Source organism: Pseudonocardia zijingensis, from assembly GCF_042657305.1.
Classification (GTDB): domain Bacteria; phylum Actinomycetota; class Actinomycetes; order Mycobacteriales; family Pseudonocardiaceae; genus Pseudonocardia; species Pseudonocardia zijingensis.
Genome location: NZ_JBHSKO010000008.1, coordinates 168,222 through 281,574, shown reverse-complemented (window position 1 = coordinate 281,574; position 113,353 = coordinate 168,222). Strand labels below are relative to the sequence as shown.

Annotated in this window: 103 protein-coding genes, 1 pseudogene and 1 riboswitch (2 of these 105 only partly in view); of the genes and pseudogenes, 68 read left to right on the top strand and 36 right to left on the bottom strand. The window is 73.9% G+C overall.

What is annotated here, in order from left to right:
* From ACFPL3_RS18990 to ACFPL3_RS18970, 5 genes are all read left to right on the top strand, one after another.
* A protein-coding gene (locus tag ACFPL3_RS18990; protein ID WP_343940761.1) for an energy-coupling factor ABC transporter permease crosses the window boundary here: on the top strand, nt 1-531 show its 3' portion. 144 nt of this gene lie to the left of the window's left edge; only the last 531 of its 675 coding nucleotides appear in the window; its start codon lies off the left edge, out of view; its stop codon occupies nt 529-531.
* Nucleotides 532-819 (top strand): energy-coupling factor ABC transporter substrate-binding protein, encoded by a 288-nt coding sequence (locus ACFPL3_RS18985; RefSeq protein WP_343940760.1) that lies wholly within the window; start codon nt 532-534, stop codon nt 817-819.
* A complete protein-coding gene (cbiQ, locus tag ACFPL3_RS18980) occupies nt 819-1,550 on the top strand; it encodes a cobalt ECF transporter T component CbiQ (RefSeq protein ID WP_343940759.1) in 732 nt (243 codons plus the stop codon). The genes ACFPL3_RS18985 and cbiQ overlap by 1 nt, the downstream gene beginning before the upstream one ends.
* Nucleotides 1,547-2,404, top strand: coding sequence for an energy-coupling factor ABC transporter ATP-binding protein (locus tag ACFPL3_RS18975; protein ID WP_343940758.1), 858 nt, complete (start codon nt 1,547-1,549; stop codon nt 2,402-2,404). The genes cbiQ and ACFPL3_RS18975 overlap by 4 nt, the downstream gene beginning before the upstream one ends.
* Nucleotides 2,405-2,477: 73 nt before the next feature.
* Complete coding sequence (locus ACFPL3_RS18970; RefSeq protein WP_343940757.1) at nt 2,478-2,795, top strand: DUF3099 domain-containing protein; 318 nt, start codon at nt 2,478-2,480, stop codon at nt 2,793-2,795.
* On the opposite strand, the gene ACFPL3_RS18965 is transcribed toward ACFPL3_RS18970, so the two are convergent.
* Together ACFPL3_RS18965 and ACFPL3_RS18960 are read right to left on the bottom strand one after the other, a co-directional pair.
* Nucleotides 2,792-3,634 (bottom strand): carbohydrate kinase family protein, encoded by an 843-nt coding sequence (locus ACFPL3_RS18965; RefSeq protein ID WP_343940756.1) that lies wholly within the window; start codon nt 3,632-3,634, stop codon nt 2,792-2,794. The genes ACFPL3_RS18970 and ACFPL3_RS18965 overlap by 4 nt on opposite strands.
* Nucleotides 3,631-4,563 (bottom strand): pseudouridine-5'-phosphate glycosidase, encoded by a 933-nt coding sequence (locus ACFPL3_RS18960; RefSeq protein WP_343940772.1) that lies wholly within the window; start codon nt 4,561-4,563, stop codon nt 3,631-3,633. Before ACFPL3_RS18960 ends, ACFPL3_RS18965 begins: the two co-directional genes overlap by 4 nt.
* 10 nt (nt 4,564-4,573) lie before the next feature.
* On the opposite strand from ACFPL3_RS18960, the gene ACFPL3_RS18955 reads away from it, so the two are divergent.
* A complete protein-coding gene (locus tag ACFPL3_RS18955; RefSeq protein WP_343940755.1) occupies nt 4,574-4,837 on the top strand; it encodes a DUF3039 domain-containing protein in 264 nt (87 codons plus the stop codon).
* A 45-nt stretch (nt 4,838-4,882) separates the two neighbouring features.
* Complete coding sequence (locus ACFPL3_RS18950; protein WP_343940754.1) at nt 4,883-5,530, top strand: class I SAM-dependent methyltransferase; 648 nt, start codon at nt 4,883-4,885, stop codon at nt 5,528-5,530.
* Here the strand turns inward: ACFPL3_RS18950 and ACFPL3_RS18945 are convergent.
* Nucleotides 5,527-7,206, bottom strand: coding sequence for a PHA/PHB synthase family protein (locus ACFPL3_RS18945; protein WP_379589424.1), 1,680 nt, complete (start codon nt 7,204-7,206; stop codon nt 5,527-5,529). The genes ACFPL3_RS18950 and ACFPL3_RS18945 overlap by 4 nt on opposite strands.
* Nucleotides 7,207-7,461: 255 nt before the next feature.
* Here ACFPL3_RS18945 and ACFPL3_RS18940 point away from each other — a divergent pair, with 255 nt between their 5' ends.
* Nucleotides 7,462-9,174: a DEAD/DEAH box helicase gene (locus ACFPL3_RS18940; protein ID WP_343940752.1), complete on the top strand. Its 1,713-nt coding sequence runs from the start codon at nt 7,462-7,464 to the stop codon at nt 9,172-9,174.
* Nucleotides 9,175-9,438: 264 nt separating this feature from the next.
* Here the strand turns inward: ACFPL3_RS18940 and ACFPL3_RS18935 are convergent, their stop codons facing one another.
* Nucleotides 9,439-9,624, bottom strand: a complete 186-nt coding sequence (locus ACFPL3_RS18935; RefSeq protein WP_343940751.1) for a DUF7455 domain-containing protein — start codon at nt 9,622-9,624, stop codon at nt 9,439-9,441.
* A 350-nt stretch (nt 9,625-9,974) separates the two neighbouring features.
* Here ACFPL3_RS18935 and ACFPL3_RS18930 point away from each other — a divergent pair, with 350 nt between their 5' ends.
* From ACFPL3_RS18930 to ACFPL3_RS18910, 5 genes are all read left to right on the top strand, one after another.
* On the top strand, nt 9,975-10,793 hold the full coding sequence (locus ACFPL3_RS18930; RefSeq protein WP_343940771.1) for an EamA family transporter: 819 nt from the start codon (nt 9,975-9,977) through the stop codon (nt 10,791-10,793).
* Between the two features lie 294 nt (nt 10,794-11,087).
* Entirely contained in the window at nt 11,088-12,215 is a 1,128-nt protein-coding gene (locus ACFPL3_RS18925) for a sugar ABC transporter substrate-binding protein (RefSeq protein WP_343940750.1), read from the top strand.
* A 73-nt stretch (nt 12,216-12,288) separates the two neighbouring features.
* Nucleotides 12,289-13,062 (top strand): ATP-binding cassette domain-containing protein, encoded by a 774-nt coding sequence (locus ACFPL3_RS18920; RefSeq protein WP_343940749.1) that lies wholly within the window; start codon nt 12,289-12,291, stop codon nt 13,060-13,062.
* Nucleotides 13,062-14,576, top strand: a complete 1,515-nt coding sequence (locus ACFPL3_RS18915; RefSeq protein ID WP_379589421.1) for a sugar ABC transporter permease — start codon at nt 13,062-13,064, stop codon at nt 14,574-14,576. Before ACFPL3_RS18920 ends, ACFPL3_RS18915 begins: the two co-directional genes overlap by 1 nt.
* On the top strand, nt 14,573-15,775 hold the full coding sequence (locus ACFPL3_RS18910; protein WP_343940748.1) for an ROK family protein: 1,203 nt from the start codon (nt 14,573-14,575) through the stop codon (nt 15,773-15,775). Before ACFPL3_RS18915 ends, ACFPL3_RS18910 begins: the two co-directional genes overlap by 4 nt.
* Nucleotides 15,776-16,438: 663 nt before the next feature.
* Here ACFPL3_RS18910 and ACFPL3_RS18905 read toward each other — a convergent pair.
* From ACFPL3_RS18905 to ACFPL3_RS18890, 4 genes are read right to left on the bottom strand one after another with little or no spacing between them, the layout of a single operon-like run.
* Nucleotides 16,439-17,788: a right-handed parallel beta-helix repeat-containing protein gene (locus ACFPL3_RS18905; protein ID WP_343940747.1), complete on the bottom strand. Its 1,350-nt coding sequence runs from the start codon at nt 17,786-17,788 to the stop codon at nt 16,439-16,441.
* Complete coding sequence (locus ACFPL3_RS18900) at nt 17,785-19,653, bottom strand: right-handed parallel beta-helix repeat-containing protein (protein WP_343940746.1); 1,869 nt, start codon at nt 19,651-19,653, stop codon at nt 17,785-17,787. Before ACFPL3_RS18900 ends, ACFPL3_RS18905 begins: the two co-directional genes overlap by 4 nt.
* A gap of 29 nt (nt 19,654-19,682) precedes the next feature.
* Complete coding sequence (locus ACFPL3_RS18895) at nt 19,683-20,954, bottom strand: glycosyltransferase (protein ID WP_343940745.1); 1,272 nt, start codon at nt 20,952-20,954, stop codon at nt 19,683-19,685.
* Nucleotides 20,951-21,907: a 2-dehydropantoate 2-reductase N-terminal domain-containing protein gene (locus tag ACFPL3_RS18890; RefSeq protein WP_343940744.1), complete on the bottom strand. Its 957-nt coding sequence runs from the start codon at nt 21,905-21,907 to the stop codon at nt 20,951-20,953. Before ACFPL3_RS18890 ends, ACFPL3_RS18895 begins: the two co-directional genes overlap by 4 nt.
* A gap of 558 nt (nt 21,908-22,465) precedes the next feature.
* Here ACFPL3_RS18890 and ACFPL3_RS18885 point away from each other — a divergent pair.
* From ACFPL3_RS18885 to ACFPL3_RS18860, 6 genes are all read left to right on the top strand, one after another.
* Nucleotides 22,466-23,818: a cytochrome ubiquinol oxidase subunit I gene (locus ACFPL3_RS18885; RefSeq protein ID WP_343940743.1), complete on the top strand. Its 1,353-nt coding sequence runs from the start codon at nt 22,466-22,468 to the stop codon at nt 23,816-23,818.
* The gene (locus tag ACFPL3_RS18880; protein WP_343940742.1) at nt 23,815-24,831 is read left to right on the top strand and encodes a cytochrome d ubiquinol oxidase subunit II; all 1,017 of its coding nucleotides are present in this window, start codon (nt 23,815-23,817) and stop codon (nt 24,829-24,831) included. Before ACFPL3_RS18885 ends, ACFPL3_RS18880 begins: the two co-directional genes overlap by 4 nt.
* Nucleotides 24,832-24,868: 37 nt before the next feature.
* A complete protein-coding gene (locus ACFPL3_RS18875; RefSeq protein ID WP_343940741.1) occupies nt 24,869-25,531 on the top strand; it encodes a hypothetical protein in 663 nt (220 codons plus the stop codon).
* A gap of 26 nt (nt 25,532-25,557) precedes the next feature.
* Nucleotides 25,558-25,671, top strand: a riboswitch (TPP riboswitch).
* On the top strand, nt 25,662-26,681 hold the full coding sequence (locus tag ACFPL3_RS18870; RefSeq protein ID WP_343940740.1) for an ABC transporter substrate-binding protein: 1,020 nt from the start codon (nt 25,662-25,664) through the stop codon (nt 26,679-26,681). Its footprint overlaps the riboswitch before it by 10 nt.
* 97 nt (nt 26,682-26,778) lie before the next feature.
* Entirely contained in the window at nt 26,779-27,525 is a 747-nt protein-coding gene (locus ACFPL3_RS18865) for an ABC transporter permease (protein ID WP_343940739.1), read from the top strand.
* Nucleotides 27,518-28,276: an ABC transporter ATP-binding protein gene (locus tag ACFPL3_RS18860; protein ID WP_343940738.1), complete on the top strand. Its 759-nt coding sequence runs from the start codon at nt 27,518-27,520 to the stop codon at nt 28,274-28,276. Before ACFPL3_RS18865 ends, ACFPL3_RS18860 begins: the two co-directional genes overlap by 8 nt.
* On the opposite strand, the gene ACFPL3_RS18855 is transcribed toward ACFPL3_RS18860, so the two are convergent.
* From ACFPL3_RS18855 to ACFPL3_RS18840, 4 genes are all read right to left on the bottom strand, one after another.
* The gene (locus ACFPL3_RS18855; RefSeq protein WP_343940737.1) at nt 28,195-29,010 is read right to left on the bottom strand and encodes a tetratricopeptide repeat protein; all 816 of its coding nucleotides are present in this window, start codon (nt 29,008-29,010) and stop codon (nt 28,195-28,197) included. The genes ACFPL3_RS18860 and ACFPL3_RS18855 overlap by 82 nt on opposite strands.
* An 88-nt stretch (nt 29,011-29,098) precedes the next feature.
* Nucleotides 29,099-30,097, bottom strand: a complete 999-nt coding sequence (locus ACFPL3_RS18850) for a LacI family DNA-binding transcriptional regulator (protein WP_343940736.1) — start codon at nt 30,095-30,097, stop codon at nt 29,099-29,101.
* Between the two features lie 113 nt (nt 30,098-30,210).
* Nucleotides 30,211-34,308, bottom strand: a complete 4,098-nt coding sequence (locus tag ACFPL3_RS18845; RefSeq protein WP_343940735.1) for a hypothetical protein — start codon at nt 34,306-34,308, stop codon at nt 30,211-30,213.
* Nucleotides 34,305-35,597: an MFS transporter gene (locus tag ACFPL3_RS18840; protein WP_343940734.1), complete on the bottom strand. Its 1,293-nt coding sequence runs from the start codon at nt 35,595-35,597 to the stop codon at nt 34,305-34,307. Before ACFPL3_RS18840 ends, ACFPL3_RS18845 begins: the two co-directional genes overlap by 4 nt.
* A gap of 257 nt (nt 35,598-35,854) precedes the next feature.
* Between ACFPL3_RS18840 and ACFPL3_RS18835 the strand changes: the two are divergent.
* From ACFPL3_RS18835 to ACFPL3_RS18805, 7 genes and pseudogenes are all read left to right on the top strand, one after another.
* Nucleotides 35,855-36,169: pseudogene (locus ACFPL3_RS18835) on the top strand (L-rhamnose mutarotase); the annotation flags it as partial.
* Nucleotides 36,170-36,199: 30 nt separating this feature from the next.
* Entirely contained in the window at nt 36,200-37,357 is a 1,158-nt protein-coding gene (gene rhaI, locus ACFPL3_RS18830; protein WP_343940769.1) for an L-rhamnose isomerase, read from the top strand.
* 75 nt (nt 37,358-37,432) lie between these two features.
* Nucleotides 37,433-39,463, top strand: coding sequence for a bifunctional aldolase/short-chain dehydrogenase (locus ACFPL3_RS18825; protein WP_343940733.1), 2,031 nt, complete (start codon nt 37,433-37,435; stop codon nt 39,461-39,463).
* A gap of 19 nt (nt 39,464-39,482) precedes the next feature.
* A complete protein-coding gene (locus tag ACFPL3_RS18820; protein WP_343940732.1) occupies nt 39,483-40,931 on the top strand; it encodes an L-fucose/L-arabinose isomerase family protein in 1,449 nt (482 codons plus the stop codon).
* A complete protein-coding gene (locus ACFPL3_RS18815; RefSeq protein ID WP_343940731.1) occupies nt 40,928-42,385 on the top strand; it encodes a rhamnulokinase in 1,458 nt (485 codons plus the stop codon). Before ACFPL3_RS18820 ends, ACFPL3_RS18815 begins: the two co-directional genes overlap by 4 nt.
* A 92-nt stretch (nt 42,386-42,477) precedes the next feature.
* Nucleotides 42,478-42,960, top strand: coding sequence for a GNAT family N-acetyltransferase (locus ACFPL3_RS18810; RefSeq protein ID WP_343940730.1), 483 nt, complete (start codon nt 42,478-42,480; stop codon nt 42,958-42,960).
* A 40-nt stretch (nt 42,961-43,000) separates the two neighbouring features.
* A complete protein-coding gene (locus ACFPL3_RS18805) occupies nt 43,001-43,477 on the top strand; it encodes a hypothetical protein (RefSeq protein WP_343940729.1) in 477 nt (158 codons plus the stop codon).
* Nucleotides 43,478-43,498: 21 nt separating this feature from the next.
* On the opposite strand, the gene ACFPL3_RS18800 is transcribed toward ACFPL3_RS18805, so the two are convergent.
* From ACFPL3_RS18800 to ACFPL3_RS18775, 6 genes are read right to left on the bottom strand one after another with little or no spacing between them, the layout of a single operon-like run.
* Complete coding sequence (locus tag ACFPL3_RS18800) at nt 43,499-44,653, bottom strand: sialidase family protein (RefSeq protein ID WP_343940728.1); 1,155 nt, start codon at nt 44,651-44,653, stop codon at nt 43,499-43,501.
* The gene (locus tag ACFPL3_RS18795) at nt 44,650-45,435 is read right to left on the bottom strand and encodes an ABC transporter ATP-binding protein (RefSeq protein ID WP_343940727.1); all 786 of its coding nucleotides are present in this window, start codon (nt 45,433-45,435) and stop codon (nt 44,650-44,652) included. The genes ACFPL3_RS18800 and ACFPL3_RS18795 overlap by 4 nt, the downstream gene beginning before the upstream one ends.
* On the bottom strand, nt 45,425-46,303 hold the full coding sequence (locus tag ACFPL3_RS18790; protein ID WP_343940726.1) for an ABC transporter ATP-binding protein: 879 nt from the start codon (nt 46,301-46,303) through the stop codon (nt 45,425-45,427). The genes ACFPL3_RS18795 and ACFPL3_RS18790 overlap by 11 nt, the downstream gene beginning before the upstream one ends.
* Entirely contained in the window at nt 46,300-47,220 is a 921-nt protein-coding gene (locus tag ACFPL3_RS18785; RefSeq protein ID WP_343940725.1) for an ABC transporter permease, read from the bottom strand. The genes ACFPL3_RS18790 and ACFPL3_RS18785 overlap by 4 nt, the downstream gene beginning before the upstream one ends.
* Nucleotides 47,217-48,203, bottom strand: a complete 987-nt coding sequence (locus ACFPL3_RS18780; protein ID WP_343940724.1) for an ABC transporter permease — start codon at nt 48,201-48,203, stop codon at nt 47,217-47,219. The genes ACFPL3_RS18785 and ACFPL3_RS18780 overlap by 4 nt, the downstream gene beginning before the upstream one ends.
* Before the next feature lie 20 nt (nt 48,204-48,223).
* Entirely contained in the window at nt 48,224-48,997 is a 774-nt protein-coding gene (locus ACFPL3_RS18775) for an IclR family transcriptional regulator (protein ID WP_343940723.1), read from the bottom strand.
* A 283-nt stretch (nt 48,998-49,280) separates the two neighbouring features.
* Between ACFPL3_RS18775 and ACFPL3_RS18770 the strand changes: the two genes are divergently transcribed.
* From ACFPL3_RS18770 to ACFPL3_RS18755, 4 genes are all read left to right on the top strand, one after another.
* Nucleotides 49,281-50,174, top strand: coding sequence for a DUF6282 family protein (locus ACFPL3_RS18770; protein ID WP_343940722.1), 894 nt, complete (start codon nt 49,281-49,283; stop codon nt 50,172-50,174).
* 72 nt (nt 50,175-50,246) lie between these two features.
* A complete protein-coding gene (locus ACFPL3_RS18765) occupies nt 50,247-51,833 on the top strand; it encodes an ABC transporter substrate-binding protein (RefSeq protein ID WP_343940721.1) in 1,587 nt (528 codons plus the stop codon).
* Between the two features lie 14 nt (nt 51,834-51,847).
* Nucleotides 51,848-52,771: an amidohydrolase family protein gene (locus ACFPL3_RS18760; protein ID WP_343940720.1), complete on the top strand. Its 924-nt coding sequence runs from the start codon at nt 51,848-51,850 to the stop codon at nt 52,769-52,771.
* A complete protein-coding gene (locus ACFPL3_RS18755) occupies nt 52,768-54,723 on the top strand; it encodes a nuclear transport factor 2 family protein (protein WP_343940719.1) in 1,956 nt (651 codons plus the stop codon). Before ACFPL3_RS18760 ends, ACFPL3_RS18755 begins: the two co-directional genes overlap by 4 nt.
* 54 nt (nt 54,724-54,777) lie before the next feature.
* On the opposite strand, the gene ACFPL3_RS18750 is transcribed toward ACFPL3_RS18755, so the two are convergent.
* Nucleotides 54,778-55,230: an Hsp20/alpha crystallin family protein gene (locus ACFPL3_RS18750; RefSeq protein ID WP_343940718.1), complete on the bottom strand. Its 453-nt coding sequence runs from the start codon at nt 55,228-55,230 to the stop codon at nt 54,778-54,780.
* A gap of 151 nt (nt 55,231-55,381) precedes the next feature.
* On the opposite strand from ACFPL3_RS18750, the gene ACFPL3_RS18745 reads away from it, so the two are divergent.
* A complete protein-coding gene (locus ACFPL3_RS18745) occupies nt 55,382-56,509 on the top strand; it encodes an ABC transporter ATP-binding protein (protein ID WP_343940717.1) in 1,128 nt (375 codons plus the stop codon).
* A 669-nt stretch (nt 56,510-57,178) separates the two neighbouring features.
* Nucleotides 57,179-58,153 carry a TroA family protein gene (locus ACFPL3_RS18740; RefSeq protein WP_343940716.1) on the top strand — a complete coding sequence of 325 codons (975 nt, stop codon included), beginning with the start codon at nt 57,179-57,181 and terminating at the stop codon, nt 58,151-58,153.
* Between the two features lie 4 nt (nt 58,154-58,157).
* On the opposite strand, the gene ACFPL3_RS18735 is transcribed toward ACFPL3_RS18740, so the two are convergent.
* A complete protein-coding gene (locus ACFPL3_RS18735; RefSeq protein ID WP_343940715.1) occupies nt 58,158-58,625 on the bottom strand; it encodes an Lrp/AsnC family transcriptional regulator in 468 nt (155 codons plus the stop codon).
* 59 nt (nt 58,626-58,684) lie between these two features.
* On the opposite strand from ACFPL3_RS18735, the gene ACFPL3_RS18730 reads away from it, so the two are divergent.
* Genes ACFPL3_RS18730 through ACFPL3_RS18715 form a run of 4 tightly spaced genes read left to right on the top strand, consistent with a single transcriptional unit; the run spans nt 58,685 to nt 61,956 of the window.
* Nucleotides 58,685-59,119: a DUF2000 family protein gene (locus ACFPL3_RS18730; protein ID WP_343940714.1), complete on the top strand. Its 435-nt coding sequence runs from the start codon at nt 58,685-58,687 to the stop codon at nt 59,117-59,119.
* Nucleotides 59,116-59,724 carry a LysE family translocator gene (locus tag ACFPL3_RS18725; protein WP_343940713.1) on the top strand — a complete coding sequence of 203 codons (609 nt, stop codon included), beginning with the start codon at nt 59,116-59,118 and terminating at the stop codon, nt 59,722-59,724. Before ACFPL3_RS18730 ends, ACFPL3_RS18725 begins: the two co-directional genes overlap by 4 nt.
* A 23-nt stretch (nt 59,725-59,747) precedes the next feature.
* Nucleotides 59,748-61,175, top strand: a complete 1,428-nt coding sequence (locus tag ACFPL3_RS18720; protein WP_343940712.1) for a DUF2252 domain-containing protein — start codon at nt 59,748-59,750, stop codon at nt 61,173-61,175.
* A gap of 4 nt (nt 61,176-61,179) precedes the next feature.
* Nucleotides 61,180-61,956, top strand: coding sequence for an alpha/beta fold hydrolase (locus tag ACFPL3_RS18715; RefSeq protein WP_343940711.1), 777 nt, complete (start codon nt 61,180-61,182; stop codon nt 61,954-61,956).
* On the opposite strand, the gene ACFPL3_RS18710 is transcribed toward ACFPL3_RS18715, so the two are convergent.
* From ACFPL3_RS18710 to ACFPL3_RS18700, 3 genes are all read right to left on the bottom strand, one after another.
* Nucleotides 61,953-62,396 (bottom strand): MarR family winged helix-turn-helix transcriptional regulator, encoded by a 444-nt coding sequence (locus tag ACFPL3_RS18710; protein WP_343940710.1) that lies wholly within the window; start codon nt 62,394-62,396, stop codon nt 61,953-61,955. The two genes, ACFPL3_RS18715 and ACFPL3_RS18710, sit on opposite strands and share 4 nt — an antisense overlap.
* Before the next feature lie 120 nt (nt 62,397-62,516).
* Entirely contained in the window at nt 62,517-63,710 is a 1,194-nt protein-coding gene (locus ACFPL3_RS18705; protein ID WP_343940709.1) for an alkaline phosphatase, read from the bottom strand.
* Between the two features lie 65 nt (nt 63,711-63,775).
* On the bottom strand, nt 63,776-64,519 hold the full coding sequence (locus ACFPL3_RS18700) for a GAF and ANTAR domain-containing protein (RefSeq protein WP_343940708.1): 744 nt from the start codon (nt 64,517-64,519) through the stop codon (nt 63,776-63,778).
* Nucleotides 64,520-64,812: 293 nt separating this feature from the next.
* Between ACFPL3_RS18700 and ACFPL3_RS18695 the strand changes: the two genes are divergently transcribed.
* The 3 genes from ACFPL3_RS18695 to ACFPL3_RS18685 all read left to right on the top strand — a co-directional run bounded on the left by ACFPL3_RS18695 (nt 64,813) and on the right by ACFPL3_RS18685 (nt 66,429).
* A complete protein-coding gene (locus tag ACFPL3_RS18695) occupies nt 64,813-65,202 on the top strand; it encodes a hypothetical protein (protein WP_343940707.1) in 390 nt (129 codons plus the stop codon).
* Nucleotides 65,199-65,651, top strand: coding sequence for an STAS domain-containing protein (locus ACFPL3_RS18690; RefSeq protein WP_343940706.1), 453 nt, complete (start codon nt 65,199-65,201; stop codon nt 65,649-65,651). Before ACFPL3_RS18695 ends, ACFPL3_RS18690 begins: the two co-directional genes overlap by 4 nt.
* A 64-nt stretch (nt 65,652-65,715) precedes the next feature.
* The gene (locus tag ACFPL3_RS18685) at nt 65,716-66,429 is read left to right on the top strand and encodes a GAF and ANTAR domain-containing protein (protein WP_343940705.1); all 714 of its coding nucleotides are present in this window, start codon (nt 65,716-65,718) and stop codon (nt 66,427-66,429) included.
* Here ACFPL3_RS18685 and kduD read toward each other — a convergent pair.
* Both kduD and ACFPL3_RS18675 read right to left on the bottom strand, forming a co-directional pair.
* A complete protein-coding gene (kduD, locus tag ACFPL3_RS18680) occupies nt 66,426-67,193 on the bottom strand; it encodes a 2-dehydro-3-deoxy-D-gluconate 5-dehydrogenase KduD (protein WP_343940704.1) in 768 nt (255 codons plus the stop codon). The two genes, ACFPL3_RS18685 and kduD, sit on opposite strands and share 4 nt — an antisense overlap.
* A 55-nt stretch (nt 67,194-67,248) precedes the next feature.
* Nucleotides 67,249-68,196 (bottom strand): LysR family transcriptional regulator, encoded by a 948-nt coding sequence (locus ACFPL3_RS18675; RefSeq protein WP_343940703.1) that lies wholly within the window; start codon nt 68,194-68,196, stop codon nt 67,249-67,251.
* Between the two features lie 121 nt (nt 68,197-68,317).
* On the opposite strand from ACFPL3_RS18675, the gene ACFPL3_RS18670 reads away from it, so the two are divergent.
* Nucleotides 68,318-68,779 carry a 2,4'-dihydroxyacetophenone dioxygenase family protein gene (locus ACFPL3_RS18670; RefSeq protein WP_343940702.1) on the top strand — a complete coding sequence of 154 codons (462 nt, stop codon included), beginning with the start codon at nt 68,318-68,320 and terminating at the stop codon, nt 68,777-68,779.
* 14 nt (nt 68,780-68,793) lie between these two features.
* Here the strand turns inward: ACFPL3_RS18670 and ACFPL3_RS18665 are convergent, their stop codons facing one another.
* Nucleotides 68,794-69,210 (bottom strand): nuclear transport factor 2 family protein, encoded by a 417-nt coding sequence (locus tag ACFPL3_RS18665; protein ID WP_343940701.1) that lies wholly within the window; start codon nt 69,208-69,210, stop codon nt 68,794-68,796.
* A 60-nt stretch (nt 69,211-69,270) separates the two neighbouring features.
* Between ACFPL3_RS18665 and ACFPL3_RS18660 the strand changes: the two genes are divergently transcribed.
* Nucleotides 69,271-70,875 carry a phytoene desaturase family protein gene (locus tag ACFPL3_RS18660; protein ID WP_343940700.1) on the top strand — a complete coding sequence of 535 codons (1,605 nt, stop codon included), beginning with the start codon at nt 69,271-69,273 and terminating at the stop codon, nt 70,873-70,875.
* On the opposite strand, the gene ACFPL3_RS18655 is transcribed toward ACFPL3_RS18660, so the two are convergent.
* The 3 genes from ACFPL3_RS18655 to ACFPL3_RS18645 all read right to left on the bottom strand — a co-directional run bounded on the left by ACFPL3_RS18655 (nt 70,848) and on the right by ACFPL3_RS18645 (nt 74,419).
* Nucleotides 70,848-71,285, bottom strand: coding sequence for an SRPBCC family protein (locus ACFPL3_RS18655; RefSeq protein WP_343940699.1), 438 nt, complete (start codon nt 71,283-71,285; stop codon nt 70,848-70,850). The genes ACFPL3_RS18660 and ACFPL3_RS18655 overlap by 28 nt on opposite strands.
* A 477-nt stretch (nt 71,286-71,762) precedes the next feature.
* A complete protein-coding gene (locus ACFPL3_RS18650; protein WP_379589407.1) occupies nt 71,763-73,352 on the bottom strand; it encodes a hypothetical protein in 1,590 nt (529 codons plus the stop codon).
* Between the two features lie 326 nt (nt 73,353-73,678).
* Nucleotides 73,679-74,419, bottom strand: a complete 741-nt coding sequence (locus tag ACFPL3_RS18645; protein WP_343938728.1) for a YqjF family protein — start codon at nt 74,417-74,419, stop codon at nt 73,679-73,681.
* 65 nt (nt 74,420-74,484) lie between these two features.
* Between ACFPL3_RS18645 and ACFPL3_RS18640 the strand changes: the two genes are divergently transcribed.
* The 6 genes from ACFPL3_RS18640 (at nt 74,485) to ACFPL3_RS18615 (ending at nt 81,265) form a co-directional block, all read left to right on the top strand.
* On the top strand, nt 74,485-75,153 hold the full coding sequence (locus ACFPL3_RS18640; RefSeq protein ID WP_343938730.1) for a hypothetical protein: 669 nt from the start codon (nt 74,485-74,487) through the stop codon (nt 75,151-75,153).
* A gap of 9 nt (nt 75,154-75,162) precedes the next feature.
* A complete protein-coding gene (locus tag ACFPL3_RS18635; RefSeq protein WP_343938732.1) occupies nt 75,163-75,912 on the top strand; it encodes an SDR family NAD(P)-dependent oxidoreductase in 750 nt (249 codons plus the stop codon).
* 100 nt (nt 75,913-76,012) lie between these two features.
* Nucleotides 76,013-76,489 (top strand): MarR family winged helix-turn-helix transcriptional regulator, encoded by a 477-nt coding sequence (locus ACFPL3_RS18630; protein ID WP_343938734.1) that lies wholly within the window; start codon nt 76,013-76,015, stop codon nt 76,487-76,489.
* A gap of 58 nt (nt 76,490-76,547) precedes the next feature.
* Entirely contained in the window at nt 76,548-79,076 is a 2,529-nt protein-coding gene (locus tag ACFPL3_RS18625; protein ID WP_343938736.1) for an MFS transporter, read from the top strand.
* The gene (locus ACFPL3_RS18620) at nt 79,073-79,876 is read left to right on the top strand and encodes a YceI family protein (protein ID WP_343938738.1); all 804 of its coding nucleotides are present in this window, start codon (nt 79,073-79,075) and stop codon (nt 79,874-79,876) included. Before ACFPL3_RS18625 ends, ACFPL3_RS18620 begins: the two co-directional genes overlap by 4 nt.
* A 219-nt stretch (nt 79,877-80,095) precedes the next feature.
* A complete protein-coding gene (locus ACFPL3_RS18615; protein WP_343938740.1) occupies nt 80,096-81,265 on the top strand; it encodes a trypsin-like peptidase domain-containing protein in 1,170 nt (389 codons plus the stop codon).
* 30 nt (nt 81,266-81,295) lie between these two features.
* On the opposite strand, the gene ACFPL3_RS18610 is transcribed toward ACFPL3_RS18615, so the two are convergent.
* Nucleotides 81,296-82,681, bottom strand: coding sequence for an MFS transporter (locus ACFPL3_RS18610; RefSeq protein ID WP_343938742.1), 1,386 nt, complete (start codon nt 82,679-82,681; stop codon nt 81,296-81,298).
* Nucleotides 82,682-82,769: 88 nt separating this feature from the next.
* Here ACFPL3_RS18610 and ACFPL3_RS18605 point away from each other — a divergent pair, with 88 nt between their 5' ends.
* On the top strand, nt 82,770-83,249 hold the full coding sequence (locus tag ACFPL3_RS18605) for a MarR family winged helix-turn-helix transcriptional regulator (protein WP_343938744.1): 480 nt from the start codon (nt 82,770-82,772) through the stop codon (nt 83,247-83,249).
* Nucleotides 83,250-83,255: 6 nt separating this feature from the next.
* On the opposite strand, the gene ACFPL3_RS18600 is transcribed toward ACFPL3_RS18605, so the two are convergent.
* Nucleotides 83,256-84,284: a PTS fructose transporter subunit IIC gene (locus tag ACFPL3_RS18600; protein WP_343938746.1), complete on the bottom strand. Its 1,029-nt coding sequence runs from the start codon at nt 84,282-84,284 to the stop codon at nt 83,256-83,258.
* 17 nt (nt 84,285-84,301) lie between these two features.
* Complete coding sequence (locus tag ACFPL3_RS18595; protein WP_343938748.1) at nt 84,302-85,651, bottom strand: MFS transporter; 1,350 nt, start codon at nt 85,649-85,651, stop codon at nt 84,302-84,304.
* A gap of 66 nt (nt 85,652-85,717) precedes the next feature.
* On the opposite strand from ACFPL3_RS18595, the gene ACFPL3_RS18590 reads away from it, so the two are divergent.
* On the top strand, nt 85,718-86,092 hold the full coding sequence (locus tag ACFPL3_RS18590) for an MmcQ/YjbR family DNA-binding protein (RefSeq protein ID WP_343938750.1): 375 nt from the start codon (nt 85,718-85,720) through the stop codon (nt 86,090-86,092).
* Here the strand turns inward: ACFPL3_RS18590 and ACFPL3_RS18585 are convergent.
* Nucleotides 86,071-86,655 (bottom strand): TetR/AcrR family transcriptional regulator, encoded by a 585-nt coding sequence (locus tag ACFPL3_RS18585; RefSeq protein ID WP_343938752.1) that lies wholly within the window; start codon nt 86,653-86,655, stop codon nt 86,071-86,073. The two genes, ACFPL3_RS18590 and ACFPL3_RS18585, sit on opposite strands and share 22 nt — an antisense overlap.
* Nucleotides 86,656-86,820: 165 nt before the next feature.
* Here ACFPL3_RS18585 and ACFPL3_RS18580 point away from each other — a divergent pair, with 165 nt between their 5' ends.
* Genes ACFPL3_RS18580 through ACFPL3_RS18570 form a run of 3 tightly spaced genes read left to right on the top strand, consistent with a single transcriptional unit; the run spans nt 86,821 to nt 90,408 of the window.
* A complete protein-coding gene (locus ACFPL3_RS18580; protein WP_343938754.1) occupies nt 86,821-87,273 on the top strand; it encodes a (2Fe-2S)-binding protein in 453 nt (150 codons plus the stop codon).
* A complete protein-coding gene (locus ACFPL3_RS18575; protein ID WP_343938756.1) occupies nt 87,260-88,237 on the top strand; it encodes an FAD binding domain-containing protein in 978 nt (325 codons plus the stop codon). Before ACFPL3_RS18580 ends, ACFPL3_RS18575 begins: the two co-directional genes overlap by 14 nt.
* Nucleotides 88,234-90,408, top strand: coding sequence for a xanthine dehydrogenase family protein molybdopterin-binding subunit (locus tag ACFPL3_RS18570; RefSeq protein ID WP_343938758.1), 2,175 nt, complete (start codon nt 88,234-88,236; stop codon nt 90,406-90,408). Before ACFPL3_RS18575 ends, ACFPL3_RS18570 begins: the two co-directional genes overlap by 4 nt.
* 33 nt (nt 90,409-90,441) lie before the next feature.
* On the opposite strand, the gene ACFPL3_RS18565 is transcribed toward ACFPL3_RS18570, so the two are convergent.
* Nucleotides 90,442-92,118 (bottom strand): amidohydrolase, encoded by a 1,677-nt coding sequence (locus ACFPL3_RS18565; RefSeq protein WP_343938760.1) that lies wholly within the window; start codon nt 92,116-92,118, stop codon nt 90,442-90,444.
* A gap of 161 nt (nt 92,119-92,279) precedes the next feature.
* Between ACFPL3_RS18565 and ACFPL3_RS18560 the strand changes: the two genes are divergently transcribed.
* From ACFPL3_RS18560 to ACFPL3_RS18515, 10 genes are all read left to right on the top strand, one after another.
* The gene (locus tag ACFPL3_RS18560; RefSeq protein ID WP_343938762.1) at nt 92,280-93,845 is read left to right on the top strand and encodes an ABC transporter substrate-binding protein; all 1,566 of its coding nucleotides are present in this window, start codon (nt 92,280-92,282) and stop codon (nt 93,843-93,845) included.
* Entirely contained in the window at nt 93,846-94,811 is a 966-nt protein-coding gene (locus tag ACFPL3_RS18555) for an ABC transporter permease (protein WP_343938764.1), read from the top strand.
* Nucleotides 94,804-96,465, top strand: coding sequence for a dipeptide/oligopeptide/nickel ABC transporter permease/ATP-binding protein (locus ACFPL3_RS18550; RefSeq protein ID WP_343938766.1), 1,662 nt, complete (start codon nt 94,804-94,806; stop codon nt 96,463-96,465). Before ACFPL3_RS18555 ends, ACFPL3_RS18550 begins: the two co-directional genes overlap by 8 nt.
* Entirely contained in the window at nt 96,462-97,229 is a 768-nt protein-coding gene (locus ACFPL3_RS18545; protein WP_343938768.1) for an ABC transporter ATP-binding protein, read from the top strand. The genes ACFPL3_RS18550 and ACFPL3_RS18545 overlap by 4 nt, the downstream gene beginning before the upstream one ends.
* Before the next feature lie 49 nt (nt 97,230-97,278).
* The gene (locus ACFPL3_RS18540) at nt 97,279-98,379 is read left to right on the top strand and encodes a CaiB/BaiF CoA transferase family protein (protein ID WP_379589403.1); all 1,101 of its coding nucleotides are present in this window, start codon (nt 97,279-97,281) and stop codon (nt 98,377-98,379) included.
* Nucleotides 98,376-99,113: an IclR family transcriptional regulator gene (locus ACFPL3_RS18535; RefSeq protein ID WP_343938772.1), complete on the top strand. Its 738-nt coding sequence runs from the start codon at nt 98,376-98,378 to the stop codon at nt 99,111-99,113. Before ACFPL3_RS18540 ends, ACFPL3_RS18535 begins: the two co-directional genes overlap by 4 nt.
* Nucleotides 99,114-99,121: 8 nt before the next feature.
* A complete protein-coding gene (gene solA, locus ACFPL3_RS18530) occupies nt 99,122-100,240 on the top strand; it encodes an N-methyl-L-tryptophan oxidase (RefSeq protein ID WP_343938774.1) in 1,119 nt (372 codons plus the stop codon).
* A gap of 5 nt (nt 100,241-100,245) precedes the next feature.
* Nucleotides 100,246-101,712: an amidohydrolase gene (locus ACFPL3_RS18525; protein WP_343938776.1), complete on the top strand. Its 1,467-nt coding sequence runs from the start codon at nt 100,246-100,248 to the stop codon at nt 101,710-101,712.
* 1 nt (nt 101,713) lies between these two features.
* Nucleotides 101,714-102,076 carry a cupin domain-containing protein gene (locus ACFPL3_RS18520; protein ID WP_343938778.1) on the top strand — a complete coding sequence of 121 codons (363 nt, stop codon included), beginning with the start codon at nt 101,714-101,716 and terminating at the stop codon, nt 102,074-102,076.
* A gap of 137 nt (nt 102,077-102,213) precedes the next feature.
* Nucleotides 102,214-102,894 (top strand): LysR substrate-binding domain-containing protein, encoded by a 681-nt coding sequence (locus tag ACFPL3_RS18515; RefSeq protein ID WP_379589401.1) that lies wholly within the window; start codon nt 102,214-102,216, stop codon nt 102,892-102,894.
* Between the two features lie 47 nt (nt 102,895-102,941).
* On the opposite strand, the gene ACFPL3_RS18510 is transcribed toward ACFPL3_RS18515, so the two are convergent.
* Entirely contained in the window at nt 102,942-104,987 is a 2,046-nt protein-coding gene (locus ACFPL3_RS18510) for an HNH endonuclease signature motif containing protein (RefSeq protein ID WP_343938782.1), read from the bottom strand.
* Between the two features lie 150 nt (nt 104,988-105,137).
* Between ACFPL3_RS18510 and ACFPL3_RS18505 the strand changes: the two genes are divergently transcribed.
* Nucleotides 105,138-105,302 (top strand): hypothetical protein, encoded by a 165-nt coding sequence (locus tag ACFPL3_RS18505; protein ID WP_343938784.1) that lies wholly within the window; start codon nt 105,138-105,140, stop codon nt 105,300-105,302.
* Between the two features lie 210 nt (nt 105,303-105,512).
* Here the strand turns inward: ACFPL3_RS18505 and ACFPL3_RS18500 are convergent, their stop codons facing one another.
* The gene (locus ACFPL3_RS18500; protein WP_343938786.1) at nt 105,513-107,024 is read right to left on the bottom strand and encodes a PucR family transcriptional regulator; all 1,512 of its coding nucleotides are present in this window, start codon (nt 107,022-107,024) and stop codon (nt 105,513-105,515) included.
* A gap of 73 nt (nt 107,025-107,097) precedes the next feature.
* Here ACFPL3_RS18500 and ACFPL3_RS18495 point away from each other — a divergent pair, with 73 nt between their 5' ends.
* The 5 genes in view from ACFPL3_RS18495 to ACFPL3_RS18475 are tightly spaced (at most 4 nt apart) and all read left to right on the top strand, a layout consistent with a single transcriptional unit that may run on beyond the window.
* The gene (locus tag ACFPL3_RS18495) at nt 107,098-108,174 is read left to right on the top strand and encodes a DUF917 domain-containing protein (RefSeq protein ID WP_343938788.1); all 1,077 of its coding nucleotides are present in this window, start codon (nt 107,098-107,100) and stop codon (nt 108,172-108,174) included.
* Nucleotides 108,171-109,772, top strand: a complete 1,602-nt coding sequence (locus tag ACFPL3_RS18490) for a hydantoinase/oxoprolinase family protein (protein WP_343938790.1) — start codon at nt 108,171-108,173, stop codon at nt 109,770-109,772. The genes ACFPL3_RS18495 and ACFPL3_RS18490 overlap by 4 nt, the downstream gene beginning before the upstream one ends.
* On the top strand, nt 109,769-111,358 hold the full coding sequence (locus ACFPL3_RS18485; protein ID WP_343938792.1) for an ABC transporter substrate-binding protein: 1,590 nt from the start codon (nt 109,769-109,771) through the stop codon (nt 111,356-111,358). The genes ACFPL3_RS18490 and ACFPL3_RS18485 overlap by 4 nt, the downstream gene beginning before the upstream one ends.
* A gap of 4 nt (nt 111,359-111,362) precedes the next feature.
* Nucleotides 111,363-112,334, top strand: a complete 972-nt coding sequence (locus ACFPL3_RS18480; RefSeq protein ID WP_343938794.1) for an ABC transporter permease — start codon at nt 111,363-111,365, stop codon at nt 112,332-112,334.
* A 2-nt stretch (nt 112,335-112,336) separates the two neighbouring features.
* Nucleotides 112,337-113,353, top strand: the 5' portion of a protein-coding gene (locus ACFPL3_RS18475; protein ID WP_343938796.1) for a dipeptide/oligopeptide/nickel ABC transporter permease/ATP-binding protein. Its footprint extends 702 nt past the window's final position; 1,017 of the gene's 1,719 nt are visible here — the first part of the coding sequence; it begins with the start codon at nt 112,337-112,339; the stop codon falls past the right edge of the window.

The window sequence follows — 113,353 nt, the reverse complement described above, 5'->3', positions numbered from 1 at the left end:
GGCGCCTTCACCTTCGTGCTGTCGGCGCTGAAGCTCCCGTCCGTCACCGGGTCCAGCTCGCACCCGACGGGCACCGGCCTCGGCGCGATCCTGTTCCGACCACCCGTGATGGCGCTGCTCGGCACGATCGTGCTGGCGTTCCAGGCGTTGCTGCTCGCCCACGGCGGGATCACCACGCTGGGCGCCAACGCCTTCTCGATGGCGGTGGTGGGGCCGTGGGTCGCCTTCGGGGTGTTCACGCTGGTCCGCCGGCTCGGCGGCGGGCTCTCCGTCGCGGTGTTCCTCGCCGCGGCGCTGGCCGACCTCGCGACCTACTGCACCACCGCGGCCCAGCTCGCGCTCGCCCACCCGGACCCCACGTCCGGCGTGGCGGGGGCGCTCGCCGAGTTCATCGCGATCTTCGCCCTCACCCAGATCCCGCTCGCCGTGACCGAGGGCCTGCTCACGGTGCTGGTCGTGCGCCTGCTCACCCGTGTCACCCCGGCCGAGCTCGCCCGGCTCGGCGTCCGCCCGGCCCGCCAGGAGGCGTGAATGTCCCGGTTCAGCCTGGTCAACTGGATGCTGGTGGTGGCGGTCGTGCTGGTCGCGGCCGTCCCGATCGTGATCGGCAGCGACACCGGGTTCGCGGGCGCTGACGGCGTGGCCGTCGAGCGGATCGACGAGAGCGACTACCGGCCCTGGTTCGCGCCGCTCTTCGAGCCGGCGGCCGAGACGGCGTCGGGCCTGTTCGCGCTGCAGGCGGCGATCGGCGGGGGCGTGCTCGGCTACGTGTTCGGGGTGGCGCGCACCCGCCGCCGGCACGCCGACCCGCCCGCCTGATGCCGGCACTCGACGAGGTGGCCTGCACCGGGCCGTGGCGCCACCGGCACCCGGGGGAGAAGGCCGTGCTCGCGTTCGGCCTGCTCGGCTGCGCCGTGGCGCTGCCGCCGTGGCCGGGTGCAGCGGTCGTCGGGGTGGTGGCGGCCGCGCTGCTGCTCGGGCCGGCCGGGCTCGGGCCCCGGCGCCTGCTGCGGGCCGCGCGCGGCCCGATGGTCTTCGTCGTGGTCGGTGCGCTGCCGCTGCTGTTCTCGCTGGGTGGGCCCGCGCTCGTCCGGCTCGATCCCGCCGGGGTGGGCGCCGCGCTCGCGCTGGCCGGGCGCGCCACGGCGGCCCTGCTGTGCCTGCTGCTGTTCGCGGCCACCACACCGCTCGCCGACACCCTGCCCCGGCTGCACCGCCTCGGGGTGCCGCCTGCCGTGGTCGACGTCGCGGGGCTGGTCTACCGGATGCTGTTCCTGCTGCTCGACCGCATCGCCGCGGTGCGGGCGGCGCAGGCGGGCCGGCTCGGGTTCCGCTCGTCGCACACCGCGATCCGGTCGGTGGCGGGCCAGGCGGGCGCGGTGTTCGTCAGCGCCTTCGACCGGGCCCGGCGCATGGAGCAGGGGCTCGCCCTGCGCGCCGAGCCGGGCGCGTTGCGGGTGCAGCTGCCGGCGCAGCGCCTCTCACGCCGGTTCCTGGCGGGCACCGCGGTGCTGCTCGCCGCGGTCGTCACCGTGTCGGTGCTGGCGTGACGGCCCCGGTGCTCGAGGCCCGCGGCCTGCATTTCGCGTACGAGCGCGGCCGCGCCGTCCTCACCGGGGCCGACCTCGCGCTGCCCGCGGGCCGCCGCACCGCCGTGCTCGGCCCGAACGGCGGCGGCAAGACCACGCTCTTCCGGCTGCTCGCCGGAGCGCTCGCCCCGGACGCCGGTGAGGTGCTGCTCGACGGCGAACCGGTGCGCCGCACCCGCGCGGGCCGCACGGCGTTGCGCTCGCAGGTGCAGCTCGTGCTCCAGGACCCCGACGACCAGCTCTTCGCCGCCACCGTGGCCCAGGACGTGTCGTTCGGGCCGGTCAACCTGGGCCTGGACGAGCCCACCGTGCGCACCCGGGTGGACGCCGCCCTCGCCGCGCTCGACCTCACCGCCGTGGCGGACCGGCCCCCCCACCTGCTCTCGTTCGGCCAGAAGAAGCGGGTGGCGATCGCGGGTGCCGTCGCGATGGCGCCGCGGCTGCTGGTGCTCGACGAGCCGACGGCGGGCCTCGACCCCGCCGGCGTCGAGGCGTTGCTGGTCACCCTCGCCGAGCTCGAGGCGGGCGGCACCACACCAGTGCTGTCCACCCATGACGTCGACCTCGCGCACCGGTGGGCCGACGACGTTGCGGTGGTCGTCGGTGGGCGGGTGCGCACGGGCTCCGCCGACGCCGTGCTGAGCGACCCGGACCTGCTGAGCGCGGCGCGGCTCGGCCCGGCGTGGGCACCTGCGGTGCACCGGCTGCTGCGCGCCGCGGGGTCGGACGCGAGGCCCCGCAGCGCCGCCGAGCTGCACGCCCTGCTCGCCGGCAGCACCACGAGTGCGAGCGCGGTGAATCGGGCACCCGGGTAGGGCAGACGTCGCAGCACGCGAGTGGCACGATGGGTACCGGGCGCGACAGGCGCCAGAGGGAGTACATGCAGCCGTGGCAGCAGATCCGCAGCGCGCGACCGACCCGGTTCTCATCACCGACGCAGCCCTCTCCTACGAGGAGGAGCTCGCCGTCCGGAAGCGCCGCTACAAGGTCATGATGGGGATGCGGATCCCCTTCATGATCCTCGCCGCCGCCTGCTACCAGATCCCCTGGCTGGCCGTCACCCTGCTCGTGCTCTCGATCCCGCTCCCGTGGATCGCGGTGCTCGTCGCCAACGACCGGCTGCCGAAGAAGGCCGAGAAGAGCAACCGCTACCAGCCCGAGCGGCGCCAGCTCGAGCAGCGCGAACACCCCGTCATCGACGGCTAGGGCCGCGCGCCCAGCCGGCCCACCGCCGCCGCACCCGCCGCGCAGCCCGCCTCCAGAGCTGCCTGCGGCCCCGCCCCGCTGAGCCACGCCACGAGCACGCCGGCGTCGAAGGCGTCACCCGCGCCCGTGGCGTCCACCACTGCGGTGTCCGGCGGCCGGGCCGTCCACGTGCCGGTCCGGTCGGTCCAGTGCGCTGCGCCCGGGCCGTCCGTCGCCGCGACGGCCCCCACCAGGTCGCCCAGCGCGGCGACGCCGCCCAGCGCGGCGAGCTCGGCGGCGTTGGGCAGCAGCAGGTCGACGCCCCGGACGTCGTCGGCGAACCCCGGGCCCAGCGCGGGGGCGACCTGCGGGTCCACCGAGGTGCTCAGGCCGCCGTCGCGGGCCCGGGCGAGCGCCGCCAGCCCCGCCGCCCGCGAGCTCGGGTCGAGCAGGACGTACCCCGACAGGTGCAGGTGGTCGGCCCCGTCCAGGGACGGCAGGTCGGCGGGCGCCAACCGGGCGGCGGCGCCGCGGTCGGAGAGCATGGTGCGGTCGCCGTCGGCGAGCAGCACCACCACCGTGCACGTCGGGAGCTCCGGGTCCACCGCGAGAGCGGGTCGCACCCCGGCGGCGCGCAGGTCCGCTTCCGCCGCGCGGCCCGCCACGTCGTCGCCGACGCGCGCCACTAGCGTGACGTCCGCACCGAGGTGGGCGAGCCACGCCGCCGTGTTCGCCCCGGCTCCACCCGCGCGCGTGCGGATCCGGGCGGGCACGTCCGCCCCGGTGATCATCGCCGAGCCCGGCTCGACGAGCACGTCGACGGCGACGTCGCCCACCGCGACGACCCGGGGTGGCCTCACGCGGCGAGCGCGGCGGCCACCTGCGCGGCCAGCTCGGCGTTGGCCAGCACGAGCGCCAGGTTGGTCCGCAGGCTCGCGCCGTCGCTGCCGGAGTGGAAGTGCTCGAGCAGCACCGGCGTGACCTCCTTCCCGGTGACCCCGCGCGACGCCACCAGCGCCAGGCCCTCGTCGAGCAGCCGGTCGTGCAGCACGGCGTCGAGCTCGGCGTCCTGGGGCACCGGTTGCGCGAGCACCGCCCCGGAGGCCGCCCCGAGCGCCCGGTGCGCCCGCCACACGGCCGCGGCCTCGGCGGGCGTGTCCACGCGCCATGGCACCGGGTGGCCGGAGTCACGCCGGTAGAAGCCGGGAAAGGCGTCGGTGCGGTAGCCCAGCACCGGCACCGACTCGGTCTCCAGCACCTCGAGGGTGGCCGGCACGTCGAGGATCGACTTCACCCCGGAGCACACGACGAGCACCGGGGTGGCGGCGAGCGCGGCGAGGTCGGCCGAGACGTCCCAGCTCTCCCGCGCGCCGCGGTGCACCCCGCCCAGCCCGCCCGTCGCGAACACGTTCACCCCGGCGGCGTGCGCGAGCGCGGCGGTGGCAGCCACCGTGGTGGCGCCGTCGACGCCCAGGCCGACCGCGACGCCCAGGTCGCGCGCCGACAGCTTGGCGATCCCGCCCGCGCACACGCGGTCCAGCTCGGCCGCGGTGAGCCCCACGCGGGCCACCCCGTCGAGGACGGCCACCGTGGCGGGCACGGCGCCGTGGGCGCGGACGGCGTTCTCGAGGTCCTCGGCCGCGGCGCGGTTCTGCGGAGCGGGCAGGCCGTGGGCGAGCAGGGTGCTCTCGAGGGCGACCACCGGGCGGCCGGCGGCCACGGCGTCGGCGACCTCGGGTGAGGTCCGCAACGGATCACGTGGGGAGACGGGAACGGACACGTGGGGCATCATGGACGACATGGCCACGCAGGTTCTGCCCGACGTCGAGACACGGCCCGAGGGCACCGACACCACCGGCGACGACACGCCGAAGATGTTCCACTACGTGAAGAAGGCCAAGATCGCGGAGAGCGCGGTGCTCGGCAACATGGTGGTGGCGCTGTGCGGCGAGACGTTCCCGGTCACCCGCTCCCCGAAGCCCGGTTCGCCGGTCTGCCCGGAGTGCAAGAAGATCTTCGACACCTTCGGCAAGGACGACGGCAATGACGGCGGCGGAGACTGAGCGGCCGATTCGTTGACTGATCGCTCCACCGGGGTACCTGGAAGCATGCCGTCCCCGCGCCGGATCCCGCTGCGCAGCGCGGTGCGCGCCTGGGTGTACGACCGCGTGATCGCCGGCATGACCGCCGACTGGTACCGGAACGTGCTCGCGCGGCTCCCCGACGGCGCGCGGCTCCTCGACGTCGGCATCGGCACCGGTGAGGCGCTGGCGCGGTGCGCCGACGTCGTGCGCGCCAAGCAGCTCGCCGTCACCGGCCTCGACATCGACCGCGACTACCTGGCCCGCTGCCGGTCCGCGCTGGAACGCGCCGGCCTGTCCGACCGCGTCTCCCCGGTGCTCGGATCGGTCTACGACCACCGCGGCGGCCCGTACGACGCCGTGTACTTCAGCGCCAGCCTGATGCTGCTGCCCGACCCCGCCGCCGCCATCGCGCACGTCGCGTCGCTGCTCTCCCCGCAGGGCCGCCTGTACAGCACCCAGACGTTCCACCACCGGCGGTCGCCGCTGCTGGAGTGGGCCAAGCCCCTCGCCCAGCACGTCACCACGATCCACTTCGGGCGGGTCACCTACGAGCACGAGTTCCGCAAGGCCTTCGCCGACGCCGGCGTCGAGATCGAGGAGCTCACCACGATGCACAGCACGCGCCGCTCGTCCTACCGGCTCGCGGTCGCGCGCGTGCCGGACGCCGCCTAACGCTCCAGCACGTACGCGCCCGGCGCGGGGGCCAGGGCGTGCATGCCGCGCCCGCCCAGCCCCGGTGGGGCGTCCTGCAGCGGCCCGCTGCGGGCCGTGAGCCACGCGAGGTGGTCGCTCCACCACGAGCCGGGCTGGTCGGGTGCCTCCGCGAGCCAGCGCGCGGGCTCGCCGGGCATCGCGCACGCCGCCCGGAAGGCCGCCCCGATGCCGCCCGGCGGGCTCACCAACGAGGCGGCCTGCCCGCCCGTCGCGAGCACGAACCGGCAGGTGCCGCCGAACAGGCCGGCGGCGGCGTACGCGTCCTGCCAGGCCGTGACGGGGTCACCCGCGCCCGTCACCAGGTAGCAGTCGCGGTCGACCTTGGCCAGGTCGAGCGGGGTGCCGAGCAGTCTCGCCGCCCCCGGCACGGCCAGCGGAGCGTGCAGCGCCACGTCGACGAGGTCGCGGTGCAGGCCCGCGGGCGCCCGGGTGGTGTCGGTGAGCCAGAACAGCACCTCCGAGGACGGCGGCTGCTCCCCGCACAAGTACGAGCGCACGGCCTGCGGCCACAGCAGGGAGTCCGGGGCGCGCCACGCCAGCTCGGCGAGCAGCGGGCGGCCGTCGAGATGACCGGCGCGTTCCGACTCGGCCACCGCCGCCTCCGCCGCGGCCGGGTCCGGGGGGACCGTGCGGGCGTCGAGCACGGTGCCGGCGAGCGTGACCGCCGCGACCCGGTGCTGGGCGCCCGTGGCGGCGAGGTGGGCGAGCAGCATCGCCGTGATCGTGCCGCCCGCGCCGAAGGCCATCAGCGACGAGCACGGAGCGCGGGAGATGTGCTCGGTGGCGTCCAGCGCCTCGAGCACGGCCCGGCCGTACGTGTCGAGGTCCCAGTGGGCGTGGGCGCCGTCCGGGTTGCGCCACGAGAGGGCGAACACCTGCACGTTCGCCCGCACGAGGTGCTCGACGACGCTGCGGCCCGGCGCGAGATCGGCCAGGTAGTAGCGGTTCAGCACCGGCGGCACGACGAGCAGCGGGACCTCGTGCACCCGCTCGGTCTGCGGCAGGTACTGGATGAGCTCGAAGACGGGCGTGCGCAGCACCACCGCACCCGGAGTGGCACCGACGTTGCCGCCCACCTCGAACGCCCCGAGAGCCGCCGGGGCCGGCACGCGCGGTGGCCCGGCCATGTCGTCGACGAGGTGGCGCACGCCGCGCACCGCGCTCGAGCCACCGGACTCGACCACCGCCCGCCACACCGCCGGGTTCAACGGCGACGTGCTCGGGGAGAGCGCGCCCGACAGCGCCGCCAGCGCCGTGCGCAGCCGTGCCTCGTCCTCCGGGGCGAGCTCGGCGTCGGACACCAGGGCGTCGGCCGCTTCGCTCGCCGCGAGGTGCGCCTGGGCGAGGCGGCGCAGCAGCGGGTGCTGCGTCCACGCCGGGTCCGCGTACCGCTCGTCGTCCGGCGCGCGCAGCACCCGCGACCGCCCGAGGCCGATCCGCGCCAGCTCGGCGGCCAGCCCCGCACCGCGGCGCGCGAGAGCACCGGGACGGGCCGCCAGCGAGGCCGCCATCCGCACCGCCGAGACCCCCGGCAGCAGCGCCAGCGGCCCGCGGGACCCGTCCGCGATCAGCGCGTCCAGCCCGGTGGCGGCGGCCTCGGCGGCCGCCGTCGCGGGCGGGTACGGCTCGGTCATCGCGGGCTCCTCGATGCCTGCAGGGGTGGCCGGAGCATCGGGCCGTGCCGAGCGCCGGGAGCACATCACCGGCACCCCGGTCCGGGGGAACTCCGGCGTCCGTCCCCAGGATGCACCATCGGCGGGTCCCGCTCCTCCCGCGGGCGGCGCCGGTTAACCTGATCGACGCCCCGCAGCCGCCCCGCGCCCTCAACGGTGACGCCGCGGGTCCCGCCCCGGGCCGTTCCCCGAGCAGTCGAGACGTCAGGGAGATGTGTGTCCGCGCCGATTCCCCAGGCCCAGCAGATCGCTCCCTCCGCACGACCGTTGCGCGCCTGGCAACGAAGCGCGCTCGCCCGGTACCTCGCCGCCGGGCCCCGCGACTTCCTCGCCGTCGCCACGCCCGGCGCAGGCAAGACCGCGTTCGCGCTCCGCGTGGCCACCGAGCTGCTCAACGACCGGGTGATCGACGCGATCACCGTGGTGGCGCCCACCGAGCACCTCAAGCACCAGTGGGCGGGCGCGGCCGCGGGCGTCGGCATCGCGATCGACCCGGAGTTCCGCAACTCCACCGGCGCCACCTCGTCGGACTACCGGGGCATCGCCGTCACCTACGCCGGCGTGGCCTCCCACCCGCTGCTGCACCGCGCCCGCACCGACAACCGGCGCACCCTCGTGATCCTCGACGAGGTGCACCACGCGGGCGACGCCCGCTCGTGGGGCGACGGCGTGAAGGAGGCCTTCGAGGGCGCCACCCGGCGGCTCACCCTCACCGGCACCCCGTTCCGCAGCGACGACAACCCGATCCCGTTCGTCGACTACGTCCCCGACGCCGACGGCAGCCTGCGCAGTCGCGCCGACCACTCCTACGGCTACGCCGAGGCCCTCGCCGACGGCGTGGTGCGCCCGGTCGTGTTCCTCGCCTACTCGGGCACGTCCAGCTGGCGCACCAGCGCCGGTGAGGAGATGAGCGCCCGGCTCGGCGAGCCGATGACCGCCGAGCAGACCGCCCGGGCGTGGCGCACCGCCCTCGACCCGGCAGGCGAGTGGATCCCGGCCGTGCTGTCCGCGGCCGACCGGCGGCTCACCGCCCACCGCAACGGCGGGATGCCCGACGCGGGCGGCCTCGTGATCGCCTCCGACCAGACCACTGCCCGCGCCTACGCCGACATCCTCATGCGGGTCACCGGCACCGCGCCCGTCGTCGTGCTGTCCGACGAGGCGGGCTCCTCCGAGCGGATCGCGCGGTTCTCCGAGTCCGACGACCGCTGGATGGTCGCGGTCCGGATGGTGTCCGAGGGCGTCGACGTGCCGCGCCTCGCCGTCGGCGTGTACGCCACCAGCGCGTCCACCCCGCTGTTCTTCGCCCAGGCCATCGGCCGGTTCGTGCGGTCGAGGCGCCCGGGGGAGACCGCGTCGGTGTTCCTGCCCAGCGTGCCGGTCCTCCTGGGCCTCGCGAGCGAGCTGGAGGCCCAGCGCGACCACGTGCTCGGCAAGCCGCACCGGGCCGACGAGCAGTGGGACGACGAGCTGCTCGCCCGCGCCCAGCGCCGGGAGGACGAGCCGGGGGAGGACGAGAAGTCGTTCACCGCGCTCGGCGCGGAGGCCGAGCTGGACCAGCTGATCTACGAGGGCACCTCGTTCTCCGCCGACGAGGAGGACTACCTGGGCCTGCCCGGCCTCCTCGAGCCCGACCAGGTGCGCACCCTGCTCAACCAGCGGCAGAAGGAGTGGATGACCCGGGCGCAGAAGAAGGCGCCCGCGGTGGCGCCGCCGCCCGCCGAACGCCCCCAGCTCACCGTGCGGGAGCAGCTGAACAAGCTCCGCAAGGAGCTCAACACCCTGGTGGCGCTGTACCACCACCGCACCAACAAACCGCACGGCGTGATCCACAGCGAGCTGCGCAAGGCCTGCGGCGGCCCGCCCACCGCGATGGCCAACATCGAACAGCTCGAGGAGCGGATCGCCACGCTGCGTTCCTGGCACTGACCCTGCGCCCGCGGGGTGTGACAAAGGCAACTCCCCGCGCGGGCCGCGATACTCGCCCGCCGAAACGCGAGACTCGCTCGGCAGAACGCGGGACTCGCCGCAGGGGTGGCCCCCTGGGTGCGCGAGTCTCGCGTCTCGGGGCCTGAGTTGCGCGTTCCGGGGGCCGAGTGGCGCGATTCGTTCGCGCCACATACGACGACGGGGCGAGGACCGTCTGGTCCCCGCCCCGTCGTGGGTCTCAGCGGCCGGCCGGAGCCGGCCTGGTCAACTGCCTGACTGCACGTCGATGTCCAGTTCGCGGAGCTTGTCGGCGTGGGCCCGCGCGTGGTGACCGCAGAACAGCAGTTCGCCGCCCTTCGGCAACACGGCCCGGACCTTCGCGGCCGCTCCGCACCGGTCACAGCGGTCAGCGGCGGTCAACTCGGGCCGGGTCAGGGTTCCTGGCTGCATAGCGGTCTCCCTCCGTCTCGACCCCGGGTCTCGGACCCGGGATCGCTTGCTGTGACGACCGCTTGCGCGGTGCGCCCACTCTCCCAGACGTTCAGCACCCCCGCACGTGTTCCCGTGGCGCGTCGCGACGGACGTCACGCTCGATCGGGTGCTGAGCTGTCCCCGCGGTGGCTCCGTGGTGACTCCTGCAGATCCAGTTGACTACGAGTGAATGATGCGTTCCCTCCGTGGATGCCGCAACACGGCCCGTGTAAACAACTCCGACACCCTGACTACGCTGGGCACACGTGCTGAGTGGTGTGGCGACCCGGGTCCCGGCGCCCGTCCTGTTCGTGACCGGGGCCGTGTCGATGTACGTGGGCGCGGCGCTCGCGGTCGCGCTCTTCGACCGGTTGCCGCCCACCGCCGTGGCCGTGTTGCGCCTGCTCGGGGCGGCTGCGGTGCTGCTGGCCTGGCGCAGGCCTGCGCGCTCCGCGTGGCGGGGGCGCGGGTTCTGGCGGGCGTCGGCGTTCGGGCTGGCCACGGCGCTGATGAACATCGCGTTCTACGAGGCGATCGCCCGGCTGCCGCTCGGCACGGCGGTGGCGATCGAGTTCTGCGGGCCGGTGGCCGTGGCGGCGGTGGCGTCGCGCCGGCCGCGGGACGTCGCGGCGGTGCTGTTCGCGGCGGTCGGGGTGCTGCTCATCGCGGATGTCCGCTGGTCGGGCAGCCCGTCCGGGGTGCTGTGGGCGCTCGGGGCGGCCACGATGTGGGCCGCGTACATCGTGCTCGGCAAGCGGGTGGCGTCCGGTGGCAACGGCCTGGACGACATGACCGTCGGGTTCGTCGTGGCGGCCGTCGTGCTGTCGCCGTTGCTGGTCGTGGGCGGGCCGGGCGCGCTGGGCGGGCTGGCGGACCCCGTGGTGCTCGTGCTCGCGGTGGGCGTCGGGGTGCTGTCGAGCGTGGTGCCGTACGTGCTGGACCAGGTGGTGCTGCGCCGGCTGGGGCAGGCGCGGTTCGCGGTGCTGCTGGCCCTGCTGCCGGCCACGGCCACGGTGGTCGGCCTGATCGGGCTGGCGCAGGTGCCGACGGTGCTGGAGTTCCTCGGGATCGCCGCCGTGGTTGCCGCGGTGTCGCTGCGGTCCCGGGACGGCGACACGCCGGAGACGGTGGGCCGAACGGGAGGCTGACCACTCTGCGTAGCGGACGGCGTGTTCACGCATCGTCATGCGATTCCGCCTGATCGAGTGACGGCCGGGCGGTCGGGTGAAATCCCGGGGCCGCGTCGGCGGGTCGGACGGGGGCGGCTCCGGGCTGCTGTGGAAAGACGCCCGAAAGGGTGGCGCCGACAACAAATACCCGCTGCCGAGACCCAAATGTGACCACCTGTGGGCTCCTGTAACGATCCAGTGTGCTTGGCGCCACCTGTCTCGGGGACATACGTTGTCGCTCACAACATTCCCCGCAGCTGTGGAAGGACGACCATGCGCATCAGGAGAACCGCGCTCGCGGCCGCAGGGCTGGGCCTCGCCCTCGTACTCGCGGCCTGCGGGCAGAACGTTGCCGCCCCGGAGGCGCCCGCGGAGAGCGAGGCGCCCACGGGCGGGGTCAAGGTCGGGGTGATCCTTCCCGAGACCGAGAGCTCCGCCCGCTGGGAGGGCTTCGACAAGCCCCTCCTCGAGGAGGCGATGCGGGCCGAGGGTCTCGACGCGGACATCCAGAACGCCCTCGGCGACGAGCAGAAGTTCTCCACGCTCGCCGACAGCATGCTGGCCAGTGGCGTCAAGGTGCTCGTGATCGCGTCGATCAGCAGCGAGTCGGGCTCGGCCGTGGCGGCCAAGGCCAAGGCCCAGGGCATCCCGACCATCGACTACGACCGGCTCAACCTCGGCGGCTCGAGCGACTACTACGTCTCGTTCGACAACGAGAAGGTCGGCGAGCTGCAGGGGCAGGGCCTCGTGCAGGCGCTCGACGCCTCGGGCAAGGCCAACCCGGCGATCATCGAGATCGAGGGTGCGCCCACCGACAACAACGCCACGCTCTTCTACAACGGCCAGCAGCGCGTGCTCAAGCCGAAGTACGACTCCGGCCAGTACCGGCTCGTGCAGAGCCAGCAGATCGAGGACTGGGACAACCAGATCGGCGGCACGACCTTCGAGCAGATCCTCACCGCCAACGGCGGGCAGGTCGACGGCGTCGTCGCCGCCAACGACGGTCTCGCGGGCGCCATCATCACCGTGCTCGCGAAGTACGGCCTCAACGGCCAGGTGCCGGTGACCGGCCAGGACGCCACCCCGGACGGCCTGCAGGCCATCCTGCGCGGCGACCAGTACATGACGGTCTACAAGCCGATCAAGCAGGAGGCCGAGGCGGCCGCCAAGCTCGCCGCCGCGCTGGCGAAGGGCGACACCGCCGCCGCCGACGCGCTGGCCACCCAGTCGGTGAACGACCCGAAGGGCAACCGCGACGTCAAGTCCGTTCTCCTCGAACCGCAGCTGATCACGCGGGAGAACGTCAAGGTCGTGGTCGACGACGGCGCCGTGCCGGCGTCCGACATCTGCGTCGCGGACACCACCGCGGCGTGCCAGGAGCTGGGGATCAGCACCAGCTGAGCGTCGACCGTCGTGAGTGGATACGGGTGCTACAGCACCCGTATCCACTCACGGGTACCGGAGGTACACCACCATGAGTGAGCCCATCCTGCAGCTGCGCGGGGTGAACAAGAGCTTCGGCGCCGTGCAGGTCCTGCACGACGTCGATTTCGACGTGCGTGCCGGTGAGGTCACCGCGCTCGTCGGCGACAACGGTGCGGGCAAGTCCACGCTGGTCAAGTGCGTGGCGGGCATCCACCCCATCGACGGCGGGGAGATCCGCTTCGCCGGGGAGCCGGTGGCGATCCACAGCCCCACCGACGCCGCCCGGCTGGGCATCGAGGTCGTCTACCAGGACCTGGCCCTGGCCGACAACCTCGACATCGTGCAGAACATGTTCCTCGGCCGGGAGCGCGGCAAGCCGTGGCTGCTCGACGAGGCCGACATGGAGCAGGCGGCGCGGCGCACGCTCGCCTCGCTGTCGGTGCGCACCGTCACGTCGGTGCGGATGCCGGTGGCTGCGCTGTCCGGCGGTCAGCGCCAGACGGTGGCGATCGCGAAGGCCGTGCTGTGGGACTCGAAGGTCGTGCTCCTCGACGAGCCGACCGCGGCGCTGGGCGTCGCACAGACCCGGCAGGTGCTCGACCTCGTGCGCAGGCTCGCCGAGCAGGGCCTCGGCGTGGTGCTGATCAGCCACAACATGGCCGACGTGTTCGAGGTGGCCGACCGCATCGCCACGCTCTACCTCGGCCGCATGGTCGCGCAGGTGCCCACCAAGGACGTCACGCACGGCCAGGTCGTCGAACTGATCACCGCGGGCCGGTCGGGTGACCTCGGCCTGCAGCGCCCCGAGAGCGTGGCCGTCTGATGGCATCGGAGAAGATCCGCACGGGAGAGGTCGAGGCGGATATGACGCGCACGGAGGAGACCCCGGTGGAGAAGACGGCCGGTGCCGCGCCCACCGGGGCGGCGGAACGGGCGGCGCCTGCGTCGTCGCGTGCCGCGGACTTCGGCATCGACACCACGGCCCGCACCACCGGCGAGGCCATCCAGGCGTACCTGCGCAACCTGCGCAACGGCGACCTCGGCGCGCTGCCCGCGCTGCTCGGGCTCGCGGCGCTGTTCGTGCTGTTCACCGTGCTCGACACGAGCGGCACGTTCCCGAGCCTGCTCAACCTGGCCAACCTGCTGCAGCAGGGCGCGGGGCAGACGATCATCGCGATCGGCCTCGTGTTCGTGCTGCTGACCGGCGAGATCGACCTCGCAGCCGGCACCGCGTCCGGGCTCGCGGCGGCGGTGATGGCGCTGCACCTGGTGAGCTCCGGCAACCTGCTCGGCGGCATGGGCACCACGGTGTTCGTGCTGTTCCTCGTGGTCGTGCTGATCGCGGTGGCGGCCGCGCTGATGCTGCGCATCTGGTTCGGCGCGGTGCTGTCGGCGGTGGCGGGCTTGCTGATGCTGATCGGGTTCCCGCCCAACCCCTGGCTGGAGATGCTGCTGGCGGTGTGCGTGGGTGTGGTGATCGGCTGCCTCACCGGGTTCCTGGTGGCGAAGCTCGGGATGCCGTCGTTCGTGGTGACGCTGGCGCTGTTCATCGCGTGGCAGGGTGTGATCCTGCAGCTCATCGGTGACGGCGGCACGCTCGGCCTGCGCGACCCCGTGATCATCGCGGTGGCCAACGGCAACCTGTCCACGCTCGGCAGCTGGGTCCTGTTCCTGGTCGCCGCGGGCGGCTACGCGGCGGTGCTGCTGAACCGGCAGCGGTCGCGGCGCAAGCTCGGCCTGGTGGCGCAGCCGACCGGCCTCGTGCTGCTGAAGGTCGGTGCCGTGGTGGTGCTCGCCGCCGTGGCCACGTTCCTGCTCACGCTCGACCGCTCGCCGGGCACCACGCCGATCGCGGGTGTGCCGTACGTGGTGCCCGTCGTGCTCGCCCTGCTGGTGGCGGGCACGTACCTGCTCGACCGCACCCGCTTCGGCCGCCACGTGTACGCGGTCGGCGGCAATCGGGAGGCAGCCCGCCGGGCCGGCATCGACGTCACGCGCGTGCGGGCCACGGTGTTCGTGATCGGGTCGGCCTGCGCGGCGATCGGCGCGATCGTCTACTCGTCCAAGGTGGGCTCGGTGTCCCCGGCCGCGGGTGGTGGCAACACGCTGCTGTTCGCCGTGGGCGCTGCGGTCATCGGTGGCACGTCGCTCTTCGGCGGGCGCGGGCGCGTCAGCAACGCCGTGATCGGTGGTGCGGTGCTCGCCACCGTGAACAACGGGCTCGGCCTGCTCGGCCAGCCCGCCTCGGTGGTGTTCCTCGTCAACGGGGTCGTCCTCCTGCTCGCCGCGGGGGTCGACGTGCTGTCGCGGCGGCGATCGGCGGTCGCCGGCAGGTGAGTCGCACGTGGGGCGGTGACGGCGGCGGCGGGGCGTCCGCCGTCACGGCAGGTGCCCGGCCCGACGAGGCCCGCAGGCACAACCGCGCCGCCCTGCTCCGGCGCCTGCACGTCGCCGGGCCGTGCACGCGTGCCACGCTCGCCTCCGAGCTGGGGCTCAACCGCAGCACGATCAAGGCGGTGGTGGACGGGCTCGCCGAGGCAGGGGTGGTCACCGAGGCCGTGCCCGCGCGGCGCAACGGGGCGGGCAGGCCGTCGCTGATGGTGCTGCCCGAGCCGGAGGCGGCCGTCGTGCTCGCGATCGACGTGCGCGTGGAGCAGGTCGCGATGGCGATGGTCGGCATCGGCGGGCAGGTGCTCGGCCGGCACAGCTGGAACCTGCACCACCGCACCCGCACCCCCGGCGAGGTGATCACGCACATCGCGGAGTCGGCGCAGCTGCTCGCCGACGAGCTCGCCGTGACCGCCCGCGGCGCGGCCGTCTCCGTGCCCGGCGTCGTGCGGCGCGAGGACGGGCTGGTGCACGAGGCGCCCAACCTGGGCTGGCGCGACGTCGCGCTCGGCACCCGGCTGGGCGCCGTGCTGCGGATCCCCGTGCAGGTGGCCAACGACGCCGAGCTGGGCGCGCTCGCGGAGCACGTGCGCGGCGAGGCGCACGACGTCGACGACCTCGTGTACATCTCCGCCGACCGCGGCGTCGGCGGCGGCGTGATCGCCGCCGGCCGGCCGCTGCGGGGCACCCGCGGGTACGTCGGCGAGATCGGCCACCTCGTGGTCCGCCCCGGCGGCCGCGACTGCTACTGCGGCAACCAGGGCTGCTGGGAGACCGAGGTGGGGGAGGCCGCGCTGTGCCGGGCGCTCGGGCTGCCCGAGGACACTCCGCGCGGCGTCGTGGTGGCGGAGCTGCGCTCCCTCGCGGACGCACCCTTCCCCGGCCCCCTCGACGAGTTCGCCGAGTGGCTGGCGATCGGCCTCGTCACGGTCGTCAACGTGACGGCCCCGGACCTGGTGGTCCTCGGCGACCTGTTCACCGCGCTCCCGCCCGCGGTGGTCGACCACGTCCGGACGCAGGTGCACCAGCGCAGCCTCGTGAGCCGCGCGGTGGGCGGCACCCGCATCGAGACCAGCCCGCTCGGCCGCGACGCCAAGCTCGTGGGGGCGGCGGAGCTGGCGTTCGAGCCGGTGCTGGGAGCGGTGTAGACGTCGACGCGGTCCTCGGCGGTGTGGGCCGGTCCGGCGGGCGTGATCACGGCTTCGGCGCATTATCGGGCGAAATCGACCCGGGAATGCGCCAACTCCCCGATCATGGGCGGGTGACGGCCCGGATTGCGTTCCGCGGACCTCGGCCTCGAGTCGCCGCCGCGGTGACCACGTTAGGCCTGGGGCCCCCGGTGGCGCCGCGCATCGTGCGGGGCCGCTCCTCACGCCTCAAGGGCGCCTTCGGCGTCGCTGCGCGGACCCTTGACCCGTGAGCCTCTGCGGCCCTCCCGGGCATCCGCGTGGGCAGGCCGGGGCCTGCCCGGGTGGGCGCGCGGCGCCACCTCCGGCCGGTTCCGCGGTCATGATCAGGGGTTTGGCACATTCTCGGGCGTTTTCGACACGGGAATGCGCCAACTCTCTGATCATGGGCCAAATTGGCGGCCCGGGGGCGTCGATCAAGGGGAAATGGTCGCTAGATGATCTCTGGGAGCGACCATTTGCCCTTGATCGCCGTGAGATCCGCCGTGTGGCCCTGATCGCCGTGCGGCCAGTCGCCGCCAGGAGGCCCAGGAAAGAAACCATGATCGTTTCTCCGGCGCAAAACCCGACGCGAGGCGTCGGAAAACGCGCCAGACCGGCGATCATGAGCGGCGTCGCCCCGGGTCAGCCCCTGTTCTCCACCACGTCGGACTCCTTGTTGCCGCGCACGTCGTTGGCGCCGGCCGCGGTGACGGGTTCGCCGGTGGACATCACGCCGTCGCGGTTGTCGGTGATCGTGTTGTCGGCGACGTCGATCGCGCCGCTGGTGTCGACGTAGAGCCCGTAGCGGGCGTTGTCGGCGATGATGTTGCCGCGCACCGCGGTGTCGGCGGACTCGCTGACCACGCGCACGCCGTCCTGCTGGTTGCCGCGCAGCTGGTTGCCCTGCACGACGTTGCCCTCCGCCAGCTGCGTGATGCCGACGCCGGACTCCTTGTTGTCGTACACCCGGTTGTCGCGCAGGGTGTTGTCGCCGGACTCGTTGATGTTGATGCCCTGGGATGCGTTGTCGAACGTCTCGTTGCCTTCGACGAGGTTCCGGTCCGACCGCAGGTACAGCACGATCCCGTGGTGGGCGTTGCGGTAGACGACGTTGTCGCGGATGACGCTGTCGACGCAGTCCTCGGCGAGGATGATCCCGTGCTTGCCGTTGTCGTGCACGACGTTGCGCTCGATGTGCAGGTCGCGGGAGCCGGTGTGGGGGTCGATCCCGTACAGGACGTTGTCGCGGAACTCGTTGTCGAGCACGGACAGCCCGCTCACCTCGTAGGTGTAGAGGCCGTAGTAGAGGTGCGACACGATGCTGTCGGTGATCGACCCGCCGGTGCCTGCCGTGCGCCAGGACAGGCCGTAGGACTCGACGTCGCCGTGGCCCAGGTAGTGCAGCTCGGAGTGCGTGATCGTCATCTGGGCGCCGTCGCGGGCGAGCAGGAAGCTGCGCCCGTCGTCGTAGCCGGTGTCGGCGCTGCCCTGCGCCTCGTCCCACGAGGTGACGCAGGTGCCGGTGACGTCGAGCGTGCCGCCGAGCGCCTCGAGGGACACGAAGCGGCCGGGGGCGCTGGCGAGCTTGAGCCAGCGGACCTCGGGCGCGCTGATCTGCAGTGCCGCCCCGCCGCGCACGACGAGGTCGGCGCCGAGCTGCCACTCGCCCGGGGCCACCTCCTGCAGCGCGGCCGGGTCGCCCACCGCGGCGGCGAGCGCGGGCAGCGTGACGCCGGTGCCTGCGACGAGGTCGATCACGCCCTGTGCGGGGTCGTAGCGGGCGTCGAGGCCCGCCGGTTCGGCCTGCGCCGGGGCGTCGGCCGCCGGGGCCTCCCGCACGCACGGCTGCGCGGGGTCCGAGGCCGCGGGTGCCGCGACGTCGCGACGTTCCAGCGGTGGCGGGGTGGGCGCGCCGCACCCCGCGAGGAGTACGGCCGCCACCACGCCGGTGACGAGCGCCGCCAGCGTGTGGCGTGCGCGGTTCGCGGTCATGATGCCTCCGCCGGGAGCCGCGGGGTGCGACGCCGGGTGATCCGGCCGAGCCGCCGCTGCCGGTAGGTGTGCAGCTCCTCGAGCACCACCGCGAGCACGATCAGCGGGATGCCGATGGCGCCGAGCAGGTTGAGCGGGGGGAGGCTGAGGTCGTTGGTGCCTTGCTGGGTGATCAGGCCGCGCACCGACTCGAGGGCGTGGACGTTGGAGTCGACGAGGGTGAACGGGCTGCCCTCGGCGCTGTTGACGCCCAGCTCGGTGGTGTCGACGGTGACGCCGGACGCGTAGACCATCTCGGGGGAGCGGGAGCGGATCCCCTCCCGGGCCGCGGTGACCGTCGAGTTGGTGATCGTGGCGCCCGCCGCGAGGTCGAAGCCGGTGCCGCCGCCGCTGATCTCCGCGCCCGTGATGCGGGCGTCCGGGGTGAAGCTGCGCACGGCGTCGGACTCGACGTCGGCGACGGTGAGGCCGGTGACGACGAGGCCCGACGTGCCGGCCGCGGTGACGAGGCCGTCGCGCCCGCCCTCGACGGCGAGGCCGGTGAGCCGGATGTCGTGGGCGCCGCGGTCGACGCGCACGGCCGAGCGGGAGTCGGCCACGTGGACGTCGTTGAGGGCGATGTCGTTGCCGTTGACGGCCACGCCGGCCACCCGGGCGCCGGTGAACGTCGAGTTCTTCGCCTCGAGCCCGCTGGTGCTCTTCTCGACGACCAGGCCGCGCGCGCCGCCCGTGGTGCGCAGCCCGTCGAGCACGATCCCGGTGCTGTGGACGTGGGTGAACACGCCCATGCGCTGGTCGGTGGCCGTGTAGCCGCTGACCGTGAGGTTCGTCGAGCGGGAGATCCGCAGCCCGCCCGCGTCGTCGGCCATGGTGTCGACGCCGGTCACCTGGGTGCCGTTCTCACCGACCACGGCGACGCCGAAGGCGCCGTTGGCGTTGGTGCTGATGCCGGTGATCGGGCGGCCGCCGCTCTCCCCGGACACGAGCACGCCGTTGGCGCCGTTGCCGGTGGCCCGGATGCCGCTCATCGTGGTGCCCCGGTCGCCCGCGAGCACGAGGCCGTCCTCGGCGGAGTCGGAGACCGTGAGCTGCTCGATGTGCACGCCGTCGGAGTGCGACAGCTCGACGCCGGTGCTGGCGCGCGCGACGGTGGTGCGCACGAGCGAGCCGGTGCTGCCGGTGTGGAACTCGATGGCGGCGGTGCCGCGGTCGCCCTCGTCGCCGGGGGCGCCGTCGCTCACGGCACCGAGGTCGTTGACGGTGACGTCGGCGACCTCGAGCCGGCCACCGCCCGACGCCACGATCGCGGGGCGGCCCTTGGCGGTGGCGGGCAATGGTTGCCCGGTCCCGGGGTCGACGGAGGTGACCGTGAGGCCAACCAGGTCGACCCGGCCACCACCGGTGTGGATCGACGCGGCGTCGGCGGGTGAGTCGCCGCCCGCCAGCTGCAGGGTCTGCAGGGAGCTGCCGGACCCGCCCAGCTGCAGGGAGACGCCGCTGGTCAGCACCAGGGTGGCGTCGAGGGTGGCGGTGCCGCCGCTGACGGTCAGCCAGCGCGAGGGGAGCGCCCGGCTGAGCGTGGCGATGCCCACGGTGCCGCCCGCGTGCCCGACCTGGCGGGTGACCCGGCCGTCGGTGACCACGTCGATGCGGTAGTCGCGCAGGACCGCCATTCGGTGCGGGCGCCCGCGCGACTCCCACGAGCGGCGCACCGACGCCGCGGTGTCCGGGGTGACCACCTGGGTGGGCGCGACCGCCGCCGTCTGCTGGGCGACCGCCGGGACGGCCGGGGTGGCGGCGACCGCCGTGCCCGCCGTGAGCCCGAGGCCCACGGCGGTGGTGATGCCCGCAGCGAGGATCCTCACCGTCCACCGTCTGCTGGTGGCACCGGTGCTCATGCCGCGGCCCTCCTGAGGGGGATGACGTTGTCGTGGTCGTCGTGGTCGCGGTTGTCGTCGTCGTGGCGGCCGATGTCGGCGCCGGCGCCGGCGGTGCGCACGACCTCGCCGTTCTCCACCGCGACCTGGCGGGTGAGCCAGGCCTGCTTGCGGATGGTGACCAGCGCGGTGATCTTGATGATGGCCATCAGCCAGGAGACGACGACGTAGCCCAGCACGAAGAAGAAGCTGGAGGGCCGGCGCCGGATGTGCGGTGCCAGCTTGGCCGCGCGGCTGACCTGCCACCACAGCAGCAGCACGCCCGCGAGGATCCAGTTCTGCGTGACGAGGGCGTAGCCCATCGCGATCGGCCCGAGCAGCAGCGTGAACGAGCTGACACCCTTGTCGATCATCGTGTAGGCGAGGAACGGGTGGCGCCACACCCACGGCTTGGACAGCGCACGCATGTCCGAGCGCCAGGTGTTGCGGGCCCAGCGCAGCCGCTGGCGGAAGAACGTGCGCCAGCGGTCCGGGAACGTGGACCACACCTCCGCGGTGCGCTGCATGTAGGTGAGGTGGCCGCGCTCCAGCACGAGCGTGGTGAGCCGCTTGTCGTCGCCGGACAGCGACTGCACGCCCCAGAACGTCTCGTTCATGAAGTCGTCCTCGATGTCCAGCAGCAGCTCCCGCCGGTAGACGGCGGTGCGACCGGAGAGGCACGAGACGGCCTTGCCGAGCAGCGACTGCGCGGCGTTCTCGTCGAAGTAGCGGTGGTCGAGGAACATGTCGGTGATCCGGGCGAGGAAGCCCCGCGATCCGTACACCGACTGCCGGGTGCCGACGCCGCCGATGCGGGGGTCGGCGAACGGCTTGGCGACCTCGACGGCGACGTCGTCGGCCCAGATCGTGTCGGAGTCGACGAGGGCCACGAGCTCGGTGCGCGCGGCCCGCCAGCCGCGGCGCAGGGCGTCGCGTTTGCCGGGTACGTCGGTGATCAGCACGGTGACCGGGTACCGGGCCGCCACGTCCTGGCAGGTGGTGTCGGAGGCGTCGATGACAAGGATGACCTCTTCGACGTCGTTGGCCAGCCAGGACTCGATGGCCGTCGCCAGGATCTCCGGGTCCTCCTGGTACACCGGCACCACGATCGACAGCGGCAGCCGGTGCTCGTTGATCACGGGCTTGTAGAGCACCGCGGGGATGCGGCGCACGAGCCAGGTGCCCCAGCGGATCAGGCCGAGCACCCCGAGCGGGGTGCCCAGCACGTAGTAGTAGATCGGGAGGTTCATGCCGACTCGCGCTGCCCCGTGGTGGTGGCGGCCATGCTCTGCTCGCGCAGGTCACCGGCGTCGGCGTGGGCTGCGGTCTCGACCTCGTGGTCGACGATGGCGGCGAGCCGGTCGTTGACCTCGACCACGGCCGACAGCAGCGGCATGTCCACGCCGACGGTGTCGGCGAAGCCGAGGAAGCCCTGGGTGTCCTTGGGCAGGCAGACCCCGCCGTAGGGGGCGCCGCCGCGGATGCCGTACTCGGGGTTGATCGAGCCCTCGGCCGAGCGCGCCACGGTGGCGGCGATCGGGTCGAGGTCGAGGCCCAGCTGCTGGGCGACGAGCCACATCTCGTTCCAGAAGCTGATCTTGGTGGCGTTGTAGATGTTGTGCGCGCTCTTGATGAACTCGGCCTCGGCCGGGTTCGAGAAGGTGCGCAGCTCGCCGCCGAAGGGGGCGAGCACCGCGCGCAGCCGCTCGACGTTCTGCGGGTCGCGGCTGGCGATGATGGTCATCCACGGGTTGGCGAAGTCCTCGGCCGCGGAGACCGCGCGCAGGAACTCGGGGTTCGAGGCCAGCCCGAAGCCCTCGTCGGCCTTCATCCCGGAGTGCTCCTCCAGGGTGTTCTTGACCAGGCCCTCGGTGGTGCCCGGGGGAACGGTGGAGCGCACGACCACCACGTGGCGGGCCGCAGAGCCGGCGAGGGCCTCGCCCACGGACGCGGTGCCCGCGCTGAACGCGGACAGGTCGTAGCGGTGGCCGTCGTTCGGCGTGGGCAGCGTCAGGAAGATCAGCGACTCGGGTTCGTCGGCCAGGTCGATGGTGGTGCGCGCGTCCCACCCGCGGTCGCGCAGCTCCCGCACGCGGACCTCGGAGATGTCGACGAACGTGACGTCGTGGCCTGCCTTCAGGAAACCCTCACCCGTCGCGGCACCGACGACCCCGGAACCGACGATGAAAATCCTGGTCTTCACGAAATTCTTCCCCCTCTTGACGGGCGATCCGAGGGAAGGAAAGGTCACCTCGGATCCGGTGTTCGGAAACGGACGGCCGGACGCCGTCGTCCGAAGATCAGCTCGTGTTCGGTCGTCGCCGACCGGGCACGCGGGCATGCCCGAGCACCCCGTGGGCGGCGGGTGCTCGAGTGCATCCGTGCAGGTCGTGCCGATCGTCGGTGCGGCCGGTGCCAGCCCCCGCTGAAGTCGTCCGGTGTTGCGCCCCCGCCGGACGGCTCCCGTCTCCGGGAGTCGAGATCGGTCGTCTCTCTACCGCTGACCGGCTGATCGCCGGTGGAACCCGTTACGCGATCAACACTATCTCAACGGGCCCTGAGATCGTCTCAGATTCGGGGTCGCCCCGCGTCCGGAGGCCCGTTGTCGATTTCGTGTCCTCGCAGGTCACGGTGTTGTCGACAACCGGAGGATCACGCGCGATACCCGAGGTGGGCGATTGTGACAAGGGGCACTGCAGGAATAAGCGCGCCTGCGTGACTCGGCCGCACGCGGGTAGCCCTGCGGCGACGGGGAGGTGCCATGGGCGTTCCGGATTGGCTCGCGGCCGCCGCGACGCCGGGTGACCTGGTGGCGGCGCGCACGCAGATGGGCTTCTCCCTGGGGTGGCACATCGTGATCGCGTGCTTCGGCGTGGGCATGCCCGGCCTCGCGGTCTTCGCGGAGTGGCGGGGGCTGCGGACCGGCGATCCGGCGTGGGAGGGCCTCGCCCGCACCTGGGCGCGCTCCATGGGCGTGCTGTTCGCGGTCGGTGCGGTGTCGGGCACGATCCTCAGCTTCGAGATGGGGCTGCTGTGGCCCGGCTTGATGGGCACCTTCGGCGACGTGATCGGGCTGCCCTTCGCGTTGGAGGGGTTCGCCTTCTTCATCGAGGCGATCTTCCTGGGCATCTGGCTGTACGCGTGGGACCGGCTGCCGCCGCGCATCCACGTGCTCACCGGCGTCCCGGTTCTGGTCGCGGGGGTGGCGTCGGCCTTCTTCGTCGTCACGGCGAACGCGTGGATGAACCAGCCGCGGGGTTTCGACCTCGTCGACGGCCGGGTGACCGGTGTGCGGCCGTGGGAGGCGATGTTCAACCCCGCGACGCCCCCGCAGACCGTCCACATGATCGTCGCGGCGTTCATGGTCACCGGGTTCGGCGTGGCCTCGGTGTACGCCGTCGGGCTGCTGCGGGGGCGGCGGGACCGCCACCACCGGCTCGGGTTCCTCGTCCCGTTCACCGTGGCGGCCGTGCTCGCCCCCGTGCAGGTCGTGGTCGGCGACTGGGCGGCGGGCTTCCTCGCCGAGTACCAGCCGCTCAAGCTCGCCGCGATCGAGGGGATCGCCCGGAGCACCGCCGGTGCGTCGCTCTCGCTCGGCGGCGTCTTCGTCGACGGCGAGCTGCGCTACGCGCTGGAGATCCCGAACGCGCTCTCGCTGCTGGCGCACTGGGACCCGGACGCCGTGGTGCTCGGCCTCGACCAGGCCCCGCCGCACCTGCGCCCGCCGGTCAACGTCGTGCACTGGAGCTTCCAGATCATGGTCGGGATCGGGTTCGCGCTGGTCGCCCTCGGCGCGTGGCTCGCGTGGACCTGGTGGCGACGGCGCGACCTGCCCCGCTCGCCCTGGTTCCTGCGCGCGGCCGTGCTCGCCGGGCCGGCCGCCGCGCTCGCCCTCGAGGCCGGGTGGGTGGTCACCGAGGTCGGCCGCCAGCCGTGGGTCGTCTACGGCGTGCTGCTCACCCGGGACGCGGTCAACCCGCATCCCGGGCTCGTGGCCGGTCTGGTGACGGTGCTGGCCGTCTACGTGGTGCTGACCGTCGCGACGGTGGCGGTGCTGCGGCGGCTGGCCCGCCGCGGCCCGGTGGCGCCGCAGGAGCGGGCGGGTGCGCGGTGACCGCCGCCGACGCGCTGCTCGCGATCCTCTGGATCGGGCTCACCCTGTACGCGCTGCTCGGCGGCGCCGACTTCGGGGCCGGCCTGTGGGACCTGCTCGCGGGCGGCACCGAGCGCGGGCGGCCGCAGCGCGAGCTGATCGAGCACTCGATCGGCCCGGTCTGGGAGGCCAACCACGTGTGGCTGATCTTCGTGATCACGCTCTTCTGGACGGCGTTCCCGGCCGCGTTCGCCCCGTTCGCCGCCACCCTCTACATCCCGCTCACCCTCGCGGCGCTGGGCATCATCGCGCGGGGAGCGGCCTTCGCCTTCCGCAAGGCGAGCGAGGAGCTCGCGCTGCAGCGCCTCTACGGCGCCGCGTTCGCCTTCTCCTCGGTGGTCACGCCGTTCTTCCTCGGCACCGTCGTCGGCGCCGTCGCGTCCGGGCGCGTACCGGCGCGGATCGGTGCGGGCGACATCATCAGCAGCTGGTGGAACCCCACGTCCGCCACCGCGGGCGTGCTCGCCGTCGGGACCACCGCGTACCTCGCCGCCGTATTCCTCTGCGCCGACGCCCGGCGGGCCGGGCGGGACCAGCTCGCGGAGGGATTCCGCAGGCGGGCGCTCGGCACCGGTGTGCTCGTCGGCATCGCGACGATCGCCGCGCTGCTGGTCGTCCGCGCGGACGCACCCGGTCTCCTCGCCGGGCTCACGGGCCGCGCGCTCCCGGTCGCCGTGGTCAGCGTGCTCGCCGGCGTCGCGTCGCTCGGGCTGCTGGTCGCCCGCCGCTACGTGCTCGTCCGCCTGACCGCGGCGCTGGCCGTCACCGCGGTCCTGTGGGGCTGGGGTGTCGCGCAGTACCCGATCATGCTGCCCGGGCTGACGGTCGCCGCGGCGGCGGGCGACCCCGCGGTGCTCTCGACGGTGCTGTGGGTCCTCGGGGCGGGCGCCCTGCTCCTGGTGCCCTCGTTGCTGTTCCTGTTCACCGTGTTCCAGCGAGAACAGGCGTTCCAGCGGGAACGGGCGGTGCGCTGAGCGGTTCCCCCGGCGGAAGGCGGGGAACGACATCACCGTGCCCGGTCTGCGCCAGCTCGTCTCCGCGACGTTCGCGGGCGTCGCGCGGTGGCGCTCCGCGCCCGCGCTGCACTCCCGCGGAGCCCTGTTCGACGCCCGCGTCGCGCTGACCGAGCGGGACTCCGTGCTCGCGAACGCGCTCGGCGGCACCGGCGAGCGGCCCGCGCTCGTGCGGCTGTCGAAGGGCGCCGGGACGCCGGGCGGCCTGCCCGACCTGCTCGGCGTCGCCGTGCGCACCGAGATCGGCGGCCACGTGCTCGACGTGCTCTTCACCAGTGGCAACCGGGTGCTCGTCCCGTCGCACGGGTGGACGCGGCGCCCGTACACGACGCTCATGCCGTACGCGGCCGCGGGCACCAGGGTGGTGCTCGGCCTCGAGCCGGAGGACCGGCTGGCGACCTCGGGCGCCGACCCCGCCACCGTCGCCGCGCCGATGGCCTTCACCCTGACCGAGCGGGAGCACGGCGTCACCCGTGCCGTCGGGCGGCTCGTGCTCGAGGCGCCGCACGAGGGCGGTCCGGTGGCGTTCGACCCCGTCCACAACACCCACCCGCAGCTGGTCCCGTCCCCGCCGCTGCGCAGGCTGCGGGCGTGGGCCTACACCGGCTCGCGCCGCGGTCGCGGGGTCGGGGCGCGGGAACTCGGCCGCGGGCCGGGGTGAGCGGGGCCGCCCCACGACGTATCCTCGTGCCGACCCACGGGAGCCTCGCGTTCCGAGGCTGAGAGGGCGGCAGGACCGGCCGCTGACCGTTCGCACCTGACCCGGTTAGTACCGGCGTAGGGAGGAACTCGTGGCACCCGTACGCGTCCCCCGGATCCTGGCCGCCCTCGGCGCGGTGCTGGCTCTGCTGCTGGCCGGCTGCGGCGGCGGCAGCGGGTCGGAGACGGTCCGCGTCGCCCTCGACTGGACGCCCAACACCAACCACACCGGGCTCTTCGTGGCCCAGCAGGAGGGCTGGTTCGAGGAAGCAGGCCTCGACGTCCAGCTCCTGCCGTACAACAACACCTCGCCCGACACACTCGTGTCCTCCGGCGCCGCCGAGTTCGGCGTCAGCTTCCAGGACTCCTTCACGTTCTCGAAGGCGGCGGGCGCCGACATCACCTCCGTCATGGCCGTGCTGCAGCACTGGGCCACGCAGATCGCGGTGCGGGCCGACCGGGCCGACATCACCTCGCCCCGCGACCTCGACGGCACGACCTACGGCGGGTTCGGCGCCGCCTACGAGGAGCCGAAGATGCGCGCCGTCATCCAGGCCGACGGCGGCAGGGGCGAGTTCGACACGGTCGTGCTCGGCACCGCCGCCTACGAGGCGCTCTACGCGGGCGAGGTCGACTTCACCGAGCCGTTCGTGGCCTGGGAGGGCATCGAGGCGGAGCTGCGCGGGCAGCCGCTCAAGACGTTCTCCTACACCGACTACGGCTTCCCGGACGCCTACAACGTGCTGCTGATCGGGAACTCGCCCTGGCTGGCCGAGCACCCCGACCTCGCGGCGAAGTTCGTGCAGGCGGCCCAGCGGGGCTACCAGCTCGCGGCCGACGACCCGGACCGCGCCGCCCAGCTGCTCATGGATGCCAACCCCGGAGCGTTCACCGAGCCGGAGCTCGTGACGCGCAGCCAGGAGATGCTCGCCGAGCGGTTCCTGCGCGACGAGAACGGCCGCGTGGGCACGCAGACGGCACAGATGTGGGCGGGCTACTCGGGGTGGGTGTTCGACTCCGGCGTGCTCGTCGGGCCGGACGGCGGCCCGCTCACCGAGCGTCCCGACTTCACCACCTGGTTCACCGATGACTACCTCGCACCGCCGGCCTGACGGCGGCACCGCCGAAACGGGGATCTCACCGCGACGCCACGGGGGACTCGCCCCGGTGGAACGCGGGACTCGGGCGGTCGGGACGGGAGACTCGCGGGTGTGGGGGCGGGCGGTGCCGCCGCTGGTGCTCGTGGCGGCGGGGCTCGTGGCGTGGCAGTGGTACGTCACCGCGGCCGACGTGCGGCCGCAGGTGCTGCCCTCGCCGCTGCGGGTGCTGGAGCAGGGCTGGGCGTTCCGCGACCAGATCTGGGCCCACACCGTGCCCACGCTGCAGGTCACCGCAGTCGGGTTCGCGGTGTCGCTGGCGCTGGGCTGGGCGATCGCCATCGCGGTGGACTTCTCTCCGTGGCTGCGCCGCGCCCTCACGCCCCTGCTCGTGGCCTCGCAGACGCTGCCGATCATCGCGATCGCCCCGCTGCTGATCATCTGGTTCGGGTTCGGCCTGTTCCCGAAGGTCGTGGTGATCGCCCTCGTGACCTTCTTCCCGATCACGGTCGGGCTGATCGAGGGGTTCGCCGCCACCGACCGGCAGGCCACCAACCTCCTGCGCAGCATGGGCGCCACGCGCTGGCAGCAGTTCCGCTACGTGCGGCTGCCCGGCGCCATGCCCCGGTTCTTCACGGCGCTGCGCATCGGCATCACCTACGCCGTCACCGGCGCGATCTTCGCCGAGTACGTCGGGGCCACGGCCGGGCTGGGGATCTTCATGAGCCTGCAGAAGAACTCCTTCCGCACCGACCTCGTGCTCGCCGCCGTGCTGGTCACGGCTCTGCTGTCGGTGACGCTGTTCCTGCTGACCTACGCCGTGGAGCGGCTCGTGATCCCCTGGTGGCGCCGTGGCTGACCGCAAGCTCGCCGTCGACGGCCTGCACAAGGCGTTCCCCGGTCCCCTCCCCGTGCTGGACGGGGTGGAGTTCGACGTGGCGCCGGGGGAGTTCGTCTCGGTGATCGGGCCGAGCGGCTGCGGGAAGTCCACGCTGTTCAACGCGATCGCCGGGTTGGAGCTCCCGGACGCGGGGCGCGTGCTGGTGGACGGCGACGACGCCACCGGGCGCGTCGACCACGTCGCCTACATGCCCCAGCGCGACCTGCTCTTCCCGTGGCGCACGGTGCTCGACAACACCACGCTCGGCCTCGAGGTGGCCGGCATGTCGCGGCGCGCGGCCCGGGAACGGGCCCGCCCGCTGTTCGCGCCGTTCGGCCTGGAGGGCTTCGAGTCGGCACGGCCGCACGAGCTCTCGGGCGGGATGCGCCAGCGGGCCGCGCTGCTGCGCACCGTCGTGCAGGACCGCGCCGTGCTGCTGCTCGACGAACCGTTCGGCGCGCTCGACTCCCTCACCCGCACCGACATGCAGAGCTGGCTGGAGGAGGTCAGGGCCCGCTTCGGCTGGACCGTCCTGCTGATCACGCACGACATCCGCGAGGCGGCGTTCCTGTCCGACCGCGTGCTGGTGCTCGGCCCGCGCCCGACCCGCGTGCGGCGGGAGGTGGTGGTGGACCTGCCCCGCCCGCGTCAGGTCGAGCTGATCACCTCGACGCGGTTCGCGGAGGTCGAGTCGGAGCTGCTCGCCGCGCTGCGCGGCGCACCGTCCTGAAGGACGGCCGACAGCTCGTCGTGCAGCGCGACCGTGTCGGGGTGGTTCGCGCCGAGCAGCGCCGACGCGTCCTCGAAGGCCTGCCGGAACAGCACGACGGCCTCGTCGGCGCGGTCGAGCGCGGCGAGGCAGCCCGCGGCGTTCGCCCGCAGCGCGATCGTGTGCTGGTGACGCGCGCCGTGCGCCTGCTCCGCGTCGTGCAGCGCGACCTCGAGCAGCGTGAGGGCCGCCAGGACGTCCCCGGAAGCGGCCCGCGCCAGCGCCATCCCCATGCGGGAGACGAGGGTGTCCGGGTGGGTGGGCCCGAGCACCCGGCGGCGCTCCGCCGTGACGCGCGTGGACAGCTCCACCGCATCGCTCGCCTGCCCCGCCAGACGGTAGGCCGAGGCCAGCGCGTCGGCCGCGGTGAGCGTGCGCGGGTCGTCGTCGCCGAACACGCGCACCCGGTCGGCGAGGTTCGCGGCCATCAGCTCCAGGCCGCGCCGCTCCCCGGCGGCCACGCACGCCGCGGCGAGGTTGCCCGCCACCGTGAGCGTGTGCGGGTGGTCGCCGCCGAACGTGCCGATGCACCCCTCGTAGGCGTCCTCGAACCGGGGGATCGCCTCGGCCACCCGGCCGGCCGCGAAGTAGCTGACGCCGTCGGCGTTGCGCTCGGCGAGGGCGGCGGCATCCTCCCGCCGGTCCCGCTGGCGGGCCGATCCACGATCGCGTCCCTCGCGGGACCACCACGCCATTGCCGACCCCTTCCCCCGAACGGTGGGGCCAGACGCTACCGATGCCCGCTGCGGGCCCCGAAGCGGGTCCCGCATTCGGGACGGGGTGTCAGGCCGGCCGCAGCCGCGTGGACGCGCGCACCACGAGTTCGGGGGCGAAGACCACCTGCTGGTGCTCGTGGCTCTCCGGGGTGCGGGCCTCCTCGAGCAGCAGCTCGGCGGCGGTGCGCCCCAGCAGCTGGCGGGGCTGGCTCACCGAGGTCAACGGCACGGCGGCGGCCTCGGCGAACTCGATGTCGTCGTAGCCGACGATCGCGAGGTCGTCGGGAACGCGCAGGCCCAGGCGCACCATCTGCTGCAGCAGCCCGAGCGCGAGCAGGTCGTTGGCGCAGAACGCCGCCGTCGGACGCCGCGCCGCGGGCATCCCGGCAATGCGTTCCCCGGCCCGGCGCCCCTCGGCGACGTTGAGCGCCGCGGTCTCCAGGATCACCAGCTCCGCGCCCGACGCGCGGGCTGCGGCCTTCTCCGCCCCGGCGATCCGGTCCGCCACCTGCCCGATCGCGCGGGGGCCACCGACGAACGCGATGCGGCGGTGGCCGGTCTCCAGCAGGTGCGTGACGGCGAGTTCGCCGCCGAGCACGTCGTCGACGGCCACGGAGCAGCCGTCCGGACCGGCCCCGCGGTCGACGATCACCACCGGCGTGCCGCGTCCGGCCAGCGCCGCGATGCGCGGGTCGGTGACGTCCACCGGGGTGATCAGCACCCCCTCCACCCGCTGCTGCTCGAGCAGGTCGAGGAAGCTCGTCTGCCGGGCGTCGCTCTCGGCGCTGTTGCACAGGAAGAGCGCGAGACCCGCGGCGTCCGCCGCCTCCTGCACGCCCTCGGCCACGTCGGTGAAGAACGGGTTGGACGTGTCGAGCACGACGTAGGCCAGCGTGCGGCTGCCCCCGCCGCGCAGCTGGCGCGCCGACTCGTTGCGCACGAAACCCAGGTCGGCGATCGCGGCGAGCACCCGCTGCCGGGTGCGGTCGCTCACCAGCTCGGGGCGGTTGAGGACGTTGGACACGGTGCCGAGCGAGACGCCGGCGCGCAGCGCCACGTCCTTCATGCTCGGGACGCCTCGTGGGCTCGTCCCCGCCGTCACGACCGCCTCCCGAGACCTCTGAACGGATCCAGTCTAGTGCTCCCGGGGCCGCAACCCCGCCGGACGCGCCCCGCTGATCACGAGGGGTCCCGGTGCCTGCGCAGCACGACCGGGCCGAACAGGCCCGTCCGGACCTGGCCCGCGTACACGCCCGCGGTGGGGGAGGCGTCGTCGAGGTAGCCGGCGAGCGTGCCGCGCACCACCACCTCGATCTCGTTCCCGCCCGGGCGCAGGTGGTCGGTGACCTCGGCGCGCCACGGCCCCCAGACCAGCCGCGCGGCGAGCGCACCGTTGACCCGGACGTCCGCGGTGCCGCGCACCTCGCCGAGGTCGAGCACGCACCGCCCGCCCGCGGCCACGGTGAGCGCGGTCCGGTAGGTCACCTGCCCGCCCAGGGCCCGCAACCCCAGCTCCTCCCAGGCCACGAGCGGCACCTCGGCCTCGACGACCTCGAGCTCCACGGGGCCGTCCAGCAGCGCGCCGCCGCGCCTGCCGTCGCGCGCGATGAGGCGCAGCAGCACATCGGTGCCGTGCGGGGCGGGAGCGGGCAGCCGCACGACCCCGTCCACGGGGGTGAACGCGGCGCCGTCCAGGAACGCCGTCACCGGCAACGTGGTCGGCACCCGCAGCCCCACCGTGCCCGCGGGCACGCGCAGCCGCAGCCACTCGGTGCGCTCCGGGCCCGGCGCGACGTCCGGCACCACCGGCAGCACCACGCCGCGCCCGGCGGCGGCCGGGTCCAGCCACGCCGCACCCGGAAGCGGGTGGGGGCGCGTGACCGCGCAGACGAACGCCGGATCGCCCGGGTGGCGGCGGCGCAGCACCAGCGGCACCGCCACGTCGTCGCGCCGCGCACGCCACCCGGGCCCGCTGCACACCCCGAGACCGGGGGAGTCGAGCGTGGCCGCGGTGGGCTCGCCGTCCTGGTTGGTCACCCGGAGCACGACCTCGTTGACGCCGGCGCGCAGGTGCGGGCCCAGGTCGTAGTCGTGCACCCGGACCTCGCGGTGGCCGGGGTAGGGCTGGAAGTCGCCCTGACGGCCCACCTCCACACCGTTGACGAGCACCTGGCACGCCCCGTCCGAGCCCACGTGCACCCGCGCGTCGGCGGCCACCGCGTCGAGCGGGAGGTCGAGGACGAGGTCGGCCGACCCGCCCACCACCACCGGCCCCCCGGGCAGCATCCACTCCGGGCGGCGGTAGGCGTCCGCGTCGGTCACCACGGCGAAGCCCGCGCGCAGCGGGCCGTCGCGCTCGGCGGTCAGCTCGATCTCGACGGCGACGGTGCGGCCGGCCGGGAGAGGGCTGAACGACAGGTGCCCCGCGCCGTCGACCGGCACCTCGGCGCCGTCCACCAGCACCCGCCGCGGCGCCCCGGCCCCCATCGCGAGCAGCAGGCCCGGCCGGTCCGGCAGCGGCAGGTGCGTGCGCACGGCCACCCGCTCGCCCGCAGCGACGTGCCGCCAGTCGAGGAACTCCTCCGGCACCCGGCCCTTGGGGCCGAGGGTCTCGGCGTGCGCGGGGTCGTCGCGCAGCCCTCGCGCGAGGGACCACTCGACGGGCCGCCACGGCGGCGGCGTGCCGTCGCCCCAGGGCCCGCGGACGAGGGCGAAGGTCCCGAATGAGGCGGTGACGGGCGTCCACGGGGGTTCAGGAAAGCCACATTCAGGGCCGGAGAGGCCCTGAATGTGGCTTTCCTGCCCTTCGGGGGCGGGGGTCGTGGCGTGCTCCAGGCGCCAGGCCTCGATGGGGAGGACGCCTCCGCGGTCGGCGGCGGCGAGGTCGCCCCAGCGGTTGTCCAACGTGGACTCCGGCAGGGCCCGCCACGGCCCGGGCAGCGGGATCGTCTCCTCCACCGGGCCGAGCGGGTCGGCCGTCGCGTCCGGGAGCCCGGGGGCGAGGACGACGAGCGCGACGGCGCCGTCGTCGAAAGGCACGGTGAGCTCCCACGCGCCGTCCTGCGCGGCCGTGACGTCGAGCTCGGTGCGCCGTCCCGTGCCCGGCGACCAGCTCTGCGCCCGCGGCCGGTCGATCCCCGCGACGCGCACGTGCGCCACCCGGTCGCCGGGCGGGCGGAACCGGTAGCCCGTGGACCGCAGTGCGTCGTTGTAGCCCTGCCAGGTGAAGCCGCTCTCCAGCCAGGACCCGTGCAGGTCGAGGATCGGCGCCTCGGTGCCGGTGTGCTCGTCGTGCGCGGTGAGGGCGAGGACGTGGGCGTCGCCGTGGCGCCGCAGCAGGAACGGCGCGTCGGCCCGCACGCGCACCGGCCCGTGCCGCACCGCGGCCGGCACGTCCTCGGCGGTGCCGACGAGCGTGATCGTCCCGTCGGCGACGGCCGCCGCGAACCGCTCGGCCACACCCGCGTCGTCGCCGGGGAACAGGTCCGGCGCGCGCTCGACGCAGAGCACCCGGCCGCCCGCGGCCGCGAAATCGAGCAGCCGCTGCGCCGCGCCTGCGTGCAGCGCCGACACCGCGGGCAGGACCACGGTGCGGAAGTCCTCGGCGCCCACCCGGAGCGCGCCCGCGCGCACCTCACCCGCGGCGAGCGTGGCCTCGTCGAGCGCGTCGTGGTCGACGCCCGCCCGCTCCAGCACCCCGCGGCGTTCCGAGAGCCACGAGTTCACGCCGTTCAGCTCGTGGAACACGCGGCTGGCGCGCTCGGCGTCCGGGAGCGGGCCGGCGAGCGTGACGTGGGCCTGCGCGGTGGTGGTGGGGGAGAGCAGCAGCACGTCGGCCACGTGTTCGCCCGCGGTGAGCACCGCGCACAGGCGCGCCACGGCCGTGGCGAACACCGGGTAGGAGGGCCAGTACGGCTGGCGCCAGCAGGTGGACGGCGGTGCCCACTCCCACCAGCCGCCCACCGTGGAGTAGTAGACGGCATGCGGGTCGTAGAGGGTGGCGCCGCGGCGCAGGAACGCCGCGAGCCAGTCGTATGTCTCCTCGAGGGTGCCGCCCCAGCCGGAGGAGTGGAACGCCTCGATCCAGGTGCGCTCGTGGCCGCCTGCGTGGGCGAGGGAGCTGTGGACCTTGGCGTCGCCCCAGTGGTCGCTGCCGGGCGCCGCGTAGCCGCGGTGCAGGCCGAGGTAGTCGCCGTAGGCGTGCACCCCGCCGACCGGGTCGCCCTCGCGGGCCGGGGAGGCCTGGTCGAACCCGCAGACCAGGCCGCGCTCGGCGAACCAGGCGTCGTGCTGGTCGAAGAAGCCGCGGCGGGCGAGCGCGGCGCGGTGGGCGTGGTAGTCGCGGCGCACCGCCGCTGCGTCCGCGGAGGCGTCCGGCTCCCACAGCGCCCAGAGCTGCGGGAGCAGGTCGTAGCCGTACGCCTCGGTGAACGTGGCCGCGAAGTCGTGGCCCCACGTGGGCATCGGGGGCAGCTCGTCCTGGAAGAAGCCGCCGATCGCGCTGTGTTCGATGGCCTCTGCTTCGCTCCGGCGTGCTCGCGGGCCCAGGGAGACGCCGTCCTGCTCCTCCGGTGCTCGGTCGCTCGTTCCTCGCTCCCTGCGCGCCTCCCCCGCAGGACGACGTCGGCCCGCTCGCGCGAACCAGTGGCCGACGGCCTTCTCCATGGTGCCGTGCACCTGATCCAGCAGCGCCGCGCACGCCGCGGGGGAGAAGTAGTCGAATCCGCTGGTACCCGCGTGGACGAGCACGACGCGCGCGTGCGGGCCGGTCCAGCGGGCAGCGCCGCCCTCCAGCGGGACGGCGACCCGTTCGCCGTCCGGCAGCACCGCGTAGGCGGCGAGCGGCTCGTGCCCGGCGGGCGGGCTGAGCGCCACGTCCGTGCCGTCGCGCTCGGTCCGGAACAGCGCCCGCCCGGCGAACTCCGGCTCGGCCGCCACCAGGCGGCCCTGGAAGTTGGCACCGGAGAAGCCGATCTGGTCGTAGAGCCAGAGCGTGAAGCCCAGCTCCTCGGCGTCGGCGCAGGCGGCGTCGAACAGCTCCAGCCACTCCGGCGAGAGGAACGGCGGATCGTCGGCCACCGATCCGAACATCGGCCCGGTGGGCGCGAGGCAGAGCACCACGGCCTGCCGCACGCCCCCCGCCACGAGCCGCTCCATCTGCGCCCGCAGCCGCTCCCGGGTGACCCGGGCGCCGCTCCACCACCAGATGGGCAGGGGGCCGTACTGCGGGCCGGGGTCGGTGAACCGGGCGAGCAGGTCCTCGACCCCGCCCGTCATGCGGTGGCCCGCTCGGCCTCGATCTGCTCCAGCGACTTGCCGACGGTGTCGGGCATCCAGAAGAACCCGATCACGCCGCTGATCAGCAGGAAGACGGTGAGCAGCAACGCCACCGGGCCGATCTCGACGGCGGCGAGCACCGGCACGAAGAACGACCAGATGCCCAGCAGCGTGCGGGCCACGCCGAAGGTGAAGCCCTGCGCGGTGCCGCGCAGCATCGTCGGGAACAGCTCCTGGCTGAAGACCTTGTAGGTCGGCTCGCCCGCCAGCGAGGCGCCGATGCCCCAGAGCACGACGTTGGCGACCACCACCGGCACGGTGAACGGCAGCACGAGGAAGATCGCGTAGGCGGCCACCTGGAACACCGCGCCGATGCCCCACATCATCCGCCGCGTGCGGTAGCTGCGGTCGTTGAAGCGCATGAAGACGAAGACCGTCGAGAAGATCGTGATCACGAAGCCGGCGCAGGACAGCGCCACCCCCGCGGCCTGCGTGCCCGCCCCGAGCGTCTCCACGACGTACGGGGTGAAGATGCCGGCCGTGCCGGCCGCGAGGCCCCAGAACGTGTAGATCGAGGCCGTCCAGGCGAGCGCGCGCAGGTTCGGCCCGCGGAACAGCGCCGCCACCTGGTCACCCGCGGAGCGCGCGCGGCCCGCGGCGGCCGTCCAGCGCGCCGACTCGACCATGCCGCGCCGCAGCGCCCACGTCACGAGCGCCACGAGCGCGAGGTGGAGGAACACGATGCGCGTGCCGAGCAGGCCGATCGGGCTCAGCGCGAGCGCCAGCAGCAGCACGACGACGGGGCCGAGGCTCCACGCAACCTGGGTGAGGCCGATGAGCCGGCCGCGTCCCTTGGCCGGGGCGAACTCGCCGACGAGCGCGAGCGACGTGGGCACGTCGGCACCCACCGCGACGCCGACGACGAACGTGCCGACGAACAGCATCGCGGGGTCCACCGCGAACGCGATCAGCAGGATGCCCACCGCGTAGACCAGCAGGTCCCACTTGTAGATGCGCTTGCGGCCGAGCTTGTCGCCGAGCCGGCCACCGATGAACGCGCCGATGGCGCACCCGATGGCGTTCGGCCCGATGGCCGCGAGCGCCCCGACGCCGAAGCTCGACAGCCCCAGCTCCGCCTGGAACAGGGTGAGCCCGGCCCCGAGCGCCACGATGGAACCGGCGTCCAGGTAGGACGCCATCGCGGCGAGCACGGACCACTTCCACTGCTGACGGCTGATCGTCGCGTCGTCCCCGCCGGACTGCACGCCGACGGAATCCGGTGCGGCCATGGCTCTCCTCGTCCTCGTCGACGCCGGGCTTTGAAACGTATTAAGGCGGGAGGCTAGCGTCGCCACGGACCGTCAACAAGACCCAAATCTCACGTCGTCGGGTGGGAACTTCCCAGCCTTCTGCGAGATGGGCCTGGTGCGGTCGTCGCTGACCGGTCGCGTGCGAGGCGCCCGTTGACGCCTCCCGTCGCTGCACCGTAGGGTGATTTGAAAGGTTTCATTCCGTCGCCGACGTCGTCGCATGGGGGGCCGAACGCTTGCGGTACTGCTTCCTGCTCCAGGTCCGGCCCGACCGCCTGGACGAGTACAAGGAGCGCCACCGTGCCGTCTGGCCGGAGATGCTCGCGGCGCTGCGCGACACCGGCTGGCGGAACTACTCGCTGCACGTCCGCGAGGACGGCCTGCTCGTGGGGTACGTCGAGTGCGACGACCTGGCCGCCGCACAGCGCGCCATGGCCGGCACCGAGGTGAACGCCCGCTGGCAGGCCGAGATGGCGCAGTACTTCACCGGCCTCGACGGCCGGGCACCGGACGAGGGGTTCCTTGTCCTCGAGGAGGTCTTCCACCTGGAGGACCAGCTGCCGGAGAACGGAGAACGACAGGTGAGAGACGTCCGGGCCGCCCTGCGGCAGCAGCGCATCGAGACCCCGTCGTGGGCCTACGCCAACTCCGGCACGCGGTTCAAGGTGTTCGCCCAGCCCGGGGTGCCGCGCAATCCCGAGGAGAAGATCGCCGACGCCGGCGTGGTGCACCGGCTCACGGGGGTGGCGCCCACCGTGGCGCTGCACATCCCGTGGGACAAGGTCGACGACTACGCCGCGCTCGCCAAGCACGCCGCCGACCACGGCGTCGGGATCGGGGCGATCAACGCCAACGTCTTCCAGGACGACGACTACAAGCTCGGCTCGGTCACCAACCCCGACCCGGCGGTGCGCCGCAAGGCCACCGACCACCTGCTCGAGTGCGTCGACATCATGGACGCCACCGGCAGCCGCGACCTCAAGCTCTGGTTCTCCGACGGCACCAACTACCCCGGGCAGGACTCGATCCGCGCCCGGCAGGACCGGCTCGCCGAGGCGCTCTCCGAGGTCTACGACCGGCTTGGCGACCACCAGCGGATGCTGCTGGAGTACAAGCTCTTCGAGCCCGCGTTCTACACCACCGACGTGCCGGACTGGGGCACCTCGTACGCGCACTGCATCGAGCTGGGCCCCAAGGCCACGGTGTGCATCGACACCGGCCACCACGCGCCGGGCACCAACATCGAGTTCATCGTGGCGTTCCTGCTGCGGGCCGGGAAGCTGGGCGCGTTCGACTTCAACTCCCGCTTCTACGCCGACGACGACCTCATGGTGGGTGCGGCCGACCCGTTCCAGCTGTTCCGGATCATGCACGAGATCGTCTCCGCCGACGCGCTCGGCGAGGAGGCCGGCATCGCGTTCATGCTGGACCAGTGCCACAACATCGAGCCGAAGATCCCGGCGATCATCCGCTCCGTGCTGAACGTGCAGGAGGCCACCGCCAAGGCCCTGCTCGTCGACGCCGACGCGCTCGCCGCGGCCCAGCAGGCCGGTGACGTGCTCGGCGCCAACGCGGTGCTGATGGACGCCTACAACACCGACGTCCGCCCGCTCCTGCGCGAGGTCCGTGAGGAGATGGGCCTCGACCCCGACCCGATCGCCGCCTACCAGCGCTCCGGCTACTTCGAGAAGATCGTGGCCGAGCGGGTGGGTGGCGAGCAGGCGGGCTGGGGCGCGTAGCCCCGTGAGTGGATACGAGTGCTCCAGCACTCGTATCCACTCACGACCCCACACCTCACGAACCCGGAAGGGATCATGACCGTCGTTCAGCAGCTCATCGACCGGAGCAACCGGCTGGGGGCCGACCCGACCACCACCAACTACGCGGGGGGCAACACCTCCGCGAAGGGGTCGGAGACCGACCCGGTGACCGGTCAGCCGGTCGACCTGATCTGGGTGAAGGGGTCCGGGGGCGACCTCGGCACGCTCACCGAGAAGGGCCTGGCCGTGCTACGGCTGGACCGGATGCGGGCGCTCGTCGACGTCTACCCGGGGGTGGAGCGCGAGGACGAGATGGTCGCCGCGTTCGACTACTGCCTGCACGGCAAGGGCGGTGCCGCGCCGTCGATCGACACGGCGATGCACGGGCTCGTCGAGGCCGACCACGTCGACCACCTGCACCCGGACGCCGGCATCGCGATCGCGGCCGCCGCGGACGGTGAGGCCCTCACGAAGGAGATCTTCGGCGACCGGGTGCTATGGGTGCCGTGGCGGCGCCCCGGCTTCCAGCTGGGTCTCGACATCGCCGCCATCAAGGCGGCCAACCCGCAGGCCATCGGCGTGATCCTCGGCGGGCACGGGATCACGGCGTGGGGCACCACCAGCGAGGAGTGCGAGCGCAATTCGCTCGACATCATCCGCACCGCCCAGGCCTACATCGACTCCCGGGGTGCGGCGGAGCCGTTCGGCCCGCTGCGCCCCGGTTACGAACCCCTGCCGGAGGACGAGCGCCGGGCCCGCGCCGCCGCGCTCGCCCCGGTGATCCGGGGGCTCGCCTCCACCGACCGGCGCCAGGTCGGCCACTTCACCGACTCGGATGTCGTACTCGATTTCCTGTCGCGGGAGAAGCTGGCCCCGCTCGCCGCCCTGGGCACGAGCTGCCCGGACCACTTCCTGCGCACCAAGGTCGCGCCGCTCGTGCTCGACCTGCCGGCCACCGCCCCGCTGGACGAGGTGATCGCTCGGCTGAAGGAGCTGCACGCGGACTACCGCGAGGACTACCGCGCCTACTACGAGCGGCACGCCACGCCGGACAGCCCGTCCATGCGCGGGGCCGACCCGGCGATCGTGCTGGTGCCGGGCGTCGGCATGTTCAGCTTCGGCGCGAACAAGCAGACCGCGCGCGTGGCGGGCGAGTTCTACGTCAATGCGATCAACGTGATGCGCGGCGCGGAGGCCGTGTCGACCTACGCGCCGATCCCGGAGTCGGAGAAGTTCCGCATCGAGTACTGGGCCCTGGAGGAGGCCAAGCTCCAGCGGATGCCGAAGCCGAAGCCGCTCGCCACCCGGATCGCGTTCGTCACCGGCGGCGGGTCGGGCATCGGCAAGGCCATCGCGCACCGCCTGGCGGCCGAGGGCGCCTGCGTCGTCGTCGCCGACCGGGACGCCGACGCGGCCGCGGCCGTGGCCGCGGAGCTGGGGTCGGCCGACGTCGCGGTGCCGGTCACCGTGGACGTCACCGACGCCGACGCGGTGGCCGCCGCCGTCGACGCCGCGGCGCTGGCCTTCGGTGGGGTCGACCTGGTGGTCAACAACGCCGGCCTGTCGATCTCCAAGCCGCTGCTGGAGACCACGGAGGCCGACTGGGACCTGCAGCACGACGTCATGGCGAAGGGCTCGTTCCTCGTCTCCCGCGCCGGCGCGCAGGCGATGATCGCGCAGGGGCTGGGCGGCGACATCGTCTACATCTCCAGCAAGAACGGCGTGTTCGCCGGCCCGAACAATGTGGCCTACGGCGCCGCGAAGGCCGACCAGGCCCACCAGGTGCGGTTGCTCGCGGCCGAGCTGGGCGAGCACGGCATCCGCGTCAACGGCGTGAACCCCGACGGGGTCGTGCGCGGTTCCGGGATCTTCGCGGGCGGCTGGGGCGCGCAGCGCGCGGCCGTCTACGGGGTGCCGGAGGAGGAGCTGGGCAAGTTCTACGCCCAGCGCACCCTGCTGAAGCGGGAGGTGCTGCCCGAGCACGTCGCGGCGGCGGTGTTCGCGCTCACCGGCGGCGACCTCACCCACACCACCGGCCTGCACGTCCCGGTCGACGCCGGGGTGGCGGCGGCCTTCCTGCGCTAGAGCTCCAGAAGGAGGAACGATGACGTCCCTGCTCGAGAGCCCGGCCGCGCTGCAGCGCGTGACACCGCGCCGCACCACCGTCGGGCTGGTCGCCGGCGGGCTCGGCGCCTACTGGCCGCAGTTCCCCGACCTGCTCCCGCAGCTGCAGCGCTCGGCCGCGCGCGTGTCGGAGCGGCTGAGCCAGGTGGGTGACATCGAGGTCGTGGACGTCGGCTTCATCTCCGACGCCCCCGAGGGCGCGGCTGCCGCCGAGAAGCTGCGCACGGCGGGCTGCGACCTCATCGTCGGGTTCCTGACGACGTACATGACGGCGTCGATGCTGCTCCCGGTGGCGCAGCGCAGCGGCGCGCCGGTGCTGCTGATCAACCTGCAGCCCACCGAGAAGATGGACCACGACACGTTCGACACCGGCGCGTGGCTCGCCTACTGCGGCGCGTGCCCGCTGCCGGAGATGGCCAACGCGTTCGAGCGCGCGGGCGTCGAGTTCCGGTCCGTGTCGGGCTACCTGGAGGACGAGCGCGCCTGGGCGCGCATCGAGCGCTGGGTGAAGGCGGCCGGCGTGCGCGGGGCGCTGCGGCACGGCAGGCACGGGCTGATGGGGCACCTCTACCCCGGGATGCTCGACGTCTCCACCGACCTCACCTCGGTGTCGACGCAGCTCGGCGGGCACGTCGAGGTGCTCGAGTTCGACGACCTGCGGGTGCGGGTGGAGGACGTCACCGACGCGCAGGTCCGCGAGCGCGTGGACCTCGCGACGGAGGTGTTCGAGCTCGACGACACGGTCAACCCGGACGACCTGGCGTGGGGCGCCCGGGTGTCGGTGGGGCTCGACCGGCTCGTCGACGACTTCGCGCTCGACTCGCTCGCCTACTACCACCGCGGCCTGAACGGCGAGCAGCACGAGAAGCTCGGCGCGGGCATGATCCTGGGCGCCTCGCTGCTCACCGGCCGCGGGATCCCGGCGGCGGGGGAGTACGAGCTGCGCAACTCCATCGCCATGCTGATCATGGACCGGCTCGGTGGTGGCGGGTCGTTCACCGAGCTGCAGGCGCTGAACTTCTCCGACGACGTCGTGGAGATGGGCCACGACGGGCCCGCGCACCTGGCGATCAGCGCCCGCAAGCCGCTGCTGCGGGGCCTGGGCGTCTACCACGGCAAGCGCGGGTGGGGCGTGTCCGTCGAGTTCGACGTGAAGCAGGGCCCGGTCACGACGTTCGGGATCGGGCAGCGCCGCGACGGCCGCTACGTCATGGTCGCCTCGGAGGGCACGGTGGTGCCCGGCCCGCTGCTGAGGATCGGGAACACCACGTCCCGCGTCGATTTCGGCTGCGACCCCGGCGAGTGGACCGACGCCTGGAGCGCGTCGGGCGTCGACCACCACTGGGCGCTCGGCACCGGCCACCGTGCCGCGGAACTCAAGGCCGTGGCCGAGTTGCTCGGACTCGAGTTCGTGCAGGTGCGGTTGTGAGGGTCGCCGCGGTCGACCTCGGGGCCTCCAGCGGCCGGGTGATGGCCGCCGAGGTGGGAGCCGACCGGCTGGAACTCACCGAGGTCGCCCGGTTCCCGAACGGCCCGGTGCGGCTGGGCGCCGTGCTGCACTGGGACCTGCTCGCGCTGTACCGGGGCGTGCTGGACGGCCTGCGCGCCGCGGGCCCGCACCTCGACGCGGTGGGCATCGACTCGTGGGGCGTCGACTACGGCCTGCTCGATGCCACCGGCGCCCTGCTCGGCAACCCGGTGCACCACCGCGACTCCCGCACCGACGGGGTGGCCGAGCGGGTGGACGGGATCGTCCCGCCCGCCGACCTGTACGCCGCCACGGGCGTGCAGGTGATGCCGATCAACACGATCTACCAGCTGGTGGCCTCGCTCGGCACGCCGCAGCTGGAGGCGGCACGGGATCTGCTCCTGCTGCCCGACCTGCTCGCGTACTGGCTCACCGGTGTCCGCCGCGCCGAGGTGACCAACGCGTCCACCACAGGGCTGCTCGACGTCCGCGCGCGGGCCTGGTCGGCCGACGTCGCGCGGCGCGTGGGCATCGACCCGCACCTGTTCGCGCCGCTGATCGAGGCGGGGGAGCGGATCGGGGACGTCGCTCCGCACGTGCTCGCCGACACCGGCCTCACCGGTCCGGTGCCGGTGATCGCGGTGGGCTCCCACGACACGGCGTCGGCCGTGGTGGGCGTGCCCGCCGGGGGCGAGCGGTTCGCGTTCATCTCCTGCGGCACGTGGTCGCTGGTCGGGGTGGAGCTGCCCGCGCCGGTGCTCACGGAGGCGAGCCGGGCGGCGAACTTCTCCAACGAGCTGGGTGTCGACGGCACCGTGCGCTACCTGCGCAACGTGATGGGGCTGTGGATGCTGCAGGAGTGCCTGCGCGCCTGGCCGGACACCGACCTGCCGACGGTGCTCGACGAGGCGGCCCGAGCGCCGGCGTTCGCCGCGGTCGTCGACGCCTTCGACCCGGCCTTCCTCCCGCCCGGTGACATGCCGCGGCGCATCGCCGACGCGTGCCGGGCGCTCGGCCAGGAGGCGCCCGCGAGCCGGGCCGCGACCGTCCGCTGCGTGCTGGAGAGCCTGGCGCTGGCCCACCGCCGCGTGGTGCGCCAGGCGGTGGCGCTGTCGGGCCGCGAGGTCGACGTCGTGCACGTCGTGGGCGGCGGGGCGCGCAACGCGCTGCTGTGCCGGCTCACGGCCGACGCGTGCGGGCTGCCCGTCGTCGCCGGGCCGGTGGAGGCCACGGCGATGGGGAACGTCCTGGTGCAGGCCCGCGCCCTGGGCGCGCTGCACGGCGACCTCGCCGCCCTGCGCGGGCTGCTGCGCGCCACCCAGCCGCTCACGCGCTACGAGCCGCGGGGCGACGAGCACGCCTGGGCGGAGGCCGAGGGGCGCCTCGAGCGCGCGCCCACTGGCGCCCGCGCGTGACCGCACACCACCAGTGGCGCTCACACACCGGTTGCAGCCGGTGTGCGAGGGCCGAAGCCGGTGTGTGACCTCGCGGTCGTAGCGTGATCTGCGTGGCAGCTGACCTGCGGATCGAGGCCGTCCCGTTCGACCACCCCGACGCCGTCGCGCTGCGCGAGGCCCAGCGCGTCGAGCTGACCGCCCGTTACGGCACCCCGGACAGCGAGCCCGGCCCCGCACCGACCGCCGCCGACACCACGGTGTTCCTGCTCGCCTGCGACGCGGACGGCGCCGCGGTCGGCTGCGGCGCGCTGCGCGCCCTGGGGCCGGACGTCGGCGAGGTGAAGCGCATGTACGTGGTGCCGGCGCGGCGGCGCGGCGGGGTGGCCTCCGCGGTGCTGGCCGCGCTCGAGGCGGCGGCCGTGCGACTGGGCTGGTCCGTGCTGAAGCTGGAGACGGGCACCGAGCAGCCCGACGCGATGGCCTTCTACGAGCGCCACGGCTACCACCGCATCCCCGGCTTCGGCCACTACGCCGACTCGGAGCTGTCGGTCTGCTACGAGCGCGCGCTGAGCGACGCGGTCAGCCCGGCGTGACGGTCGGAATCGGTCTCCGGGGCGCACTAGCATGCGCGGCGTGCTCGATCTACCGGACGACCTGTTGCGACCGGAGCCCGGCCGGATCGTCCACGTGTCACCGCTGCGGTCGGGCCCGGCTGCCGGCACCTGGGCGATCACCGTGCCGCTCGCGCCGTTCTCCGCGGCCGACCCGTACGACCCCGCGACGTTCCGGCCCGGCACCGACGGGCCGGAGATCATCGCGACCGCAGTCGCCGGCGAGTTCATCGACCTCCCGGGCGACGACCTGGCCACGTTGGCCGGCCGCACGTTCGACTTCCCGGTCAACCCGCACGACGGCTACATCGACGCGAGCATCTACCTGGGTGGGGGCCACAACCCGGTCGACATCACCCGCATCGAGTTCGGTGCGGCCCGCGCGCAGGACATCGACGCCGTCCTGCACGCCGCGTTCGACTTCTCGCAGGAAGGCGTGGAGATCGCGAACAGGTCGGCACTCCTGCACGCCACCCTGCGGTTCGAGCGGCTCGCCTGACCGGCCCCAGTCGGGGCCCGGTCAGTCGAGCGTGAAGACGCTGCGCACGATGTGGCGCACCCCGCGTCCCGGCTGCTCACCCTCGTCGCGGCTGTTGAAGTAGTACAGCGCGCCGATCGTGCCCTGCTCGGCCTCGAAGGCGTTGGGGTAGCCGAGGTCCCAGCTGCCACCGTCGTCGCGGACGATGATCTCCGGACCCCAGGTGCGCCCCTCGTCCTCGCTCACGACCGCGCGGATGCCGTACGGCGCGAGCCGGTACCCGTAGACGACCACCAGCCGCCCGTCCGCCAGCACCACGAGGCTGCCCGGCGCCCCGAAGTCGTTCACCCGCGACAGGAAGCTCCAGGTGAGCCCGCCGTCGTCGCTGTGGTGCAGCTCGGTCCACATCACGCCGCGCGGGTCGCGCTGGCAGCGCAGCGTGCACAGGATGCGCCCGCTGGGCAGCAGGGTGCCCCGCGGGTAGAACCAGCGGTGCCCGCCGAAGCGGTACGTGCTGTTCCAGTTGCCGGTGGCGGCCCCGAAGGGGTCGCGTTCCGGCGTGACGAACGACAGGAACCGGAACTGCGTGCCGTCGTCGGTGCTCGCGTAGACGAGCGGCCTGCGGTTCCAGCCCCCTTCGTCGATCGAGGTCAGGAACAGCAGGCACCGCCCGTCCGGCCGCACCAGCGCGGAGTTCATCGCCGACAGCGCGTGCAGCCCTTCCAGCGGCAGCTCGGCGGGCGGGGTCCAGCTGCGGCCCGCGTCGGTGGAGACGCGCACGAACGACCGGCTCTCCGGCGTGCCGAACGCGGTGCTGCTGTTGCCCACCAGGACGTCGCCGTCGGTGAGGTCGAACGGCCCGAACGCGGACAGGTCCGGGGCCGCCTCCCCGGGGGCGGCGGTGATCCGCGGGTAGACGTCGAACGCCGGGTCGCTCCAGGTGCGCCCGCGGTCGAGCGACCGGACGGTGACCATCCGGCCGCCGCCGGGCCTGCTCCCGCCGAGCCGGTCGTGGCTGATGGCGGCGGGGTCGCCGTAGTCGGCGTCGAGTGACAGGAAGTTGGCCACCAGCTCCCCGGCCCCCGTCTGCCAGAAGCCCATGACGTAGGGCCATCCGCAGAACTCGCCCTCGCGGCGGTAGACCACGGCGTGGTCGGCGTCCTTCGCCGCCCGGGGCCGGCCGAACGTCCGGATCATCGCTCCTCTCCCAGCACCGGTGCCGCGGCGAGCAGCGTGCGCGTGTAGTCGTGCGACGGCGCCGAGAAGATCTCGTCCTTGGGGCCCTCCTCGACGATCTGGCCCGAGCGCATCACGTAGACGTGGTCGGCCACCTTCTTCACGACCGGGAGGTCGTGGGTGATGAAGACGTAGCCGACGCCGAGGCGGTCCGTGAGGTCCGCCATCACCCGGAGGACGCCGGCCTTCACCGAGGCGTCCAGCGCGGACACGGCCTCGTCGGCCACGATGATGCGAGGGCTGAGGGCGATGGCGCGGGCGATCAGCACGCGCTGGCGTTGCCCGCCGCTCAGCTCGTGCGGGTAGCGGCCGAGGAACCGCTCCGCCGGCGTCATGCCCACCAGCCGGAGCACGTCCACGACCTTCTCGCGCGTCTCGGGCGCGGTGGTCGCGATGCGGTGCAGCCGCAGCACCTCGCCGACGGTGCGTTCCACGGTCTTGCGCGGGTTCAGCGAGCCGGCCGGGTCCTGGAGGACGGCCTGGACGCTGCGGCGGTAGTCCGCCCGCTGCGCCCGCGTCATGGACGCGATCGGCACGCCGTCCAGCTCGACGCTCCCGGCCGAGGCCGGGATGAGGTCGAGCAGGATGCGGGCGAGCGTGCTCTTGCCACTCCCGCTCTCCCCGACGATCGCCACGAACTCGCCGGGGCGCGCGCGGATCGAGGCATCCGCGACGGCGCGGACCGGCTCCGCGGAGCGGCGCCCGCGGAAGACCTTCGACACGTTCTTCGCCTCAAGCAGCACCGGTGACCTCCGCGGTGAGCTCGCGCCGCAGCGCCGGTGGGATCGAGTACAGCTCCGTGTCCTCGTCGGTGAGGCTGCGCACGCTGCGCAGGAGCGCGCGGGTGTAGGCGTGCTGCGGGTCCTCGAGCACGCGGTCCGTCGGGCCCTCCTCGACGATGTGCCCCGCGTACATGACGTAGATGCGGTCGGTCATCCCGGCCACGACGGCGAGGTCGTGGGAGATCAGCACGAGCGAGGTCCGCAGCTCGGAGACGGTGTCGTCGAGGGTGCGCAGCACGCGTTGCTGCACGGTGGCGTCGAGCGCGGTGGTGGGCTCGTCGGCGACCACGAGCGAGGGCGACTTCGCGATCGCGATGGCGATCAGCACGCGTTGGCGCATCCCGCCGGACAGCTCGTGCGGGAAGGCGGCCGCGATGCGGTCCGGGTTCTCCAGCCCGGCCTGGCGCAGGTACTCGTGCACCTTTTCCGTCCGGGCGCGGCGGTCGCGCTCCCCGGGGAGCGACTCGCCCACCTGCCTGCCGATCCGCATCGTCGGGTTCAGCGAGGTCAGCGGGTCCTGGAAGATCATGCCGACGCGTTCGCGCCGGATCGTGTGCCACGCCTCGGGTCCGGCGCCGACCAGCTCCTGGCCTGCGAACCGGATCGAGCCGGTGACGCGGACCCGCGGCGAGGTCGGCAGCAGCCCGGCGACGGCGCGCGCCGTGACCGACTTGCCGGAGCCGGACTCCCCGACGATGCCGACGCGCTCCCCGTCGTGGACGACGAGGCTGACCTTGCGCACGGCTTCCACCTCGGTGCGGTGACCGGTCGGCAGCACGACGCGGAGGTCCTCCACGGCCACCAGGGGTGGCGTTCCCGGTGCGCTCACTTCACCCTCCCCAGGGTCGGGTTGAACGTGTCGTTGAGGGAGTCGCCGAGGACGTTCACGGCCAGGACGACGAGGAAGATGCAGCAGCCGGGGAACAGCGCCAGCCACCAGCCGTCCCGGATGTAGGACTGGGCCGAGTTGAGCAGGGCCCCCCAGCTGGGGTTGCCGGGGTCGCCGATGCCGAGGTAGGCCAGGCCCGACTCGATGAGGATGGCCCGTCCGACGGTCATGCTCGTGGCCACGAGCACCGGCGGCATGGCGTTGGGGATGACGTCCGACCACAGGATGCGCAGGTTGTGGAACCCCGCGGCGCGGGCCGACTCGACGTAGCCGAGCTGGGCGATGCGCATCGCCTCGGCCCGCACGATGCGCGCCACGCCGGGCCACATCGTGATCGCCAGGATCGTGACGATGATGAGCATGTTCGACCCGAGGAGCGCGGCCGCGACCAGAGCCAGGACGATCCCGGGCAGTACCTGGAAGAACTCGGCCACCTTCACCAGTGCCGCGTCGAGGATCCCGCCGTAGTAGCCGGCGAGACCGCCCACCACCAGTGCGATCGTCAGGCAGAGCAGGGCGACGCTGAAGCCGACCATGAGCGAGACCTGCCCGCCGTACACCACCCGCGCCAGGTAGTCGCGACCGAGCATGTCGGTGCCGAGGAGGTGCTCCCCGCCCGGGGGGAGCAGCTTCGGGTAGGCGGTCGCCACCGGGTCGGCCACGAAGAACGGGCCGATGCCCGCGGCGAGGGCCAGCACGACCAGGACGACGACGAACACGATCGTCGAGGGCCTGCCGAAGAACGACCGCCACGGAGAGCGCACCCCGTCCGGCTCGCGGTCGGACGTGGGAGCCGCTCCCGGTGCGGGGTGCTCCGGGCGTGGGGTCTCGGTGGCCGTCACCGGCTGCGTCGTCATGCGACCAGTTCCTTCTTCTTGGGCGCGAACCTGTCGCGCAGCCGCGGATCGACGAGCCCGTAGACCACGTCGGTGACGATGTTCACGATGATGATCGTGAACGTCAGCACGATCACGATGCCGAGGACGACCATGTTGTTCTTGCGCTCGATCGCCTCGACGAAGAGCAGGCCCATACCCGGCCACCCGTACACCCGCTCGACGAGCACGGAGCCGGCGAGGACGAATCCCAGGCTGTATCCGGAAACGGTGACCATGGGCAGCAACGCGTTCGGCATCGCGTGGTTCCACAGGATCCGCGACGAGGACAGGCCCTTCGACCGCGCGGTGTCGATGAAGTCCTGACCCAGCGACTCGATCATCGACGACCGCATGATGCGGATCTTGTACGCGAGTTCGCTCGTCGCCATCGTGATCACCGGCAGCACCATGTACTCCAGCGAGATGCCGGATTGCCCGTACGGGCTCTTGCCCTGGGTCGGCAGCCAGTCCAGCCAGACGGCGAAAACCAGGATCAGCAGCATCCCGAGCCAGAAGTTCGGCACCGAGAACAGCCCCACCGCGCTGCCGGAGATGCCGCTGTCCAGCCAGCGCCTGCGGGTGCGGGCCGCGATCGAGCCGAGCACGACCCCGCCCAGGGTGGAGAGCAGGAAGGACGGCACGGCCAGGGCGAGCGTGTTGCCGATCCTGCTCGCGATGAGGTCGAGCACCGGCTCCCGGTTCGTCGCGAACGAGTAGCCGAGGTCCCCCGTGAGCACGTTGCCGAGGTAGATGGCGTAGCGCTCCCACACGGACTTGTCCAGGCCGTAGGAGGCGACGATGCGCTCGCGGAACTCGTCGGACAGCGGCACGTCGCCCACGAGCGCCTGCACCGGGTCGCCCGGGGCGAGCTCCAGCAGGAAGAACAGCACCGTGACGACGGCGACGAAGAGGAGGAACGACGAGACCAGCAATCTGCCGTAGTAGAGAATGCGTGCCTTCATCGGCACCTCCTCGTCATGTATCAGGGCTGTGGTCGGGCGCCGCCCATCGCCTTGCTCAATGCGCGGGCGGCATTGCGGAGATCCGTGGCGACGGCGCTGGCCGGGTCGAGCGGGAGCACGTCGTTCGTGGCGATCAGGGCGAGGCTCGCGCAGATGCTGAACTCGTCGAAGACGGGCGCAGCCATGGCGTGCACACCCTGGTCGTCGGCGCCCATGGCGATGCGGTCGGTGCCGGACAGCTCGCGGATCTCGCGAACCACCGCGGCCCGCGTGTCGTCGGGCAGACTGCCGAGCATCCGGTCGACCCGGAGCTGGTCGACCATGTGGGCGAGGAAGACCTTCGCCTGCGCCGTCACGAGGGACAGCTGGGTGCCCACCCGGACCGTCACCAGGACGGTGCGGGTGGGGTCCTCCTCCACGCGCGAGACGATCGGGCCGGTGGAGCCCCACAGGCTGAGCACCGTGGTGAGCCCGGTCGCCGCACAGAGTTCGCGCATGTAGCCGGGCGCGAGGTCGATCACCTTGCGCCTGCCGATCGCGAACGCCCCGAGCTGCAGGAGCAGCGCACCGGGGACGAACGTCCCCGCCGCCGTGCCCCGTTCCAGCAGCCCGGCTGACACGAGTGACGTGCAGTACCGGTAGGTCGTCGTGCGGTTGAGGTCGAGCCGCTCGGCGGCCTCCGCGGCCGTCAGCTCCGGGGTCTCCGGACCGAACAGCCGCAGGATCTGCGCGGCCCGGTCGACGGCCTGGATGTCGGTGCCGCCGGGGCGCGCGTCGTCGGGCGAGTCGGGCATGGGGTCTCCGTTCGGGACGAGAACTGTCGGGTCACACCGTGCACTGCGCGACTCAGTCCTCGGACCGCGCCGACCGTACAACCACCATGTGAACATCACAATAGCGATCCGAACGACCGTCTGACCAGGAGTGGAAGAGGTGTAGCCAGCTCGCCTGGTGGGAAGGGCGACAATTGTCGCGTGCCGCTAGAGTCACCGTGCGGTGATGTTCACATCGCAGATTGACAGTTCACATAGCGGTCGACCACTGTCAGGTCGACAGCGATGTCACGGAGGTTGCCCCATGGAGCCCAGCCCCACTGTCGCCCGGATCCTCGACGGCCTGGTGGACATGCACTGCCACTCCGGTCCCGGCCCGTTCCCCAGGGAGTTCGACCACGTCGACGGTGCCCGCGACGGGCAGCGGATCGGCATGCGGGCGTTCGTCGCCAAGTCCCACCACCACAACACGGTGATGGACCTGCGGGCGGCGCACCGGTCGTTCGAGGGGATCACCACCCAGGTGTTCGGCGGCATCGTGCTGAACAACCAGGTCGGTGGCATCAACCCGTACGCGGTGGAGATGTGCCTGCGGATGGGCGGCAAGATCGTCTGGTTCCCCACCTTCTCCTCCCGCAAGCACATCGAGCACCAGGAGGCCGCGCTCGCGGCCGGGTTCCCGCGCAGCGCGGTGCCGCTCACCACCGTGCCGGTGCTCATCCACGACGACGAGGGCCGGCTGCGCAGTGAGGTCGTGCAGGTCGCCGACGTCGTGGCCGAGACCGGGGCCGTCCTCAACGGCGGCCACCTGCACCCAGACGACATGATCGAGCTGTTCGCGGTGGCGGCCCAGCGCGGCGTGGAGCGGATGGTGGCCAGCCACCCCAACTTCATCACCGATCTGACGATCGAGCAGGGGGTCTCCCTCGCCGAGCGCGGCGTGTTCATGGAGCACGAGGTCGGCATGTACCTGCCAGAGGACCACCAGCACTTCGGGCTCGAGGTGCTGCTGGAGTGGATCGAGGCGGTGGGCGTGGAGCGCACCGTCCTCGCCTCCGACCTCGGTCAGGTGGGCCGCACACGCCCCGTCGACGCGTTCATCGAGGTCACCACGGCGCTGCTGGACCACGGCGTCGCCGAGAAGGACCTGCGCCGGATGCTCGTCGACAACCCCACGTACCTGCTGAACCTCGACTGACGGCAGGCCCCTCGCGTCACCGCGACACCGCGACACCGGATGGATCTCGTGCAGAGAGGCAGGAGACATGCGATGAGGAGAACTCGACGCGGGCGGCTGCTCGCCACCCTGGTGGCCGGTGTGATGGTGCTGGCCGCCTGCGGCGGCGGCGGTGGTGGCGGTGACGCGGGGACGGTCTGGGTCCGGGCGATCAACGGCGACCCCATGACCATGGGGCTGAACGCCCAGCTGGTGACGGGGTCGATCCCGCGGACGTTCAGCGCCCAGATCATGGACCCGTTGATCTTCGTGTCCGACGACTCGACGCTCTCGCCCGCGCTGGCGGAGAGTTGGGAGCTCAGCGCGGACGGGCTGACCCTGACCCTGCGGCTGCGCCAGGGCGTCAAGTGGCACGACGGGCAGCCCTTCACCGCCGAGGACGTGAAGTTCAACTTCGACGAGATCATCCCGCTGTCCACCTACGGCGCCGAGCTCGCCGAACGGGTCGCCTCGGTCGAGATCACCGACCCGGCCACCGTGGTGGTGCACCTCCAGGAGCCCTACGGCCCGGTGCTGGAGGCCGTGGCGGGGCAGTTCATGGTGCCCGAGCACGTCTACGAGGGCACCGACTACGTCACCAACCAGGCCAACAAGGAGCCGATCGGCACGGGCCCGATGAAGTTCGCCCAGTACACCCCGGGCCAGGAGGTGGTGCTGGAGAAGAACCCGGACTACTGGGAGGGCGAGGTCCGGGTCGACCGGGCCGTCTTCACGATCATCCCGGACCCCAACAGCCGCGCCGAGGCGCTGTTCTCCGGGGAGATCGACGAGGCGATCCTGGACGTGTCGCAGCAGGACCGGGTGGCCGCGTCCGAGAACACACACCTCATGGAGGAGGGCAACTTCTCCGAGTACATCCCGATGATGTTCAACGCGCAGAGCGAGTACCTCGCCGACCCGGAGGTCCGGGCGGCGGTGTTCGCCGCGGCCGACCGCACCGCGATCGCGGAGATCGCGCTGGCGGGCGTGGCGAAGCCCGCGAAGCGGCTGTTCCCGGACGAGCCCGCGTGGGCGCTCAACACCGACATCGACTTCGACCGCGACTTCCCGCGCGACCTCGCCGCGATCAACGCGACGCTGGACCGGGCCGGCTTCCCCCGCGGGCCGGACGGCACCCGCTTCACCCTCACGTTGCGCTACATCAGCTCCCTCACCGCCACCGCGGCCACCGCCGAGATGGTGAAGTCGATGCTCGCCGATGTCGGCATCGGGGCGGAGCTCGTCGGCACGTCCGGCGCGGTGTTCACCGAGAAGGTCTACACGGAGGGGGAGTTCGACCTGGCCTTCCTGCGCACCAGCCTGGGCGCCGAGCCCAGCATCGGGATCACCCGCTGGTACACGTGCAACGAGCGCAAGGCCGCGGCCGCCAACCCCTCGGGGATCTGCGACCCGCAGATCGAGGCCGCCGCCGCGGCCGCACTCGCGGCCACCGACCAGACCACGCGCGGCGAGGCCTACAAGGCCCTGCAGGCCCGGGCCACCGAGCTGATGATCCAGGCGCCGCTGGCCTGGTTCAACGGCGAGTTCCCCACGGTGAGCACCGCGCGGTGGAACGGACTCGACGAACCGCAGGCCCTCGCCGAACGCCGGGCCTGGCTCACGATGACGCCGACCAGCTGAGGGCAGGACCGCACATGACCGTGCCGCTGTTCGACACCCACGCGCACCTGGTCTCCGACGACTGGGACGCATATCCGCCCCGGCCGCTGCGGCCGGGCCTGCCCACGCCGGCGCGCACCCCGTACGCGGTGACCGTCGATGCGCTGCTCGAGATGATGGACGAGCACGACGTCCCCGCGGCGTGCCTCGTCCAGCGCGGTCACCTCTACGGGTACGACAACAGCTACATCGTCGAGTCCGCCCGCAAGCACCCCGACCGGCTGCTCCCGGTCGTGATGCTCGACGCGCAGGACCCGGCCACGCCGGACCGCTACCGCGCCATGGTCCGCGACGACGGCGTCCGCGGCTTCCGGTTGGCGCACACCCGGCCCTGGATCCTCGACACCGCCTGGATGAGCTCGCCGCAGGCGATGCAGGTCTGGGAGGCCTGCGCCGAGCTCGGCACCCCGATGAACCTGATCCTGTTCACGAAGCAGCTGCCCTACCTGCTGCCCCTGATCAAGATCATCGCCGGCATGTTCCCCGACCTGCCGATCCTGCTCGACCACGGCTCCATGCCCTACGGCATGAGCCAGTACGAGGTGAGGCTGGCGCGGGAGGCGGGGGAGGAGATCGTGCTCCCCGGCCCGCCCGACTTCGGGATCGACCGCACGATCGCGATCTTCGAGGACGTGCCGAACGTGCACTTCAAGATCACCGAAATCAACATGGAGCGGCTGGTCGCGGAAGGCGTGCGCCCCGCGCACATCGTGCGGCGGCTCGTCGACGGGTTCGGGCCCGAGCGCCTCATGTGGGGGTCCGACGTCGGCCAGAGCATGTTGTGGAACTACACCGAGAAGTCGGCGATGGCCCGGGCCGCCGCCGACTTCCTCACCCCCGATGAAGCCCGCGGCTTCCTGCACGACAACGCCGCGCGCGTCTACGGGGTCACCGCATGACCGGCCGCGCGGAGGCGCTCCACGAGCTCGCCCGCGACGTCGAGCGGGTCGAGTCGGTGCGCGAGGTCAAGGACGTGCAGCGGGCCTACGCGCACCTGGCCCAGTTCGGGCTCTGGGACGCCGTGGCGGCGCTGTTCGCCGAGGACGCCACGGTGCGCTGGGGCGAGCACACCGTCACCGGGCGGGCGGCCATCGCGCGGTGGCTCGCAGAGCGTGGTGTCGCGGCGGGCCGGCCGGGGGCGCTGTACACCGAGGTCGTCGAGCAACCCCTCGTCCACCTCTCGGTCGACGGCCGCACCGCCGCGTGCCGGTGGAACGGCATGCGGTTCCTCGGCGACGGTGCGGGAGAGGCGCGGATCGACGCGGGGATCCACGAGAACACCTACGTCCGCGAGGACGGCCGGTGGCGGATCGCGACCCTGCACTTCCACCCGATGTACGAGGGCGACTACGCCACGGGGTGGACCAACGCAGGCGGCGCCGAGCTGCCGATCGTCACGCCGCACTTCACGCTCGAGGAGGTGGGGATCCCGATTCCGCCCCCGGCCGGTCCGGCCCCGCGCACGGGGGCGACCGCGTCCGAGCTGGCACGGCGGATCGACCGGCTGATCGACGAGGACGCCGTCCGCAACCTCCAGAACGCCTACGGCTACTACGTCGACCGCAGGATGTGGACCGACGTGGTCGACCTCTTCGGGTCCGACCCGGTCGTCCGGATCGATGGGGTGGGCGAGTACCGGGGTGCCGACGGCGTGCGGCGGGCGATGGAACGCATGGGCCCGGAGGGCATCACGCACGGGCAGCTCAACGAGCGCCCCGTCTTCGACCTGATCGTCGACGTCGGTCCGGACGGGCGGGAGGCGCTCGCCCGCGGGATCGAGATCGGGATGCTGGGCGACACCCACCGTCGCGCGGGGGCGTGGGAGTTCTCGGTCTTCCGCAACCGCTTCGTCAAGTACGGCTCCCTGTGGACGCTGCAGGAGGTCCACGTCACCCCGCTGCTCGCCGCCGACTACGCCGAGGGGTGGGGCAAGGGCGGCACCTTCGCCCGCGCGGAGCGCGAGGCGCCCGACTTCCTCGAGGTGGCCGGGCGCGCGGGCCGGTCGGCCGCCGCCGGTGGGGGCGAGCCGCCGGACCTCGCCGACCTGCGCCGCCGCCTGGCCCGCTCCCACGCCTACGACGGCGTGGAGAACGTCTCGGCGGCCTACGGCTACTACCTCGACGACTTCCAGTGGCCTGAGATGGCGGGGCTCTTCGCGGAGCACGGCAACAAGCAGAGCCCGTTCGCCGGCTACTACGTGGGCATCGACCGCATCATGCACGCGGCCACGGCCTTCTGGGGCGGGCCCCGGGCGGCCGACTCGCTGCGCGCCCGGATCTCGTTCCACTGGCGCACCCAGCCCGTGGTGCTGGTGTCGCACGACGGCAGATCCGCGACCCTGCGCACCCGGCTGTTCCAGCCCCGCACGGCGACGACCGTCATCCCGGGCTTCACCGGGATCGCCGGCGGGATGTACCCCAACGACCAGGCCGTGCTGGAGGACGGCAGCTGGAAGCTGTGGAGCCTCACCATCGACGAGCACTACTTCGACTCGCCCGACTGGCACGGCGGCTGGGCCTGCGCCGAGGACCGGCCCGAGGGCGCGCCGAACCCGCCGCCGAGCAAGCTGCTCGACGTCTACCCGCCCGACATCACCCTCACCGAGCTGGGCGAACGCGAGGAGGGGTTCCGCGGCGGCACCGGGCGCACGCTGGTGTGGCCCGAGGTGCTGCCGATGTGGTTCCACTACCGCAACCCGGTGAGCGGGCGGGTGCCCCAGCGCTACTGGCCCGACTGCGTGCCGAGCGAGCTGCGCCCCGACACCCGCATGACCGCCCACGGCTACCAGATGCCCCCGGACGGGCCGTCGGCCGACGGGCTCGAACTCCCCGCCCTCGATCTCCCCGGCTGAGCCCGGAACGACGAACGGCGCGCCCGCCGGGCGCGCCGCTCGTCAGGTGATGGATCAGGCAGCCGCCTGCTCGCCGGACTCGATCGCCGGCGTCCCGGTGTTCACCGGGATCCGCCGCGCGCCGCTGCCGGCGTGGGCGCCCGCGACGCGCACGGTCAGCACGCCGGCGTCGTAGGAGGCGCTGACGTCATCGGCCGTGACGTGCTCGGGCAGCCCGAAGCTGCGGTGGAACGAGCCGTACCGCACCTCGCGCAGGCTGCGCCCGCCGCGTTCCTCGGTGCGCTCGTCACGCCGCTCGCCGCGCACGACGAGGCGACCCCCCTCGATCTCGACGGTGACATCGCGCTCGGCGTCCAGGCCGGGCAGCTCCAGCCGGACCACCGCGTCGTCGCCGTCGCGCTCGATCTCAGCAGCCGGGACGAAGCCGCGCGGCTCGCCGACCGCCCGGAACAGGGCGTCGAACTCGGCGAACGGGTCCCGCCTGGTCCACAGGGAGAGGGTGCTCATGGTGCTCCTCCTCGGGTTCTCGGGGCCGGCTCCGCGCCCGGCCCGACACCGCCGTCAACATGAGTCGACCCGACTCAATTCCCAACATGTGGGAGCTCGTGTGCGGGAAGTCGCATGACACCGCCGGGCCCCGTGCTTACCGTTCCTTGACGTGGATGCTGGTACCGGCCTCGTGGACACCACGGTCACCTACGGCGACGTGCCCGCCCTCCGCGGCGTCACACTGCTGGCCGGGCCCGGCGAGGTGCTCGCGGTGGTCGGCCCGTCGGGGAGCGGCAAGACCACCGCGCTGCGCGCCGTGGCCGGGCTCCATCCGCTGCGCCGCGGCCGGGTCCTGGTCGCGGGCGAGGACGTCACCACGGTCCCGGTGTCCCGGCGCGACATCTCGATGGTCTTCCGCTCCACCGCCCTCGCGCCGTTCCTCGACGTGGCCGCCAACCTCACGCGGTCCGCCGCCGCGTTCGGCGTGCCCGAACCCGAGGCCGCGCAGCGGGTGGCCACCCGGAGCAGGCTGCTCGGGCTGGTCCGCCTGCTGCCCCGGATGCCGCGCACCCTGTCCGCGGGCGAGTCCGGGCTCACCGGCATCGGGCGCACCCTGGTGCGCACCCCGCGGGCGTTCCTGTTCGACGAGCCGCTCGCCCACCTCGACCCCGTCGAGCGCGCCCGCGCCCGCCGCGCCATCGTCGACACCGTCCGCCGGACGGGCGTCGGCGCCCTCTACGTCACCCACGACCAGGCCGAGGCCATGGCCGTCGGAGACCGCCTCGCCGTGCTGCACGAGGGCCGCATCCGCCAGGTCGACCACCCGCGCCGCGTCTACGACGCCCCGGTCGACACGTTCGTCGCCGACTTCGTCGGGGACGCCGGGATCGGCCTGCTCCCGGCGCAACTTGTCGCCGCAGGCGGCGCCGCCGGCTTCCGGGTCGGGGAGCGCACGATCCCGCTGTGGGGGCCGGTGCCCCACCAGCTCGCCGACCGCGTCGGCACCCGCGTGCTGCTCGGCCTGCGCGCCGAGGACGTCGCGGAGGCCGGGCCCGACGCCGACCCCGCGTCGGTGCCGGTCCCCGTGGCTGTGCGCAGCGTCGAGCACCCCGGCCCCGACGCCGTGGTGCGCGCCGAGGTCGGGCTGCCGGGGGAGGCCGACGGCGCCCGCCTCGTCGCCCGCATCCCCGGGGGCACCACCCTGCGCACGGGCGCCCGGGCCCAGCTGCTCCTGGACGCCCGCCGCGCCCACGTCTTCGACCCGGACACGGGCCGGGCGCTCCTGCACCCGAACTGAGTCCCGCGGGCGGGTCATCGGAGATCATCAGCACGTGAGGTCGTGCTGACCGCGGTGGTGTGCTGCTCGATGCCGAACCGCTGCTCGGCGGCGCCGGTCGATCGGGGGGCGTGAGCCTCGCGAGTCGTACGTGGCGGTTGCGCTGCACACCGTGAGGTGCTGCTCAGAATGATCACCGGGGGTCAGAAGTACCTGGGGGTCGTGGTGGGTGCAGTGGTGTGCTGCTCGTGCTGATCATCGCGGATGAGCAGTACGTCGGGGTCGTGCCGGCCGCGGTGGTGTGCTTCTCGACGCGGCGAGGTCGCGCGGGGTGTGTGGCCCGGCGGCTACGGGGTGCGTGATGTGTGCGAGTCGCACGTGGTTGTTGGCTGGGCACAGTGAGGTGCTGTTGATGATGGTCGTTGGAAGATCAGCAGCACCTCGGTGTCGTGGTGGGTGCGGTGGTGTGCTGCTCGGCGCCGGCCGATGGTTCGTGGGGCCGGTCGGCGCGTCCTCAGCGGTCGATGCGGGGCGTCGGAAGTACCTCGGTGTCGTGTCTACCGCGGTGGTGTGCTGCTCGGCGCGGTGCGCGGCCTCGGGCTCCCCGCGAGGTCCCTGGGGACCGCCCCCGGGTGCAGGATCCGCCGAGTCGCACGTGGTGGTTGCGGTGCGGGTTGTGGCGTACTGCTGGTGCTGACGATCCCGGGTGAGCCGTACGTGTCGGTCGTGGCCGCCGCGGTGGTGTGCTGCTCGGCTCGGGTGTCCCGGGACGACGGTCGGCAGGCCTACTGTCGCACCGTGCGGATCGCGTCGCTGCTGCCGGCTGCCACCGAGATCGTCGCGGCCCTGGGGCGCGAGGACGACCTGGTGGCGGTCACGTACGAGTGCGACTCGCGGATCCGGGAGCGGGTGGCCGTGGTGGTCGACACCGCGCTGCCGCCCGGGTTGGAGCCGGCCGCGATCGACGCGGTCGTGCGCGACCGGGCGGCCCGGGGCCTGCCGATGTACGAGCTCGACCGGGCGGCGCTGGCGGCGCTGGACCCCGACCTGATCCTCACCCAGGACCTGTGCGCGGTGTGCGCCCTGCCCGCGGGCAGCGTGGCCGACGCCCTGGACGCCATCGGCTGCCGGGCCGACGTGCTCTCGCTCGACCCGCGGTCGGTGGAGGACGTGCTCGCCTCGATCGGGGCGGTCGCCGCGCGCATCGGCGCGTCGGACGGGCTGGTCGCCGGCCTGCGGGCGCGGCTCGACGCCGTCGAGGTGGCGGTCGGTTCCCGCGCCCGCCCGCGCGTGGTGGTGCTGGAGTGGGTGGACCCGCCGTTCCTCGCCGGGCACTGGGTGCCCGAGCTCGTGCGCCGCGCCGGTGGGGAGCCGGTGGGCGGCGTGGACGCGGGGCGCAGCGTGCCCGCGGGGTGGGCGGAGGTGGCCGCCCTGGGCGCGGACGTGGTGCTCGTCGCGCCGTGCGGCTACGGCCTCGACGCGGCCGTCGCGCAGGCCGCGGAGGTGCCTCAGCGGGTGCCGGACGCGGCGGTGGTGGCCGTCGACGCCGACTCCTACGTGGTGCGCGCCGGGCCGCGGCTCGTCGACGGGATCGAGGCGATCGCGTGGGCGCTGCACCCGGACGCCGTGCCGCCGCCCCCGCCGGGCCGGATCGCGCGGCTCTGATCATTCACGGCCGGACGGGTGAGGTCATCGGCCGGTCGAAGATCAGGTGCGTCTGGGCGTGGCCGACCTCGGGCCGGGTGGTGAGGTGGTCCACGATCAGCCGGTGCAGGTGGGCGCTGTCGGCGACCGCGACGTGGAGGAAGAAGTCGTCCGGGCCCGACACCGTGTACAGCGCGAGGGTCTCCGGCAGCGCGAGCACCGCGGTGGTGAACGCCTCCACCAGCTCCCGGCGGTGCGGGCGCAGCTGCACGGCGACGAACGCCTGCAGGCCGCGTCCGACGGCGGCCGGGTCCACCACCGCGCGCACGGCCGTGATCACGCCGAGCGCGCGCAGGCGCCGCACCCGCTCGTGGCAGGACGACGTGGGCAGGCCGACCCGTGCGGCGAGTTCCTTGTTGGTGATCGACGCGTCGTCCTGCAGCTCTCGCAGGATTCGCCAGTCGACCGGATCGAGAGTGTTCTCACGGGGCATGTTCCGGACAATATCCGGAGTCATTTGCCACGGCCGGGACAAAGCCCGAGATTGGTGACGTGCCTCCCCGTTGTGTCCTCGTCCTCGACCCCGCTGCTCCCCGCTGGCTGCTCGCCAACGCCGCCACCGTGCTCGGCGCGTCCGCCGCCGCCGGGGGCGCGGCCGCCCTCGGCCCCGACCTCGTCGACGCGTCCGGCGGCCGCTGGGCCGGCATCGCCGAGATCGTCGTGCCCGTGCTCGCCGCGCCGGCCGAGGAGCTCGCAGCCCTCCGCGCCGCTGCCCAGGACGCCGGCGTCACCGCGCTCGCCTTCCCCGACCTCGCCCAGGCCGCACCCACCTACGCCGCCTACGCCGAGGCGCTCAGCCGCACCCCGACCGCCGGGATCGGGGTGCACGGCCTCGCGCTGCTCGGGTCCGGCAACGCCGTCCGCAGGCTCACCCGCCACCTCCCGCGGCTGACCGATCCGGTGCCCGAACCGGAGCCGGCGCGGTGACCCCGGAGCGCTGGACCGCGTTCGTCGGCGTCCTGCTGGTGGTGCTGTGCACGCCGGGCCCGGACTTCGCCGTGGTGCTGCGGCACGCGCTCGCGGCGCCGCGCCGGGGGGTGCGCGCGGCTGCAGGCATCGTCACCGGGCTCGCCGGGCACACCGCGGCAGCGGCGCTCGGGCTGTCCGCGGTGCTGGCCACGCACCCCGAGGTGCTCACGGCGATCCGCCTGGCCGGAGCGGCGTACCTCGGGTGGCTCGGCGTGCACGCGCTGCGCGCCGCCTGGGCGCGTGGCGCGACGACGGCGCAGGTGGGGGAGCGCAGCCCGCACCCGTACCTGGACGGCGTCGCGAGCGACCTGCTCAACCCGAAGGCGCTGCTGTTCTTCCTCGGGCTCATCCCGCAGTTCGTCGTGCCGGGCCCGACGGTCACCACCCAGCTGCTCCTGCTGGCCGGCACCACGGTGGCGGCGTCGGCGCTGTGGTGGGCGGTCGTGATCGCGGTCGCCTCCCGGGGGCGCGCGGCGCTCGGCCGTTCCCGCGTGCGCCGGGCGGTGGACGCCGTCACCGGAGCTGCCCTGCTCACCGTGGCCGTCGGCGTGGTCCGGGGGTAGGGCGCCCGGCGTAGCCTTACGACGTGACCGGCTTCGCCCGACCTTCCGTGCCCGGCCACACGGTCCTCGCCGACACCGACGGCTCGCCGTACACGTCCCTGCGTCAGCGGCCGGTCGAGCGGGCGGAGCGCTACGCGATCGGCAAGGCGCTGCGCAAGCGGGTGCCGCGTTCGTCGCTGGGCACCTGGGACCCGGCCCCGGACCGTGCCGACCCGGTCGAGCTGATCAAGGCGAGCCACCTCGGCCGGGTGGAGCGGCTGGTGCCGGTGCGGGTCGGGCGGATGGTCGAGTCGCCGTACGGCTTCCTGCGCGGCACGGCCGTCGTCATGGCCGAAGACGTGGCGCGGCTGCCGGCCACCGGGATCATGCCGGTCGTCTGCGGCGACGCGCACCTGGGCAACTTCGGCTTCTACGCCTCGCCCGAGCGGGACCTCGTGATCGACCTCAACGACTTCGACGAGGCCCACCCCGGCTGCTGGGAGTGGGACGTGCGCAGGCTCACAGCCAGCATCTGGGTGGCGGGCCGGCAGAACGGTGCGAGCGAGGACACGTGCGCGGACGCCGTCACCGAATGCGTCGCGGCGTACCGGGAGGAGCTGCGCTACCTCGCCGACCAGCCGCTCCTCTCGCGGTCCTACCAGCGCCTCGACGTCGACCGGCTGGCGCAGGAGAGCTCCAAGCCCCTGCGGGACGAGGTCGAGCGGGCCGCGAAACGGGCGCGCACCCGCACCAGCGACCGCGCCCTGCCCCGGTTCACCCGCGAGATCGAGGGCAGGCGCCACATCGTCGAGGAACCCCCGCTCATCACCCGCGTCCCGGAGCCCGAGGCGGAGGAGCTCGCCGCGGCGCTGGACGCGTACCTGCTCACCCTCGCCCCGCACTGGCGGCGGGCGCTGGGCGGCTACACGATCGTCGACATCGCCCACAAGGTGGTGGGCGTCGGCAGCGTCGGCCTGCGTGCCTACGTGGCGCTGCTGGAGGGGTCCTCGCCCGACGACGTGGTGTTCCTGCAACTGAAGCAGGCCCGGCGGTCGGTGCTGGCGCGCCACGTCCACGGCGAGTCGGCCCGGCACGCCCACCAGGGCCAGCGGGTGGTGGAATACCAGCAGGCGCTGCAGACCGTGAGCGACCCGCTGCTGGGCTGGGCGACGGTCGGCGATCACCAGTACTACGTGCGACAGTTCCGGGACATGAAGGGCACCGTGGCGCTGGACGCACTCGACGGGGCAGCGCTCTGCGACTACGCGGCGGTGCTCGGGCACCTGCTCGCGAAGGGGCACGCCCGCACCAGCGGGGCGTCGATGATCGCCGGGTACGTGGGCCGCTCCGACAACGTCGACATCGCCATGCGGCGGTTCGCCCGCTCCTACGCCGACCAGACCGAGGCCGACCACGCCGCCCTGGTCAAGGCCGTCGAGCGGGGCGAGCTGCCCGTCGAGCGGGGGGTGTGAGCCGGTGACCGTCGAAGCCTTCCCGGCGCCGTTGCGACGGGTGCGCCGCGTCGCGCGCCACATCGGGCGCACGCTGCCGCCCGTGCTGGGGCTGACCAAGGCCGCCCTCGTGCGCCACCCCGTCTGGCACGCGGGCGACGCCCACGGGGGCGGGACGGGCGTGGTGGTGACGCCGGGGTTCGGCGGCGCCGACGCGTCGATGGCCGTGCTGCGCCAGTGGCTCGAGCTGCGCGGCTACAGCCCCACCGGCGCCGGGCTGGGGATCAACGTCGGCTGCACCGAGGAACTGGTCGACCGGCTCGAGCAGCGCGCCGCGGAGCACGCCGAGCGCACCGGGGGACCGGTCCTGCTGGTCGGGCACAGCCGCGGCGGGATGCTCGCCCGCATGGTCGCCGTCCGGCGGCCCGACCTCGTCCGCGGCCTCGCGATGCTGGGCAGCCCGGTGCTCGACCCCCTCGACGCGGGCGGGCTCGTGCCCGTGGTCCTGCCCGCGATCGTGCGGCTGTCCGGGTTCGGGGTGCCCGGTCTGCTCGACGGCGACTGCCTCGCCGGCCCCTGCGGCGAAGCGGCCACGGAGGGGCTGACGGCGCCCCTGCCGGTGCCCGCCGTCGCGATCTACTCACGCGACGACGGGGTGGTCGGCTGGCGGTCCTGCCAGGACCCGGAGGCCGAGTGGGTGGAGGTCGGGAGCAGCCACGCCGGCATGGGCACCGACCCGGCGGTCTACGCCGCCCTCGCCGCGCGCCTGGCCGCCTGGGCGCGGTCCCATCCCTCGTCCTAGTGCGCCGGGCGGTCGGTGAGGGCGCTGCGGCACCGGTTGAGGTAGCCGCGCAGCCCGGCGCGTTCGGCCTCGTCCAGGTCGCTGACCATCTGCTCCTCGAGGGCCTGCACCCGCGGTTCCACCCGCGCGAGCAGCGCGTGGCCGTAGGGCGTGAGGCTGATCAGCAGGCGGCGCGCGTGGCGTGGGTCGCGCCTGCGGGTGACGAGGTCGCGGCGCTCCAGCGTGGTGATGAGGTCGCCCATCGACTGCGGGGTGACGAACGCGTTGCGCGCGAGCTCGGCGCTCGTCAGCCCGTCGCGCCGGGCGAGGACGGTGAGCGCCGTGTACTGCAGCACGGTGGTGCCGGAGGGCCGCAGCAGCTCGTCGAGGCGTGCCCGGACCGCCAGCTCGACCTGCTTGACGGCGTAGAGCAGCGACGGGCCGGCCGAGTGCCCCGTCATCCCTTCCCCCCGTTGCGTCGTACCGGTGCGCCAGGGTATGGGAGGACACGCCCGGTGGGTGCGCGCCGCGCTGGCGGAGCACGAAGACCCCCCGACCCGGGTACCTGCGCCGGACCTCCCTCAGGAGCCGACCCCGGCGCGGATGCTCATCGCCTCCAGCAGCTCGGGGAAGAGCTGCGTGTCGAGCATGCCGCCCTGGAACGCCTCGGCGCCGGGGCCGCCCGCCGCGACGGGCACGGCCGCGTTGGTGGGGCCCTTGCGCGTCCAGCGCAGCCAGATCTCCTGGTCGGTGTCGGTGGCCGGGAACGGGCCGTCCGCGCCCGCGACGCGGGTGCCGGCATCGGCGAGTTCGACGCTCATGCCGCCGGTCTCGTGGTCGCCCGCCACGACGATCAGGGTGCCCGGGTTGACCGCCTGGAACTCCAGGGCGGCCTGCACGGTGGCGTCCCACGCCTTGCCGGCCTCCAGCACCAGCGCGCCGTTGCCCTCCCGCGCCATCGCGTCGATCCCGGCCTCGTCGACGAGGAGGAAGAAGCCCGCCGGGCGGCGGTCGAGGGCCGCGAGCGCCGCCCGGGTCATGTCGGGCAGCGGCACGGCGGGCGCGTACTGCCCGCGGCCCGGGCGGCCCGGCTCGAACATCGGCCCCTCGGCGAAGAGCCCCAGCAGCCGGTCCGACGACACCGACTGCAGCCCGGCGACGTCGGACACCGTGCGGTAGCCGAGCGCCCGCGCGTCGAGGAGGAGGTCCGCGGGCCACCGCGCCGCCCCGCCACCCATGATCACGTCGACCCGCGACCTCTCCAGGTACTGGCGGGCGATGTCGCGCTCGACCGCGCTCTCCTCCGGCTCCGCCGGCTCCTCCAGGGCGTTCTGCGGGGCCACGTGGGCCGCGAACGCCGCGGTGCGCGGGTCGGTGACCTCGGCCGTGGTCACGATGCCGGTGGCCTTCCCCGCGGAGCGCGCGTGCTCCAGCACGCTCGCGACCGGTTCGCCGTCGGCGTCGACCCCGATCGCGCCGGGGGCGGTCGGCATGCCGCTGGCCAGGGTGGTGGCGCCGGCCGCGGTGTCGCCGACCGGATCCACGTGGTCCACCGAGCCGGACGCGGTGAGGCGCTCCATGGCGAGCTGCCCCGTCGGGCCCGCGATCGCGAGCCGCAGGAAGTCGTGCTGGGTCCGCCCCATCCCGCTGCCCACGATCAGGATGACGTTGCGCGCCACCTCCTCGCGGGCACCGGCCGCAGGGGCGTCCTCCGGCACCGCGCTGCAGGCGACGAGCGCGCAGGCCGCGGCCCCGGCCGCCAAACCCCTGGCCACTCGGGAGCGGACGGACGGCACAACCACCGGCGGGAGACCTCCAGGTGTCGGGGAACCCCGGCAGCCTAGGGCGTGCCCGGCGTGCGCAACGAGGCGCCGCCCTCCGCGCGGCTGTGGCCGGTCGCGGTGACGAGCTCGGTGGCGACGCGGCGCAGCTTGACATTGCGTTGCTGCGACACCTTGCGCAGCACGTCGAACGCCTGATCGGCCGAGCAGCGTTCCCGGCCCATCACGATGCCGATCGCCTGGTCGATCACCGAGCGGGACGACAGCGCGGTGCGGAGGTGGTCGGTGAGGCTCACCTGGTCGTACGTGCGCAGCGCCGCGGTCAGCGCGATGGCGGTGTGGGCGGCGAGCGCCTGCGCGACCTCCTGGTCGCGCTCGTCGAAGACGGCGTCGCCGGTGGCGTAGTGGTTGAGCACGCCGACCGCGCCGTCGCGGGCCATCAGCGGCACCGCGAGCGCGCCGGTGACGCCGAGGCCCACCGCGATGTCGCCGAACCCGCCCCAGCGCTCCTCCTTCTGCAGGTCGGGCGAGTGCACGAGGGTGGCGGAGCGCAGGGCCTCCACGCACGGGCCGGCGCCGCTCTCGTACTGGTGCAGGTCCATCCGCGTGGCGAGCTCGTCGACGGACGCGACCGTGAGCACGCGCTCCCGCTCGGCCATGGTGATGCTCGCCGTCGACGCGCCGGAGACGAGGCGGACGGACAGCACCGCCACCCCGTGCAGCAGCTCGTCGAACGATTCCGTCGACAGCAGCAACGCCGCGAGTTCGGCCGCGGCGTCGTCCTGAACCCGATTTTCAGCCATGTGCCTCGTGCCCGTCCCACGATCCCGGGTCGAGGTTCCGGGGTCGCCCCGAAGCCTGGCACGGGAACGCGTTCTCCGCAGCGGCTGGCCGACACCGCGCGAGCCCGGGACTTTAGGCCGGTTGCCGTGGCGGACACGGCTCTCGTAGCATCCTCCGACGGTTGGACCCACAGCCGGTGCGTGAACACGCGCGCGGGCATCGTGGCGGTCCGATCTCCTGGCCGTGGTCTTCCGGCCGTTCGATGCCCCGTCGGGTGCCTGGTGGGTCGAGCCACGGCAATAGAGGGGTAAGCATGCACGAGGTCGTGCAGCAGGAGCAGCACCTCGTCGGCGGCCGGTCGGAAGTGCGGATCATGTCCGTTCAACCCGACCGCGAGCACGCCTTCGTCGAGGTGGTCGGTGCCTGCGACTGCAAGGGCGTCGCCGAGCTGCGCCAGCGGATGGACGGGTTGATGATAGGAGGGGCGCGTTTCGTGTTGGTCGACCTGACGCGGGCGGGGGAGGTCGCGCCGGCCACGAGCGCCGCGCTCGCGGCGGTGGGACGGCAGCTGACGCGCCGCAACGGGTGGCTCAGGACGATCGGGCACGACTCGTCGTCGGCGGCGCGGTACGAGGCCTCCTTGCTGGAGCTGTTCCGCATGTACCGGGCGGCCGTGCGCCACCCGGACCGGGTGGGGCGATGAGCGCCGCGCTGGGTTCCGGCCTGCTGCAACGGCAGCCGGTCCCGATGGACCTGACGGTGCTGGTGCCCGTGCCGCGCCCGGTGAGCACCCCGGAACGGGCAGAGCTCGACGTGCGCTTGCACGCGCCCACCCCGGACGTGGTCATCGTGCGCGTCATCGGTGGGCTGCACCGGGGCGGCTGCGCGGAGCTGGTGGTGCGGATCGGCCAGCAGCTGCACCGGGCCCGGCACGTGGTCCTCGACCTCTCGTCGACGGGCTGCCTGGAGCCCCAGCTCGCGCACCGGCTGAAAGTGCTGCACGACACGGCCGTCGACCGCGGCACCAGGCTGCACATCGCGGCCGAGGACGAGCGCGTGGTCGAGGGCCTGCGCCGGATCGACCTGGCCGACACCGTCGTCTGCGGCACCGCCGACGCGGTGCTCGCCTACCTTGCGACCGGTAACGGATGACGTACGCTGCGCGACCGGCCCCTCTGGGGGCAACGGACCGGGGGACGTTGTGGGTCGGGGAGTCGTGGGGGAACACGTCGGCGTCATGCTGGCGGCGATGATCGTGGAGACCTCGTCGCTCGATGAGCTCCTGGTGGGGATCGCAGAGCTCGCCGCGGGAGCGGTGAAAGGTGCGGTGTCGGCGAGCATGGCGCTCACGGCGCCGGGCTGGAGCAGGCGCGTGATCGCCTCGGAGGAACGGGCCATCCGGCTCGAGACCCTGCAACGGCGGCACGGGCAGGGGCCCGGTCCCGACGCCCTCCGCACCGCGCGCCCGGTCGACGTCCCGGACGTGCGCATCGACCTGCGCTGGCCCGTGTTCGCCGGTGCCGCGGCCGAGGCCGGGCTGCTGGCGGTGCGCAGCGTGCCGATGATCGTGGCCGACGGCGCACCGGTCGGCGTGCTCACCGTCTACGGCGCCGGCGCCCGGTCGTTCGACGGTGGCGCCGGCAGCTTCGTCGATCGGATCGCCGGGTACGCCACCCTGGCCGTGGTCGGCACGATGCGCGACTACGACCACACGGGGCTCCTGGCGCGGCTGCGCCGGGCGCTGGCGTCACAGGCCATCGTCGACCAGGCCGTCGGGGTCGTGATGGCGCAGCGGTCGTGCTCGGCGGAGGCGGCCCTCGACGTCCTGCGGACCAGGGCCATCGAGCGGGCCACCTCGGTGCAGGCCGTCGCCGAGGACGTCGTCGCCCGCGCCGAGGAGGCGGCGCGCAGCCGCGGGCAGGACGGCTAGCGCGCCAGCCAGCCCCCGTCCACCGCGAGCACGTGGCCGTGGACGTAGTCGGCGGCGGGGGAGGCGAGGAAGACCGCGGCCCCCGCGACGTCCTCGGGATCGGCCCAGCGGCCCGCCGGGATGCGGTCGAGGATCTCGGCGCTGCGGGCGGGATCGCTGCGCAGGGCGGCGGTGGTGGCGGTGGCGACGTAGCCGGGCGCGATCGCGTTGACGTTCACACCGCGCGCCGCCCACTCGTTGGCGAGCGCGCGGGTGAGCCCGGCCAGCGCGTGCTTGCTCGCCGTGTACGAGGGCACCAGCAGCCCGCCCTGGAAGCTCAGCATCGACGCGACGTTGACGATCTTCCCGGACCCGCGGTCGACCATCCGGCGCCCGGCGGCGCGGCACAGCTCGAAGGCCGCGTGCAGGTTCACCTCGATCACGTCGTACCAGTCGGCGTCGCTGAACTCGGCGGCAGGCGCGCGGCGGATCAGCCCCGCGTTGTTGACGAGCACGTCGACGGCGTGGGCGTCGAGGAGGTCCTCGACGGCGGCCTGGCGGGCCGGGCGGTCGGCGAGGTCGAGCAGTTCCGTGGTGACGGCCGCACCCGCGGAGCGCGCCTCGGCGGCCACCGGGCCCAGGTTGTCGCGCTCGGACAGCAGGATCAGGTCGGCTCCGGCCGCGGCGAGGCCGAGCGCGATCGCACGCCCGATCCCGGACCCGGCACCGGTGACCAGCGCCAGCCTGCCGTCGAGCGAGAAGGGGGACGCGGGAGCGGAGGACACGGGCCGACGGTAGGAGCGGGCCGACGCCGCGGTGAAGCGCGACTTCCGGATGGGGCTATTCGCAACCCGGATCGGCCACCGGTTCGGTGCCATCGGGCCGGGGCTGCTGGACGATCTGCTGCAGCAGGGTGCGGGCGGCGGCGGTGAGCAGCCGGGCCGAGTCCCAGTGCACGGCCACGTGCCGGGCCGCCCCGCCCTCCAGCGTGCGCACGCAGACCCCGGTCGTATCGGCCACCCGGGCGGCCAGCGCGTTGGTGACGCCGACCCCGAAACCGTGGCGGACCAGCGCCATGAGCGTCTGGGGCTGGTTGGTGGCCTGCACCGGCTCCAGCTCGTACCCGCACTCGCGGAAGCGCTGGTAGCTCTCGAACTCCCCGGTCTCGGGGGCGTCGAGCCTGCCGATGGACAGCAGCGGGTGGGCCGCCACCTCGGCCACCGGCAGCGGTTCCGGCAGCTCGGCGAGGGCGTGCCCCGGCGGGTGCAGCGCCACCAGCGTCTCGCCCCACAGCAGGTGCCTGCGCACCGTGGTCCGCGTCGGCGGCGGGCTCGCCGGCCGGATGCACAGGTCCAGCTCTCCGCTCGCGAGCGCCTCGTCGAGCTCGAGGGTGGACCGCTCGACCAGCACCACGCGCACGTCCGGGCTGGTGCGCCCGGCCTCGCGCAGCACGTGGGGCACGAACGCCGCACTGGCGCTGGGGTGGCAGCCGAGGGTGACCACGCCGCGCGCCCCGCCCCGCCAGGCCGCCATGGCCACCTCGGTGGCCTCGATCTCACGCAGGATGCTGCGGGCGTGGTCGGCGAGCGCCTTACCCGCCTCCGTGAGCTCGACGGGCCGCTTGCGCCGGTTGAACAGCGGGATGCCCACCCCCCGCTCCAGCGCGGCGACGTGCATGCTGATGCGCGGCTGCGAGCGGTGCGTGGCCTCGGCGGCGCCCACGAAGCTCCCGGTGTCGACGACGGCGAGGAACGAGACCAGCCACTCCAGCCGCATGTCACCCCGCACCGGCACCTCCCGCTCGCCCGTGAGCCCGGCCCGACCCTACGGGTGCACGATCAGCCGCGCTGATGCTGGCATCCGATAAGCGCGGTTCACGCCGCGCAGGAGCAGGGGGTACAACCGGACGATGACCGAGCACGCGCCCGACTTCCTCGTGCAGACCGCCGACCTGCCCTGGGTGCCGCAGGGCTCGAACAACGTGTGGTTCAAGCCGATCCGCATCAACCTCGAGAAGGGCTCCTGGGTCAACCTGCTCAAGGTGGCCAGGAGCGGTGTCGTGAACCGGCACCGCCACCTCGCCGAGGTCGAGGGCTGGGTGCTGCAGGGCAAGTGGCACTACATCGAGCACGACTGGCAGGCCGCGCCCGGCGCCTACGTCTACGAGCCGCCCGGCGACGTCCACACCCTCGTCGCCGACGTCGAGGACGAGTCGCAGCCGATGCTCACGCTGTTCTCCATCCACGGGCCCATCGAGTACATGGACGCCGAGGGCAACCTCGCCTACGTCGAGACGGCCGAGACGAAGCTCAAGCGCTACACCGACTACTGCAAGGAAGCCGGGATCGAGCCCGCGGACATCGTCTTCTAGAGCGGCGCGCCTTCTCAGGCCGCCCCGAACGCCCTCGCCACGGCGAGGCTGTCCTCGTAGACGTGGAACCGGGTGATCGACCCGTCCGCGACCGTCACGTGCAGCGCGAACGCCGCGACGTACCCGCGGCCGGTGGGCCGCGCCGTGTGCGCGACCTCGCCCAGCACCACCGCGTCCGCCCCGTCGACGAGCACCGCGTGGACCCGCGCGTCGCTGCGGCCCGGCACGTGGTGCTCGGCGATCAACCGGAAGTGATCGGCGATCCCGGCCCTGCTGCCCCGCTCGCGGATCCACGGCACGGCGCCCCCGTGGTCGGCGTCCGGCCAGCCGAGCTTCCAGTCCACCTCGTCGGCGAACAGCTGCGCGATCCGCTCGGGGTCGCCGTCCCCGAGCCGGCGCAGGAACTCCTCCACGGTCTCCCTGGTGTCCACACCGACGAGCCTGCTCGCCGCGCGGGGCGTGGTCGATGACCTCCCGGGTAAGAAGAGGGCATGGAGATCGCCGACGCCGTCGTCATCGGCGGCGGGCACCACGGCCTCGTCGCGGCTTCGGTGCTGGCCGACGCGGGCTGGGACGTGTGCCTGCTGGAGGCCAGCGACGTGCTCGGGGGCGCCGTCCGTTCCGCCGAACTGCACCCGGGGTTCACCGCCGACCTGTTCAGCGCCTTCTACCCGCTCACGGCGGCGTCGCCCGTGGTGCGCGCGCTCGACCTCGGCGGCGTCGGGCTGTGCTGGGCGCACGCACCCGCCGTGCTCGCCCACCCGGCGCGACCGGACGGCGAGCCCGCCGCCGTCCTGCACCGCGACCGGGAGCGCACCGCCGCCGGGCTCGCCGAACACGAGCCGCGCGACGGCGAGGCGTGGCTGCGGCTGTGCGCGCAGTGGGACGCCGTCGGCGACGCGGTGCTCCGCTCGGTCTTCACCGCGCTCCCGCCCGTGCGCGGCCCGGTGCAGCTGCTGCGCCGCATCGGCACCGCCGACGCCCTGCGGCTGGCCCGATTCCTCGCCCTGCCGGTGCGGCGGATGGGGGAGGAGCTCTTCGCGGGCGAGCACGCGCGGCTGCTGCTCGCCGGCAACGGCGGGCACGCCGACATCCCGCCGGACGCGCCCGGCAGCGGCGTGTTCGGGTGGCTGCTCGCGATGCTGGGCCAGCAGCACGGCTTCCCCGTGCCCGTGGGTGGTGCGGGGGAGCTCGCCGCGGCGCTCGCCCGGCGCGCCACCGCGGCGGGCGCCGAGCTGCACACGGGGGAGCGCGTCGAGCGGATCGAGGTGCGGGGCGGGCGCGCCGTGGCCGTGCGTTGCGCAGGCGGGCGCACCGTCCGGGCCCGCCGCGCCGTGATCGCCGACGTCACCGCGCCCGCGCTCTACCGCGACCTCCTGCCCGCCGACGCGGTGCCGCCGCGGCTGCACGCCGACCTGGAGCACTTCGCCTGGGACACCCCGGTCGTCAAGGTCAACTGGGCGCTGCGCGAACCGATTCCCTGGCGCAACCCGGGCACCGCAGGCGCGGGCACCGTGCACCTGGGCGCCGACGCGCGGGGCCTCGTGCAGTGGGCGGGCGACATCGAGTCGGGCACCGTCCCGGCCACGCCGTTCCTCCTCTTCGGCCAGATGACCACCGCCGACGCCTCCCGGTCCCCGGACGGCACCGAGAGCGCCTGGGCCTACACCCACCTCCCCCGTGGCGTCACCGGCGACGACGCCGCGCAGGAGCTGGCCGAACGGGTGGACGCCACCGTCGAGGAGTTCGCTCCCGGGTTCCGCGACCGGGTCCTGCACCGGATGGTCCAGCGGCCCCGGGACCTGCAGGAGTCGGACGCCAACCTCGTGCACGGCGCGGTGGCCGGCGGCACGGCCCAGCTGCACCAGCAGCTCGTGTTCCGCCCGGTTCCGGGGCTGGGCCGGTCCGAGACCGTCGTCGACGGGCTGTACCTGGCCAGCGCCTCCGCGCACCCCGGCGGGGGCGTGCACGGGGTGTGCGGCTGGCTCGCCGCCCGCGCTGCGCTCGCCCACCAGGGCGTCCTCGGCGGGCTGCGGCGCCGCGTGACGTCAGCGGCGCTCGAGCTGCTCTACCGCGACCCGCCCTCCGCGAGGTAGGCGAGGCGGTTCAGCGACTCCGCGTTGCGCGGGCCGATCAGCGCCGACCGGACCGGCGGCAGCACGAGCAGGCCCGGCCCGGCGCACACGTCCTCCTCGAAGACGACCTCGCAGCCGTCCGCCCGGTCCTCGAGCGTCAGCCGGACCTCCGCCGCACCCAGCGGCCACGCCCGGGCGCGGAGCACGAGCTCCCGCTTCGGGACGCACGCGAGCACCGTGGTGGTGTCGTCCAGCTCCAGCGGCCACATGCCGACCGAGTGGTGCAGCTGCGCCCCCACCCCCGGCCACGCGGGGTCGACCGCCCGGATCCGCGAGGCCCCGACCACCCACGACGCGTACCGCCACCCGTCGGCGAGCACGGCCCAGACGGCATCGGCAGCGGCGCCGATCTCGCGCCGAACGGTGACCACGGCCGAAGGGTAGATCGAGACGCCGCTCCGCACCCGGGGGGCACACCGCTCGTGGTGCGGCCGGGGGCGGCACACCGGTCGTGGTGCTCGCACACTGACTGCAACTGGTGTGTGAGCGCCGAGCCTGGTGTGCGAGTGCGGCCGGGGGTGCTGGCGCACCGGTTGTGGTGCTGGCACATCGGCTGCAACCGGTGTGTGGGCACCACTGTCGGTGTGTGAGCGCCGAGCCTGGTGTGCGAGTGCGGCCGGGGGTGCTGGCACACCGGTTGTGGTGCTGGCACACCGGTTGTGGTGCTGGCACATCGGCTGCAACCGGTGTGTGGGCACCACTGTCGGTGTGTGAGCGTCGAGCCTGGTGTGTGAGCGAGGGTTCGGGACGCCGGCACACCGGTTGTGGTGCTCGCACACCGACTGCAGTCGGTGTGTGATCGACGGGCCTGGTGTGCGAGCGGAGTGGCGGCGCCTCGCCGGTGTCGCTCAGTCCTCGTGGCTCTCGTCATCCTCGGTGCCGGCGGCCTCGTCGTCCTCGCCGCTGCCGCCGTCGTCCGTCGTGCTCTCGGCGCTGTCGCTGCTGTCGGTGCTCTCCGCGCCGTCGTCGGCGCTGCCGGCAGGCTCCTCGGAGTCGGAGTCGGAGTCGGAGTCGGAGTCGCGCGCGAGCGCCTCGGCGATCGTGGCGGCCGGGTCCTCCTCGGCGTCGTCCTCCGCGCTCCTGTCCTGCTCGGTGCCCTCCTCGGCGCTGTCGCCGCCGTCGTTCTCGACAGCACGGTGGCGGCCGGGCCGGGGGAGGTCCTCGCCGGTGTCGTCGGACTCCTCGGCCGCCACCTCGTCGTCGTCCCCTGACCCACCGCCGCCCAGCAAGGGGCCCAGCCGGTCGACCGTGCCGGTCACCTCGCCGAGGCCCACGGACGGGACCTCGACGGCCGGGAGTTCGACCGTCGGGAGGTCGACGCCGACGGGGCCGAGGGCGACGGCGGGCGGGTCGATCTCGGTGGCCGAGACCTGGACGCCGGGGAGGGAGACCTCGGGGGGCGCGTCGGCGGAGAGGGCGACGCGGGCGCCGGAGAGCGTGACGTCGGGGGTGGTGACGGTCGTCCCGGACGTGGCGACCGGGCCGAGGCGGGCGGCGGAGGCGGCGACGTCGGGGGTGCGGACCTCGCCGCGGCTGGTGGTGACGGCCACCTCGCCGGGCGCGGCCGCCACGCGTGCCGCGGGTGGGGTGACCGTGCCCGTGCCGACGGTGACGGCGGGGAGCGCGCCGCCCACCGCGGGGGTCTGCACGGGCGGGGTGTGCAGCGAGGGCGGCGCGGCCGGCTCGCCGCCGCCGGGGGACGACCCGTTCCCGGGCGCGCCGGACTGCGGGCCGGGGGCGAAGCCGGGGAACGCGCCCCCGCCGCCCGCCGCGGTGGGGAACGACCACGTCCCGCCCGGTGGGGTGCCGGCTCCGCCGGGCGGGACGGTTCCCGACCCCACGCCCGGGCCGGCGGGCCCGGGCGGTGCGGGGTTCGGAGCGAGGGGGTGCAGGGCGGGGCGGAACGCGCCGGGCACCGGGGGTGTGGGGGGTGTGTCGGCGAGCGCGCCCGCGTCGAGTTCGGGCGGGATGCCGTCCGCGAAGATCTGGTGCACCGCGGCGAGGACGGGCCTGCCGGACTCGGTGGCATCGGACCAGCCGTAACCAGGGCTGCCGGGTGCGGCACGCGGCAGCGGGATGTCGGCACCCCGACCCGGGGCCGAGCGGGAGGCGGCGTCCTCCACCAAGGACGGTCCGAGGACGGCGGTGGCCGCGAACAGCGCGCCGGCGGCGACGGCCACCTTGCGCACGTTGCGCCGGGGCGGTTCGGGCGGCGGCGGGGTGGGGCGGGCGTGGCCGCGGGGCTGCAGCGGCCGGTCGGCGACGTGGGGTCCGCGGCCCTCGCGCCGCATCAGCGCCGCCACCGAGATGGCGCCGGCCGGTGCGGTGGGGCGCGGCGGGGGCACGGGCGCGCCGGCCTGCCGGGCGACCAGCTCGGCGACGGTGATGGTGGCGGAGGTGCGGGGGCGGTTCGGGCGGGCGGGCGGTTCCACAGTCACGTCTTCCGGGTGTGTCGTGCGTTTCCTGGTCCGGGGCTCGATGTCGTTTCCTACCCGGGTCCCGCGGCGGACGACAGACGCTGTTCGCCCGCTCGTCGCACGTCACCTGAACAGCCGCGAGGGCCGGTTTCCGGCCATCCGACGTGCGCGGAGAACCACCCACCGACGCGGACGCCGGGGCGTCGTGCTGGTCGACGGCCGTGAACAGGCCGAACGGAGCAGCGCCGGGAATTTCACCATGCGCGACGGAATCGTCACCGACCGCGCCGATGTGACGCTCGGTGACCCGCTTCACCCGGACGGCGCTGCCTCGGTGAGGCCGGCCTTCACGGGGTCGGCACGCGCGCGGGCCCGCCGAACGTCGCGGCGACGCCCTCGCTGAAGGCGACGTGGTCGGGCGGGCGTCGCGCGAGGTCGCCGAGCCCCGTCGCGGCGATCAGCCCGTCGTCGAGTTCCTGCACCTCGGCGCGCCGCAGGGGCCAGGCGACGTGGGTGGTGGGCAGGTGCCAGGTGCGCCCCAGGTGGGCGACGTGCAGGCCCCAGCGGGCGGTGAGGAAGCGTTCCAGCGGGCCGTCGACGGGCGGACCGGCGGGCGTGACGGCCACCCGGCTGCTCCCCGCCGGGCCCGGCCCGCGGAGCCGGGTGGAGTAGCGGCGCTGCTCGCCGTCGCGGCTGAACCGCATGGCCGCCCACCGGTACGGGAGCCCGAACGCCGCGCGCGCCGCGGCGACGGCGGGCAGCCGCTCCGCGGCCATGCACCGGAACACGACGCCGCGCCTGCCCGCGGCGTCCACCGAGTAGAGCCGCACGTTGGTCTCGAGGAAGGTGCCCCACGGCAGCTGGGGGCCGCCGGCCACGGCCGTGCCGACCAGGCGGAACGGGATCAGCCCGACGTAGGTGCGCCCGTCCAGCACGTCCGGCTCGACCCCGGGCGGGAGCAGGTGGCGCACCGCGTCCGGGTCGACCGCCCAGTGCAGGAACGCCACGTCGAGCCACTGCTGCGTGAGCAGGTGCGGGCGCGGCAGGGGGAGCGGGTCGGCCCCGAGGGAATCGATCGGCTGGTCCACGCCGGCAGTCTCGCGCAACGCGGGCGCGTCCCGAACGTCCTCCGGACGGGACGGGGGTGATCGGGATGCGCCGGACGGGGATCGCGGGCGTCGCCGTGCTGGTGGTGGGGCTCGCCGGGTGCACGGGGACGACGGGTGGGGCGGCACCGAGCACGGCGGCGGTGGTCGGCGCGGCCCGGACGGGCGAGTCGAGCGAGGAGCCCTCGGTCCCGGAGTCGCTGCTCCTGCCGGACGAGGGCGGCCGCAGCGAGGTGGCCGAGTTCACCGACTGGATCACGGACCGGGCTCCGACGCGGGAGTGGCTGCTGGACCCGTGCGTGCCCACCGCGTACCCGACGGACGCGCAGCGGGTGCGGTTCCGGACCGCCACCCGGGAGGGGCCTGAGGCGTTCGACGCCCGGCAGCTGGGCGTGTACCCGTCGGCCGAGGTCGCGGCCGAGGTGGTGGCGGGCTTCCGGCGGGTGCTCGACGCCTGCCGCACGGGTCGGCAGCCCGGCGGTGCGCCGTGGACGTGGGCGACGGCCGAGGTCCCGGAGCTGGGAGACGAGGGGCTGCTCGCCGCGTCGGTGTTCCGCGCGCCCGGGTACTCGAGCCACGGCGTCCGGGTGGCCGTGACCCGCGTCGGGAACGCGGTCTTCCTCGCCCACTCGGGCGGCGAGTACGGCACGGCGGAGATCGACGACGGGGCGCAGGCCGTGCGCGAGGTGGCGCAGCGGTTCCTGGACTCGCTCTAGGCTCCCCGGATGGCTCCCCGCACGCCGTCCGCTGATCGGGTTCTGGTCGTCACCGGGGGCACCCGGGGAATCGGCGCCGCCGTCTCGCGGGCCGCGCACGCGCGCGGGTACGCGGTGTGCGCCGCGTACGCGGGTGACGACGCGGCGGCCGAGCAGCTGCGCGCCGAGCTGCCCGGGCTCGTGGCGGTGCGGGCGGACGTCGCCGACCCGGTGTCGGTGCGCTCGCTCCTCGATGCGGCGGAGGACGCGTTCGGGCCGGTCACCGCGCTGGTGAACAACGCCGGGGTCACGGGGCGGTTGGGCCGGTTCACCGAGGCGCCGGTCGAGACCCTGCGGCGCGTGCTGGACGTCAACGTCCTCGGCGTGATGCTGGGCGCGCAGGAGGTGCTGCGCCGGTGGGAGGCGCGCGGCGCGGCGGGCCGGATCGTCAACATCTCCTCGCGGGCCGCCACCTCCGGGTCGCCGGGGGAGTACGTGCACTACGCCGCGAGCAAGGCCGCGGTGGAGACGTTCACGCTCGGGCTGGCGCGTGAGGTCGCGGAGCGGGGGATCCGGGTCAACGGGGTCGCGCCGGGCACGGTGCGCACCGGCATCCACGCGGCGGCGGGGGATCCGGGCCGGCCGGACCGGGTGGCCCTCCGGGTGCCGATGGGGCGGGTGGGGGAGCCGGACGAGATCGCTGCCGCGGTGTTGTGGCTGCTCTCGGACGAGGCCTCGTACGTCACGGGCGAGGTGCTGCGGGTCGACGGCGGCATCTGACCGGCCCGCGCGGCCCGGTGGCCGACGACACACGTAAATCAGTTGTAGAGGCCAACTAATCGCGTATTGTTTGCTGGTAGCAACCAACTTGGAGACGCCCGTGATCACTTCGGCCACCGCAGACGAGCTGCTGGAGCTCTTCCGCATGATCCTGCGGGCGGGCCGCAACGTGCGACTTCCCGAGTCCGAGGACATGCCCACCTGGAAGTTCGCCGTGCTCGGCCTGCTCGCGCGCGAGGGGGAGCAGCGCCTCGGCCAGGTCGCGGCGCACCTCGAGGTCGACCCGTCGGTGGCCAGCCGCCAGGTGGCTGCACTGGAGCAGCTCGGCCTCGTGTCCCGCCGCCCCGACCCCGCCGACGGCCGGGCGCAGCTGCTCGCCGTCTCACCGGCCGGGCTCGCCGTCCGCGAGGGGTACCTCGCACAGCGGGCGCAGTGGGTTGCCGAAGCACTCGACGGCTGGGACGACGCCGAGGTCGCCCACCTGGTGGAGCGGATGACCGAGCTGGTCGCCGATCTGCACTGCGCGGTGAACGCCCGCAACCGGGCGCCCGCGCGGGCGGCCGGGTCCGCCTCCTGACACGCACCACTTCACACCTGCCCGAGCAGTGGCCCGAGCATCGGCCCGAGGAGAAGGATTGACCACCACAGCGGAGGAGACGCCGCCTGCCCAGGCCGCCGTCGCCCGGCAGCCGGCCGCAGCCGACAGCGGCCGGATGTCGCGCAGGCAGGTCCTGGAGGCGCTCTCCGGGATGCTGCTCGCGATGTTCACGGCGTTCCTGTCGTCGACGATCGTGTCGAACGCCCTGCCGACGATCATCACGGACCTGCACGGCACGCAGAGCCAGTACACCTGGGTGGTCACGGCCACCCTGCTCGCCTCCACGGCCACCACGCCGATCTGGGGCAAGCTCGCCGACCTGTTCAGCAAGAAGCTGCTCGTCCAGCTGGCGATCGGGATCTTCACGATCGGCTCGATCCTCGCCGGCTTCTCGCACTCGGTGGGCATCCTCATCGGGTGGCGGGTGCTGCAGGGCGTCGGCCTGGGCGGCCTGCAGGCCCTGATCATGATCGTGATGGCCGCGATGATCAGCCCCCGGGAGCGCGGCCGCTACACCGGGCTGATCTCCAGCGTCATGTCGGTGGCCCCGGTGGCGGGCCCGTTGATCGGCGGCGTCATCGTCGACACCGACTGGCTGGGCTGGCGCTGGTGCTTCTGGGTGGGCGCCCCGCTCGCCGTGGTGGCGCTGGTGGTCGTGCAGCGCACTCTCAACCTGCCGGTCGTCAAGCGCGAGGTCAGCATCGACTACCTGGGTGCGGCGTTCATCGCCTCCGGCGTCTCGGCGCTGCTGATCTGGGTCACGCTCGCCGGCGACCAGTTCGCCTGGGGCTCCACCACCTCGCTCGCGCTCGCCGGTCTCGGCGCCGTGCTGGTCGTGCTGTTCCTGGTGGTGGAGGCGCGGGCGAAGGAACCGATCATCCCGCTGCGGCTGTTCCGCGACCGCACCACCACGCTCGCCATCCTCGCGAGCGTCGCCGTCGGCGTGGCCATGTTCGGTGGCGCGGTCTTCCTCGGGCAGTACTTCCAGATCGCGCGCGGCTACTCGCCCACGGCGGCGGGCCTGCTCACGCTGCCGCTGATCCTCGGGTCGATGGTCTCCTCCACCGGCTCCGGCGCGCTCATCACGCGCTACGGCAAGTGGAAGATCTACCTGGTCATCGGGTCGATCTTCCTGCTCGGCGGGTTCGGCCTGCTGTCGACGATCGACCACGACGCGAACATGGTGCTGGTCGGCGCGGCCCTCTTCGTCCTCGGGTTCGGCATGGGCGCCCTGCTGCAGAACCTGGTGCTCGCCGTGCAGAACTCCGTGGCCGCCACCGATCTGGGCGCCGCCAGCTCCACCGTCACGTTCTTCCGCTCGATGGGCGGCACCATCGGGGTGTCGGTCCTGGGCGCCGTGCTCGCCTCGCGGGTGGCCGGGCTCACCGACCAGGGGCTCGCCGCGGCCGGGCTGCCCGTGCCCGAGGGCGGCGCGGGCATCGGCAACCTCAACGAGCTGCCGCCCGCCGTCGCCGGCATCGTCCGCGCGGCGTACGGCGACGGCACCGCGATGATCTTCCTGATCGCCGGTCTCCTCGCGATCGTCACCTTCGTCGCGGTGCTGGCCATCCGCGAGGTCCCGCTGCGCACCGAGACCGGCATGGAACGGGAGCGGGCCGAGGCCGGGGTGAACGGCAGCGCCCGGGCATGGGAGCCGCCCGCGACGAGCGCCACCACCAGCGCCGCCACGAGCGCCGTCACCAACGGCAACGGCCACCGGCCCGTCGATCCGGCCGCCGTGCGGCCCTCCCCGCGCCCCCGCCACGCGGCCGCGGGTCCCGATGTCCACGGCACCGTCACCCGCGGCGACGGCGCCGCCCTGCCCGGGGCGGTCGTCACCGTCACCGACCAGGGCGGACGGCAGGAGGGCAGCACGACCACCGGCCGCGACGGCACCTACCGCGTCGCGGTGCCGGCCGGGGGCACGTACCTCGTGGTCACGGCGTCGGGTGCGCTGGAGCCGCACGCCGCACTCGTGACGGTGACCGGGCAGCCGGTGCGCCACGACATCGCCCTCGCGGGCACCAGCGGTGTGCAGGGGCTCGTCACGAGCACGGCGACCGGCCCCGACGGCCTCCCGATCCCGGTGCCCGCCGCGGCGGTCACGCTGATCGACGTGCAGGGTGCCGTCGCGGGCGCCACCCGCAGCGACGACGGCGGCCGCTACCGGCTCCCCGGCGTCGCGGAGGGCCAGTACACGCTGGCCGCCGCCGCACCCGGGCACCCGCCGGTCGCGGTGAGCGTGCGGCTGCACGCCGGCCGCCACACCGAACGCGACATCGCCCTGCCCGCGCGGGCCGTCCTGCGCGGCACGGTCATCGCGACGGGGGCGCTGGTCGACCACGCCGTCGCCACGCTCGTGGACACCGAGGGGCGGGTGGTGGCCTCGACGACCACCGGGCCCGACGGCACGTTCGAGTTCGACGACCTGCCCGCAGGCACCTACACGCTCACCACCCGCACGTACGACCCCGTCACCCAGGTCGTGCACGTGGCGCCGGGCCCGCCGGCCACCGCGCTGGTGGAGCTGGTGCCACCGACCGTGGACGCCGAGGTGACGCGGTGAGGGGCGGCGCGGTGGCGGGCCGGCTCGCCACGCCGGACGGCAGGCCGGTGGCCGGCACGCTCACCGTCGTCGACGCCGCGGGCGGGCAGGCCGCCCGCACGGCGAGCGGCGCGGACGGGCACTTCCTGCTCGACGGCCTGCCCGCGGGGGGCTACACGCTGGTGGTGGCGGCTCCCGGCCGGCAGCCGCGGGCCAGCACGGTCACCGTGGCCGACGACCGGATCACCCCGCTCGGGGTGCTGGAGCTGGCGCCGGAGGGCGGTGTGGCGCTGCCGGCCCCGGGCACGTGGACGATCGACCCGCAGCACTCGAGCATCCGGGTGAGCGCCCTGCACCTGGGGATGAGCCGCATCCACGTGCGGCTGCGCCGGTTCGGCGGGCACATCGAGGTGGCCGACCCGTTCGAGGGGAGCTCGGTGGAGGTCACGATCGACCCCGCCGCGCTCGACTCCGACGAGCCGGACCGCGACGCCCACCTGCGCAGCCCCGACTTCCTCGACGTCGCCCGGCACCCCGAGATCCGCTACAAGAGCGAGGGGCTGCGGCAGGTCGACGCGGAGCACTTCACGCTCGACGGCGTGCTCACCCTCAAGGACGTGAGTGCGCCCGTCCCGCTGCAGGTCGTCTACGGCGGCACCGGCCCCGACCTCGAGGGCGGCACGCGGGCGGCCTTCGCCGCCTCCGCCGAGCTGTCCCGCGACGACTTCGCGATCACCTGGAACGAGTCGGTGCTGGCAGGCACGCTCGCCGTGGGCCGCACCCTCCGTGTCGAGATCGACATCCAGGCGCGGCGCGCGTAGCCCGACCGGCTGAAGCCGCAGGCTGATCACGAATCCGGCGGATGCCGTGCGTCGCGGCGCCGGGGCGGGCACACTCGGGGGTCTACGAAGACGTGCGACGGGGCGAGCGGCTCCCGGTGCCGGGCGTGGACGGGAGTTCGCCGGGGGGCGGACGCTGCCGATCAGCCGCCGGGGAGCGCATCCGCTCCGGCGAGACCGACCCTTGGGGGGAACAGAAGCGTGAGATCCGTTCGGAAGGTGTCGACGGGGGCGCTGGTGAGACGGCTGGCGGCGCTCGCGGCGGCGGTGGCCGTCGCGTCCATGTCGGTGCTGCTCGCCGGCGCCACCCCGGCGCGGGCCGACGAGCCCGCACCGCCCCCGCTGAACGGCCTCATCGACCCCGGCCTGCTGGAATCGGTCCAGCAGTCGATCGTGGGCATCGTCGTCATCTGGGAGGAGCCGCAGGACCCGTTCGCGTTCGCCCCGGAGCCGCCGGCGCCGGGTGCCGAGCAGCCGGTCATGACGATCTGCACCGGGTGGTTCGACTCGCCCACCACGATCGTCACCGCGGGCCACTGCGTCGACCCCGAGGAGGGCAGGCGCGCGCTCGACAACCGGGCGGGCCCCGCGGTCGACCCCACCACGGGGATCCCCTCGGCGAGCCAGCCCGTGCGGCCCGAACCGAACCGCACGGTCTGGGCGTTCCAGCCCCGTGAGCTGCAGGGCGCCGTCATCACGGCCCCGGTCATCGTCCGGGTCGACAGCTTCCGGCCCGCCGACGAGGGCGACACCGCCCGGCTCGAGATGTACGGGCTGCCCCCGGCCAAGCCGCTGCCGATCGCGCCGGGTGAGCCGCACCTCGGCGAGACCGTCACGTCGATCGGGTTCCCGGGCCTCAACATCGACGAGACCGACGGCGTCGACATCGAGGGGCTGATGAGCGGCGGCAAGACACCCGCCGAGGTGCTGCAGGACTCGCGGCTGCAGCCGGTGAACACCAGCGGCACGATCACGGCGCGGCAGTTCCGCCAGGGCGTCGCGGTCTACCAGATCAACGCCGACCTCGCGGAGGGCATCTCCGGCGGGCCCACCATCAACTCGCGCGGCGAGGTGCTGGGTATCAACAGCCAGATGACCGTGCCGTTCCTCGGGCAGAACTTCAACGTCATCACCGACACCGGGATGCTGCGCGACTTCCTCGGGCAGGGCGGTGCTCCCGCGGCCGCCGCGCAGGGGGAGCCGAGCCAGGTCGCGATCGAGAACACCGCGGCGGGCTCCGGGCAGGCGGCGCCGTGGACGGTCGTCATCGCGCTGATCGGCGGCGCGATCATCGGTGCGATCCTCATGTGGCTCTTCGCTCGTCCCACGCGCACCGCCTCGTCCGAACCGGCGGCGGCAGAGCGGGAGTAGTGCCCGCCGTGCCCGGGGCCCGCTACCGACCTACCAGCGCCCGCGCTGGTTCGGGATCCGCGCGCCCAGCGCCACGGCGCCGCCCATCACCACCGCGAGGGCGAGGAACGCCACGGCGTTGGCCGCGGCGGGGTCGGCGGCCGCGGAGCTCGCGGCGGTGACCACGGAGATCGCGACGATCGCCCCGACCTGGCGGAACATCACCCGCAGGCCCGACACGGCGGCGGCCTGCTCCGGCACGAGGTGCATGCCGGCGTTGGCGGACGACGGGGCGGCCAGGCCCATCCCGAGCCCCATCACGCCCGCGCCCAACGAGAGCCAGAGCTCGGGTCCGCTGTGCAGCGGCGGCAGCGCGATGAGCACCAGCGAGACGGTCATCGCCGCCATCCCGGTGAGCAGCAGCGGCCGGTGCCCGAGCCTGCGCAGCAGGCTGACGGCCACCGCCGAGAGGATGATCATGAACACCGCGCGGACGGTCAGCAGGCCGCCCGCGGAGATCGGTGCCATGCCGTAGCGGATCTGCGCGTAGTGCGGCAGCAGCGCGGAGAACCCGAGCACGGCGGCCCCGAAGAGGACGTTCATGAGGTTCATCAGGCCCAGCCGCTGACCGGTGAGCAGGCGCGGCGGGATGATCGGTGCGGGGTGGCGGTGCAGGTGGCGCAGCAGGAACCAGCCCGCCACGAGCGACACGGATGCGGCGAGGGCCACCGAGGCCGGCCCCGTCCAGCCCTCGGCGAACGAGCCGATGCGGGTGATCGCGACCATCCCGGACAGGAGGAGCGCGGTGAGCCAGCCGATCCCGACGAGGTCGGCGCGGCCCACGGCGGTGCGCGGGGTTTCCCGGATCAGCGCGCGGCCGAGGCAGACCAGCACGATCCCGACCGGCACGTTGACGAAGAAGATCTCGCGCCAGGACGCGAAGGTGAGGATGAGCCCGCCCGCGAGCGGGCCGAGGATCGCGCCGATCGGGAAGGCCGTGCTGAACAGCGCGATCGCGCGGTCGCGGTCCTTGCCGAACTCGGCCGACACGATCGCGGTGGCCACCGGCAGCAGGACGCCGCCCGACAGCCCTTGCAGGAACCGGCCGACGATCAGCTCGACCGTGCCGGAGGAGAGCCCGCACAGCACCGACATGGTCGTGAACGAGGTGACGGCCAGCAGGTAGATCCGCCGGGAGCCGAACCGCTCGCCCAGTGCGCCGGCGAACGGCAGCACGAGGATCTGGCCGACCGAGTAGACCGTGATCGTCCAGCCGATCCAGGCGAGGCTCGCCCCGAGGTCGGTCTGCATCGCCGAGAGCGCGGTGGCCACCGAGGTCTGGTCGATCGCGTGCATCAGCATGGCCAGGACGACGGTGGCGAACACCAGCCAGCGGACGACGGCCCGGCGTGGAGCGGCCTCGACCGTCGCAGACACCGGATACCTCCCGCTAGTTGCCTATCGGCAAGCAATTGAACCACGGGCCGTGCCCACACGGCATCGCCCGTCCTGGTTTCATGGGCGGATGCAGGGCACAGGGGCTGCCGCGGGCTTCGACACGGACGCCGCCACGCGGCTGCGGCGGGTGATCGGCAAACTCGCCCGGTCGATGAACGAGTCCGCGTCGAGCGAAGAGCTCACGCCCACCCAGGCGTCGGTGCTCGGGGTGGTCGTCGCGCGCGGTCCGATCCGCATCTCGGCGGTGGCCGAGTTGGAGGGCGTCAACCCGACGATGCTCTCGCGCGTCATGGGCGTGCTGGAGCAGAAGGGCCTGATCGAGCGCTCCTCGGCCACGTCGGACCAACGCGGCGTCGTCGCCGAGGCCACGCCCGAGGGGCGCGAGAAGAGCAGGCGGATCCTCGAGCGCCGCACCGCGACCCTGCTCGCGGTGGTCGAACGGCTCCCGGAGCCCACGGCCGCCGCGTTGCGGGATGCGCTGCCGGCGCTCGAGGAGCTCACCGCCGCCTTCGCCGAGCGCAGACCCACCCTGGCCCGCGAGGGGTAGAAACCCTCACACGGTCTCGGCCACCGGGAACCCGGCCGGCCGGCGCGGCATCGACTTGAGCGCCACCACCGCGGCGGCCGACACGAGCGTGCCCACGGCGATCGCGACGAGCTGGCCGAGCGGGTTGCCCGCCATCGGGAGCACGAAGATCCCGCCGTGCGGGGCCGTGGTCGTGGCGCCGAGGGCCGCTGACAGCCCACCGGTCACGGCCGAGCCCGCCACGAGCGGGGGCAGGACCCGCAGCGGGTCGGCCGCCGCGAACGGGATGGCGCCCTCGGTGACGTACACGGCGCCGAGCAGCCACGCCGCACGTCCGTTGTCCCGCTCGGTGGCGGTGAACAGGCGGCGGCGCACGGTGGTGGCCAGCGCCACGGCGAGCGGCGGCGTCATGCCCGCGGCCATCACGGCGGCCATCGCCGTGCCCGCGGCCGGGGCACCCGTGGCCAGCCCGCCCACGGCGAACGTGTAGGCCGTCTTGTTGATCGGCCCGCCCAGATCGGCCGCGACCATCACGCCCAGCGCCGCGCCGGCCAGCACGAGGCTGCCCGCGGACAGGCCGTTCAGCTCGTCGGTCAGGCTGGCCGTCAGCCCGGCCAACGGGGCGCCGACCACGAGCCACATCGCGGCGCCCGTGACCAGGGTGGCGACCAGTGGCAGCAGGAGCACCGGGCGCAGGCCCGCCACCGCGGGCGGCACGGGCACGCGAGCGAGCCGTTCGGTCACGATCCCGGCGAGTACGCCGGCGACGAGGCCGCCGAGGAAGCCGGCTCCCGTCTGGACGGCGACGGCGCCGCCGACGAACCCGGGCACCAGCGCCGGGCGGTCCCCGATGGCGTGGGCGACGTAGCCGCCGACCACGGGGACGAGCAGCCCGAAGGCGAGGGTGCCGAGCTCGTGCAGCGAGGGACCGATGGGCGTGTCGCCGAGGGCGTAGCCGAGCGCGAGCAGTACGCCGCCGGTGACGACGAACGGGATCGCGTGGCTCACGCCCTGCACGACCTTGCCGTGGAGCGATGTGGGGGTGGGGGAGTCCACCTCGGGACCTCCTCTCGTCAGGTGGTGCTCAGCTGGGCGTGCAGCACGCCCAGCTGGGCGGTGTGGCGGTGCAGGGCGGTGTGCGCCGCGGCGCGGGCGGTGGTGAGCACGTGGGCGGCGCCGCCGAAGGCCGGCACGGCGAGCGCCGCGGCCACGGCCGCCAGTGCGGCGACCGTCGCGAAGGCGACGTGCAGGCCGACCGCCTCGGCGACGATCCCGAGCAGCGGCGGCCCGCCGAGCAGCCCGGTGTAACCGACGGTCGAGGCGAGGGCGACCCCGCCGGCCCCGCCGTGCGCACCCGCCCGCGCGATGGCGATCGGGAAGACGTTGGCCAGGCCGAGCCCCATCAGGGCGAAGCCGGCGAGCACCGCTCCGACGTCCGGCGCGCTCGCCACCACCAGCCCACCGGCGGTGGCGAGCAGCGCCCCGCCGGTCACCACGCGGGTGGGGCCGAGCGCGTGGACCAGGCGGTTGCCGGCCAGGCGGGCGCAGCCCATGGCGAGGGAGAAGCCGGCGTAGCCCGCCGCGGCGAGCGCCGGCGCCGCGCCGACCTCCTGCAGGTGCAGCGCGCCCCAGTCGGTGACCGCGCCCTCGCCGAACGCGGTGCAGCCCGCGATGACGCCGAGCAGCACCACGAGGCCGCGGGGCACGGAGCGCGGCTGCGGGTCGTCGCGGTCGGGCGCCTGTTCCTCGTCGGCCGCGAGCAGCACGGGCGCCACCGCGGCGGTGGCGAGCACGCCGAGCGTCCCGACGACGAGCAGGTGCACGGCGGGCGACGCGACGGCGGCCGCGGCACCGCCGGCCGCCGCCCCGGCGAGGCCGCCGAAGCTGAACCCGGCGTGCAGGGACGGCAGCACGGGACGGTGCGCGGCCGCTTCGACCTGCACCCCGATCGCGTTGGCCGCGACGTTGAGGGTGCCGGTGGCGGCGCCGAACACCAGCAGCGCCACCGCCAGCGCGGGGATCGAGCCGGTGAGGCCGGGGAGGGTCAGCGCCGCGCAGGCGGCGATCGCGGCGGCCACCCCGGCGAGCCCGGGGCCGAGGCGCGCGCACAGCGCTCCGGTGAGCTGCATGCCGCCGAGCGCGCCGAGCGAGATGCACAGCAGGGCGAGGCCGAGTGCGGTCGCACCGGCGCCCGCACCGGCGGCGACGTCGGGGATCCGCGAGGCCCACGAGCCGAACACGGCGCCTGCCACCGCGAACAGCGCGGTGGCGGCGATGCGGTGGTGGCGGACGTCGGGTGGGGTCGGCCTGCGGCGCCGGACGGCGCGCAGGCGTGCGGGATCGAGGGGAAATGGCATGAGGGGTTCCACGTGATCGTCGGCTTCGGGGGATGGCGCGCGACGAGGGGCACCGGTGTCCAGCATCCCGGGATGTGCGGTCAGAATCGATCCAGAGCGCGGTGAGTCCGCTCACGGGGCAGGCTGGGGCGCATGGTCACGGTCGACGAGGTGCGGCGGCTGGCTCGGTCGCTGCCGCGCACCACCGAGCACCTCATCCACGATCGCGTGAAGTTCCGCGTCGGCCAGATCGTCTACGTCGCGTTCTCCCGCGACGAGACCGTGATGGGGTTCGCGTACCCGAAGGAGGAGCGCGACGCCCTCATCGCGTCCGACCCGGCGACGTTCCACCTGCCCGGTGTCTCCGACCTGCGGTTCAACTGGGTGCACGCGTGGACCGCCGCGCTCGAGCCCGACGAGATGCGCGAGCTGGTGGTGGACGCGTGGCGGATGGTCGTCCCGAAACGGGTGGCCGCGGCCCACCTCGAGGGCGGCGGCCCGGGACCTCAGCCCGCCGCGTCCTCCTGACCCCGGCGCATGCCGCGCCACAGCAGGTCGAGGAGCGCCTCGGTCTCGCCGCGCCAGTCGCCCCGGGGGTCGAGGTAGAACAGCCCGCCCAGGCCGCGCGCCACGGTGCCCGGGTCGAGACCGGGCCGCACGGTGCCCGCCTCGACGTTGGCCGCGAGCAGCGTGGCCACCGCCTCGACGATGCCCGCGTACGCCTTGCCGGTGACGTCCTCCTCGGGGCACGACGCGGCGCGCAGGGCGTCGGCGAGGCCGCGCTTGGTCATCATGTACCGCGCGAGGTGGTCGGTGACCCACGTGCGGAACGCCTCCGGCGGCGCCTGCTCCCGCAGCAGCGCGGGCACCACGTCGAGCAGCTGCTGCACCTCGCGCCGGTACACGGCGAGCACGAGCGCGTCCTGGGTGGGGAAGTGCCGGTAGACGGTGCCGACGCCCACGCCCGCCGCCTTCGCGATGGCGTTGAACGACAGCTCCCCCGCGTCGGCGAGCGATGCGGCCGCCGCGGCGAGGATGCGGTCGTTGTTGCGGCGGGTGTCCGCGCGTCGCAGGCTCACGGATCCCGTCATCGTCACCTCCCGGAAGTCCTGTGGTCGCCTAGCGGATAGATATCCGCTAGAGTTCTCGGCAGGACCGGATAGTCATCCGGTTCCATCGTACGGACTGACGAGCCACCACGACCCGATGCCGCGCGACCGCCCCCAGGCGGGGCGGTCGGCGGGGAAGAGACCTCAGTGGACATCTCACTCGAAGTGAATGGCAGGACCGAGAACCTCGACGTGGGGCCCGGCGTCACCCTGCTCGACGCGTTGCGCGAGCGGCTCGACGTGACCGGTCCCAAGAAAGGATGCGACCGCGGGCAGTGCGGCGCGTGCACCGTGCACGTGGGCGGGCGCCCCGTGCTGGCGTGCCTCACGCTCGCCGCCACCGTGCACGAGCCCGTCACCACCGTGGACGGGCTGGCCACGGGCGACGACCTGCACCCCGTGCAGCAGGCGTTCGTCGACCAGGACGCGTTGCAGTGCGGCTTCTGCACGTCCGGCCAGATCATGTCGGCCGTGGCCGCGGTGGAGCAGGACGTGGACGACGTGCGGGAGTTCATGTCCGGCAACCTCTGCCGCTGCTCGGCGTACCCGAACATCGTGGCCGCGATCGAGCAGGCGAGGAGGACCGATGCGTCCGTTTGAGCTCACCGCCCCCGCCACCGTCGAGGACGCGCTCTCGGATGCGGGCACGTTCCTGGCCGGTGGCACCACGCTCGTGGACCTGATGAAGCTCGACGTCCTCACGCCCGAGCGGGTGCTGGACATCAACGCGCTCCCGCTGCGCGGCATCGACACCGGCGACGCGCTGCGGTTCGGCGCGCTGGAGCGGATGAGCGACATCGCGGCGCACCCCGGCGTCTACCCGATGATCTCGCGCGCCCTGCTGCAGAGCGCCTCCCAGCAGCTGCGCAACATGGCGAGCATCGGCGGCAACCTGATGCAGCGCACCCGCTGCACCTACTTCCGCGACGTGACGATGCCGTGCAACCGGCGCGACCCGGGCAGCGGCTGCCCGGCGCGCTCGGGCGCCAACCGGATGCACGCCGTGCTGGGCGCCAGCGACGCGTGCGTTGCCACGCACGCGAGCGACGTGGCGGTGGCCCTGGTCGCCCTCGACGCGCAGGTCACGCTGGCGAGCGCGGACGGCAGCCGCACGGTGCCGCTCGCCGGCTTCTACCGCCTCCCCGGGGACACCCCGCACGTCGAGACCGACCTGCGGCCCGGTGAGCTGATCACCGAGGTCGTGGTGCCCCGGCTGGACTGGGCGGCCAACTCCACCTACGTCAAGGTGCGCGACCGCCAGTCCTACGAGTTCGCGCTGTGCTCGGCCGCGGTGGCCCTGGACGTGCGCGACTCCCGCATCGTCGACGCGCGCGTGGCGGCCGGTGGCGTCGCGACCGTGCCGTGGCGGCTCACCGCCGTCGAGGACGCCCTGCGCGGCGCGCCCGTCACCCAGGAGTCCTTCGAGGCCGCCGCCGCCCACGCCGCCGACGGGGCCGTGCCGCTGTCCCAGAACGGCTACAAGATCCCGCTGCTGCAGCGCACCGTGATCCGCGCCCTGCGCGAACTGACCCAGGCCGAACCGACCGAAGGGATCCGGGCATGACGCCCACCAGGCTCGAGGCGCCGCTCAAGGTCACCGGCCGGGCCAAGTACGGGTCGGACCACAACCTGCCCGGCATGCTCCACGGCTACGTCGTCACCAGCACGATCGCGCACGGCGAGGTCACGGCGATGGACGTCACCGCCGCCAAGGCCGCGCCCGGCGTGGTGGCCGTCTACTCGCCGTTCGACCCGCTCGTGCTGCGCAGCCCGAGCAACCCGATGATGGGCAACACCTGGGTGCCGCTGCAGGACCGCGATGTCACCCACCGCGGCCAGCCCGTGGCCTTCGTCGTGGCGGAGACCTTCGAGCAGGCCCGCGACGCCGCCGCGCTCGTCGAGGTGTCCTACGCCGAGCGGCCCGCCCGCACCACGCTGGCCGACCACCTCGACCTCGGCGTCGACGCACCGCCCGGATTCGACGGCACGCCGTCCACGCACGTCGTGCTCGACGAGGGTGTGGAGTCGATCGACGAGGCGTTCGCCGCGAGCGCCGTGGTGGCCGGCGGGACGTACACCACGCCCGCCCAGAACCACGCCGCGATGGAGCCGCATTCCGCGGTGGCCCACTGGGACGGCGAGTCCCTCACCGTCTACAGCGGCAACCAGGCCGCCGCCATGCAGCAGGGCGAACTGGCGAGCGCGCTGGAGCTGGCCCCGTCCGCCGTGCACACCGTCAACCCGTACGTCGGCGGCGCGTTCGGCGGGAAGGGGCGCACCTCCGTCCCGGCGTTCCTCGCCGCGGCCGCGTCCCGGGCCCTCGGCAGGCCGGTCAAGGCTGCCCTGACCCGCGAGCAGGTCTTCACCGCCACCGCGAACCGCCCGGAGACGCTCCAGGAGGTCACGCTCGGCGCCGACCGCGACGGCACGCTCGTCGCCGTGCGCCACGACTCCTGGTGCAGCGCGGCCACGGACCTGTCGTTCGTGGAACCGACGTCGGCCGGGTCCGGGCACGCCTACCGCACCCCCAACCTGGCCATCAGCCAGAAGGTGGTGCCGCTGAACATCCCGCGCACCACGTTCATGCGCGCGCCCGGCGAGGCGCCCGGGTCGTTCGCGCTGGAGAGCGCGATGGACGAGCTGGCAGTCGCGTTGAACATGGACCCGATCGAACTTCGGCTGCGCAACAGTTCGCTCGGGCCTGTCGGCAGCGACCTGCAGTGGTCGAGCAAGTACCTCGACGACTGCTACCGCATCGGCGCCGACCGTTTCGGCTGGTCGGCCCGCACGCCCGGCGGCCGGGAGGACGGCGACTGGCTCGTCGGGATGGGCACGGCCACCGCCATGTTCCCGGCGCTGCAGTTCCCGGCGACCACCGAGATCACGCTGCGCGCCGACGACACGGCGCTCGTGTCGGTCGGCGGTGCCGACCCCGGCACCGGCCTGCTCACCGTCATGGCGCTCCTCGGCGCCGAGTCGCTCGACATCCCGCCGGAGCGGATCACGCCGCGGCTGGGCCTGTCCGCGTACCCGCCCGGCGGCCTGTCCGGCGGGTCGACGGCCACGGTGAGCGTGGGGTCGGCGATCGTCGTCACCGCCTCGGCGGTGCTCGAGGAGCTGCAGGCGATCGCGAGCGCACCGGGCGCCCCGTTCGAGGGCCACGACGTGACCTACGCCGACGGGCGCGTGCTCGGCGGCGGCCGCTCGATGACCTTCGGGGAGCTGCTCACCGCACTGGGCCGCGACTCGATCTCGGCCACCGGCTCCGCCGGCCCGGGGGAGGAGCTCACCAAGCACTCGTTCAGCTCCTTCGGCGCCCAGTTCTGCGAGGTCCGGGTGCACCGGTGGACGCGCGAGGTGCGGGTGTCGCGCCTCCTCGGCGTGTACGACGCCGGCCGCATCGTGAACGACAAGGCGGCCCGCAGCCAGCTGATGGGCGGCATGATCTGGGGCGTCTCGGCGGCCCTGCACGAGGGCCTGGAGACCGAGGGCGACGGCCGGTTCGCCAACGGCGACCTCGCCGGCTACCTGGTGCCGGTCAACGCCGACATCCCCGACATCGACGTCCACTTCGTGCAGCACCCGGACACGCTGCACAACCCCATCGGCGCCCGGGGTGTGGGGGAGATCGGCATCGTCGGCGTGGCCGCCGCCATCGCCAACGCGGTGTACAACGCCACCGGCATCCGCGTCCGGCACACCCCGATCACGATCGAGGACCTCCTGGAGGGGTAGGCCCGGTCCGCTCGAGGTTCAGGAAAGCCACATTCAGGGCCGCAGCGGCCCTGAATGTGGCTTTCCTGCCCTCCCCGGGGCCGCCTCGTGGGCGAGCTCCCCGCCGACGAACGTCGCGCGGACCTCGATCCCCGCGATCTCGTCCTCGGGTACGGCGAGGGGGTCGGCCGAGAGCACGACGAGGTCGGCGAGCATCCCGGCCCGCAGGGTGCCCTTGTCCCGCTCCTGGTGCACCGCGTACGCGGATCCCCGGGTGTAGGCCTCGACCGCCTGGGCCGGGGTCAGCCGTTCGTCGGGGCCGAACGGGGCGCCGCTTCCGGTGCGCCGGTTGACCATGTCATGGATGCCGAGCAGCGGGGCGCCGTGGGCCACCGGGGCGTCGCTGCTGCCCGGCAGCACCATGCCGGCGTCGAGCAGGCTCCGCATGCGGTAGCAGGTGCGGGCCCGTTCGGGGCCGAGCGCGGCGAGCATCCCGTCGCCGAGTTCGGAGACGAACCGGCCCTGGGGCACCGGCACGATCCCGAGCGCGGCCGCGCGTGCCACCTGCTGGTCGTCGGCCACCGCGAAGTGCTCGATCCGGTGCCGCACGTCCGGGCGCGGGTGCCGCCGCTGGGCGAGCTCGAACGCGTCCAGGGCGACGTCGATCGCGGCGTCGCCGATCGCGTGCGCGGCGAGCTGCCACCCGGACGCGTGCGCCGCCACGAGCACCTCGGTGAGCGCCTGCGGGTCCCACTGCAGGAAGCCCGCGTTGTCCGGTTCGCCCGCGTAGCAGCACCGCATGGCCGCGGACCGCCCGATCAGCGAGCCGTCGGAGAGGACCTTGGCGGGCCCGAGGCGCAGCCGATCGTTGCCGAGCCCGGTGCGGATCCCGACGTCGAGGCCGTACCAGTCCTGGTCCGGCATGCCGGCGCCCACCGGGTGCAGGAGCGTCAGGTACGGCATGACCGTCATCCGGACGCCCAGCAGGCCGCGGTCGGCGGCGAGCTGGAAGGCGTGCAGGTCGAGGTGGCTGCTGCCGATGTGGTCGATCGCGCCGACGCCGGGCTCGGTGACGCTGGTGGTGCCCTCGGCGAGGGCCATCCGGGAGCCGGCCGCGATGTCGGCCACGACCTCCTCCACCGGGAACGGGCGGAACGCGGTGCGCACCAGCCGCTGCGCGGTCTCCTGCAACAGGCCGGTGGGCAGCCCGTCGGCGCGGGCGACGGCGCCGCCCTCGACGTCGGGCACGCCCTGCCGGCCGGGGTGACCGGCCCGCGCGAACGCGGCGGTGTTGGCGACACCCATGTGTCCGGAGACGTGCTCGACCCACACCGGCCGCCCGCCCGCGACCCGGTCGAGCGCGTCGGCCGTGGGGTGGCCACCGATCTTGTTCTGGTCGTAGCCACCGCCGAAGACCCAGGCGTCGCGGGGCAGGGTGGCCGCGCGCTCGGCCACGGCGCGGTAGAGCGCCTCGAGGTCCGGCACACCCGGGTGGTGCAGGTCGAGCCAGCGTGCCCGCTGCCCGCGCTTGCTCAGGTGCTGGTGGGCGTCGTGGAAGCCCGGCAGGACGGTGGCGCCGCCGAGGTCGTGCACCTGCCGGGCGCGCACGCCGTCCAGGTCCTCGTCGAGCCCGACGACCCGGCCGTGCAGCGTGCCGAGCCGCGTGGCGGTGGGCCGCGCGGGGTCGAGGGTGCGGATGCGGGCGTTCTCGACGATCGCGTCGATGAGCACGGTTCGGCGCCTCCTGTGCGGTGGTCCGGGTGTGGACGGGCGTTGACGCGATCGTCGGCCTTTCCTACTGTGTTCGCAATCATGGAGCTGCGTCCATATATATGGACACCAGGGAGGCGACCGTGCCGCAGCGCGACCGAGGAACGACCCGAACGCTCCGGATGACGACGAACCGGGTGCTGGCCCTCGCGGCCGTGGCGGCCGTGGGGCTCTCCGCGTGCACCACCGGCGGCGCGGGCGGGGGCGGCGAGGGCACGAGCACCATCCGGACCGCGATCAACGCCGCCCCGACGACGTTCACGCCGTGGGAGGTGCAGAACCGCGACGACTACATGATCAGTCGCCTGCTGTTCAACACCCTGGTGCGTCGCGGCACGGACAACACGATCGTGCCCGCGCTGGCGACCTCGTGGGAGACGACGCCCACCACGGCGCAGCTCACCCTCCGCGAGGGCGCGACCTGCGCGGACGGCACGCCGATCACCCCGGGGGTGGTGAAGGACTCCCTCGACGCGATGGCGACGGCCGAGGTCTCGGTCTTCCGGGAGATCGTGTTCGGCCCGGGCCGGCCCACGATCTCCGCGGACGACGCGGCGGGCACGGTGACCGTCGAGCTCGCCCAGCCGTGGCTGGACCTGATGCAGGGGCTGAGCCTCGAGGCGAGCGGCATCGTGTGCCCGGCCGGCCTGGCCGACCAGGAGGGCCTGCGCACCGGCTCCGTCGAGGCTGCGTTCTCCGGGCCGTACGTGCTGAGCGCGAGCTCGCACGGGGTGTCGTACACGTTCGCACTGCGCGAGGGCTTCACGGCGTGGCCGGAGTACGACCCGCCCGTGACCGGCGAGCCCGGGCAGACGGTGCAGGTGGACGTGGTGGGCAACGACTCCGCACGGGCGAACGCGCTGCTCACCGGCGGGATGGACATCGCCGACATCAACACCGAGGACATGACCCGCTTCGACGGCCAGGAGGGGTACACGACGCACCGGCTGCCCTACCTGGCCCTGTACCTGCTGTTCAACGAGCGCCCGGGCAGCGTCTTCGCCGACGAGGCGCCGCGGCGGGCGGCGGCGCAGGCGCTGAGCCGGGAGGCGCTCAACAGCGCGGCCTCCGGCGGCCTCGGCGAGCTGGCGGTGACGTTCAGCCACGCCGCGGTGCCGTGCGCCAACACCGACCCGTCCGTCCTCGTCCCGCAGGACGTCGCGGCCGCGACGGGCGTGCTGAGCGGGCTGTCCGCGCCGATCAAGGTGCTCGGGATGGACGTGATCGGGCCGCAGGGCGCCGCGAACAGCTACGTCGCCGAGGCGCTGCGCGCGGCCGGGGCGCAGGTGGAGCTGAACAACGTCGACGTCGCCACCTGGTCGACCACCGGTGCGACGGAACCGGGCGCGTGGGACGTCACCGTGTTCCCCGCGATCAACGCGGGCGGCACGATGTACGGCGCGCTCTCGCCGATCATCGGGCCGCCCACCGAGGACGGCGGGGCGAACTGGTCGGGGCTGCGGCGCGAGGACGTGCTCGCGCTGGTGGACGAGGCCATGCGCCGGCCCGACGAGCAGGCGCGGTGCGGGGTGTACCAGCAGATCCAGGAGACGCTGATCGGCGGCGCCCACGTGATGCCGCTGTCCTACAGCCCGGAGCAGTCGATCGCGCGTCCCGGCTTCTCGATCAACGCCTACAACAACCAGATCGACATCAGCACCATGCGCATCGTCGAGGACAAGAGCTAGATGACGTCGGTGCGTGAGCGGCCCTGGGTGCGGTTCGGGCTGCAACGCCTGGGCGGCCTGCTGCTGTCGTTCGCCGTGCTGGTGGCCGTGACGTTCGTGATCGTCCCGCTGATCCCGGGCGATCCGGCCGTCGCGGTGGCCGGGCTGGAGGCCGACGGCGCGGAGATCGCCCGGATCCGCCAGGAGCTGGGCCTGGACCAGCCCCTGCACGTCCAGTTCCTGGACTACGTCGGCGGGCTGCTGACCCTCGATCTCGGGACGTCGTTCGCGAGCGGGCAGGACGTCGCGACGGTGATCCTCGCCCGGCTGCCGTTCACGGCGGAGCTGGCGTTGTTCGCGATCACGCTGGTGCTCGTGATCTCCGTGCCGGCGGGCATGTTCGTCGCGTTCCTCACCCACGGCGGGCGCAGGCCATGGCTCGACCACCTGTTCAACGTGGTGACGAGCCTGGTCTACGCGGTGCCGCAGTACGTGATGGCCACCATGCTCGTCGTGGTGTTCGCGGTGGGGCTGGGGTGGTTCCCGGCGGCCGGGGCCGAGACCGTGTCCTCGCTGGTGCTGCCCACGCTGGCGCTGATGCTCCTGCCCACCTGCGTGGTGTCGCGGGTGGTGCGGCGCGAGACCGCGGTGGTGCTCGACCAGGACTACATCCGCACCGCGAGGGGGTGGCGGATCGGGCGGCTGCGGCTCTTCGGCCGCTACGTCCTGCCGAACGTCATCACCACCACGCTCACGCTGTCCGGGCTCATCCTGGCCGCCCAGCTGGGCGGGGCGGTGGTCATCGAGACGGTGTTCGCCTTCCCCGGGCTCGGGCAGGGCATCGTCGAGGCGATCCTGAGCCGCGACTACCCCGTCATCCGGGGCACGATCCTCGTGCTCGGGCTGATGGCCACCCTGATCCTCGTCGTGGTCGACGTGATCCTGGCGGTCATCGACCCGCGCTCGATGGAGGACGACCATGGGTAGCGGGCGGTGGACGGCGTCCATGATCGGCGGGGTGGTGCTCGGCCTCGGGCTCGTCGCCGTGGCGGTGGTGGCTCCGATCGCGCTGGCCGGCCCGGCCGCGCAGCTGTCCGGGGACGCCGGGCAGGGTCCCGGCCCCGAGCACCTGCTGGGCACCGACAACCTCGGGCGCGACAACCTCGCCCGCGCGCTGGTGGCCACCCGCCTCACCCTGCTGATGACCACCGCCACCACCGTCGTCGCGGTGGTCGGCGGCATCGTCGTCGGCGTGGGGATCTGGCTGTCCGGGCCCCGGGTCCGCAAGGTGGCGCTGCGGCTGCTGGAGACCGCGGTGGCCTACCCCAGCCTCGTGTTCGCGCTCGTCATCGCGGCGATCCTGCGGCCGGGGGTGGTGTCGAGCGTGGTCGCGATCGGCGTGGCGGGCATCCCGAGCTTCGCGCGGCTCACGGCGAACCTCGCCGCCAAGATCTCCACGAGCGACTACGTGACCACCGCGCGCCTGCTCGGCGTGCCCACCTGGGCGATCGCCGTGCGGCACACGCTGCCGAACATGGCCGAACCGCTGCTGATCCTCGCCACCACCGTGTTCGCCCTGTCGATGGTGGAGCTGTCGGCGCTGTCGTTCATCGGCCTGGGCGTCCAGTCGCCGAGCTACGACTTCGGCCTGCTGCTCAACGAGAGCCTCACGCAGATCTACACACAGCCGACGTCGGTGGTGGGCCCCTCGATCATGATCGTGCTGACCGGGCTGGCGGTGATGCTGCTCGGCGACGCGCTGGCGGCGCGGGCCAATCCGCGTGGGGTGCGGCCGGCCGTGCGCCGCCCGTCCGCCCCCGCGGTGGTGCCGGTCCCCGCGGACGACGGCGCGCTGGTGCGCGTCGGAAACCTGCGGGTCGGCGTGCCGGGCGGCCCCGAGCTCGTGCGGGGCGTCTCGTTCACGATCGAGCCCGGCGAGGTGGTGGCGCTGGTCGGCGAGTCCGGTTCCGGCAAGTCGCTCACCGCGATGTCGGTGGCCGGCCTGCAGTCCGAGGAGCTCGAGATGCACGCCGACGTGCTGCGCGTGGGCGAGCTGAACATGCTGGGGCAGCCGGACGCGGGCCGGCTCGGCCGCGAGATCGCGGTGGTCTACCAGGACCCGGGCAGCACCTTCAACCCGTCGTTGCGCATGGGCGTGCAGCTCACCGAGGTGCTGCGCAGCCACCTGGGGATGGGGAGCGGCCGCGCCCGCAAGCTCGTCACCGAGGCGCTGGCCCGGGTGAACATCAGCGAGCCGGCCCAGCGGCTGCGCCAGCACCCGCACAAGCTGTCGGGCGGCATGCGGCAGCGCTGCATGATCGCCACCACGATGGTGACCACGCCGAAGCTGATCGTCGCCGATGAGCCCACCACGGCGCTCGACGTCACCGTGCAGCACGAGGTGCTGCGGCAGTTCCGCAGGATCCACCGGGAGCAGGGCACCGCGATGCTGTTCATCTCGCACGACCTCGGGGTCGTGGAGGCGCTGTGCGACCGGATCCTGGTGATGAAGGAGGGAGAGATCGTGGAGCGCCTCACGCCGGACCGGCTGCGGAGCCGCGACGTGCACCACCCCTACACGAAGGCGCTGATGGAGGCCGTGCCCGTGGTGGACGTGGCCCCGCTGCAGGGGTCCGCGTGACCGCCACCCTCGAGACCCGCGGCCTGCACGTGTCCTTCGGCCGCACCCCCGTGCTGCGGGACGTGAACGTCACCGTGCCCGCCCACACCGCCGTGGGCCTGGTGGGCGAGTCCGGGTCGGGCAAGTCCACCCTCGGCAAGACGGTGGTGGGCATCAACACGCCCCGCCAGGGCCAGGTGCTCGTCCACGGCGAGGACGTGTTCGCCGTGAGCAGGCGGCGGCGCGCCGCCATGCGGCGGCAGGTCCAGTACATCCCCCAGGACCCGTTCTCGTCGCTGAGCCCGCGCCGCACCGTCGGGCAGACGCTCGCCGAGGCGCTCGACCCGGTCCGGGCGCGGCCCGCCGACCACGAGGAGGCGATCGTCCACGCGCTCGAGCAGGTCCGCCTCGACGCCGGGGCGATGCGCAAGTACCCGCACCAGTTCTCCGGCGGCCAGCGCCAGCGGATCGCGATCGCCCGCGCACTGGTGGTGCAGCCGCGGCTGGTGATCGCCGACGAGATCACCTCGGCGCTGGACGTCTCGGTGCAGGCCGAGATCGTGGCGCTGCTGCGGTCGCTGGAGCGCACGATGGAGGCGTCGCTGCTGTTCATCTCGCACAACCTGGCGGTCGTCCAGGCGCTGTGCGAGCACGTCGTGGTGATGTACCGGGGTGCGATCGTCGAACAGGGCAGGGTGGACGACGTGTACCGCGACCCGAAGCACGACTACACCCGCACCCTGCTCGCGTCCGTGCCCGGTTCGGAGGGGTTCCACCTTGACTGATTCCGGGACCGACTCCGGCGGGACCGACCCCAGTGGTCCGCTGGCGGGGGTGCGCGTCGTCGAGCTCGGGACCACGTTCATGGTTCCCTACGCCACGGAGCTGATGGCCCAGATGGGGGCCGAGGTGATCAAGGTCGAGCCCCCGGCGGGCGACCTCGTCCGCTGGATCGCCGACCCCACCGGCAGGGGCGTCGGGCCGGTGTTCATGAACGCCAACCGCGGCAAGCGCAGCGTACGGCTCGACCTGCGCGACGACGGCGACTACGCGGCGTTCCTGCGGCTCGTCGAGCGCTGCGACGTCTTCGTGCACAACCGCACCCCGCGGTCCGTGGCATCCCTGCGCATCGGCCACGCCGAGCTGAGCAGCCGCAACCCGGGCCTCGTGTACTGCGCGGTGCGCGGGTACGGGGAGGAGGGGCGCTACCGCGACCGGCCGGCCTACGACGACGTCGTCCAGGCCGCGTCCGGCCTCGCGGCGGCCCAGACCAACGGCGGGGAACCGAGCTACGTGCGCACCCCGGTGGCCGACAAGACCACCGGTGTCTTCGCCCTGTCCGCCGTGCTCGCCGCGCTGTTCGAGCGCGAGCGGTCCGGCCGCGGCCAGGCCGTCGAGGTGCCGATGTTCGAGTGCATGGCCGCGTTCACCCTGTTCGAGCAGCAGGGCGGGTACGTCTACGACCCGCCGCGCGGGCCCGCCGGGTACGCCCGCACCGCTGCGGAGCACCGGCGTCCGTACCGCACGGCCGACGGCCTCCTCGGTGTCACCGTCTACACCGACGAGCAGTGGCGGCGCTTCTTCGCGCTCGTCGACCGGGCCGACCTGGCGGCCGACCCGCGGTTCGGCTCGGTGGCGGCCCGCAACGACAACGTCGAGGAGCTGTACGCGTTCCTCGCCGACGTGCTGCGCACGAGGAGCACGCAGGAGTGGATGGCCGACTTCGTGCCCGCGGGCATCCCGGCCATGCCCGTGCACGGGGTGGAGGACCTGTTCGACGACCCGCACCTCGCCGACGTCGGCTTCTTCCGCGCCGCCGAGCAGCCGGGCGTCGGGCGGGTGCGCTTCGCGCGGTTCCCGATCCGGTTCTCGCGCACCCCGGCCGGCAGCGACGGCACCACGAGCGAGCCGGCGGCGCCCGGGGAGGCGCGGTGAGCACCGTCGAACCCCGCCGGTCCGAACACCGCACCGTCACCCGCACCGCGCGGATCCTCGAGCTGGTCTCGGCGCACCCCGGCGAGCTGCGGCTCGCCGACCTCTCCGAGCGGCTCGGCGCCCCGCGTTCGTCGGTGCACGTCCTCGTCCGCGGGCTGGTGTCCGTCGGGTACCTCGTGGAGGCCGACGGCCGATACTCGATCGGCTACACGCTCGGCGAGCTGGTGCGGCCCAGCGAGATGGGGCTCACCGAGATGCTGCTCCCGCGGCTGGAGGCGATCCGCGACGCCACCGGGGAGACCGTCACGCTGGGGCTCTTCGCCGGCGAGTTCGTCGTCTACACCGCGAGCGCGCCGTCGCGGCACTCGGTGCGCTACGTCCCCGAGCTGCGGACGCGCCGCCCGTTGCTGCCGACGAGCATCGGCAAGCTGCTCCTGGCCACCTGGCCCGAGGAGCGGCTGCGCAAGTACCTGCAGGCCCACGGGTCGGGCGACGTCGAGGCCGACCTCGCGACGGTCGCCGTCGTGCGCGCCGACGACCGGGCGTTCAACCGGGGCGAGACGCTCGCCTCGGTCACCGCGGTCGCCCGCCCCTGCCACGTGGACGGCAGGCGGATCGGAGGGGTCAGCGTCGGCGGACCCAGCGAGCGCGTGCTGCCGCGGCTCGACGAGATCGACCGGACGCTCGCCGAGGTGATCGGCGGCAACGTCGAGTCCGCGCTCGCGTGGCGATGAGGAGGAGCATGGAGACCTGCGACGTGGCCGTCGTCGGCCTGGGCGCGCTGGGCAGCGCCGCCGCGTACCACCTCGCCCGCAAGGGCGCCGACGTCATCGCGTTCGAGCAGTTCGAGCTCGGGCACGTGCGCGGCGCCTCGCACGACACCTCGCGCATCATCCGCACCTCGTACGGCAAGCCGTCCTACGTGCGCCTCGCGCGGTCGGCCTACCGCGACTGGGCCGACTTCGAGGCCGTGTCGGGCGAGCGATTGGTGACGGTCACCGGTGGGCTCGTCCTCTGCCCGGTCGACGGCCCGTACGCCGCGGGCGACTTCGCGTCCAGCCTCGACGAGGTCGGCGTCCCGTACGAGCTGCTCGGGTCGGAGGAGGTGAACGCCCGCTGGCCGCAGTTCGCCGTGCCGGACGGCGTGGAGACCGTCCACACGCCGGACTCCGGGATCGTCCACGCGTCCCGCTCGGTGGCCGCGCTGCAGATGCAGGCCCGCGCGCACGGTGCGGTCCTGCGGGACCGGACGCCCGTGGAGCGGCTGAGCCCGGGCGGGTCCGGCGTGGTCGTGCACACCGCGGACGGGAACGTGCGCGCGCGGAAGGTCGTGCTCGCCGCCGACGCCTGGACCAACCGCCTCCTCGACCCGATCGGCGCCGCCGTCCCGCTGATCACGATGCAGGAGCAGGTCACCTACTTCCGGCCGGCCGACCCGGACGCGTTCGACCGCACCCGCTTCCCGGTGTGGATCTGGGAGGACACCTGCTGCTTCTACGGGTTCCCGACCTACGGCGAACCGACGATCAAAGCCGCGCGGGACCGGTCGGACAACCTGATGACGCCCGAGGAACGCACCTTCGTGCCCTCGGCGGAGCTGCTCGACCAGCTCACGGCGTTCATGGGGGCGACCATCCCCGGCAGCGGGCCTGCGCTGCGCACCGTCACCTGCCAGTACGCGATCACGCCCGACCGCCGGTTCGTCATCGGGCCGCTCGACGAGCACCCGGACGTCATCGTGGCCCTCGGCGCGGGCCACGCGTTCAAGTTCACCCCGGCGATCGGCCGGATCCTCGCCGAGCTCGCCGTCGACGGCGGCACCGGTGACGACATCTCGGAGTTCGCGGTGGGGAAGGGATGACAGCGATGCAACTGCGGAACGGCCGCGTCCTGGGTGGCGGGGAGCCCGTCGACGTGTACGTCGACGAGGGCCGGGTCACGGCCGTCGTGCCCGCGGGCACCGGGCCGCGCGGGAGCGCGGAGGCCGTGGACCTCGAGGGGCGCATCCTGACGCCCGGGCTCTGGGACGAGCACGTGCACTTCACCCAGTGGACGATCCGGCGCTCGCGGTTCGACCTGTCGGGCACCACGAGCGTGGAGGACGCCCTCGACCGGGTTCGCGCCGTGCTCGCCCGCGGCGACCACCCCGCCGACGCGATCGTCACCGGCTACGGCTTCCGCGACGGCACGTGGCCGGCGCCCCCGACCCTGCGCGCCATCGACGAGGCCACGGGCTCGACCCCCGTGGTCATGGTGGCGGGCGACCTGCATTGCGCGTGGCTGAACTCGGCCGCCGCCGCCCGGCTCGACGCGAAGCCGGACGAGTCGGGGGTGCTGCGCGAGGGCGACTGGTATGCCGTCGGCCCGAAGCTGGCGGCGAGCTCCCTCCCGGCGGTCGAGGCGTACCGGGACGCGGCGCAGGCGGCGGCGCGGCGGGGCATCGTCGGCATCGTCGAGTTCGAGAACACCGACAACCTCACCCTGTGGCCCGAACGCGTGGCCGCCGGCGTGGACAACCTCCGGGTGGAGGCCTCGGTGTGGCCCCACCGGCTCGACGACGCGATCGCGCGCGGCCTGCGCACCGGCGACCCCGTCGAACCGCGGGGCCTGGTCACGATGGGCCGGCTCAAGGTCGTCGTCGACGGGTCGCTGAACACGCGCACCGCCTTCTGCTGGGACCCGTACCCCGGGGCCGAGGCGCACGCCCTGCACCCGTGCGGCGTGTCCAACGTGGCGCCGTCCGAGCTGCGCGAGCTGCTCGTGCAGGCGAGCGCCCACGGCATCGGCGGGGCGATCCACGCGATCGGCGACCGCGCCAACACCGAGGTCATCGACACCTTCGAGGAGCTGGGGATCCCCGGCGTCATCGAGCACGCCCAGCTCGTGCGCGCCGAGGACTTCGCCCGGTTCGGACCCCTCGGCCTCGTCGCGAGCGTGCAACCCGAGCACGCGATGGACGACCGCGACGTCGCCGACCTGCACTGGCCGGGCCGCACCGGCCGCGCCTTCGCCTACGCCTCCCTGCACGAGGCGGGCGCGACGCTCCGGTTCGGGTCGGACGCGCCGGTCGCGGTGCTGGACCCGTGGGTCGCGATCGCCGCGGCCACCTCCCGCAGCCGCGACGACCGCGACGCCTGGCACCCCGAGCAGCGGCTGCCGCTCGACGTCGCGCTCGCCGCGAGCATGCGCGGACGCACCCGCGTGGAGGTGGGCGACGTCGCCGACCTCGCGATCCTCGACGACGACCCGTACACCGCGTCCCCGGACCGGCTCCGCGAGCTGCCCGTGGCAGGCACGCTCGTCGGCGGCCGCTGGACCTGGAGGGGGTTCTGACATGCCACCCGTCGTCTTCCCCGGTCGCCCGAGCGGCAGCGCGACCCGCAGCCGCGTCCTCGTCCCGCCGTCCGACGCCGGGTGGGCGGGGATCGTGATGACGGAGTGGGAGCTCACCGCGCAGGAGTGGATCGACGAGCACCCCCACGACGAGTTCAACTACGTCCTCGAAGGCACCCTGGTCGTCGAGTGCGACGGCGAGACCGTCGAGGTGGGTGCCGGGCAGGTCGTGCAGGTCCCGGCGGGCTCGCGCGGGCGCTACCGGGCGCCGCGGCACGCCCGGATGCTCGCCGTCTACGGGCCCAACCCGGACGGCGCGCGGAGCACGATCGTCGGGCTGCGGGCGCTGGACGACTCCGGATAGCCCGGTCCGGCGTCAGCCGACCGAGATGGCCACCGGCGCCCGGAGCGCCGCGCCCGCGGCGAGCGCGTCGGCGGACCCCCGCGAACGCCTCCGGCAGGAGCGGGAACAGGTGCCTGCCACCGCGCAGGACCGTCTCGGTGCCGCCGGGCACGTCCATCGTCTCGGTGCGGAACACCGCGGTGTTCCTGCACCTGTGCCGCACACTCGACTGCGGCCGGACCAGCACCGACTGCCACGTGAGCCCGTCGACGCTCACCCGGACGATCCAGCGCCTCGAAGCGCCGGCGGGAACCAGGCTGTTCGACCGCGGCCCGCGCGGCGTCGCCCTCACCGCCGAGGGCCACCGCTTCCGGGGGTACGCCCGGCAGGCACTGGAGCTGTGGCAGGACTACCGCGCCGCCGGGCCCGTGCCCGCCGGGCTGACCGGTTCGCTGAGCGTCTTCGCGACGGTCACCGCCTGCCAGACGCTGCTGCCCGACCTGCTCGCCCCGTTCCAGGCCGCCCACCCCGACGTGCGCATGGACCTGCGGACGGGCGACGCGGCCGCCGCGCTGGCCCGCCGCCGCGACCCGGCCCGCGCGCCGGACATCGCCGCCGAGCCGGACGGGCACGAGGCGCTGCTCGCGCTCGTCGTGCTGGGCTACGGCACCGGCGTCGTGCCGCGGCTCGTGCTCGACACGAGCGTCGTGCGGGACCGGCTGGCCGTGGTGCCCACGGACCCGATGCCGCCCTTCACGATCGGCCTGTGCGTCTGCCGCGCCGACCTGCGCCGGCCGATCGTCGCCGCGCTGTGGAGCCTCGCGCGCGGGGCGGCCTGACATGCCGGACCGACCGCCGTCCCCACCCGACCGAGCGGCCGGGTGGGTCAGAACGGCGGAGCTCCCTCGTCGCGGGGAGGGTCCGGCTCGGGCGGAGGCCGCGGTGATCCGGTGGCAGGGCGTTCGAGGATCCGTTGTTCCCAGCGGCGCAGCCGTCGGTCGAGCTGTGCGGCGCTCTCCTCGGTGACCTCGGGTGCGGGGTCGGGGTCGGGGAGGTCGGGTCGGATGGGTTCTCCGCGGGTGCGGTAGGTGCGCCCGAGCGGGCTGGTCCAGACGAACTGGCCGGGTTCGGGTTGGTCGAGTGTCCAGCCGCGGTCCTTGTCGGGGTGGTGGCGTTTGCACGCGGGCCCGATGTTGGCGGCGAGGGTGCGTCCGCCGCGGCTGTGTTCGTGGGTGTGGTCGAGGTCGGAGCGGCGGGCGGGGCGGGTGCATCCGGGGCCGATGCAGTGGCGGTCGCGGATGCGGACGTGGTCGGCGAGTTGGCCGCGGGCGAACCGGGCCTGTGGGTGGGCGGTCAGCAGCCGGCGGAGGCGGTCGCGGTCGGCCCAGGCGGCGGTGATCTCGGCCAGCACGCCGGCCCATCCGGCGAGGCGGGGATCGGTGTCGGTGCTGTGGCGCTGGAGTTCGGCGAGGGTGAGGTGCAGCTCGACCACCCCGCCCCGGACCGCGGGTGCCCGGCTCGTGCTGTGGGGGCGGCGGCGCAGCGGTCCGGCGAGCAGGAGGTAGCCCGCGGTGTCGACGACGGCGAACCGCCACGCCGCGCCCCGGTGCTGCGCGGTGACCGCGGCGCGGGCGACGGCGGCGCCGATCGGGCCGAGTCCGGGGATCTCGCCGGGCCGCTCGTCGAGCCCGGCCGCGGTCACCAGGCCGACCCGGATCTCGATGCCTTCCCGGACGGCGCCCCGATCGGTCTCCGCGCCGTCGACGCTCGGGGCCGCAGTCGCGGCGGGATCAGAGGTCGCGGCGCCAGCGGCAGCGGCACCGGAGCCGGCAGCGGCGCCTGAGGTCGAAGCCGCGGCCTCGGACTGGGCGGCCCAGGGCTCGGCGGTCGAGGACCCGGCGGTCTCCGGCTCGGCAATCGGGGCCGCGGCGGCACCAGACGCGGCGGCACCAGACGCGGCGGCACCAGACGCGGCGGCACCAGACGCGGCAGCACCTGTCCCGTCGGTCCCGGCAGCCGCGGCCTCGGTGACTGGGCCCTCGCCGGGCTCGGGCTCGGTCGCAGGCTCGGGGCGGTGGTGGTCCTCGGGCCGTCGCAGGCCCAACAGCCGGGCGATGATCTGTTGTTCGTTCAGGCCGTGGAAGGTGCCGCCCAGCATGCCGAGGTAGAGGTCGGCGGAGATCTGTGGGCGGGTGCCGGGGTGCCCGGCCCGCTTGGCGGTTTCGACCAGCCGGTCCAGCCGGGCGGCCGCGGCGGCCGCCTCGTCGGGTGGCAGGCCATTGCCGGTCAGGGTGGCGGTGCCGGTGCGCGGGTCCAGGTACAGCGCCACCCCGCGGGCCTGCACGGCGCGTTCGTAGCGGCGGCGCCGCAGGTCCGGGTCGATGGCCTGCAGTGCCCGCAGCAACCGGTCGGCCAGCTGTTTGGTGGTCAGGCCGGGCGCCTGCGGTACGAACCGCTCGCACAGCAGGCGGGCCTGGTGTTCGGTGAGGTCGCCGGTGGCCGGGTCCAGGTATTCGGCGAACATCCGCGCCTTGGCGCGGTCGATGCGCCCGTGCAGCAGGGCGTGCTGCACGAGGGGGAGGCGTTCGACGAGGGCGGTGGCGAATTCGAGCTCTCGGTCGGCGGCGGTGGGGGTCCAGGTCAGCGCGGCGGCGATCTCGTGGGCGGCCCACTCGAACCGCTCCGTCGCCCGGGCCACCGCTTCGTCGCGCTTGCCGTCCACCTCGGCGAGGGCGACGGTGTGGGCGACCTCGACCAGCTCGGCGAACAGCAGGGCCTGCTCGTGCGCCAGCTGCCGCGAGCGGGCCTGCAGCACCTCGACCCGCCGCGCGTTCGGCACCGCAGCACCGGCCAGCTCCTCCAGGAGGGCGGCCAGCTCCGGACCGGGCGGCAGTTCCACCGCCCGGTCCGCGAGTGCTGCCACCCCGGCCATGGTTCGAACATACGTTCGACCTCTGACAATTCGGGGTCTGCGCCGACCGGCACCCCGCGGTTCACCCGGACAGCGCAACCGGCGTCAGCGCATGATCGCGTGCGCACGCCTCCGGGGTGGCGCGGTGGCCTTGATCGACAAGATCGGGACATGAGCTGCACCGATGCAGCTCATGTCCCATTCCTGCTGATCATCGAGGTTCAGCTGAACGCGCCGGAGCTCACGGACCGCTCGGCGAGCCTCGGCGACCGAATCCGGCTGTGTGATCCGCCCGAGCCGTACGCCATGGTCCTGGTGGCCGCCGTGGTGTGCTGATCGTGCTGATCACGAGGTCAGCAGCACCTGGGCGTCTTGGCGACCACGCTGGTGCGCTGCTGGGCGGGGCGCCGCTTCTGTGCGCACGGCCTCGGGGCCGGCCCAGGGGCCTTGATCGGTGGAATCGGGCCGATCATCGGCGTCCAGTTGAGCCCGCCCCGGGGAGACGGCGCCCGCACCCCCCATGATCACCGGACGCGAGCAGCAGGGTCACCGTGCCCCCGTCACCAGCCGCAGCCGGCAGGCGAGTTCGACGGCGAAGCGGGTGTCGGGGTCGTCGAGGTCGAGGGCGAGGGTCTGCTCGATGCGCCGGATGCGGTAGTTGACGGCGTTGGGGTGCAGGTTCAGCACGGTGGCGGCGCGGGCGAGGGAGTTGCGGGTGCTCAGGTAGGCGAGCAGGGTGCGCACGGCGGCGAGGGAGCGCTCCGGGCCGAGCGCGTCGAGCGGGGCGAGGACGTCGTCGAGCAGGGTGCGGCTGAGCGGGGACGCGGAGAAGTCCAGGAGCACGCGGCGCAGCCCGGTGACGTCCGTGACGACCACCGAGCCGAGGCGCCCGCCCGCGACGGCGGACTCGGCGGCGATGCGGGCCTCGGTGGCGGACTGGCGCAGGCCTGGGGCGCCGCTCTGGGGGGTGCCGAGGCCCACGGTGAAGGCCCAGACGGGGCCGATGGCCGCCGTGCCGAGCTCGACGAAGCGGTCGACGACCTCGCGGAGCCTGCGCTGGTGGTCCGGTGCGCCGGGTTCCTCGGACACGATCATGAGGAGGTCGTCGTGGAACGCGACGACGTGCCAGGTCTCGTCGCGCCGGGCGGCGGAGCGTTCGTCGACGAGCTGCAGCGCCCGTAGTTCGAGGGCGGCGAGCTGGGCGGGTGAGGGGTGCCGCTCGCCGTCGTCGTGGTGGCGGGGGCTCACCCACGCCACCGAGTGCGACAGCTGCACGGGCAGGCCGGCGCGGGCGGCGTCGATCGCGAGCGCGTCGATGCGGGACGACTCGGCGACGAGCAGTTCGATGACGAGGTCGGCGCGGGAACGGACGGGGCCGAAGCGGTCCTGCGACTCGCGGGCGGATGCGCGGGAGAGCACGGCCGCCACCACGGGGAGCGCGATCGCGGCGGCGGGGTCGCGGCGCTCGGCGACGAGCCGGCCGATCGGCACCTCGCCGATGCAGACGGCGTCGGGGTCGGTCCAGCGCACGCCCGGGTCGTCCTGCAGTGAGAGGCGCACGCCGAGCGCGGAGCCGGCGGCGTCGAGGAGGGCCGTGCGCACGTCGGAGGGGTGCGTGTCAGCCACGGCGCAGACGGTCTCGATCGCCTGTTCCGCCCGCGCGAGCGCCTCGGCGGCGCCGCGGCGCAGGCAGCGGTCGACGAAGACGGCGAGCTCCGACGGCGGCCCGTCGGCGGCGAGGACGGTGAGGCCGGCGCGGTCGGCGAGCGCCCGTGCGGTCTCGGCGAGCGCGACGGGGGAGGGGAGGACCACGCCGGCCACCTCGGCGGCGATGCAGCGGCGGATCGCGATGTCGAGCTGGTAGGCGCGCAGCGGCGGCGCGCCACCGGGCTGGGCGGCGATGACGAGGTGGTTGCGGGCGGCCGCCTCGAGGTCGTGGGCGGCCAGCACCTGGACGCCCTCGACGACGACGCCCGCCGGGTCGCCGGCGAGCACCGCGATGCCGAACCGCGCGGCCTGCTCGATGATCCCGTCGAGGGTGGTGCCGGGTTGTGCCACCAGCACAGTCTGCCCGGATCTCCTGCGTTGCCGGCACATTGTCGCCGATCACGTGGATTTCTAGGCTCTGCACATGAGCACTCCCCGTCGCATCACCCGCGACGACGTCGCGGCGCTGGCGGCCGGTGCGGCGATCTTCGGCACGGGCGGGGGCGGCGCGGTGCACACGGCGCGGGTCGCGGCCGAGGCCGCCATCGAGCGCCACGGGCCGGTGCGGCTGGTGGGGGTCGACGAGCTGGGTCCGGACGACGCGGTGATCGCGATGTCGGGCATCGGTGCCCCGTCGGTCGGCATCGAGATGCTCGGCGCCAGCACGCAGGCCGCGACGTTGTTGCGCGAGGTGGAGCGGCTGATCGACCGGCCGGTGACCGTGGTGATGGCCACCGAGATCGGGGGCGGCAACGGGGTGTCGCCGGTGGGCTGGGCGGCCTCGCTCGGGCTGGCGGTCCTCGACGCGGACGGGATGGGCCGGGCGTTCCCGAAGGCGACGATGGTCGCGATGAACGTCGTGGGGCAGCAGCGGGAGTTCGCGGTGCTGAGCGACGTGGTCGGCAACGTCACCGTGCTGCGCACGCTCGACTTCGCCTGGCTGGAACGGCACGCCCGGGCGTTCACGGTGGCCGCAGGCGGCATCGCGCTCGGTGCGCACCACCTGGCCGAGGTGAAGGGGGCGGTCATCGAGCGCACCGTGAGCCGCGCGATCGACGTGGGCAGGCGGCTGCTCGCCTCGGCGGACCCGGTGGCCGACGTGGCCGCCGAGCTCGGGGCGGCGGTCCTCGTGGCGGGCAAGGTGATCGACATCGAGCGGATCACCGACGGCGGGTTCACCCGTGGCTCGGCCACGGTGGAGGGCATCGGGGCCGACCGCGGCCGCCTGGTGCGCGTGGAGATCCAGAACGAGAACCTGGTGGTCATCGAGGACGGCGCGGTCGTCGTGAGCGTGCCGGACCTCATCACGGTGGTCGACTCGGAGACCGGGGAGGCCATCTCCACCGAGCTGCTGCGGTTCGGCCAGCGCGTGAGCGTGCTGGCCTGGGCGTGCGACCCGCTCTGGCGCACGGAACGCGGGATCGAGCTGACGGGTCCGCGGGCGTTCGGCTACGACCTCGACTACACGCCCTTCGGCGAGCCGGCGGGGGCCGCGCGATGACGGCGCGGGAGCTGTCGGTCGGCGTCGACGTGGGCGGCACCAACACCGACGCGGTGGTGCTGGACGGGCGGGGCGGCGTGGTCGCGTGGACCAAGCAGCCGACCACGGCGGACGTCACCGGCGGGATCCGCGCCGCGCTCGCCGCGGTGATGCGCGCGGTCGGCGACCGCCGCGACGAGGTCTCGCGGGTCATGCTCGGCACCACCCACGCCACGAACGCGATCGTGCGGCGCCGCGACCTGGGCCGCATCGCCGTGGTGCGCCTCGGCGCCCCGGCGTCGTCCCAGCACCCGTCGCTGGTGGGCTGGCCCTCCGACCTGCGCGAGACCGTGCTCGCGGGCAGCCTGCTCGCGGGCGGCGGGCACCTCGTGGACGGTTACCCGATCTCCCCGCTGGACCCCGGCGCGGTCCGCCGGTTCCTCGACGGGCTGGCCGGGCGCTTCGACGCGGTGGCGGTGTGCGGGATCTTCGGCCCCTCGTTCCCGGAGCAGGAGCTCGAGGTGGCCGCGCTCGTGCACGACCACGTCGGGGTCGACGTGCCGGTCTCGCTCAGCCACGAGATCGGCCCGCTCGGCCTGCTGGAGCGCGAGAACGCCACCGTGCTGAACGCCGCCCTCCACCAGGTGGCCAAGGACGTCACGAGCGCGCTCGTGACCGTGGTCGACGAGGAGGGGCTGGACGCGTCGACGTTCTTCGCGCAGAACGACGGCACGCTCATGGCGCTGGACTACGCGGCCCGCTACCCGGTGCTGAGCATCGGCTCCGGGCCCGCCAACTCGATCCGCGGCGCGGCCCGGCTCTCCGGCGCCGACGACGCGATCATCGTGGACGTCGGCGGCACCACCAGCGACCTCGGCGTGCTGACCGGGGGATTCCCCCGCGAGTCCACGCTGCCGCGCGAGATCGGCGGGGTGCGCACCAACTTCCGCATGCCCGACCTCCTGAGCCTCGGGGTGGGCGGCGGCTCGATCGTCGACCTCGAGCGCGGGGTGCCGCTGGCCGACTCGGTGGGCCACCGGATCACCGAGGAGGCGCTGCTGTTCGGCGGCGCCACCGCGACGCTCACGGACGCGGCCGCGGTGGGCGCGTCCGCCGTCGCGGGCCGCGAGCTACCGCCGCTGGACCGCGCCACCCGCACTGCGCTGGAGGGCGCGCTCGCGATCGCGCGCGACCGCATCGAGTCGGCCGTGGAGCGGATGTCGCTCGGCCGCGTCGGGCTGCCGCTGGTGGTCGTCGGGGGCGGTGGCTTCCTGGTGCCGGACGCGGTGCCCGGGGCGAGCGAGGTGGTGCGCCCGCCGCGTGGCGACGTGGCCAACGCCGTGGGTGCCGCGATCGCGCTGGCCGGTGGGCGCGCCGACCTGATGTGCGACGTCGCCGACCGGGCGGGGGCTGTCGAGACCGCGAGCAGGCAGGCCGTCGACCGCGCCATCCAGGCCGGGGCCGACCCGCGTGCCGTGGAGGTCGTCGACGTGCTCGAGACACCGGTCTCCTACAGCAGCCGCCCGACGGTGAAGGTCTCGGTCAAGGCGGCCGGGCCCCTCGCGCGGATCGACCGGACGAACCCGGCCGCGCTGTCGGCCACGGAGGGCACACGATGACCAGGAACCCCCGGGCCGCGGCCCTCGTCGCCGCCGGCGCGGCCGTCGCGCTCACCCTCGCCGGGTGCGGCTCGGGCGCGGGCGGCGGAAGCACCGGTGAGGTCGTCTCGGGCGGCACGTTCACCGTGGCGCTGAACGACGACCCGGGCAGCCTCTCGCCGCTCACCGGCGTCTCGCTCGTGCAGCGCGGGCTGGTGCGCTACGGCTACGAGTCGCTGGCCTACATCACCGCCGACGGCGAGATCGTGCCCTGGCTGGCCGAGAGCTGGCAGGAGACGCCGACCTCGATCACGTACACGCTGAAGCAGGGGATCACCTGCGCCGACGACACGCGGTTCACGGCGGAGACCGCGGCGGCGAACGTCGCCTACCAGGCCGATCCGGCGCACGGCACGTTCTGGCACGGGTCGAACATCACCGCGGGCATGACCGCCACGGCCGACGGCGCGACCCTGACGATCACCAGCCCGGAGCCCAACCCGTTCCTGCTGGCGAGCACCGGCGCCGTCGAGATGGTGTGCCAGGCGGGGCTCGACGACCCGGAGTCGCTGGCGGACGCGACCAACGGCACGGCGCTCTACTCGCTCACGGCGGCGATGCCCGGCTCGTCCTACACGTACACGAAGCGCGACGGCTACACGTGGGGGCCGCAGGGCGTCACCAGCGACACCCCGGGGCTGCCCGACCAGATCGTGGGCCGGGTCGTCACCGACGAGGCCACGGCGGCCAACCTCCTGCTCGCGGACGAGCTGAACGCCGCGTCGATCGCCGGGGCCGACCGGAAGCGGATCGAGGCCGCGGGCTTGGAGTCCGTGGGCGTGCTCAACCCGATCGGCGAGATGTTGTTCAACGAGCGGCCCGATCGCCCGACCTCCGACGAGCGGGTGCGCCGCGCGCTCACCCTCGCCCTCGACCGCGCCGCGGTGGGTGAGCTCGTGACCGACGGCGAGCCGGAGGAATCGGTCTCGCTGGTCAACAAGACGCCGCTGACCTGCGTGGCGGGCGGCCCGCTCTGGCAGCTGCCCGCCACCGACGTGGCCGCCGCCGGGGCGCTGCTGGACGAGGCCGGCTGGGTGCGCGGCCCCGACGGGCAGCGGTCGCGGGACGGGCGGCCGCTCACCATCCGCTTCCTCTACGACGGCGGCACACCCTCGCACGCCGCGGCGGCCGAGGAGGTGCAGCAGGAGTGGAACGCGCTCGGCATCACCACCGAGCTGGTGGCGGAGGACCCTGCGGGCTGGTCCAGCGACCTCTACCAGAGCTACAACTGGGACACCGGGTTCATCCAGATCACCCCGGGCAGCCCGGTGGTGCTGAGCCTGTTCTTCCTCGGCGAGACCTCGGAGAACGGCGGCTACAACTTCATGGCCGTCGAGAACCCGGAGTACGAGGCGCTCGCCCGGCAGGCGTTCACCGCGCCGTCGGCCGAGGCGGCCTGCGGGTTGTGGCAGCAGGCGGAACGGGAGCTGATCGAGCGCGTCGACGTGTTCCCGGTGGCCGAGACCGAGACGCCCACCTACATGAGCCGCGCGACGTTCGAGATGCCGGGAGCGATCACCCCGACCTCGATCCGGATGCTGGGCTGACGCCGTGACGGTGGCGCCGCCGCACCCGGGCTCGCCGCGCACGGCGTTCGTGCTGCGGCGGCTCGCCCGCGCGGTCGTCTCCCTGGCCGTGGTGCTCGTCGCGACGTTCTTCCTGGTGCAGCTCGTGCCCGGGGACCCGGTGCGGGCGGCGCTCGGGCCGACGGCCCCGCCGGAGACGGTGGAGGCGCTGCGGGTGCAGCTGGGCCTCGACCTGCCGCTCGGCGAGCAGTTCACCCGTTACGTCGGCGGGCTGGTCACCGGGGACCTCGGGGTGTCGGTCACCTCGCAGCGGCCGGTGGCCACGGTCCTCGCCGAGCGGCTGCCCACCACGCTGCTGCTCGCCGTGCTGGCGTTCGTCGTGGCCGCCGTGGGCGCGTTCCCGATCGGCGTGGCCACGGCCGTCTCCGCGTACGGGGGCAGGCGCCGCACCATCGACCTCGCGGTGTCGGGACTGCTGGGCGTGCTCGTCGCGGTGCCGAACTTCCTGCTCGCGGTGCTGCTCATCGCCGTGTTCAGCGTCGGCCTCGGGGCGCTGCCCCCGGCCGGGTGGGGTGGGCCGGCCAACGCGGTGCTGCCGGTGGTGGCGCTCGCGGTGGGGCCGCTGGCCTACCTCGCGCGCATCGTGCACGTCGAGATGCTGCGGGTGCTGGCCACGCCCTACGTCACCACGGCGCGCAGCAAGCGGCTCCCGCCCCGGCTGCTGTACGTGCGGCACGCGCTGCCCAACATCGTCACGGCGAGCCTCACCGCGGGCGGGGTGGTGCTGACCGGCCTGGTGGCGGGCACGGTGCTCGTCGAGACGGTGTTCGTGATCCCCGGCATCGGGTCGACGATCGTCTCCTCGATCGCCGAGCGCGACTACCCGCTGGTGCAGGGCCTCGTGCTCGTCTACGCCGCCCTGGTACTCGCCGCCAACCTGCTCATCGACCTGGCGCTGGCCGTGCTGGACCCGCGGTCCGCGATCGCGGAGGCCTGACCATGGCGCGGAAGCTCACCCCGCAGGGGATCGCCGTGCTGCTCGGCCTGCTCGTGGTGGCGCTGGCCGTCGTGTTCGGCGATGCGCTCTTCGGCGAGGCCGCCACCGCGCGCAACATCGCGGAGCGCCAGGAGCCCGCGAGCCTCGCACACCCGTTCGGCACCGACGACCTGGGTCGCGACCTGCTGGCGCGCGTCGTGGTGGCCACCCGGCTGTCGGTGCTGCTGACCCTCGGCGCCACCGGCATCTCGGTGGCGGGCGGGGTGCTGCTCGGGGTGCTGGCGGCGGTGCTGCCCGCTGCCGCGCGCCGGGTGGCCGCTGCGTTCATCGACCTGCTGCTGTCGTTCCCCTGGCTGCTGCTCGCGCTGTTCTTCTCGGTGATCTGGGGGGCCACGGCGAGCGGGGCGATGCTCGCGGTCGGCTTCGCGGGCGTGCCGGTGTTCGCCCGCCTCGTGAACACGCTCGCGGCCTCGGTGGCGAACGCCGAGTACGTGCACGTCGCCCGGATGCTCGGCAGCTCGCCGCTGCGCACGGCCGTGCGCCACGTGCTGCCGAACATCGTGCCGCCGCTCGTGGTGAACACGGCGACCCACGCGTCGGTCACGCTGCTGTCGTTCGCGGCGCTGTCGTTCCTCGGCCTCGGCGTGCAGGCGCCGGAGTACGACTGGGGCCGCCTGCTCAACGAGGGTGCCCAGCGCATCTACCTCGACCCGATGGCCGCGATCGGCCCGGGCATCGCCATCGTGCTCACCGGTGTGCTCTTCGCGCTGCTGGGGGAGGTGCTCAGCGAGCGCGGCGGCCGCGGTCAGGCGGTGCGTGCGGTGCGGGCGACCACGGCTCCGAAGCCGGTGCCCGCCGCGGCGGACGCCCCGGTGGTGGACGTCGCCGCGCTGCGCGTCGCGTTCCGCACGGCGGACGGTTCGCTCGTCGAGCGGGTGCACGGCGTGGACCTGCACGTCGGCGACGGCGAGGTGGTGGGCATCGTCGGGGAGTCGGGCTCGGGCAAGTCGGTCACCGCC

Bases quoted from the DNA above. Each gene is read 5' to 3' on its own strand.
- ACFPL3_RS18550 (WP_343938766.1), top strand. From the start codon at position 94,804: ATGGGTAGCGGGCGGTGGACGGCGTCCATGATCGGCGGGGTGGTGCTC.
- ACFPL3_RS18590 (WP_343938750.1), top strand. From the start codon at position 85,718: ATGGTCACGGTCGACGAGGTGCGGCGGCTGGCTCGGTCGCTGCCGCGC.
- ACFPL3_RS18560 (WP_343938762.1), top strand. From the start codon at position 92,280: ATGACGACGAACCGGGTGCTGGCCCTCGCGGCCGTGGCGGCCGTGGGG.
- ACFPL3_RS18925 (WP_343940750.1), top strand. From the start codon at position 11,088: ATGCGCATCAGGAGAACCGCGCTCGCGGCCGCAGGGCTGGGCCTCGCC.
- ACFPL3_RS18700 (WP_343940708.1), bottom strand. From the start codon at position 64,519: ATGGCTGAAAATCGGGTTCAGGACGACGCCGCGGCCGAACTCGCGGCG.
- ACFPL3_RS18635 (WP_343938732.1), top strand. From the start codon at position 75,163: ATGGCTCCCCGCACGCCGTCCGCTGATCGGGTTCTGGTCGTCACCGGG.
- ACFPL3_RS18930 (WP_343940771.1), top strand. From the start codon at position 9,975: ATGTACGTGGGCGCGGCGCTCGCGGTCGCGCTCTTCGACCGGTTGCCG.
- ACFPL3_RS18585 (WP_343938752.1), bottom strand. From the start codon at position 86,655: ATGACGGGATCCGTGAGCCTGCGACGCGCGGACACCCGCCGCAACAAC.
- ACFPL3_RS18525 (WP_343938776.1), top strand. From the start codon at position 100,246: ATGCAACTGCGGAACGGCCGCGTCCTGGGTGGCGGGGAGCCCGTCGAC.
- ACFPL3_RS18660 (WP_343940700.1), top strand. From the start codon at position 69,271: ATGGAGATCGCCGACGCCGTCGTCATCGGCGGCGGGCACCACGGCCTC.
- ACFPL3_RS18775 (WP_343940723.1), bottom strand. From the start codon at position 48,997: ATGCCCGACTCGCCCGACGACGCGCGCCCCGGCGGCACCGACATCCAG.
- ACFPL3_RS18760 (WP_343940720.1), top strand. From the start codon at position 51,848: ATGACCGTGCCGCTGTTCGACACCCACGCGCACCTGGTCTCCGACGAC.
- ACFPL3_RS18885 (WP_343940743.1), top strand. From the start codon at position 22,466: ATGGGCGTTCCGGATTGGCTCGCGGCCGCCGCGACGCCGGGTGACCTG.
- ACFPL3_RS18575 (WP_343938756.1), top strand. From the start codon at position 87,260: ATGCGTCCGTTTGAGCTCACCGCCCCCGCCACCGTCGAGGACGCGCTC.
- ACFPL3_RS18570 (WP_343938758.1), top strand. From the start codon at position 88,234: ATGACGCCCACCAGGCTCGAGGCGCCGCTCAAGGTCACCGGCCGGGCC.
- ACFPL3_RS18800 (WP_343940728.1), bottom strand. From the start codon at position 44,653: ATGATCCGGACGTTCGGCCGGCCCCGGGCGGCGAAGGACGCCGACCAC.
- ACFPL3_RS18825 (WP_343940733.1), top strand. From the start codon at position 37,433: ATGACCGTCGTTCAGCAGCTCATCGACCGGAGCAACCGGCTGGGGGCC.
- ACFPL3_RS18490 (WP_343938790.1), top strand. From the start codon at position 108,171: ATGACGGCGCGGGAGCTGTCGGTCGGCGTCGACGTGGGCGGCACCAAC.
- ACFPL3_RS18750 (WP_343940718.1), bottom strand. From the start codon at position 55,230: ATGAGCACCCTCTCCCTGTGGACCAGGCGGGACCCGTTCGCCGAGTTC.
- ACFPL3_RS18605 (WP_343938744.1), top strand. From the start codon at position 82,770: ATGCAGGGCACAGGGGCTGCCGCGGGCTTCGACACGGACGCCGCCACG.
- ACFPL3_RS18785 (WP_343940725.1), bottom strand. From the start codon at position 47,220: ATGACGACGCAGCCGGTGACGGCCACCGAGACCCCACGCCCGGAGCAC.
- ACFPL3_RS18670 (WP_343940702.1), top strand. From the start codon at position 68,318: ATGACCGAGCACGCGCCCGACTTCCTCGTGCAGACCGCCGACCTGCCC.
- ACFPL3_RS18905 (WP_343940747.1), bottom strand. From the start codon at position 17,788: ATGACCGCGAACCGCGCACGCCACACGCTGGCGGCGCTCGTCACCGGC.
- ACFPL3_RS18690 (WP_343940706.1), top strand. From the start codon at position 65,199: ATGAGCGCCGCGCTGGGTTCCGGCCTGCTGCAACGGCAGCCGGTCCCG.
- ACFPL3_RS18920 (WP_343940749.1), top strand. From the start codon at position 12,289: ATGAGTGAGCCCATCCTGCAGCTGCGCGGGGTGAACAAGAGCTTCGGC.
- ACFPL3_RS18960 (WP_343940772.1), bottom strand. From the start codon at position 4,563: ATGCCCCACGTGTCCGTTCCCGTCTCCCCACGTGATCCGTTGCGGACC.
- ACFPL3_RS18895 (WP_343940745.1), bottom strand. From the start codon at position 20,954: ATGAACCTCCCGATCTACTACTACGTGCTGGGCACCCCGCTCGGGGTG.
- ACFPL3_RS18945 (WP_379589424.1), bottom strand. From the start codon at position 7,206: ATGACCGAGCCGTACCCGCCCGCGACGGCGGCCGCCGAGGCCGCCGCC.
- ACFPL3_RS18640 (WP_343938730.1), top strand. From the start codon at position 74,485: ATGCGCCGGACGGGGATCGCGGGCGTCGCCGTGCTGGTGGTGGGGCTC.
- ACFPL3_RS18780 (WP_343940724.1), bottom strand. From the start codon at position 48,203: ATGAAGGCACGCATTCTCTACTACGGCAGATTGCTGGTCTCGTCGTTC.
- cbiQ (WP_343940759.1), top strand. From the start codon at position 819: ATGCCGGCACTCGACGAGGTGGCCTGCACCGGGCCGTGGCGCCACCGG.
- ACFPL3_RS18770 (WP_343940722.1), top strand. From the start codon at position 49,281: ATGGAGCCCAGCCCCACTGTCGCCCGGATCCTCGACGGCCTGGTGGAC.
- ACFPL3_RS18555 (WP_343938764.1), top strand. From the start codon at position 93,846: ATGACGTCGGTGCGTGAGCGGCCCTGGGTGCGGTTCGGGCTGCAACGC.
- ACFPL3_RS18955 (WP_343940755.1), top strand. From the start codon at position 4,574: ATGGCCACGCAGGTTCTGCCCGACGTCGAGACACGGCCCGAGGGCACC.
- solA (WP_343938774.1), top strand. From the start codon at position 99,122: ATGGAGACCTGCGACGTGGCCGTCGTCGGCCTGGGCGCGCTGGGCAGC.
- ACFPL3_RS18595 (WP_343938748.1), bottom strand. From the start codon at position 85,651: ATGCTGGACACCGGTGCCCCTCGTCGCGCGCCATCCCCCGAAGCCGAC.
- ACFPL3_RS18935 (WP_343940751.1), bottom strand. From the start codon at position 9,624: ATGCAGCCAGGAACCCTGACCCGGCCCGAGTTGACCGCCGCTGACCGC.
- ACFPL3_RS18850 (WP_343940736.1), bottom strand. From the start codon at position 30,097: ATGAAGGACGTGGCGCTGCGCGCCGGCGTCTCGCTCGGCACCGTGTCC.
- ACFPL3_RS18485 (WP_343938792.1), top strand. From the start codon at position 109,769: ATGACCAGGAACCCCCGGGCCGCGGCCCTCGTCGCCGCCGGCGCGGCC.
- ACFPL3_RS18510 (WP_343938782.1), bottom strand. From the start codon at position 104,987: ATGGCCGGGGTGGCAGCACTCGCGGACCGGGCGGTGGAACTGCCGCCC.
- ACFPL3_RS18765 (WP_343940721.1), top strand. From the start codon at position 50,247: ATGAGGAGAACTCGACGCGGGCGGCTGCTCGCCACCCTGGTGGCCGGT.
- ACFPL3_RS18495 (WP_343938788.1), top strand. From the start codon at position 107,098: ATGAGCACTCCCCGTCGCATCACCCGCGACGACGTCGCGGCGCTGGCG.
- ACFPL3_RS18755 (WP_343940719.1), top strand. From the start codon at position 52,768: ATGACCGGCCGCGCGGAGGCGCTCCACGAGCTCGCCCGCGACGTCGAG.
- ACFPL3_RS18985 (WP_343940760.1), top strand. From the start codon at position 532: ATGTCCCGGTTCAGCCTGGTCAACTGGATGCTGGTGGTGGCGGTCGTG.
- ACFPL3_RS18840 (WP_343940734.1), bottom strand. From the start codon at position 35,597: ATGGCCGCACCGGATTCCGTCGGCGTGCAGTCCGGCGGGGACGACGCG.
- ACFPL3_RS18915 (WP_379589421.1), top strand. From the start codon at position 13,062: ATGGCATCGGAGAAGATCCGCACGGGAGAGGTCGAGGCGGATATGACG.
- ACFPL3_RS18950 (WP_343940754.1), top strand. From the start codon at position 4,883: ATGCCGTCCCCGCGCCGGATCCCGCTGCGCAGCGCGGTGCGCGCCTGG.
- ACFPL3_RS18855 (WP_343940737.1), bottom strand. From the start codon at position 29,010: ATGGCGTGGTGGTCCCGCGAGGGACGCGATCGTGGATCGGCCCGCCAG.
- ACFPL3_RS18505 (WP_343938784.1), top strand. From the start codon at position 105,138: ATGAGCTGCACCGATGCAGCTCATGTCCCATTCCTGCTGATCATCGAG.
- ACFPL3_RS18820 (WP_343940732.1), top strand. From the start codon at position 39,483: ATGACGTCCCTGCTCGAGAGCCCGGCCGCGCTGCAGCGCGTGACACCG.
- ACFPL3_RS18695 (WP_343940707.1), top strand. From the start codon at position 64,813: ATGCACGAGGTCGTGCAGCAGGAGCAGCACCTCGTCGGCGGCCGGTCG.
- ACFPL3_RS18710 (WP_343940710.1), bottom strand. From the start codon at position 62,396: ATGACGGGGCACTCGGCCGGCCCGTCGCTGCTCTACGCCGTCAAGCAG.
- ACFPL3_RS18520 (WP_343938778.1), top strand. From the start codon at position 101,714: ATGCCACCCGTCGTCTTCCCCGGTCGCCCGAGCGGCAGCGCGACCCGC.
- ACFPL3_RS18845 (WP_343940735.1), bottom strand. From the start codon at position 34,308: ATGACGGGCGGGGTCGAGGACCTGCTCGCCCGGTTCACCGACCCCGGC.
- ACFPL3_RS18735 (WP_343940715.1), bottom strand. From the start codon at position 58,625: ATGCCCCGTGAGAACACTCTCGATCCGGTCGACTGGCGAATCCTGCGA.